Here is a 114,403-nt window from a genome sequence, read left to right as displayed (position 1 = left end):
CCCCGGCGACCCGCCGCTTCATCGAGACGTAATCGGCCTGGACGCCGGGGTTGGCGCGCATCCAGTCGACGAACAGCAGCGCGAACTGCTGGCCCGGCCATCCGTCGACACGGATGTGAACATTGGTCGGCCGCCCGGGATCGGCCGAGCAGTGAATACGCTTGTGCCACAACGCCTCATCGTTCGAGTGATCGAACTCGGCGATCGTGCTGCGGGCGTCGGGCTTACCGACATCGGCGGTGATCGGTCCGCGCACGTACCCCGCAGCGGTCAGCGCGTCATCCAGTTCGTCGGCAACCGCAAGCGACGCGACCGTCACCTGGACGTCGATCACGTCCTTGGCGTCCATCCCCGGCACCGCCGTGGAGCCGATGTGGTCGACGCGGACGGCGCGGTGCCCGCAGGCGGTGTTCAGTCGCGCCACGACGCGCCGCGCCTGATCGGGCCAGGTCGGGTCGTAGGGCACCGGGACCGGGTTCGAGGACGCGGGCCGCTTGTCGTGCAGGTTGTGCGCGAAGGGCAGGATGCGCTCGTGCCACAGCGCCCGGGCCTTCTCGACCAGTTCACCGGCCGCGCCGGAATTGTCGAGCCAGACGTCGGCGACGGCGCGGCGCTGTTCCTCGGTGGCTTGGGCGGCGATCCGCGCCCGAGCGTCTTCTTCGGTGAAGCCCCGGTACTCGATCAGCCGCTTGACTCGCAACTCCTCATCGGCGTGAACGATGAGCACCAACGGAAACATCGGCGCCATACCGGATTCCACGAGCAGCGGGATGTCCTCGATGATCACGGCGTCGTCGGCCGCAGCCGCGATGAGTTCGGACCGGCGGTGTGCCACCAGGGGATGCACGATCCCGTTGAGCGTTTGACGCTTCTCCTCGTCGCTGAACGCGATTGCGGCGAGCGCAGGGCGGTTCAATGCGCCGGCCTGGGGTCCGCTGCCGAGCAGGATCTCCCTGCCGAACGCGTCGACGAGTTTGGCCAACCCCTCTGTGCCCGGTTCGACGACCTCCCGTGCTATCACGTCGCCGTCGACGACGATCCCTCCCAGTTCACTGAACGTCGAAGACACCGTGGATTTTCCGGCGCCGATACCGCCGGACAGCCCAATGCGCAGCATGGCACCAGTGTCTCAGGGCCGCTCGACGACGAAGGCCCCGGCTCGGTGAGCCGGGGCCTTCGGTCGTCACGAATCAGGCGTTGCCCGCAAGCTTCTCACGCAGCGCCGCCAGCTGGGCGTCGCTGGCCAGCGAGCCTCCCGCCGACTGCTCCTCGCCGCGCGTAGCGCCGTTGGACCTGGAACCGGACGCCTCGACAGCGTCTGCGTCAGCCGCGGCGAACTTCTCCATCTGCGCGGTGTGCATCTTGTGCCGTCGCTCGGCCTCGGCGTACCGGGACTCCCACTCCTCACGCTGCTTCTCGAAACCCTCGAGCCACTCGTTGGTCTCGGAGTCGAAGCCCTCGGGGAAGATGTAGTTGCCCTGCTCGTCGTAGCTGTCGGCCATGCCGTACTTCGACGGGTCGAACTCCTCGGTGTAATCCTCGTTGGCCTGCTTGAGGCTCAGCGAGATGCGGCGACGCTCGAGATCGATGTCGATGACCTTGACCATCGCGTCGTCACCGACCTGCACCACCTGATCCGGGACCTCGACGTGGCGCTCGGACAGCTCGGAGATGTGCACCAGGCCCTCGATGCCCTCCTCGACGCGGACGAACGCACCGAACGGCACCAGCTTGGTGACCTTGCCCGGCACGATCTGACCGATCGCATGCGTGCGGGCGAAGTGGCGCCACGGGTCTTCCTGGGTTGCCTTGAGCGACAACGAAACCCGCTCGCGGTCCATATCGACGTCGAGCACCTCGACGGTGACCTCGTCGCCCACCTGAACCACCTCGGACGGGTGGTCGATGTGCTTCCAGGACAGCTCCGAGACGTGCACCAGGCCGTCGACGCCGCCGAGATCGACGAACGCACCGAAGTTGACGATGCTGCTGACGACGCCCTTGCGGATCGCGCCCTTCTGCAGTTGGTTGAGGAACTCGCTGCGGACCTCGGACTGGGTCTGCTCGAGCCACGCCCGGCGACTCAGCACGACGTTGTTGCGGTTCTTGTCGAGCTCGATGATCTTGGCTTCGATCTCCTTGCCGATGTACGGCTGCAGATCGCGGACGCGACGCATCTCGACCAGCGACGCGGGCAGGAAGCCGCGCAGGCCGATGTCGAGGATCAGGCCGCCCTTGACGACCTCGATGACGGTGCCCTTGACGGCCTCGTCCTTCTCCTTGAGCTCTTCGATGGTGCCCCAGGCCCGCTCGTACTGAGCGCGCTTCTTGGACAGGATCAGGCGGCCTTCCTTGTCCTCCTTGGTGAGGACCAGAGCTTCGACCTCATCGCCGACGGAGACGACCTCGTTGGGGTCGACGTCGTGCTTGATGGAGAGCTCACGGGAAGGGATGACGCCTTCGGTCTTGTAACCGATGTCGAGCAGGACCTCGTCGCGGTCAACCTTGACGATCGTCCCTTCGACGATGTCGCCATCGTTGAAGTACTTGATGGTCTTGTCGATGGCGGCGAGAAAGTCCTCGCTCGAGCCGATGTCGTTGACGGCTACTTGTGGCGAGGTGACGGAGGGACTTGGCATGTGGTGGGTTGCTCCGGACAGGTTTGATCGTAGGGACTTAGGACATTCGAGTTAAAGGTGTTACCCGCCGCAGAAGATGACGAAAACCACAGACAGGTACCCCGTAGAGGCTACTCGACTGGCCGCATGCTGGACAAACTCGGTCCCCCCGGGCCGCTAGTCTGCTCTGGTGTTACATCCCGGTGCCCCGCACCACCCCTGGCTGCCTGCACCGCCGTTCCAACGCAAGGTCCGCAAAGTCGGGGCGCCGCTGGCGGTGCTCATCCTGCTCGCCACCGTGGTCGGGCTCATCGTCATCGGGCTGACCGCGCTCAATCCGCTCGGGGCCGGGATCGGGCTGGTCCTCTCGAGCCTGGTCATGGTCGTCGTGGTGTTGGCCTATGTCTGGCTGGACCGATTCGAGCCTGAACCGCCGCGGTTGTTGGCCTTCGCGTTCCTGTGGGGTGCCTCGGTCGCGGTCGTGTTGTCGGTGATATTGGGGCTCTACCTCGAATCGTTGATCGTGACGGGTGACTCCGACGGGGTCAGCGCGGTGTCGGTAGTGGTCATCGCGCCGGTCATCGAGGAAGCGGCCAAGGGTACGTTCCTGCTGGTCATGATGACCGGCCGGCGTCGCAGGGAGCTGAACTCGCTGACCGACTGCCTGGTCTACGCCGGGTTGGTGGGCGCCGGATTCGCCTGGCTGGAGGACATCCTGTACATCGCCAGCGGCGAGTCGCTAGGCGACTCTCTACTGACGGCTGCGTTACGACTGGTCATGGCCCCGTTCGCGCATTCGCTGTTCACCACGTTCTTCGGCATCGGCGTCTACTTCGCGCTGCACCGCCGCGACGCATCCGCCAAGGCCGGCTCTCTTGTGCTGGGTTACCTTGCGGCGGTCTTCACCCACGGCCTGTGGAACGGTTCGTCGCTGCTGGGCGTCGGCTGGTATTTCGGGGTCTACCTGTACTGGATGATGCCGCTGTTCGCGTTGGCGATCGTGCTCGGCGTGCAGAGTCGCCGTCGCGAGCAGGCGATCGTGGCCAGCAAGCTGCCCGGCATGGTGCGCGCCGGCCTGGTCACGCCCGCGGAGGCCTCGTGGCTGGGCTCGCTGCGGCTCCGCAAGCTGGCGCTCGCCCAGGCTGCCCGGCACGGTGGGCGCCCCGCCCGCAAGGCGGTGAAGCGGTTCGCGGCCCAGGTCGTCGAGCTGGCGTTCGTGCGCGACCGCATCGACCGCGGGTTCAGCGACCCGCGGGTGCAGGCGATGCTCGTCGAGGAGACCTACGCGCTCTACGCTGCCCGCGCGGCCGCCCCGGTCCTGCACGCGTTGGCCGGGTACCACCCGACCGGCTAGTGAGCCGCGGCGTCCCAGCTGCGGCCGTAGCCGACCGACACCTCGAGCGGCACGTCGAGGGGGTAGGCGTTACCCATCTGTTCGCGGACCAGGGCCTCGACGGTCTCCCGCTCCCCTTCGGCGACCTCGAAGAGCAGTTCGTCGTGCACCTGTAACAGCATCCGGGACTGGAGGCCGGCGTCCTTGAGTGCCTTGTCGACGTTGATCATCGCGACCTTGATGATGTCGGCCGCGCTGCCCTGGATCGGCGCGTTGAGCGCTGCACGCTCGGCGGCCTCGCGGACGTTGCGGTTGCTGCTGTCCAGCTCCGGCAGATAGCGCCGCCTGCCGAACACGGTCGAGGTGTAGCCGTCCTTGCGTGCCTGGTCGACCACGTTGCGCAGGTAGTCGCGCACCCCGCCGAACCGGTCGAAGTACTGCTCCATCTGCACCTTGGCTTCTTCGGTGGAGATCTTGAGCTGGGCGGCCAGCCCGTAGGCGCTCAGGCCGTAGGCCAGCCCGTACGACATCGCCTTGACGCGGCGTCGCAGTTCGGCATTGACCTCGTCGATCGGCACCGAGAACGCCCGTGACGCCACGAAGGAGTGGAGGTCCTCGCCGGTATTGAATGCCTCGATCAGACCTTCGTCCTTGGACAGGTGCGCCATGATGCGCATCTCGATCTGGCTGTAGTCCGCGGTCATCAGCTCGGCGTAACCCTTGCCCACCACGAAGGCGTCGCGGATCCGGCGGCCGGCGTCGGTGCGGATCGGGATGTTCTGCAGGTTGGGCTCCGTCGACGACAACCGGCCGGTGGCCGCGATCGTCTGGTTGAAGGTGGTGTGGATGCGACCGTCGGACGCCACCGAATTGAGCAGCCCGTCGACGGTGACCTTCAGCCGGGTGGCGTCGCGGTGGGCCAGCAGATGCTGCAGGAACGGGTGGCCGGTCTTGTCGAACAGCGACTGCAGGGCGTCCGCATCCGTCGTGTAGCCGGTTTTGGTGCGTTTGGTCTTGGGCATCTCAAGCTCGTCGAACAGCACCACCTGCAGCTGCTTCGGCGAGCCGAGGTTGATCTGCTTGCCGATCACCGCGTACGCCGCCTCGGCCGCGTCGCGGATCTGGTCGGCGAACTCGCTCTGCAGCCGGCCGAGCTGCTCGAGGTCCACCGCGATGCCCGCGGTCTCCATCTCGGCCAGCACGCGCTGCACCGGCAACTCCATGTTGTTGAGCAGGGCCAGCGAATCGATGCGGGCCAATTCCTCGTCGAGCGCGTCGGCGAGGTCCATCACGGCGCTGGCCCGCAGTATCACGGTCTGCACGGCCTGGTCATCCACGCCGTCACTGTCGTCGAGCAGCGAGAGCTGTTGTTGCTCAGGGTTTTCCGCGCGCAGTTCGCGCTTCAGGTAGCGCAGCGAAAGATCGTCGAGCGTGAAGCTGCGCTGCCCGGGGCGGACCAGGTACGCGGCGAGCGCGGTGTCGGAGGTGACACCCGCGAGTCTCCATCCGCGGCCCTCGAGGTCGTGCATCGCCAGCTTGGCCTCGTGAAGCGCCTTCGGCGGACCGGGGTCGGCGAGCCAGGAGGCCAGGGCGGCCTCGTCGTCGGCGGTCAACGTGGCGGTGTCGATGTAGCGCCCGTCGCCGTCTGCGGCGACGATGCCCAACGCCGTCGCGTCGGCGTCGAAGGCCAGGTGCGTGCCGACGACGGCCAGCCCGAACCGCTTGCCCGAGCTGTGCTCGGCCAGCCATGCGGCGAGCTCCCCCGGTTCGAGTGCCCGCCCACGGACGTCGAAGCCCTGGTCGACCTCGGGGTCGGCCGAGGCCAGCGTCTCGAACAGCCGATCGCGCAGGACGCGGAACTCGAGGTCGTCGAACAGCCGGTGGATCTGGTCGCGGTCCCACGCCTGCATGCGCAGGGTGTCGGGGGTTTGCGGCAGCGGGACGTCCCTGACGAGGTCGGTCAGTTCCCGGTTGAGGACGACGCTGGACAGGTTGGCCCGCAACGCGTCGCCGACCTTGCCCTTCACAGTGTCGACGTTGTCGACCAACGCCTGTAGCGAACCGAACTCCGCGATCCACTTGGTCGCGGTCTTCTCACCGACGCCGGGGATGCCGGGCAGGTTGTCGCTGGGGTCGCCGCGAAGCGCCGCGAAGTCGGGGTATTGCTGTGGGGTCAGGCCGTACTTCTCCAGCACCGCCTCCGGCGTGAACCGGGTCAGCTCGCTGACCCCCTTCCGCGGGTACAGCACGGTGACGTCATCGCTGACCAACTGCAGCGAGTCACGGTCACCGCTGACCACCAGCACGCGATAGCCGTTCTGTTCGGCCTGCGTCGCCAGCGTCGCGATGATGTCGTCAGCCTCGAAGCCTGGTTCGGCGAGCACCGTGATGCCCAGCGCGCCAAGCACCTCCTTGGTGATGTCGATCTGGCCGCGGAACTCATCGGGGGTCGACGAGCGGCCCGCTTTGTACTCGGGGTACTTGTCCACGCGAAACGTCTGGCGCGACACGTCGAACGCAGCGGCGATGTGGCTCGGTTGCTCGTCGCGCAGCAGGTTGATCAGCATGGCGGTGAACCCGTACACCGCGTTGGTGGTGAGCCCGCCCTGCGTCTTGAAGTTTTCAGCGGGCAGTGCGTAAAACGCCCGATACGCCAGCGAATTGCCGTCGAGCAACATCAATGTCGGCTTCTGGTCAATCGGCTGGGTTGCCGTCTTCTTGCCGGTTGTGGTGGCAGGGCTCACGGCCCTAACTCTAGGCACCGGCGCCGACATCGACCCCACCGCGCACCTCCGTACGTGGCCCCGCGAATGTGCGGTTCCATCCGCGACGCGCCGGAGCGGTCGAATGATTTCGCACACTCACGACGCGAAGACCGTTCCTCCCGCTGAACTGGAACACGTTTCAGTTCTGCCGTGTGACTCGGTAGGCTGAGCGGGTGTCAGCGTCCACTCAGCCCGCGATCGACGGTTGGTTCGCCACCGACGGGTCCGGAGAGCAGTATCTGATCGGCGGCAAGTGCCACCAGTGCGGCACGTATGTGTTCCCGCCGCGCGCCAACAACTGTCCCAATCCCGCTTGCGACGGTGACGAGCTGGCGCAGGTGCCGCTGTCGCGGCGCGGGACGCTGTGGAGCTACACCGAGAACCGTTACGCTCCCCCACCGCCCTACCCGGCGCCGGATCCCTTCGAGCCCTTCGCCGTTGCCGCGGTCCAGCTCGCCGACGAGGGGCTGATCGTGCTCGGCAAGGTCGTCGAGGGCACCTTGGCCGCCGACCTGAAGGTCGGCATGGAGATGGAACTGACCACGATGCCGTTGTTCGTCGACGACGAGGGTGTCGAACGGATCGTCTACGCGTGGAAGGTGGCGGAATGAGCACTGGAACACCGGCACCGCTCTACATCCTCGGTGCCGGCATGCACCCTTGGGGGAAATGGGGCCGCGACTTCACCGAATACGGCGTCGTGGCCGCGCGGGCCGCGCTGGCCGAGGCGGGTCTGGATTGGCGTCAGATCCAGCTCGTCGCGGGAGCCGACACGATCCGCAACGGTTACCCCGGATTCGTGGCCGGCTCGACGTTCGCGCAGAAGCTCGGCTGGAACGGTGTGCCCGTGTCGTCGAGCTACGCCGCGTGCGCCAGCGGCTCCCAGGCGCTGCAGAGTGCCCGCGCGCACATCCTCGCGGGGTTTTGCGATGTGGCGCTCGTAATCGGCGCCGACACCACGCCGAAGGGCTTCTTCGCCCCGGTCGGCGGCGAGCGCAAGAACGACCCCGACTGGCAGCGCTTCCACCTGATCGGCGCGACCAACACCGTCTATTTCGCCCTGCTGGCGCGCCGTCGCATGGACCTCTACGGGGCCACGCTGGAGGATTTCGCCGCGGTGAAGGTGAAAAACGCCAAGCACGGGTTGGACAACCCCAATGCGCGCTACCGCAAGGAAGCCACGATCGAGGACGTGCTCGCCAGCCCGGTGGTCTCCGATCCGCTTCGGCTGCTTGACATCTGCGCGACGTCGGACGGCGCGGCCGCGCTGGTGGTGGCCAGCAAGTCGTTCACCGAGAAGCATCTCGGCTCCGTCGAGGGGGTTCCGTCGGTGCGGGCGATCAGCACGGTGACACCGCAGTACCCGCAGCATCTGCCCGAATTGCCGGACATCGCAACGGATTCCACGGCGGTGGTGGATGCGCCCGAGCGGGTGTTCAAGGATCAGATTCTCGACGCCGCCTACGCCGAAGCGGGCATCGGACCGGAAGACCTCAGCCTCGCCGAGGTGTATGACCTGTCCACGGCGCTCGAACTCGACTGGTACGAGCATCTCGGTTTGTGCCCGAAGGGTGAGGCCGAACAACTGTTGCGTAGCGGTGCGACGGCGATCGGCGGGACGATCCCGGTCAACCCGTCCGGAGGCCTGGCGTGCTTCGGCGAAGCCATTCCGGCACAAGCCATCGCGCAGGTGTGCGAGCTGACCTGGCAGCTGAAGGGGCAGGCAACCGGCCGCCAGGTCGAGGGCGCGACGGTGGGAGTCACCGCCAACCAGGGCCTGTTCGGGCACGGCTCGTCCGTGATTGTTGCTCGCTAGGCAGTTCGAACCGTACGGCCCCTCCTACTGGGGCGCCATCGCGGTGTTCACGGTCGGCGCTGTCGTCCTGGTGTGGACGGGTCGCAGACAGACGGACGCGCGGGCCGAACGGCTGAGCCGCGGCCTCGGCGGGCTGACCGCGGTGATCTACGGCGCGATCCTGGTCTACAACCTGGTGCCCCCGACGCTGGCCGGGTCGGTGCCACTTCAGCTCACCGACCTCGCGACCGTCGTCGCGGCCTACGCGCTGTGGACTCGACGGCAGTGGGCTTACGCGCTCACCTATTACTGGGGTTTGGTGCTGAGTGTCCAGGCGTTGATCTCACCGGTATTGCGGGGCCCCGACTTTCCGCATTACCGGTTCCTCGCGTTCTATGCCATCCACCTGCTCGTGGTGTGGGTGGCGATCTATCTGACGTGGGGCCGCGGCATGCGGCCCGACTGGCGCGACTATCGGCTGGCGGTGGCGGTCACCAGCGTGTGGGCCGTCATCACCGTGGTGTTCAACAGGATCGCCGACACCAATTACGGCTTCACGAACTACAAGCCGGACACCGCGTCGGCGTTGGACATCCTGGGGCCGTGGCCGGTGTACATCGTCAGCACCGCGGCCCTGGTCTTCGCCGTGTGGGCGTTGATGACATGGCCGTGGACGCGGCGATGATCGTCGTCGTGCGGGTCAAGCCCGGCAGCGCGAAAGGTCCGCTGGTGGAGGTCGACGACGCCGGCGAGCTGACGGTGTACGTGCGTGAGCGGGCCGTCGAGGGCAAGGCCACCAAGGCCGTCGTCAGGCTCCTCGCGACGCATTTCGGAGTGCCGCCCTCGCGGATCGGATTGGTATCCGGCACGACGTCGCGCGTCAAGCGCTTCGAGATCACCTAGGTCAGGCGACGCCGAGGTACGCGGCGCGAATGCTGTCGTCGGACAACAACTCTCGGGCATCACCGGTGCGGGTCACCTCACCGGTCTCGAGGATGTACGCCCGATCCGACCGGCTCAGCGCCTGCTGCGCATTCTGCTCGACCAGCAGCACGGTGGTGCCCTGGGCGTTGATCTCCGCGATGATCTTGAAGATCTGGGAGATCACCATCGGCGCCAGGCCCATGGACGGCTCGTCGAGCAGCAGCACCCGCGGCCTGGCCATCAGGGCACGGCCGATCGCCAGCATCTGTTGCTCCCCACCCGACAGCGTGCCGCCGACCTGGCTGCGGCGTTCGGCCAGTCGCGGGAACGTCTCCAGGATCCAGTCCAAACGTTCCCGGTGCTCGGAGCGAGAGGCGAACTTCCGTCCGTAACAACCCATTTCAAGGTTTTCCACGACCGTCATGCCCGGAAAGACCCCACGTCCCTCGGGCGCCTGCACCAGGCCTTTGACGACGCGCTGATGGGCCTTGACCTTGCTGATGTCCTGGCCTTCGAACCATATCGAGCCCCCAGTCAGAGGCAGCAGTCCCGAGATGGCGCGCATGGTGGTCGTCTTACCGGCGCCGTTGGAGCCGAGCAGCGTGACGAGCTCGCCCTCGTGAACCTTCAGCGAGATACCATGCAGCGCACGGATTCTCCCGTAATGCACGACGACGTCGCGCAACTCGAGAATGACGGGCCGTTCGGATAGCGGGTTACTCGACTGCGTCATCGGGCACCCCCAGGTAGGCGGCGATGACCTTGGGGTCCTCGCGGATCTCGGCGGGCGGGCCGTCGGCGATCTTGCGCCCGAACTCCAGCACCACGATGCGGTCGGTCACGCCCATCACCAGCCTCATATCGTGTTCGATCAGCAGCACCGTGTAGCCGTCGTCGCGGATCTTCTGGATCAGTTCGATCAGCGCGGCTTTCTCCCGAGGGTTGAACCCGGCCGCCGGCTCGTCCAGGCACAGCAGCTTCGGTTCGGTGGCCAGCGCGCGGGCGATCTCCAACCGGCGCTGATCCCCGTACGGAAGGTTCTTCGCCTTCTCCTCGCCGCGGTGCCCGATCCCCACGAAATGAAGTAGGGCAGCCGATCGTTCGATCGCCGACCGCTCCTCGCGGCGGTGGCGTGGGGAGCGGACCAGCGCGCCCGGCACCGAGGTGAAGTGCCGGGCGTCGGTGCCCACCATCACGTTCTCCAGAGCCGTCATCTCGCCCCACAACCGGATGTTCTGGAAGGTGCGGGCGATCCCGCGGCGGGTGATCTGGTGGCGCTTGATGCGGCCCAGCGGTGCGCCGTCGAACGTGACCGTTCCCGACGTCGGGCGGTAGACCCCGGTGATTGCGTTGAAGCACGTGGTCTTGCCCGCCCCGTTCGGCCCGATCATGCCGAGGATCTCACCGCGACGGATGTCGAACGACACCGAGTCCAGCGCCGTCAGCCCGCCGAACTTCATCGTGAGATCTGTTGTCCGCAACAGGATCTCACCCTCTGCGGCCTGGATCTCGCGGTGGACGCCCGCCAGCTCTTCGATGGTCATTGCGCCGACTCCTTCTCCGGCTTGCGCAGCAGCTCGCGTGCGGCCTTACCGTAGGCGAGCAACTGCGCTCGTGCCGGGAACAGACCCTGCGGCCGGAAGATCATCAACATCACCAGGGCCAGCCCGAAGAACAGGTACTTCAGATCGCCGAGGTTGATGCCCAGGAACTCCACACCCAGCAGCCGGTTCGGCAGGTAGACGATGACGAAGGCACCGACCACCACGCCGAGTTTGTTGCCCTGTCCGCCGAGCACCACCGCGCACAGGAACAGCATCGAGTTGATGATGTTGAACGTCGGCGGCGCCACGAACTGCACCTGGCCGGCGTACAACGCGCCCGACAACCCGCCGATCGCAGCGCCGATGACGAAGGCCCACAGCTTGAACCGGAACGTGTTGACGCCCATCACTTCCGCGGCGTCCTCGTCCTCTCGGACCGCGATCCAGGCGCGCCCGACTCGGCTGCGCTCGAGGTTGCCCACGAGAATCAGGATCCCGACCATCAGCACGATGCCCAGCCAGAACCACCACGTCCCGTAGTTGGCGTCGCCCGCGGAGTTACCGCTCGAGAAGACTCCGTCGGGCACGCGTTCGCTCTCCCCCACCCGCGGATAGGCGACCTCGTTCAAACCGCGCGGCCCGTTGGTCACCTCTGAGAGGTTGTCGGCCATGAGCCGGATGATCTCGCCGAAACCCAGCGTGACGATCGCCAGGTAATCGCCGCGCAGCCTCAGCGTCGGCGTTCCCAGGATGAGACCCGTCAGCGCGGTGATGGCCATCGCCAGCGGCACACAGGCCAGCCACGCCCAGTCCTCGTTGAACCATCCCGTGGCGCCCATCTTGTTCCACGGACTGTTCGGGCTGGTCAGCAGCGCAACGGTATACGCGCCCACGGCGTAGAAACCGACGTAGCCGAGGTCGAGCAGGCCGGCCTGGCCGACGACGACGTTGAGACCGATCGCGATGATCGCGACCATCGCGAACTGTGCCATGGTGCCGCCGAAGCTGATGTTCGGCGTGTTCAGGAAGGGCGGCGGAAACAGCGGCAGCAGCGCGAGCAGGCCGAAGGCGACCACCCCGAAGCCCCACTTCTGTACGCGGGAAAGTTCGTCCCACCAGCGACGCAGTGCGTCGCCGGGTGCCAAGACCTTCTCGCTGGCCCTCATGCTCGCGCCTTCCCGAGGCTTTCGCCGAGTATTCCGGTCGGCCGGAAGAACAGCACGAGAACCAGCAGCACGAAGGCCACGACGTCACGCCACTGGGTCCCGAAGACGGCCTGCCCGTAGTTCTCCATGATGCCGAGCAGCAGGCCGCCCAGCAGGGCGCCGCGCAGGTTGCCGATGCCGCCGAGGACCGCGGCCGAGAACGCCTTGATGCCGAGCAGGAAGCCGCCGGAGTAGATGATGCCCTGCGGCACCTTCAACGTGTACAGCAGCGCGGCCGCCCCGGCCAGCAGGCCCCCGATCAGGAAGGTCATCATGATGATGCGTTCGCGGGAGACTCCCATCAGGGTCGCGGTGTCCGGATCCTGGGCCACCGCCCGAATTCCGCGCCCGAACTTGGTTCGGTTGATGGTCAGGTCCGTCATCAACGCGAGAACCAGCGCCGCACCGACGATGATCAGCGTGATGTTGGAGACGGTGGAACCGAACACCGTGAACTGGGTTTCCGGCGCGACGAGCCGAATCGGTTGTTGCGCATTGGATCCGCCGTACCCGTCGATGATCTTCGGCAGGATGAAGTGTACGAATTCCTGTAACACGAAGGACATGCCGATCGCCGTGATGAGAAACGACAGTCGATCGGCCTTGCGTCGTCGCAGCGGCCGGTAGGCGACCGCCTCCAGCCCGACCGCGGTCGCGCCGGACACCGCCATCGCGAACAGCATGGCGATACCCAGGTACAGCACCGTCAGCGCAATGCCTCTGTTGTAGGTGTTACCGCTCGGCGTGAAACCCAGGATCATGTCGAGACAGAAGTACGCGCCGAACATGCCGAACATGAACACTTCCGAATGCGCGAAGTTGATCAGCTTCAGCACGCCGTACACCAGCGTGTAGCCGACGGCCACCAACGCATAGATCGCGCCCCACGACAGGCCGTCGATCGTCAACTGCCAGAAGCCGTCTCGCAACCCGTCCAGGTTGAAGCCGATGTTGGCGGCCAAGCAGGTGTACTGGTCGACGCACTCGGGTGGGATCCCGGTCATCCGGTGGCGGCTCCTCGCGGGAACGGGCCTTTAGCGAAAACGCGTCCGAGCCTTTCGGTCTCGGACGCGTTCCGCCTCAGCGGCTATTGAACTTTGTAGATCCAGATCAAGCTGGTGGTCAGTTCGCCGTTGGGGGTCCACTGGTACTGCCGGGCCACCCCGCGACCGTTGTAGTTGCGGACGAACTCGAGCAGCGCGGGCCGGGTGACGGCACCGGAGTCGATACCCTTGAGCATGATGGTGCCCAGGTCATAACCCTCGCTGCTGTAGGTGCCCGGTTCCTGGTTGAACTTCTTGGTGTACTCCTCGGCGAAGCTGCCGGTCGCCGGCCCGCACGGGCAGGACAGCACAGCGTCTTTGGACGCGTCGCCCGCCTGCTTCACGAACTCGGGGTCCTTGGACCCGTCGGCGCTGGCGAACGTTCCTTGGTACCCGCCGTCCCGCAGCTGCTGAACGAATGCCGCGGCTTCGGCGTAGTAACCGCTGAAGAACACCGTATCCGGGTTGGCACCCTTGATCTGGGTCACCGCCGCAGAGAAGTCCTTGTCGCCCTTCTTCACCGAGATGTTGCAGGACGGGTCGGCAACCGGGCCGAGCGTCTCGCGGACCGTCTGCGCCAGGCCCAGGCCGTAGTCCGTGCTGTCGTCGACCACGCAGACCTTCTTGTGGCCGAGGGTGTTCTTCAGGTAGTTGGCGACCGACGGGCCCTGCACGCCGTCGTTGCCCAGACCGCGCAGGAAGGTCCGCCAGCCTTTGTCGGACAGCGTGACGTTGGTCGCCGACGCCGTGGCCGCGACCAGACCGGCCTGATTGAAGACATCGCCGGTGGCCATGGTCTCACCGGAGAAGGCGGGACCGATCAGGCCGACGGTGGAGGCGTCGTTGATGATCTGCGGCGCGATCTGGGTGGCCTTCTGCGGATCGCCCTCGGTGTCGAAGGTCTTCAACTGGACCTGGCAGCCGGGGTTCGCGGCGTTGTGCTTGTCGACGGCCAACTGGATGCCGTTCTTGATGTTGATGCCCAGTGCGGCATCGGGGCCGTTGAGTGCCCCGGCCATGGCGATCGACACCGGCTGGCACTGCGCGTTGCCGTCTCCAGCCGGATCGGCCGGCGCGGCGCCCTCGTCCGACTTGACCTCGGCGCCGTTTTCGTCGATCTGTATCTGTTCGACGATCTTCAGATCGGTCTGCGCCTCGCCGCCGCCTTCGCTCGGTTCAGACTGTTGGCAGCCAGCTATGCCGAGCACAACCAGACCAGCGCTGCTGATAGCTAATGCTTTCCGTGCCACGCGACCGCGCACGCTTCACCTCCGGCTCATTGGGTTAGTCGGCTCCGGCGCCTCAGCCCGACGGTCCGGGGGCGGCGACGTTCCGGGAAGACCATAGCCAACGCTCGGCGCTGGTGCGTGGTCTTGACCGATGCGTCCCGGCCGTCGCGGTCAAAGCTCGTCATCGGAAACGCAGTTTTTACGGGCCGCCGGCCGGCGGTTAGCTCGCCTCCGGCGCATCGCTCGGCGTGTCGAGGGTTTCGACGACCACTTCGGCGACGCGTTTCATGGTGGTGCGCCGGTCCATCGCGGCGCGTTGGATCCACTTGAACGCCTCGGGCTCGGTCATCCCCTGTTTGGTCTGCAGCAAACCCTTGGCCCGTTCGACCAGCTTGCGCGTCTCCAGCCGATCCGACAGCGTGGCCACCTCCTGCTCCAGCGCGGCGATCTCCCCGAACCGGCTCACCGCGACCTCGATAGCCGGGATGAGGTCGGTGACGGTGAAGGGTTTGACCAGGTATGCCATGGCACCGGCATCCCTGGCGCGTTCGACCAGTTCCCGTTGGCTGAACGCGGTCAGGATGACGATCGGCGCGATGCGCTTGCCGGCGATCTCGGCCGCCGCGTCGATGCCGTCGCGACGGGGCATCTTGACATCCATGATCACGAGGTCGGGCCTCAAGCTCTCGGCGAGATCGACGGCTTCCTGTCCGTCGCCCGCCTCCCCGACGATCTCGTAGCCCTCGTCGCGAAGCATCTCGGCCAGGTCCATCCGGATCAGCGCTTCGTCTTCGGCGACGAGAACGCGGCGGGCCTTCACGGCGTCGGGTGGTGACCCAGCAGCGGTTGCCATGGAAGCCATTGTGGCGGTAGCGGTGCCGTTCAGCGAGTTCGGGGCATCATCTAAGGTGGTAAGCCGCGCAACAGAGCCGCACAACTACCAGAGCCCTCGTAGCCCAATTGGCAGAGGCACACGACTCAAAATCGTGACAGTGTGAGTTCGAGTCTCACCGAGGGCACCGAGAACCAGCAGGTCGACCTCGGTCCGGCGTTACGCTCTAGTCGTGGAGATGAGGCTGCGGCCGGTCTGCGTGCCAGAGATGGCGCTCGAGAACCGGACGCCCGCCCGGGTTCGGCACTACGCGGAAAGGTCCGTGCGACGCCGCCGCGTGCTCGACGTCACCGCAATGATCAGCGCCGCGATCAGCGCCTTCTTCGGCTTTCAGGGCCTACTGATCGGCGTCGAGGTGTGGTGGATCCCGATCGTCAGCCTCATCAGCGCCGTCGCGTTTGCGACGACCCCGCTGCTGAGCCGATTCGGCGAACTCGTCGCACCGCTGGTGTTCTTCGCCGTCGCCTACGTGACCATCACGATCCAGTGCATACAGCTGGGCACCGGTTCGGGGCTGCAGTTCTACTTCGTCGTCGCGGCCGCGATCGTCGTCATCATCCTCGGCATCGACCACATCGTGCTGGCCTCGGTGATGTCTGCGCTGGGCGCGGTGGCGGTGGTACTCCTGGAGTTTCTCGTCCCGGACAACACCGGCGTCCAACCGGACTGGGCCCGTACGACCTCGTTCATCCTCACCGTGGCCACCGCGTGGATCCTCGTCGTGGCCTCGTTGTGGTTCGCGCTTCGGGAGATCCGCCGCGCGCGGTTGGCGATGGAGGCCGAGTACGAACGTTCCGAACGTCTGCTGGCGAACATCCTGCCCGCGACCATCGCCGAGCGGCTCAAGGACCCGACCCGCACCGTCATCGCCGACAGGTACGACGACGCGTCGATTCTGTTCGCCGACATCGCCGGCTACACGCAGCGGGCCAGTGACACCAATCCCTGTGATCTGGTGCGGTTTCTCGACCGGCTGTACACGGATCTGGACGCACTCGTCGACCTTCACGGTTTGGAGAAGGTCAAGAGCAGCGGCGACTCGTACATGGTGGTCAGCGGGGTGCCTAATCCCCGGCCGGATCACCTCGAAGCGCTGGCGTGCCTGGCTCTCGACATGGCCGACGCCGTCGCCGACCTGCGCGACCCGCGCGGACGCAAGGTGCCACTGCGGATCGGACTTGCCGCAGGACCGGTCGTCGCCGGGGTCGTCGGCGCACGCAAGTTCTTCTACGACGTGTGGGGCGACGCGGTCAACGTCGCATCCCGGATGGAGTCCACCGACGTCGAGGGACGCATTCAGGTGCCCCAGGACGTGTACGAACGCCTGCGCAGCACGTTCGTGCTCGAGCCTCGCGGCGAGGTCGAGGTCAAAGGCAAGGGCGTCATGACGACGTGGTACCTCGTCGGACGCCGCGACGACGCGGCCGTGCGAGACGCGGTGGAACTCGAACCGATCAGTCGTCGACCTCAGTCGGTTTGAGCCGCTCCGCCAGCGCGGCCAGCCGCCACAGGGTCTCGCGGTTACGGGGGTAAACGGCGAGGTCGGACAGCTTGTTGGGCATGATCGCGGCGGGCCCGCTCACCGGCATTTCCGTCATCTCCACGCGGCAACCGTCGGGAATCTCGTGCAGCCGCAGGATGATTCGCGCGCCACCGAACGGCCGACCCTTGGCGTGCAGCACCAACTCCTCGGGCGGCACACTCTCCTCGACCACGGTGACGTCGTTGAGCAACAACGGCCAGACGCCTATCGAATGGCGGATTTCGGAGCCCGGCGCCGGCCAGTTCGGGTCGACGGCGCGCATCCGGCTGTTGCCGACCACCCATTGTGAGTACGTCCACCCGTCGGCCAGGACGTCCCAGACCTGTTGCCGGGAAGCATGAATATCACGTGTCACAGTCACGGCGGGAGATATACCCCGATCGCGGAGAACGACTCACCCGTGCGCGATTCGCTAGATCTTGCGGTTCTCGGACTTGATCAGCCAGGCCAGCTTCTCGAGGCCGTCGATCAGCTGATGGAGGATGTCGGCGGAGGTCGGGTCTTCGGCGTCCACCGCGTCGTGCACCGCACGCATGGTGTCGACCGCGGCGTACACCCGAGCGGTGATCAGGTCGACCGCGTCCTGCGTGCTCACCGCGTAGGCGGGAAACTGCGGCAGCGTGGTGCCGGCGGTGACCGTGTCCGAGCGGCCGTCGGGCCATGCCTCGAGCGCACGCATCCGCTCGGCGATGGTGTCACTGCCTTCGCGGGCGAAGTCGACGAGTTCGTCGAGCTGAAGATGAAGGTCGCGGAAGTTGGTGCCGACGATGTTCCAGTGGGCCTGCTTACCCTGCAGGTGCAGCTCGACCAGGTCCACGAGAACCCGCTGCAAGCTGCCGCTGAGTTCCGGCGAGGCCTCGAATGCCTGTACTTCTGCTTCTGAACGACGTGTTGTTGTGGTCATGACCGCTATAGCCTCCTTTTTTGGAATGATTCCAGTTTAGCAGACTGTCCCTGGTCACAGCGCGTTTTGTTGGTCCTGCTTCTCCAGAAGACGGGCATATCCGGCGCCCATGCCCAGCAGCAATAGACCCACGACGATGAACACGACGACGCGGAAGATGCCGTCGAGCGTGCCGAGATCGAACAGGAACAGCTTCGCCGTAGCCGCGGCCACCACAGCCAGTCCTCCGCCGATCGGAACGGACCGGTCGGCTCGAGGTAACCGCGCCGCGTAACCGAACAACGCGGCGGCCAGGCCGATCCAGCAGATCGTTGCCGTCATGTGACCGGCGTAGAACCCGCTGTCGGTGCCGCCGACCAACACGCCCGCGGTGACGGCGAAGGTGGTGACCGCGTACCCCGCGACGAGGGCGGCGACCGCCCACCAGGCGGAGTTCCGGCGGTCGAACGCCCACACGATCGCCACGGCCCACGCGATCAGCAGGACGCTGGCGATCAGCGTCGACGCGGCCACCCCGGCGCTGGTCGACTTCCCCCACAGGAGCGTGTCCGGCGGGGCCCAACTCAGGTAGTAGACGGCGCCGACGACGGCGAAGCCGATCGAGATGCTCTTGGCCATGACGTGCTGCCGCCCTGCCGTCGCGACCACCAGCGCCATCGCCAACAGGATCGGCCCTGCGATCGGGCCGTCGAACGCCACCACCACCGCGGTCAGCGCCGATATCGCGGAGAGCACTGTCCAGATCCGCCGCACCGCGCCGTCCACTCCCGGCAACCGGTCGCTGATCAGCACAATCGCGAGCAGACCGACCGCCAGTGCCGCCGCCATCAGCGCCGCGACGACGCGGTCGACGGCCAGCGCGACCGACAACACGGGCAGCACACCCGCGCCCGTCAGCACGGCCATCGCCGACTTCTTGCGCGTCCCCGGCAGCAGGATAAGTGCACCGGCGATCGCGAGCAGCGCCCCGATGCCACACGCACCGACCAGCCACGGATCGCGTCCGTCGTCGAAGTACACCCCGAGCAGCGCGACCAACAGCGGCAGCGTGGCCGCCGCGATGCGGGCGGCGTGCAGCCAGACCCAGTCCTTGCCGATCTGCACGGGCAGCGAGACCGCCGACAGCGCGAGCATGAACGCCACGAGCAGCAACGTGACACCACCGACCACGATCGGTGCCAGCACCAACAACGGCACCAGGACGAGCAGCCCCAGCTGCTCGGAGTCCCAGCGCCGGGCCAACATGAGCCCGCCTCCGCCGATCAGCGCCGCGAGGACCAGTCCGGCGGGCGGCGATACCCACTCGTAGATCGTGGTCAACGCGATGACGTTTATATAGGCCGCGGCGATACCGGTCGCTGTCAAAGCGACGGCCCCCGTGCGGCCACCGGGCCTGCGGTTCAGCCACCAGCCTGCGCCAACAAGTCCACCGGCCAGTGCGACCCCGGCCGCGACGCGGATCTGCGGCCTCAACAGCCCCGCCTGCGCGGCCAGCACGAGGAGGAACACCACCCCGATCAGCGTCACCGCGACACCGGCGACCGCCAGCAGCTTGCCGATCCAGCCCTCGTTCCGGGCCGGCTTCGGCGCGAACGCCGCCGGCGAAGGTGGGGACTGGGGCGGCGGAGGCGCGGTGTAGGCATGCGCCTGGTATTGCGGCGACGATGCCAGCAGCCGGTCGAGTTCGGTCAAGTCCGACGACACCCGCGCCAGGTACGCGTAGATCGCGGCGACGTCGGCGGACAGGCGGTTGATGACGGCGCGCTGCGGTTCGGTCATGCAGCCATCGTCACAGCGCGACGACACCGCGGGATGAGTAGGACTACTCGTCTAACCCGTGTTCGATCGCGTATCGCGCCAACTCGACGCGGTTGGCGACCTGCAGTTTGCGGAATGTGGCCTGCACGTGGTTCTCGACGGTGCGGTGACTCAGCGACAGCCGCGCCGCGATCTGCTTGGCGGTCAGTCCTTTGGCGACGTGGCGAAGGATCTCGGTCTCCCGCTCGGTCAGGCTCGGGGTCTGGGGCCCACCACGACTCTGGGCGATTCGCCGATATTCGCCGAGCACCAGGCCCGCCAGGCCGGGTGTGAAGACCGCCCTGCCCTCGGCGGTGGCGCGCACCGCATCGCCGAGTTCCTGCTTCGAAGCGCTCTTCACCAGATATCCGGTCGCCCCGGCCTTCACCGCCTCGAGCACGTCTTCCCGTTCATCGGATGCCGACAGCACCAGGATCTTCGACGACGGCGATACGGCGAGCACTTCCGCGGTCGCCTGCGCGCCGTCACCGTCAGCAAGCCGCATGTCCATCACCACGACATCGGGCTGGACCGCTGCGGCGCGGCGCCGTGCGGCGCCCACTCCCTCGGCTGTGGCGACCACGGTGAATCCGTCCTCTGCGAGGTCGCGGGCCACCGCGTCGCGCCAGATGGGATGGTCGTCGACGACCATCACCGTCGGGGTAGCGTCAGTTCCCATTCCGTCCCGCTCTCCGGCCCGGTGGTCAGCTTGGCGCTACCACCGAGCCAGTTCATCCGTCCGACAATCGATTTGGTGATACCGATGCGCCCCTCCCGGACCGCCTCCTCGAGCCGTCCCTCGGGGATCCCGGTGCCGTCGTCACGGATGCTCACCGTGATCGTGTCGCCGAGGTCTTCGAGCAGCACGTAGGCACGGGCGTCCGGTCCGGCGTGCGCGGCCACATTGTCGAGCGCGTTGACCACCGCGGCGGACAACTCCGTGGCGACGACGGTGTCGAGCAGTACCGGTTCGGCGGGCAGGCTGACCGAGACGCGGTCGGACGCTCGTTGGCGCAACAACGCGCCGACGTCGGTCATCGCCCCGACGCGTGGTTCGGCCTCCCATTTGGCGGAGCCGGAGCTGACCAACCGTCTCAGCGCACGCTCCTGCTCGCCGGCGAGCTCGGCGAGTTCAGCTGTCTCTCCGCCTATTTCGCGGCCACGACGTGAGACCAGCGCCAGCACCTGGATGGCGCCGTCGTGCACCTGGCGGGAGAACCTCTCGCGTTCCTGGTGAGCCGCCGCCAGCCGAGCCGCCTGCTCCAGCTCCGAATGGGCCCGACGGGCGGTTTGCGCGGCCATGCCCACCGCCAGTCCGACGGCTAGTTCGATGACGATCGTCGCGTTGCGGCCGAGGTCGTAGTTGATGAATCCTTTGACGACGGTGCTGGCGACCATCACGAGCACCCCGGTGAACATGCCCGCGATCGGCCCCGCGACGATCGCCGCCGAAATCGTCGCATTGGTCGCCCACAGCGTCGTCGGCCACGACTGATTGTCGAACGCCCACTGGGCCGAGGCGACCACCTCGGTCGACAGGATCAACGCCATCACCACCGCGATCTCGGCCAGCACGAACGCCGGACGTCGGCCGAACCCCTGCAGATAGGCCAACGCGCACAGGGCACTGAACCCCAGGAGCACTGCGAACAGTGCCCACGCGAGGGTTGGGCGGTCCAGGTCGGAATTCACCGACACCTGGAATCCGAGCGCGTACAGGCAACTCAGCAGTCGGAACACCTGCGCCGCTCGCCACAGCGGCGTGGCCGGATCTGGGTCGCTGGTCGGCATCTGTTAGAGCACCTTGGACAGAAACGCTTTCGTGCGTTCGTGTTTCGGGTTGGACAGCACATCGCGCGGCGGTCCGCTCTCCACGACCACGCCGCCGTCCATGAACACCAGCTGGTTGGCCACCTCGCGGGCGAACCCCATCTCGTGGGTGACCACCACCATCGTCATACCTTCGGCCGCAAGCTTTTTCATCACTTCGAGTACCTCGCCGACAAGCTCCGGGTCCAGCGCCGAGGTGGGTTCGTCGAACAGCATCAGCTTGGGGCTCATCGCCAGCGCGCGGGCGATCGCTACGCGTTGCTGCTGGCCGCCGGACAACTGGGCGGGGTAGGCGTCGGCCTTGGCCGACAACCCCACCTGGTCGAGCAGGTCCCGGGCGCGTGCCACCGCCTCGTCTTTCTTGACGCGTTTGACGTGGATGGGCGCCTCGATGATGTTGCCCAGCGCGGTGCGGTGGGGAAACAGGTTGAAGTGCTGGAAAACCATGCCGATGTCGCGGCGCTGCCGGGCCGCCTCGCGCGGGGGCATCTCGTGAAGCCTGTTGCCGCGCTGGCGGTATCCGATCAGTTCCCCGTCCACGTACAGGCGCCCGGCGTCGACCTGTTCGAGGTGGTTGATGCACCGTAGAAACGTCGACTTACCCGAGCCCGACGGCCCGACCATGCACAGCACTTCGCCGCGGCCGATCTCGAGCGTGACGCCCTTCAGCACCTGCAGTGCGCCGAAGTTCTTGCAGACGGCCTCGGCTTTGACCATCGGCGTCACGGGTGCGCCTCCCCCAGTGTCTGCGCCTTGGCCAACGCCTCGAGTTGTTTGGTGGTCAGCTTGCGCGACGCACCACGCGAGTAGTAGCGCTCCAGGTAGTACTGGCCGACCATGAGAACGCTGGTGATCGCCAGATACCAGGTTGCGGCGACCAGCAGTAGCGGAACGGGTTCGAAGATGCGGGCCGCGATCTCACGAGATGTGATGCCGTACAGGTCCAGCGTGAAGGGCACCGCGGTCACCAGCGACGTGGTCTTCAGCATGCTGATCACCTCGTTGCCGGTCGGCGGGATGATCACCCGCATCGCCTGCGGAAGCACGGTACGCCGCATGGTCATCCCCCAGGACATGCCCAGCGCCGTCGAGGCCTCGGCCTGCCCCTCGGGCACGGAACTGATTCCGGCGCGGATGATCTCGGCCATGTACGCGGCCTCGTTGAGTGCCAGCCCGAGGATCGCCAGCAGGAAGGGGATCGACAGCGACTGCAGGTCCAGCTGTAGCAGCGAGGGGCCGAACGGCACTCCGAGCTGAATGTTCTGGTAGATCGTGGGCAGCAGACCCCAGAACACCAGCTGCACATACACCGGGGTGCCTCGGAATATCCACAGATACACCCACGCAACGGATTTCAACACCGGGTTCGGTGACAGCCGCATCACCGCGAGCAGCACACCCAGTACGATCGCGAGCACCATCGAGTAGATGGTCAGTTGCAGTGTGTTGAGCACCCCGACCGTCAACACCCGTTCGTTGAACAGGTACTCCCAGTACGTCGACCAGCGGTAGGAGTCGTTGGTCGCCGCTCCGTAGAGGAAGAGGGCGACGAGTATGACGATGACGATCGCCGCCACCCAGCGCCACGGATGGCGCAGCGGCACCGCGTCGATGGCGGCAGGGGCTACGGGTGACGTGTCGACATCACTCATGGAAACGTCCTCTATGAGACCGCGCCGTTGATGACGGGTTTGTCGATCATTCCGTTCTCGACGCCCCAGTTGGAGGCGATCTCGCGGTAGGTGCCGGTTTCGATCAGATGCTCGAGCGCCTTCTGCAGGGACTGCGCGAGGGCCGAGCCCTTCTGCACGGGCCAGCCGTAGGGCGCCGAGTCGAAGATGTCACCGGCCGGTTCGAGTTTGCCGTTGCTCTGCTTGATCGCGTACGAGGTCACCGGGGAGTCCGCAGACATCGCGTCGACCTGACCGAGCACCACCGCGTTGGTGGCGGCGTCCTGACCGTCGAACGGAATGATCTCGATCGGCGGCTTGCCGGCATCGGTGCATGCCCTGCTCTTCGCCGGAAGTTCTTCCGCCTCTTGGGTGGTGGTCGCCTGCACCGCGACCTTCTTGCCGCAGGCGTTGTTCGGGTCGATCGGTGAGCCTGGCCGCTGCGCCCACAGAGTGCCTGCGTTGAAGTAAGTGACGAAATCGACCGATTTCTCACGTTCTTTGGTGTCGGTGAACGACGACATCCCGACGTCGTATGTGCCGCCCTGGATCGACGGGATGATCTTCGCGAAGTCCGACTCCCGGTATTCAGGCGTCAGCCCGAGCGTGGCCGCGATCGCATTCATCAGGTCGACGTCGAAGCCGACGATCTCGCCGTCTGGATCCTTGAATTCGTTGGGAGCGTACGGAATGTTGACCCCGACGATCAGCTTTCCGGACGACTTGATGGCCTCCGGAACGGTATTGGCGATCTCGTCGACCTTCGCCGCCGACACCGAAGGGGGTGCGCTGGTGGAATCGCCACCGCCGCCACCTCCCTCGCCGCTGGCGCAGCCGGAGATCGCCAGCGCACCGGCCGCGACGAATACGACTGCGAAGCGCCAGAATCTACCTCGACGGTTGTGACACTCAGACACGGATGCCCCTGCTTTCTGCGTCGTGGAATCGGTGCGCAGCACCGGTAACGGAACAGTAGTGGAGACGCCACGCTGCGGCAGGGGAACCAATCGCGCGCATACACGCCCTCACGACTGAAGGTCGAATCGATATCGAAATGCGACGATCACTTCTGTCTTGCTATGCCACACTGCGCCCATGACTAACACCGCGCCGCCCAACCTGCTGCGGCATCTGTGGAAAACAACCTTGGTCTCCGGACTTCTCGCGTTGATCCTCGGCGTTCTCATCTGGCTGTGGCCGGGCCCGACAATCGTCATCGCGGCGATATTCTTCGGGGCCTACCTCTTGATCGCCGGTATCGCCCAGGTGATCTTCGCGTTCAGCTTGCACGTCTCCGCCGGCGGTCGGGTCTTGCTGTTCATCTCCGGCGCCGCGGCGCTGATCCTTGCCGTGCTGTGCTTCCGCAGCTTGCAGGAGTCGATCCTGCTGCTGGCGATCTGGATCGGCATCGGCTTCATCTTCCGCGGCGTGGCGACGGCGGTCTCGGCGATCAGCGACCCGACGCTTCCCGGCCGTGTGTGGGCGATCTTCGTCGGCGTGATCAGCCTCATCGCGGGCGTGGTCATGCTCGCGCTGCCGTTCGAGTCCCTCGCGATTCTGACCGTCGTGGCCGGAATCTCGCTGGTCGTGATCGGCATCTTCGAGATCGTGTCCGCATTCGGTATTCGCAAGGCCTCCAAGGACCGCGGCACCGCCGGATCGGCCGCCTCACCTACGGCTGAGGAACCGGTGAGCTAACGCACGGTCGCCGTGGCAATGCATCATCTGCCCGAGCATCTCGAGTGTCCTACCGGCATTCTCGCTGGTCGCGGAGTAACCTCCTCGGCATGAGCGAGCCGGAAAAGCCCGAGACGCCACCGCAAACGCCATCTCAGACACCGCCACCGGCGCAGTCGCCGCCACCGCCGCCACCGTCGCAGCCGCAGTATGGGGCCTATCCGGGTGGCTATCCGCCGCCTCCGTCGCAGGGTTACGCCTATCCACCGCCGGCGAGCGCCCCGAAGAACGGCATCGGCATCGCGGCCCTGGTCGTCGCGATCATCGCGCTGCTGTCCGTCTTCGGCGGCGTCGTGCTCGGCGTCGTCGCCGTGATTCTCGGCTTCATCGGCTGGGGCAGGGCCAAGCGCGGCGAGGCCACCAACGGCGGTGTCGCCGTGGCAGGCATCGTGCTCGGATTCCTGAGCATCATCGAAGCCATCGTCGTCATCTGGCTGGCCGTCTGGGGTTTCAACGAGGTCGGCGGCAGCGACTACATCGACTGCGTATCGCGCGCGGGCAACGACCAGGAAGCGGTGCAGCAGTGCGCCGACGAGTTCCAGAACCGTGTCGAGGACCAGTTCGACGTGACGCTCACCCCCACGCCCTGATCAGCGGGGCGGGAAGTACTTGACGATCCCCTCCTGCACTACAGTGGCGACCGGCTGACCGGAGCGATCGAAGAAGTGGCCGGTTCCCAGGCCGCGAGAGTCGGCCGCCACGGGAGAGGCGGTCGAGTAGAGCAGCCATTGGTCGAAATGAACGGGCCGGTGGAACCACACGGAATGATTGGTGGTGACCGCGAAGATCCGGTCGTAACCCCATGACAGCCCGTGCGTTGTGATGATCGAGTCGAGCACGGTGGTGTCCGACGAGTAGACGAGCGCGGCGGCGTGCAGTACCGGGTCTTCGGGCATCTGACCGAGCGCTTTCATCCACACCCGGTTGTGCGCCAGCTTCTCGCCCTTGTCGCGCATCACCCAACTCGGATCGTTGGTGTAGCGCCAGTCGATGGGCCGCAACGCGTTGACGAAATGCGGGACGACTTCCTCGTAGCCGCGCAGCAGTTCGTCCACCGGCGGCACCGACTCCGGGTCGGGCAGGTCCGGTGGCGCAATGCTGTGCTCCAGGCTGCGACCGCCGGCCAGAAAGGACACCATGGCCGTGGTCAGCAGCTGATCGTCCTGCATGACGTCGATGCGCCGGTTGGCGAACCGGCGTTCGTCACGAAGCCGGACCACGTGGAACTCGAGATCCTTCTGTGGATCACCGCCCGCGACGAAGTGGGCCGACAACGCACTCGGCGGCGTCGGGTGCTTCAAGCTGCGACCGGCCGCCACGAACGACTGGGCCATCATCTGGCCACCGAAGGTCCGCACGGGGTTCTTGCTGGGGTGCGAGCCGACGTAGAGGTCATCGGCGATCTGGCGGAGGTGGAGTATCTCGAGCAGCTCGTCGAAGTCCGCTGTCACACGTCGTCCTCGCCGATCCGATGCACGTGGATCAGATTGGTGGAGCCGACTGTGCCCGGCGGAATACCGGCGATGACGACCACCAGGTCGCCTCGCTTGTAACGACCGAGTTCGAGCAGCGATTTGTCGACCTGGCGGATCATTCCGTCGGTGGTCTGGATATGCGGCACGATGAACGTCTCGGTGCCCCAACTCAACGCGAGCTGGCTGCGCACCTCCGGCAGCGATGTGAACGCCAGCAGCGGCAGCGGCGTATGCAGCCGCGCGAGCCTGCGCACCGTGTCACCCGACTGCGTGTAAGCCACGAGCGCCTTCGCATCGAGGCGCTCGCCGATGTCACGGGCGGCATAGGAGATCACTCCGCGCTTCGTCCGGGGCACATGCGTGAGCGGCGGTGCGGCCACGGAGTTCTCCTCGACCGCATGGATGATGCGCGCCATCGTCTTGACCGTCTCGAGGGGGTACTTACCGACCGACGTCTCACCGGAGAGCATCACTGCGTCGGTGCCGTCGAGGATCGCGTTGGCGACGTCGGACGCCTCGGCTCGGGTGGGCCGCGAGTTCTCGATCATCGACTCCAGCATCTGGGTCGCGACGATGACGGGTTTCGCGTTCTCCCTTGCCATTTGGATCGCGCGCTTCTGCACCAGCGGAACTTCTTCCAGCGGCAGTTCCACGCCGAGGTCACCGCGGGCGACCATGATCGCGTCGAACGCCAGTACGATGGCCTCGAGATTGTCGATGGCTTCGGGTTTCTCGAGTTTGGCGATGACGGGCACTCGGCGACCGGTCCGGTCCATCACGTCGTGCACGAGCTCGATGTCGGCCGGTGAGCGGACGAACGACAGCGCCACGAAGTCGACGCCGAGGCGCAGGGCGAACTCGAGGTCGTCGATGTCCTTCTCGGACAGCGCCGGCGCGGACACGTTCATCCCCGGTAGCGACATGCCCTTGTTGTTGCTGACCGGACCGCCCTCGGTGACGGTGCAGACGACGTCGTTGCCCTCGATGCTCTCGACGATGAGACCGACGTTGCCGTCGTCGACGAGGACCCGGTCACCGGGATTGGCGTCCTCAGCCAGTCGCTTGTAGGTGGTCGACACGCGATCCGACGTTCCCTCGACGTCGTCCACGGTGATGCGAACCGTCTCGCCGTTAGCCCAGAAGGTCGGCCCGTCTTTGAACCGGCCGAGCCGGATCTTGGGTCCCTGCAGGTCGGCGAGGATGCCCACCGCGCGGCCGGTGGCGTCCGACGCGGACCGGACACGCTTGTAGGTGGCCTCGTGATCGGGATAATCGCCGTGGCTGAAGTTGAGACGTGCGACGTCCATTCCCGCGGCGACCAGCGCGCGGACGGAGTCATCGGTCGCGGTCGCCGGACCGAGGGTGCAGACGATCTTTCCGCGTCTATTCACGACACTCGAGCATAGTCGTTATCGATTCAGACGACGGCCATCGGAAGAGCGCCTCGGCGGCCAGGTCGGCCAGGTGTGCGCGATCGGTCGCGGGTCTCGGGCGGTTCGGGGTTGTTATCGAGCTGGGTCACCGACAGCGCGCCCTGCCGACGTGTGGCGCCCAGGCAGTCGGCGCCGGTGTCACCGCCAGTTGATCACGACGTGCTTGCCCTTCGCGTTGATCGCGCTGGGTTTGCCGACCTCGTCAGCAGGGCGCCGACCCGAACTTCCGTCGGTGACGAATCGCGTTCCCTCCGTGCGCATCTGGGAAGCCGTCGATCTTGCGTCGACTTCTCCAGTTCGTATTCCGGTATCCAGTCCACCGATGCGGCCTTTACGCTCGTAGACGGTGGTCTCATAGCCGCGTATGTAATCTGTTGTGCCGCAGCTGTTCCGATCGACCGGGAGTCGGCGATCGCGGTGTGCTTACCGGAGTCGATCGGCGGGGGTTGCGGTTGCACTGCGCCGGAGAGCCACGCCGCCTCGCACGGTGCCGGGCACAACCGGCCGGTGAATTCGGGAAAGTCGTCGGTCGCGTATAGACGGTCGCTGGCCTTCGTAGTCCAGGAATTTCATGTCGGGGACGGCACCGGCCCGCAGCCGAATGTATCAGCGCGACTCTGGGCTTATCCGTCGGCAACCGTGGGGACCAGGGGGAATCCGGGGAGATTGCGCACCACTGTCCAGCTCAGGGCTGAGACCACGATCAGCACGATGATCGGGGTGTTCATCAACGGTTTGTGCTGACGCCATCGGACCAGGAGCCAGGTCAGCAGGAGGGGTAGCCCCGCAAGCAGATAGACGTTGTCCACCACCGCGGCGGCGAGATCGCCGTGCAGCAGGTCGTGCGTCATCCGCAGACCACCGCAAGCGGGACAGTTCAGGCCCGTGAGCGCTTTGAACGGGCAGGCAGGGAAGACGAAACTCTGGCGGTGTGGGTCGGCAATGCCGATGTAGGCCAGCGCGCCAGCGAGTACGGCGCCGGTACCGAGGGCGCCGTACAGCCGTCTGCGGCTGGTGTCGACGCTAGGTGCCATCGCGCAGCGGGCGCCCCTGAGGATCGCGGACCTTGTCGGTGAGCAGCAGGATCGCGTCGATGATGCCCCAGATGATGGCGCCGATACCGCACGTGATCAGGCCGACGACCAGCTGTGCGATCCCGAGCCCGGTGTAACCGAGGTAGATGCGTCCGATGCCGACCAGGCCGAAAAGGCCGAGCAGCTGTAGCAGGCCCGCGACGAGTTTGGACTTGTCGGAATAAGGCTCGCCCGTGATGGGGTGACGGCCGTAGGGAGCCATGGGATCGCCGTATGCCGCCGGATAGCCGCCCGGTGGCGGACCGTACTCGCCAGGCGGGGGCGGATATTGCGGCTGGTAATTCGGCTCTTGCGGGGGCGTGCTGCCGTGCTCACTGCCACCGAACTGCGGCTCCGTCATGCCCACCAGCATGCCAGACAGGTGCGATGTGTTCACCAAGAAATGCGTGGCGCGTTTGCCCCAGGCGTGACCCCGGTTTACTCGGGCGCTTCCGGAAGCAGCGATATTCCCGCTGTAGTAGCCGACATCGCTTACGAATTGTCGCTCATGAGGATTCGCTGAACTGGCGAAACAGTTTCGCGGCTTCTGAGAGCCGGCGTGTCAGAAGGGCGGAGGCTGGTAATTGGCGGCCAGCCAGGCTTGCCGTTGCCGCTCTTCTTCGGCGATCAATTCTGCGCGCTCACGCCGTTCGGCCTTGATCCGGTCGCGGAGGTCGTCCTCGCGCGTCTGTTTGCGACGGGGCATCACCATGGTTCGCTCGGGGGTGTCGTCGGAGATATCCGCGGGAACATCGAGCTCGCCCGTCGACTGTCCGAGCGCTGGAAACATGCTTGCGCCATGAGGTTCGGTGCGCCACACGTGTCCGGTGGGCGCGATCAACTCGATTGTGCCGTCGGGAAGTTGTCGATCAGTCCAGCCGCCGGGCCCGCGGAAGAACGTCTTGAGCAGATGGTGAGTCCGGCAGTAGTGCTTGGTATTCGACGGATGCGTCGGCCCATGAGGCCAAGGGGTGGTGTGGTCGACATCGCAGTGTTGCACCGGTTTGTCGCAGCCCGGCCATCGGCACGTCAGATCCCGCCACTGGAGGAACTCGCGCACCGCGACGCTGGGCCGGTAGCTGTTGTCCCCCTTGGCATCCGGGGTCGGCACGGGCAACGGCTTCGTTTGCGCGGTCTTGGCCACGTTACGAACCGACTCGGCGGGCAGCACCCCGAACCCCTTCAGGTATCCGGGCTTGTTGCTGGTTCCGTCGAGAGTGGCCTGTTCGGCCAGCACATGGATGACCGCCGTCGTGACGGCCGCGCGCTCGGCGGCCGCTGGGCAGTCGTCAAGCCCACATTCGCACCGCAATGTTGCTTCCAGGCGAGACAGCGGTCCACAAGCGTCAGCGCGGCGCTGAGCGTTGGTTCGAGGGTCATTTTCGCACACGGTGGCGGCCAAAGCGTCGAGCCTGGCGTCCAGCGCAGCACCGTCTTCGGCGCGCAAATTGCCTGTAAGCCACGCCATTCCGGGGTCGCCCGGCGCGAACTCGATGTGGCGATTGCCCTCGGATCGGCGTGGTACCCGCACCGCCTCAGGGTCGAAGCGCGTCACGAACATGTCCACGCGGTCAATCAGTTTGGGACCGGAGAGCTTCATCCACTTCTCGGCCTTCGCGGTCAGAGCTTCGTCGAGCGCGGGCATGATGTCCGGTTCGACGTTCCGCGTACGGGACATGATGGCGGCCACGACCCGGTAATCGATCCACCCGCGCCGAAAGACTTCTGCTACCCGGGGAAGCCGCTCGCGCAGATCCTTTGCAACATGGACTTGACCGAGTGCCCGGGCATGGCTGATGTTTTGCACCGGTGATATCTCGGCCGCCACGACGACAGCGACGTCGGTGAAGAACATCCTCGCTTCCTCATGCTCCCTCTCCCGCCGCGCATAGAGTTCGGCCACGAGTGCCAGCCTGCGCCCCATCGCCGCCGCCTCTTCGCGTGCCTCTTCACCCATGAGGGTGAGTAGATCGCCGCTGGAAGCATCCTCGAACATGAGTTCGACGATACTCGAACACTCTGACACGACAACACCATTCGAACGTCGGCTGTGGAGAACCCCGAGAAGTGTCTAGCGCTTCCGACGGCGGCGCAGCCATTTGCGCACTCGACCGCCGTCCGAATCCTCCGCTATGTCTGCGACCTCATCGGCTGCAGCCTCGGTCGACTCCTTGGCTTCGCCCTCCGTGTCGTCGGCTAGCTCCTCGGCTGTTGACTCGCCTTCGGCGACTGTGGCGGGTTCGCCTGCCTCGGACGCCTCTTCGCCCTCCGTGTAATCGCCTTCAGCTTCGGCACCCTCCGAAGTCGCGTCGGTTGACTCCTCGGCCAGGGCCTCGGCCGCTTCCGCCAGCTCCTCGGCGACCGCCTCACTCTCGGCGGCATCGGCGGGCTCACCGGCACCAGGCGCCTCATTGGCTTCGGCATCCTCCGCCGGCTCCTCGGTTTCGGTTTCGTCGGCTTCGCCTGCTTCAGCCTCGGCCTCGACCGCACCTACGCCGCCGACTGTGGCGGCTTCACCGGCATCAGACGCCTCATCGGCTCCGGCATCCTGCTCCGGCTCCTCGGTTTCGGCTTCGTCGGCTTCGCCTGCTTCAGCTTCGGCCTCGACGGCCAGCTCCTCGGCCGCAGCTTCGCCCTCGACCGCGGCCTCGTGTGCCTCGGCGCCCGCAACGAGGGCGTCGCCGGCCTCCTCGCCCTCGACCGCACCTACGCCACCGACTGTGGCGGCTTCACCGGCGTCAGTCGCCTCATCGGCTCCGGCATCCTGCTCCGGCTCCTCGGTTTCGGCTTGGTCGGCTTCAGCTTCGGACTCGTCGGCCAGCTCTTCCGCTGAGGTCTCACCCTCGACCGCACCTTCACCGCCGACTGTGGCGGCTTCACCGGCATCAGTCGCCTCATCGGCTCCGGCATCCTCCTCCAGCTCCTCGGTTTCGGCTTCGCCTGCTTCAGCTTCGGACTCGTCGGCCAATTCTTCCGCTGAGGTCTCACCCTCGACCGCACCGCCGACTGTGGCGGCTTCACCGGCATCAGTCGCCTCATCGGCTCCGGCATCCTCCGCCGGCGCCTCGGCGACATCCTCAGCCAACGCCTCGGCCTCAGCGACCGCCTCCGCATCTTCGGTCGTAGCCTCGCCTACCGCCGCGCTGCTTACGCCCGCAGCTCGAGCGGCCACCGGCTCGTCGACGACGTCCTTCCGCCCGCGCTTCCGCCAGAACCGCAGCCGACGCCGTCCCTTCATGGGTGGGGTGACAGCTGCTGCCTCGTCGGCCAACTCCTTGGCTGCCGCCTCACCTTCGACCGCGGATTCATGCGCGGCAGCGGCATCGACCAGTGCGTCGCTGGCCTCCTCACCTTCGACAGCACCTACACCGCCCGCATCGGCGGCCTCACCGGCTTCGGCGAACTCCTCTGCCTTGGCGATCTCCTCGGCAGGCGCCTTGTCCACCTCTTCGGCGAGGGCTTCGGATTCAGCGACCGCTTCGATCTCGGGTTCCGCCTCCTTCGCCGACTCCTCATCGCCCTCAGCTGCGAACGCCTCGGCATCTTCCAGGTCGTCGGCCGGCACACCGGCCACGTCTGCGCCGAGCTCCTCGGCCGAGATATCCTCGCCCTCCGGTACGTCTGCCGTGAGCGACTCGGCCTTCACCGCTTGCGAGGTTGCGTCCGACGGCTCGTCTTCGTCGGCGCCCGCAGCCTTGGCCGCTGCGACCACCCCTGTCGTCGAGGCCACCGCAGCCAGTTCCTCGGTCAGCTCCTCGACGGTCATCCGTTCCGGCTCGGACGCGCCCTTCAGAGTCGCCGGGTCCTCCCGGCCCTTCGGCGCGGCCATGATGTACACGACTGCGCCGATGAACACGAACGTCGCCGTGAAGGAGTTGATCCGCACACCTTCAATGAGAGTCGCATCGTCGGCCCTCAGCAGCTCGATCCAGAACCGGCCCACGCAGTAGCTCGCGACATACAACGCGAACAAGCGGCCGTGGCCGAATTGGAAGCGCCTGTCGACGTAGATCAGAACCGCGAAAACCAGCAGGTTCCACAGCAGTTCGTAGAGAAATGTGGGATGGACGAGGTGAACGACTTCACCGGTCGACACGCCGTTGAGATTGTCGATCATGCCGGCCGAGTCTCGGCGCTCGTAGATCTTCAGCGCCCAGGGCAGCGTCGTATCGGCGCCCCACAGCTCCTGGTTGAAGTAATTGCCAATGCGGCCGATCCCTTGCGCCAGAATGATTCCCGGCGCTATCGCATCGCCGAACGCAGGCAGCGGAATGCCTCTGCGTCGGCAGGCGATCCACGCGCCGACAGCGCCGAAGGCGACAGCTCCCCAGATACCGAGGCCACCGTCCCAGATCCGGAACACGCCGGCCAGCCCGGCACCGTTGTCCCCGAAGTACCGCCACCAGTCGGTCGCTACATGGTAGAGCCGGCCGCCGATCAAACCGAACGGCACGGCCCACAAGGCGATGTCGTAGATGACCCCGCGTTCTCCCCCGCGTGCTTCCCAGCGCCGGTCACCGATGATCAGCGCCACCACGATGCCGACGATGATGCACACCGCGTATGCCCGGATCGGCACGGGACCGAGGTGCCAGACCCCCTGAGCCGGGCTGGGGATGGCGGCCAAGACAGTCGTCGTCACGCAGTAACCCTTCGCCTGACACCGTCAGCGAGCTCGGCTGTCAACGTTCCCACCGCGTCGACGCCACTCTGCAACGCCGACACCAACGCCGATCCTACGATGACTCCGTCGGCGTAGGCGCCGATCTCGGCTGCCTGCTCTCCCGACCGGACCCCGAGGCCGACGCCGACGGGGATATCCGAGACGGCTTTCACCCGGCGCACCAGTTCAGGGGCGGCCGTCGACACTTCGTCGCGCGCACCGGTCACGCCCATCGTCGATGCGGCGTAGACGAATCCGCGTGATGCCTGCACCGTCATCGTCAGTCGTTTCGGTGTCGACGATGGCGCCACCAGGAAGATGCGGTCCAGATCGTAGGTCTCCGAGGCCGCGATCCACTCGTCGGCCTCGTCAGGAATCAGATCGGGAGTGATCATCCCGAGCCCACCGGCCGACGCCAAATCCCGAGCGAATGCGTCAATTCCCCACCGCAACACGAGGTTCCAGTACGTCATCACCACGGCCCTGCCGCCGGCATTGGTGATCGCCTCGACGGCGGCCAATGAGTCCCGCACTCGTACCCCCCCACGCAGCGCTGCTTCGGTCGCGGCCGCGATCGTCGGGCCATCCATACCGGGATCGGAGTACGCCACGCCGACTTCCACGAGGTCGCACCCATTTTCGACCAGTGCCCTCATCGCCGCGATGGAAGTGGGCACGTCGGGAAATCCGGTCGGCAGGTAGCCGATCAGCGCGCTGCGTGCCTCGCTCCGGCAGGTGTCGAACAACGGTGCCAGCCGACTCATGGCGCACCGTCCAGCAAGCCGAACCATTTCGCCGCCGTCTCGACGTCCTTGTCGCCACGTCCGGACAGGTTCACCAGCACGATCGCCCCCGGCCCGAGTTCCCGGCCCAGCTGCAAAGCACCCGCCAGACCGTGCGCGGACTCGATCGCCGGAATGATCCCCTCCGTGCGACAGAGCAACGAGAACGCGTCCATCGCCTCGGTGTCGGTGATCGGCCGATACTCTGCGCGGCCGGTGTCCTTGAGGAACGCGTGCTCAGGCCCGACGCCCGGATAATCCAAACCCGCTGAAATAGAGTGTGATTCGATGGTCTGACCGTCCTCGTCCTGCAACAGGTACGAGAACGAGCCCTGGAACGCGCCGGGCGATCCACCGGTGAAAGTCGCTGCATGACGACCGGTTTCGACGCCGTCACCGGCGGCCTCGTAACCCACCAGCCGCACATTGGGGTCGTCGATGAACGCGTGGAAGATCCCTATCGCGTTCGACCCGCCGCCGACACAGGCCGTCACCGCATCGGGCAGCCGGCCGGCCTGGTCCTGAATCTGTGCGCGTGCCTCGAGCCCGATCACCCGCTGGAAGTCGCGCACCATTGTGGGAAACGGGTGCGGACCGGCGGCCGTGCCGAAGCAGTAATACGTGTTGTCGGCGTTGGTGACCCAGTCGCGAAAGGCTTCGTTTATCGCGTCCTTCAATGTCTTCGAGCCCGCCTCGACCGACACCACCGTCGCTCCCAGGAGGCGCATGCGCGCCACGTTGAGGGCCTGGCGCGCCGTGTCGACGGCACCCATGTAGATGACGCACTCCAGGCCGAGCAGCGCGCACGCCGTCGCGGTCGCCACACCGTGCTGCCCCGCGCCGGTCTCGGCGATCACGCGGGTTTTGCCCATCTGCCTGGCCAACAAGGCCTGGCCGAGGACGTTGTTGATCTTGTGGGATCCGGTGTGGTTGAGGTCTTCTCGCTTCAGAAAGACCCGCGCACCGCCCGCATGCTCGGACAACCGTTCGGCTTCGTACAACGGTGAAGGCCGTCCACTGTAGTGCCGCTGTAGCCGATCCAACTCGTCGAGAAAGGTCTGATCCCCGCGCGCCTTCTCGTAGGCGGCGGTGACCTCCTCGATGACAGCCATCAGCGCCTCGGCGACGAATCTCCCGCCGTAGACGCCGAAGTGGCCACGTCCGTCCGGGTCGTGGGCGGTGGGTTCGGCTACAGCTGCGCTGGAACGGGGCAGCTCAGGCCCGGCGAGATCGGCCACTTCTCAACGCGCGGGTTTCGGGCACGACGGATGGGTGCCTGCGGTGACCAGATCGGCGACTGCGCTGCGCGGATCACCGCTGGTGACCAGACCCTCGCCGACGAGCACCGCGTCGGCGCCCGCACCGGCGTATGCCAGCAGATCGGCGGTGCCGCGAACTCCCGACTCCGCGACGCGGATGACGTCGGTCGGCAATCCCGGAGCGATCCGCGCGAAGCAATCCCGGTCGACCCTCAACGTCTTGAGATCGCGTGCGTTCACACCGATTACCGTGGCGCCGGCCGAGAGCGCACGGTCGGCCTCCTCCTCGGTGTGCACCTCGACCAGAGCGGTCATGCCCAGCGACTCGGTGCGCTCCAGCAGTGACTCCAGCACCGGTTGCTCCAACGCCGCGACGATGAGCAACAGCATGTCCGCGCCGTGGGCGCGGGCCTCGTGAATTTGGTACGGCCGGATGATGAAGTCTTTGCGCAACACCGGAATTGACACCGCCGCGCGCACCGCGTCCAAATCGTCGAGCGACCCGTTGAAGCGACGCTGCTCGGTGAGCACGCTGATGATGCGCGCACCACCGCTCTCGTAGGCGCTCGCCAGTTCGGCGGGGTCTCCGATGGGAGCCAGTTCACCGCGGGACGGACTCGCACGCTTCACCTCGGCGATCACCGCGATTCCCGGCGCGCGCAGCGCGGCCATCACGTTCAGCGGGGGTGGAGCGTCCTTGGCCCTGGCTTTGATGTCGGCGAGCGGGATGACGGCTTCGCGGGCGGCGACGTCGGCTCGTACTCCCTCGATTATCGAGTCGAGTACCGTCGCCGAACTCATGAGTGCCGCTTCCCTTCCCCCGAGAACACCGAACGATCTTCAACCACGAAGGGTAGCCGCCACCACAGCATCGCCGATCACCGGCCCTTGTTGTCCGGATCGACCGCATCCTGCGTTGGATCGGCGCCCGCGTCGAGGGCGTCCCAGATCGCCCGCTCGGACATCTCGCCTGCGGGTTCGTCGGACTGCACGACGGCGCGTCGCGAGTATCGGGCCGCACCGGGGCGCTCACGTGCCGCCGACCGCATCAACAGCACCGCACAGGCCAGCGCCATGACCGAAGCGATCACGGTGATCACCGCTCCCACGTAGTGCCGCTGTGTACCGACCACATCAGCCACGGGCGTCCCCGCGATGTGTGAGGCGCGTACCGCCACGTCCTGGATGACCCACAGGCTGATGGCCAGATAAGCGGTCCCGGCGCTGGCGGCGGCGACCAGCACGGCCAGCAGCCGAAGCGGCCACCCACGCACCGCCAGGGCGGCGACGGCTGCGGCCAGCAGGAGCACCGCCAGTGGAATCAGAGCCGTCGACCAGGAGGCGCCGGACAGCGCGACCGTCTTCGGCTCGCCGAGACCGTCGAACGAGGTCACCTCGACCCAGGTCATCCGCGACGCCACCCACAGCGCTGCCGCGGCGAGCACGAGACCGAGCTGGGCGACCCTGATCACGGCTCGGTCAGCGTCTCGGCGGCGGCGATCGCGTTGAGCACCGCGCGAGCCTTGTTGGCCGCCTCGGTGTACTCGTAGCGCCCGTTCGAATCTGCGACGACGCCGCCGCCCGCCTGCACGTACGCGGTGCCGTTGCGCATCAGGGCGGTGCGGATGGCGATCGCGAAGTCGGCGTTGCCCGCGAAGTCGAGATAACCCAGCACCCCGCCGTATAGGCCGCGCCGCGTCTTCTCGACCTCCTCGATCAGCTCCATCGCGCGGACCTTCGGAGCGCCCGACAGCGTGCCGGCCGGAAAACATGCGGTCACGGCGTCCAGTGCGGTCTTGCCCTCGGCCAGCACGCCCGTCACCGTCGACACCAGGTGCATGACGTGGCTGTAGCGCTCGATGTGGCTGTAGTCCTCGACACGCACGGTGCCGGGTCGGCAGACGCGGCCCAGATCGTTGCGGCCGAGATCGACGAGCATCAGATGCTCGGCGCGTTCCTTCTCGTCGGCCTGCAATTCCTTCTCGAGCAGCAGGTCTTCTTCCTCGGTCGCGCCACGCCACCGCGTGCCCGCGATCGGATGCGTCGTGGCCCGACCGTCCTTGACCGTCACCAGCGCCTCCGGACTGGAGCCGACGACCGAGAAGTCCGGTCCGCCCGCGGCGTTCGGCACGTTGAGCAGATACATGTACGGGCTGGGATTGGTCACTCGCAGCATGCGGTACACGTCGAGCGGATCGGCCTCGGTTTCCATCTCGAAGCGCTGCGAGGGCACCACCTGGAACGCCTCGCCGGCCTCGATGTCGCGCACCAGTTTCTCGACGATGGCCTCGTACTCCTCGAGCGTGCGCTGAGCGCGGTGCAACGGCTCGGGTCGGCTGAACGTCGCCACCGCCGACGGCAGGTGCGCACCGAGCGCAGCGGTCATCACGTCGAGCCGGGCCACCGCGTCGTCGTAGGCCCAATCCACCCGCTCGTCGGTGCCGTTCCAGTTGACGGCGTTGGCGATCAGCGTGATCGTGCCCTCGTGGTGGTCGACCGCCGCGATGTCGGTGGCCAACAGCAGCAGCATGTCCGGCAGGCCGAGATCGTCGACGGCTAACGTCGGAAGCTTCTCCAGGCGCCGGACCATGTCGTAGGCGAAGAACCCGACGAGCCCGCTCGACAGCGGCGGAAGGCCCGGCAGCGGCTCGGTCTTGAGAAGTTCCAGCGTTGCGCGCAGCGCCTCCAGCGGATCGCCGCCCTGCGGTGCGTCCTGCGGCGTCGTGCCCAGCCACACCGCCTGACCGTCGCGGACGGTGAGTGCCGACGGTGCACCGGCGCCGATGAACGACCAGCGCGACCACGAACGGCCGTTCTCCGCCGATTCCAGCAGGAACGTCCCCGGCCGGTTGGCGGCCAGTTTGCGGTACGCCGACAACGGCGTTTCGCTGTCGGCGAGCACCTTGCGGGTCACCGGCACAACGCGGTGCTCGGCGGCTAGCGCGCGGAAATCCTCACGCGAGGTGGTGATCGCCAAGCTGGCCGTGGTCTGCACGGGTCAAGTGTCCCAGACGTACCCGGGCAGTGAGGACGACGGAGACCGCAGCGGGTCTCGTTTCGGTCTTCGAAACCGACGCAATGGTCGATCCGGCGGCGGGAAACCAGCCATAACGTCGGTCTGGGTGATCGCGCGGCGCGGTCGCTCGATCGCAGGGTTCGCGGCGTAGCGTGACCTCCATGAAAACGGGTGACCGAGTTGCCGATTTCGAATTGCCGGACCAGACGGGCACGATGCGGAGCCTGGGCGAGTTGCTCGCCGACGGCCCGATCGTGCTGTTCTTCTACCCCGCCGCGATGACGCCGGGCTGCACCAAGGAGGCCTGCCACTTCCGCGATCTGGCAGCGGAGTTCGCCGACGTCGGCGCCAGCCGCGTCGGTATCAGCACCGATGCGGTCGACAAGCAGGCGAAGTTCGCCGACAAGGAGCGGTTCGACTATCCGCTGCTGTCCGATGCCGACGGCGCCGTCGCCACGCAATTCGGCGTGAAGCGCGGCTTGCTCGGCAAGTTCATGCCGGTCAAGAGGACCACCTTCGTGATCGACACGGACAGCACGATCCTCGCCGTCATCGCTTCGGAGATCAGTATGGACAGCCACGCCGACAAGGCACTCGAGGTGCTGCGCCAGCGCCAGTCGGCTTGACACCGGTTCTCATCCCGAGGTGTAGACGGGCCGAAACCGATTCCATAGGCGTCGTCGGCCCTATCGTGCTGAAACATGGTAGAGCTGTCCTGCGGATTGCCGCCCGGGCCGAATTTCAGCGACATGGCGGTTCTCGCGGAATCCCTCGGCTACTCGCGAATTTGGATATTTGACTCCGCACCCTTGTGGGAAGACCCCTTCGTCCATCTCGCGCTCGCGGCGAACCGCACATCGCGCATCGGTCTCGGCAGCGCCGTGCTCATCCCAGACGAACGCTCCGAGATGTCGATGGCGTCGGCGATCGCGACAATCGTGCGGCTATCGCACGGCCGTTTTCGTGCCTGCTTCGGAACGGGTGCGACGGCCCGCCGCACAATGGGGCAGCGTCCACTGAAGCTGCGCAAGCTGACCGACTACGTGACGGCCGTGCGAGGCCTCTTAGCCGGAGATACCGTCACAATCGACGGACAGTCAGCCCGGATGCTGCATGCGAAGGGGTTGGCCCTGTCGCGCCCCATCGAGGTCGAGATCTGGTTGAGTGTCTTCGGTCCGCGCGGCCTGCGAATCGCAGCGGAGCTCGCCGACGGAATCATCGCGGGGTCACCGACGGAGCTCCCCCTCCCATTGCCGTGCTGATGCCAGGCACCGTGCTCGACCCCGGAGAAGATCGTGACGGTGAGCGGGTGCGTGAAGCGGTCGGACCGTGGAAAGTGGTGACCTATCACGAGTCCTATGCAATCGCTGGTAAGGAGTCCGTCCAGGGGATGCCGGGGGGACGCGCTTGGTGCGAAGCGCTGGAATCAGTTGCCGATGAACGAGACCGCCATCTCCTGACATACGAAGGGCATGTCACTCACCTCACCGATCGCGACCGCGCATTGCTGGACCATGCGCCCGACGGATTGACGGTGATCGGTAGCGCAGACGAGATTCGTGCCCATCTCAGCGCCTTGTCCCACCGCGGCGTGCACGAGGTGATCTACACGCCCAGCGGTCCGGATCTCGCCCGGGAGTTAGAGGCTTTCGCAGCCGCCCGCAATTAGGATCTATCCTCGCGGCTCAGCAGAACATCCGCGTCGAAACAACTGTGGTCGCCGGTGTGACAGGCGCCGTCGACCTGATCGACCTCGAGCAGCACCGTGTCGCCGTCGCAGTCGAGTCGCACCGAGTGGACGTACTGCGTGTGGCCCGACGTCTCCCCCTTGACCCAGTGCTGTTGCCGCGAGCGCGAATAGTACGTCGCGCGGCGGGTTTCCAGCGTGCGGGCGAGCGCGAGATCGTCCATCCACGCCACCATCAGCACCTGGCCCGTGCCGCGCTCCTGCACGACGGCCGTGATCAGCCCGTTGGCGTCGCGTTTGAGCCGCGATGCGATGTCTGAATCCAGCGTCATCTCACCGTGATCCCTTCTGCGGCCATCGCCGCCTTCACCTGGGCGATGGTGAGCTCTCGGAAGTGGAACACGCTGGCGGCCAGCACGGCATCGGCCCCCGCGGCGATAGCGGGCGCGAAATGTTCGGGCGCACCGGCACCGCCGCTGGCGATCACCGGCACGCTGACGGCTCCGCGCACCGCCTCGATCATCGGCAGATCGAAACCGGCCTTGGTGCCGTCGAAGTCCATCGAGTTCAGCAGGATCTCACCGACACCGAGTTCGGCGCCCCGCGTGGCCCATTCGACGGCGTCGAACCCTGTGCCGCGGCGCCCGCCGTGCGTGGTGACCTCCCACCCCGACGGCGTGGGCTCCTGGTCTTGCGGCACCGTGCGGGCGTCGACCGACAACACGATGCACTGCGATCCGAACTGCCGGGACAACTCGGCGAGAAGTTCGGGGCGGGCGATCGCGGCGGTGTTCACCGCGACCTTGTCCGCACCCGCGCGCAACAGCACGTCCACATCGGCGATCGAGCGCACCCCGCCGCCGACCGTCAAGGGGATGAACACCTGCTCGGCGGTTCGTCTCACCACCTCCAGCATGGTGGCACGTCCCGCGGAAGAGGCCGTCACGTCGAGGAATGTCAGTTCGTCGGCGCCCTCGGCGTCGTAGGCAGCCGCCAACTCCACGGGATCGCCTGCGTCACGCAAGTTTTCGAAGTTGACGCCTTTGACCACCCGACCGTCGTCGACGTCCAGGCACGGGATGACCCGTACGGCCAGGTCCTTCGTGTTCATCAGAAGTCCTTGGCATCGCCGACCGCGCGGAGCAGATCGAGCAGTTCGGCGTGCACGCCGGGATCTCCGGCGAGTGCAGACGGGCAGTCGACCGTCCACTCGTTGCCCGCGAGGTCGGTCACAACACCACCCGCCGCCCGGATCAATGCGACTCCCGCCGCGTGGTCCCACACGTGGCCACCGAAACTGATTGCGCCGCCGAGGATCGAGGCCGCCGTATAGGCGAGGTCGATGCCGGTGGCCCCGTGCATGCGCATGCGTGAGCACTTGCGGCTGAGACTCTCGATGACGGCGAGTCGATAGCGTCCCGGCACCCGGCCGCGCGACTCGACATTGAACGTGCTGACCCCGACCATCGAGTCGGAGAGTGCTGCGCGATTCAACGCAGGCAACTCGACACCGTTGCTGCGCAGAGGCCCTCCGACCACGGCAGTGAATCGCTCCCGGGTGAAAGGCACCCAGGTGAGACCGGCGACGGGCTCTCCGTCACGCACCAGGCCCAACAGGATCGCCGCCATCGGCGAACCGGCGGCGTAGTTGAAGGTGCCGTCGATCGGATCGAGCACCCACACCAACGGCGACTGCAGATCCGCGCCGCCGAACTCCTCGCCGTGCACCTCGATCCCGGTTCTGGCGGTCAATGCCTCGACGACCTGTCGTTCGATGGCCAGGTCCACCTCGGTGGCGAAGTCGTCCCCCTTCTTCTGCACTGCGGAGTCCGCTCGGTGACCGTCGACGAAAGGGACGGCTGCGTCGTCGAGGATCTGCGCGGCCTCGGCGACCAGAGCGTCGAGGTCGGCCGCGTCCAGCGCCATTATCGTTTCACCGCGGCCAGCGCCTCGGGCAGCGTGAATCGACCGGCGTACAAAGCTTTCCCGACGATCGCTCCTTCGACTCCACGGTCGGTCAGCGTGGCGATCGCGCGCAGATCCTCCAAACTCGACACCCCACCTGACGCGATCACCGGGGCGTCGGTGCGGCCGGTCACCTGTGACAACAGTTCGAGGTTGGGCCCCTTGAGCGTGCCGTCCTTGGTGACGTCGGTGACCACGAAGCGCGAACAGCCTTCTCGGTCAAGCCGATCCAGGACCTCCCACAAGTCGCCGCCGTCGGTCTCCCATCCGCGGCCGCGCAAGCGATGGTCTCCATCCACGATCTTCACGTCGAGGCCGACGGCCACCTTCTCGCCGTGTTCGGCGACGACCTTCGCGCACCACTGCGGATTCTCCAGCGCCGCGGTGCCGAGGTTCACCCTGGCGCAGCCGGTCGCAAGCGCCGCCGACAGCGACTCGTCGTCACGGATGCCACCGGACAACTCGACCGCCACGTCGAGCTTTCCCACCACCTCGGCCAGCAACTCGCGGTTGCTGCCCCGGCCGAACGCGGCGTCGAGATCCACGAGATGGATCCACTCGGCGCCGTCGCGCTGCCACGTCAGCGCGGCCTCCAGCGCGGAGCCGTATTCGGTTTCGCTGCCTGCCTGTCCCTGCACCAGGCGCACAGCACGGCCCTCGACCACGTCGACGGCGGGCAGAAGAATCAGTCGTTGCGGCACGTCGGTGGTCTCCTCTTCGCGCGAGCGCTCATCGGTGGTCAACCTAATGCCTTGACCCAGTTGGCGAGCAATGCGGCACCGGCGTCGCCGCTCTTCTCCGGGTGGAATTGCGTGGCCGATAGCGGCCCGTCCTCGACCGCGGCGAGGAACGGCACGTGATGCGTGGACCAGGTGAGCCTGGCGGCCGGGTCGCCCTCCCACTGCTGAGCGGCGTACGAGTGCACGAAATAGAAGCGGGTGCCCGCCTCCATTCCGGCGAAAAGCGTGCTGCCCACGGGGGCGCCGACCACGTTCCAGCCCATGTGGGGGATCACCGGCGCGTCGAGTCGCACCACCGCACCAGGCCATTGGCCACAGCCGGTGGTCTCGACCCCGAATTCCACACCACGCGAGAACAGGATCTGCATGCCGACGCAGACGCCGAGCACGGGCCGGCCGGCCGCAACCCGGTCGGCGATCAGCTTCGGGCCGTCGATCTTGCGCAGCCCCGCCATGCAGGCCTCGAAGGCCCCGACGCCGGGCACCACGAGGCCGTCGGCGTTCATCGCGGCATCGGCGTCGGATGTGACCGTGACGTCGGCACCGACGCGCTCCAGGGCCCGTTGAGCAGACCGCAGGTTGCCCGAACCGTAGTCCAGGATGGTGACTGTGGCTGTCACAGAGTGCCTTTCGTCGACGGCACACCGCTCACCCGCGGGTCGTATTCGACGGCCTGGCGCAATGCGCGCGCCACTGCCTTGTATTGCGCCTCGGTGATGTGGTGGGGGTCGCGTCCGTAGATCGTGCGCACATGTAGCGCGATACGGGCGTTCATCGCCATCGACTCGAACACGTGCCGGTTGACCACCGTGTGATACGGCGCCGAGGAACCGGCGATCGTGAAGTGCAGCATGTGGTCCGGTTCGCCGATGTGCACGCAGTACGCCCGACCCGAAACGTCGACGGCGGCATGCGCGAGCGTCTCGTCCATCGGAATCCACGCGTCGCCGAACCGGCGGATACCCTTCTTGTCTCCCAGCGCCTGCCCGAGGGCCTGCCCCAGCACGATCGCCGTGTCCTCGATGGTGTGGTGGCCTTCGATCTCGACGTCACCCTTGGCGCGCACGGTCAAGTCGAAACTCGCATGAGTGCCGAGCGCGGTCAGCATGTGGTCGAAGAACGGCACACCGGTGTCGACGTACACCTGTCCGGTGCCGTCCAGGTCGAGTTCGACGACGAGGTCGGACTCTTTGGTCTTGCGCTCGATCGTCGCGCGACGGGGTTCGTTCACGGTGCTCCTACGGGGGATAGTTCGGTCGCGGCCAGGCGGGCGCTGGCGGCCAGCAGCGCGTCGTTCTCCTCGGCCAGACCGGTGGTGGCGCGCAGATAACCGGGGATCCCGACGTCGCGGACGAGGATGCCCGCGTCCAGGTAGCGCCGCCAGGTCGCGGGGGCGTCGGCGAACTCGCCGAACAGCACGAAGTTGGCGTCGCTGTCGATCACTCGGAAACCCATGTCGGACAGGGCTTCTGTGACGCGGTTGCGTTCGGCGATGAGGGTGGCGACGCTGGCGAGGGTGTCGTCGGCGTGGCGCAGCGCAGCGCGGGCGGCGGCCTGCGTCACCGACGACAGGTGGTAGGGCAAGCGGACGAGCAGCATCGCGTCGATCACGGCGGGTGCTGCGATGAGGTACCCCAGGCGACCGCCCGCGAATGCGAACGCCTTGCTCATCGTGCGGGTGACCATCAGCCGCGTCGGGTACTCGTCGATCAGGCGCACGGCACTGGGTTGCGACGAGAACTCGCCGTAGGCCTCGTCGACGATCATCATGCCGGTGCCCATCGCGTCGAGCAGACGGCGGAGGCCGCCGAGCGAAACACTCTGTCCCGACGGATTGTTCGGGCTCGCCACGAACACGATGTCGGGGTTGTGCTCGGTGATCGCCTGCACCGCCACGTCGACGTCGAGGCTGAAGTCGTCGGCCCGGTTGGCCACCAGCCACGAGGTCTGGGTGCCGTCGGAGATGATCGGGTGCATCGAATATGAGGGCACGAATCCGAGGGCGCTGCGCCCAGGCCCGCCGAAGGCCTGCAGCAGCTGCTGCAGGATCTCGTTGGAACCGTTTGCCGCCCAGAGATTTTCGACAGTGAGGCGAGTGCCGGTCTGCGCTGTGAGATAGGTGGCCAGGTCGGTGCGCAACGCCACGGCGTCGCGGTCCGGGTAGCGGTGCAGCTCACCTGCGACCGCTGCGACAGACGCCGTCAGGTCATCGACCAACGCCTTCGTCGGTGGATGCGGATTCTCGTTGGTGTTCAGCCGCACCGGGACGTCCAATTGCGGTGCGCCGTAGGGCGATTTGCCGCGCAGATCGGCCCGAAGGGGCAGATCGTCGAGCGTCACCTTCTGCCCGATTGTCACCGTTCGAACCTCCGCCGCACCGCTTCGCCGTGCGCGGGCAGGTTCTCGGCTTCGGCGAGTGTGATCACGTAGCCGGAGACGTCCTTCAGCGCGGCCTCGTCGTAGTCGACGACATGGATGCCGCGCAGAAACGTCTGCACCGAGAGCCCGCTGGAGTGCCGGGCACAGCCCGCGGTGGGCAGCACGTGGTTGGATCCCGCGCAGTAGTCGCCCAGGCTGACGGGTGCATAGGGACCGACGAAAATGGCGCCGGCGGAACGGATCCGACCGGCCACCTCGCGGGCATCGAGGGTCTGGATCTCGAGGTGCTCGGCGGCGTAGGCGTTCACGGTTCGGATGCCGGCTTCGAGGTCGTCGACGAGCACGGTGGCGGACTGCCTTCCGCCCAGTGCGGCGGTCACCCGCTCGCGGTGCACCGTGGTCCTCAGCTGGTTGGCCAGCTCGCGGTCGGTCGCGTCGGCCAATTCGACGCTCGGTGTGACCAGCACGCTCGCGGCCATCTCGTCGTGTTCGGCCTGGCTGATCAGATCGGCGGCGACGTGGGCGGGGTCGGCGGTGTGGTCGGCCAGGATCGCGATCTCGGTGGGGCCGGCTTCGGCGTCGATACCGACCTGCGAGCGGCATATGCGCTTGGCCGCAGTGACGTAGATGTTGCCCGGGCCGGTGATCATGTCGACGGGCGCCAATTCCGCGCCGTCGGTGTCGGTGCCGCCGTAGGCCAGCAGCGCGATGGACTGCGCCCCGCCGACGGCCCATACCTCGTCGACGCCGAGCAGCGCGGCGGCGGCCAGGATTGTCGGGTGCGGCAGGCCGCCGAACTGCACCTGCGGCGGGCTGGCGATCACCAGCGATTCGACTCCGGCGGTCTGCGCGGGCACGACATTCATCACGACGCTGGAGGGGTAGACCGCGTTGCCGCCGGGCACGTACAGTCCGACGCGCTCGACCGGAACCCACCGCTCGGTGACCGTGGCCCCCGGCGCGAGCGTCGTCGTCGTATCCGTACGGCCCTGGTCGGCGTGCACGGCACGGGCGCGTTCGACGGCCACCTCGAGCGCGGCGCGGACGTCTGGGGGCAGTTCGACGAGCGCCTTCTGCAGCTGGGCCGCAGGGACCCGGACCTGCGCGGGTCGCACACCGTCAAACGCTTCGCCGTACTCCAGCGCCGCCTGCGCACCACGCTCCGCGACCGCGTCGACGATCGGGCGCACTTTCGGCACCACCGTGTCCACGTCCACTCCGCCGCGCGGCAGGGCGGACCGCAGACGCGCGGCGGACAGCCGTGCGCCCCGCAAGTCGATGCGCGCGATCGGTCCCGGCGATAGATTCACGCTGTTCATTCTCCCAGAGCAGACCAAATCGGTTATGGAGGCGCCATGCGAGCCAGTGAGCACCCGAACAACGCCCCCGGCGTGCCTATGGTATTCCCACCATGGTTGGAAAACCTGCAGGTCAAATACCTGAACAAGATGGTCCGGCCGTTTTCGCGGCTCATGCCCGGGCTGGCGACGATCAGACACCGCGGCCGCAAGTCCGGGAAACCGTACGAGACGATCGTCACTGTCTACCGCAAGGGCAATACCGCAGCGATTGCACTCGGGCACGGGAAAACCGACTGGGTGAAGAACGTGCTGGCCGCCGGCGAGGCCGATCTGCATGTTGCCCGTCGCGACTTGCATCTGGTCAACCCACGGATCGTGCCGGCCGGCGGCGACGCAGAAGGCCTTCCGTTCATGGCGCGGATTCAAGCCAGGAAGATGGGTGTCTTCGTCGCCGATATCGCCTGAGCTACACCCGGGCGAACACCATCTTGCCCGTCATCGTCGGCCACACCTCCGGCGCCTCCTCCCACGGCACCACACGCTCGACGACCGCCGAAAGATCCTGTCCGGCAAGCAATTCCACCACTTCCGGTAATGCCGCTCGGGCGTTGACCCGCCCCGTGACGAAGCGCACGCCGCGGGTGTACATCGGCAGCAGCGGCATCTCCACCGCGCCCTGGTAGTAGATCCCGGTGTCCGTGCAGACGCCGTCCGGCCAGGTCGCCCGTAACGTCGCCGCCAACAGCGCCGGCTCCGCCGACGTGTGCACCGTCACCGGATACGGTTCGGCGGTCTTGTCGGGCTTGTCGCGGTCGTGAACGACCGCGCCCAGCTTCTCGGCGACCGCGAGCCGATGCGGGTCGGTGTCGACATAGTCGACGTGCACACCGGCCGCGGCCGCCGACGCCACCGCGTACAGGCCGATCGACAGCCGACCGACGACCAGCACCCTCCGGTCGGCCGGCGGAAGCGCCGCAAGCTCCGCCCGATACGGCCCCACACCGCGCCAACCGTCGGGGATGTTGTCCGACATCGAGGCGACGGCCACCGGGTCGGTGCCCTCCGGCATCGGCACGAGCATCGCGTCGGCATAGGGCACCAGCACCAGGTCTGCCATGAAACCGCCGCCGTCGAGCCCCGCCAGAGGCGCCATTCCGTACATCGCCATCAGCGGCAGCGACGCACACGACCCGGTCACGCCCCGAAGACACGCGCTGCACGTACCGCAACTGATCTGGAACGGCACGACGACGCGGTCACCCACCGCGACGCTGCGAACGTCGTCCCCGATCTCGACGACCTCGGCGACGCCCTCGTGCCCTACCGCATGTCCGGGCGGCATCGGCAGCCGACCCTGCGCGACCGCCACGTCGAGGTCACAGCTGGCTACGGCGATGGGCCTGACGAGTGCCTGCCCGGGACGGGTGACCTGCGGATCGGGCGCCTCACGCCAGATGTACTCACCGGCGTCTTCGAACATCAGCTGCTGCATGGCGGGCTCCTTCTTTAGTGACTACTCAAATATTCTTGAGCGATCTTTCTAGTAAAGTCAAGGCATGCCGCGCCCGGACCGCAGTCGCACAGCCCTGATCGACACCGCCGCACTGCTGTTCCGTAGGCAGGGTTACGCGGCGACCGGGGTCAACCAGATCCTCGAGCTCGCCGGCGTCAAAGCGGGATCGCTGTACCACCACTTCCCCGACGGCAAGCAGCAGTTGGCAGCTGCGGTGGTCGAGCGCGTCGGCGCCGATATCGAGAACCGACTGCGGGATGTGCTCGCCACCGGCTCGCCGGTAACCCACCTCATCGACGGCTGGATCGACCTGATGGCCCAAGGGCTGACCTCCGATCCCCGAGACGGCTGCCCCATCGAACCGATCGCGACCGAATCGGTCGACGCCAGCGCACTAATTCGGCAAGCGTCGGCGACGGCATTCGCGGGCTGGCGCCAGGCCATCGCGGACCGGCTCCATGCCGACGGGTGGGAACGCGACGACGCGGAGCAGACTGCGCTGGCGTTGATAGCGCTCATCGAAGGTGCGCTGATACTGGCCCGGATCGCAGGTGACACCGCTGCCCTCGACTCCGCGAAGGTCGCCGCGCGGACACTGCTGAGCCGGTGAGCTACTTGCAGAGCTCGGTGATGCTCTTGTTCTCCGCGTCGGCGTCGGTCAGCCGTTTAGCTTGGGCCGGATCATCATTGGGCACCCCTGCCGTGGCGTTGGCGCCGATGTCCATCAGATTGTTCGCGAACTGACGGACCTTCTCCGCGAGCACCACCGGGGTCGCCGGATCGAGCCGGTCCAGCAGGTACTGACCCCCGTCGTACAACGAGATCCGCGCGTTGGCGGCCACCGCCTGCGCCCCGGTGACGTCTCTGGGGCCGCCCGCCGGCTGCATATTGGTGTTGAGCGTGATGCCTTTTCGGACGACGTCGGCCGCGCCGCAGATCTTGGCCTTCGCGTCTGCGACCTGGGTCGAATCGTATTCGGGGTCCTGGCTTGTCTTGTACAGCGTCCACCCCGCGAGCGCCAGAGCGACGACGGCTACGACCAGGCTGACGACGACCAGCAACGTGAGGCGGCGCCACGATCCCTCATCCACGCGATCGATGCTATCGGCCGGATCAGATATCGAGCCCGATATCGAGCACCCTCACCGAGTGAGTGAGCGCCCCCACCGCGAGGTAGTCGACACCTGTGCCCGCGAATTCGGCTGCGGTTTCCAGCGACAGGCCGCCGGAGGATTCCAGCTTGGTCGCAGGTGAGCGGGAGTCGCGGCGCTGCACCGCGATCTGCGTCTGCCACACGGGAAAGTTGTCGAGCAGTACGAGTTCCACGTTCTCGGACAGGACTTCGTCGAACTGCTCGAGTGAGTCGACCTCCACCTCGCACTCGATCTCGGGCGCAGAAGCGCGCACCGCCCGCAAGGCCGCCACGACCGACCCTGCAGCTGCCACGTGGTTGTCCTTGATCAGGGCCGCGTCGCCGAGCCCCATCCGATGGTTGACCCCACCGCCGACGCGCACCGCGTATTTCTGCAGTGCGCGCATGCCCGGCAACGTCTTTCGGGTGTCGCGGATCTTCGCCGCACTGCCGGACACCGCCTCGACCCATGCCGCCGTCGCGGTCGCGATGCCCGACAGGTGACAGATCAGGTTCAGCGTGGTGCGCTCGGCCGTCAGCAGTCCCTGGGTCGGCGCCTCCACGGTGAGCACGACACCGCCCGGTTCGAGCCGGGCACCATCCTCGACACGATGCTTGACCACATAGTCACCCGGGCCGATCACCTCGTCGAACGCGTGCAGTGCGACGTCCACGCCGGCGATCACCCCGGCCTCGCGGGCCACCATCGACGCTGTGGTCCTCGCGTCCGCGGGCACCGTCGCGAGGGTGGTGACATCGGGCCCGTAACGCAGATCTTCTTCGACGGCACGGGCGATGACCCTGCGAGCCTCGGTGAGCTCGTCGGCGGTCAGCTCCATCAACAGCACACTCCCGCCGGGACCGGCACGCGGGCCTGTATCGGGTCGGCGTCATAGTCACGGCGATGATGGCAGCCTCGAGACTCGGTACGAGTCAACGCCGCCGCGGCGACCGCCTCCGCAGCGGTGGTCAGCGCGGCATCCTCGAAGGCGGCGCGTGAGTCGATCGCCCGCGGTGGGGCGGTGTCGAGTTCCTTGGCCAGGATGCGCAGGCCGTCGGCGTCGCGAACCACGCCGGCGTTCCTGGTCATCGCCCGCTGCAGGTCGGCTCGCGGCAGCGCCCGTCGCACCACCGGCTCAGGTGGCCGTGCCGTCACGGGCCCGGCGGCCAAAGCGTGTGCCGCAGCGACTTTTCCGGCCCTGCCGCCGACCACGAGACCCTCGAGCAAGCTGTTCGACGCCAGCCTGTTGGCGCCATGCATGCCCGTGCGGGCGACCTCACCCGCGGCGAACAGACCCGCGAGTTCTGTGCGCCCGTGCACATCGGTGACCACGCCGCCGCAGCTGTAATGCGCGCCCGGCAGCACCGGAATCGCCTCGAGTGTGGGATCGATACCGGCCACGCGGCATGCCGCGGTCACCGTCGGAAATCGATTCACGAAGTTGTCGATTCGCCGGGCGTCGAGAAACACGCAGGGCGCACCCGTCTGCTCGATGCGGTCGTGGATCGCCGCGGCAACCACGTCCCGCGGCGCCAGGTCGCCCATCGGGTGGACCCCGTCGGTGACCGAACGGCCTTGCGAGTCAACGAGTATCGCACCCTCACCGCGGACGGCTTCGGTGATCAGCGGGCGCCTGCCGCCGTCATGGCCGTCGAAGAGCATGGTGGGGTGGAACTGGATGAACTCGATGTCGCTGACCGGAACTCCGGCCCAGATGGCCAGCGCGACACCGTCTGCCGTCGACCCATCGGGATTCGTGGTCGCCGAGTAGAGATGGCCGAGTCCCCCGGTCGCCAGGACCACCGACGGCGCGTGCACCACACCCAACCCGTCGTCGTTGAGCACCAGCACACCGGTGACCGCCCCGGCTTCGTGCAGGATCTCGAGCGCAACGTGATTGTGTCGGATGTCCAGTGTGGCCGCGGCACCGTTGAGGGTTCGCTGCACCTCGGCGCCGGTCGCGTCACCTCCGGCGTGGATGATCCGGCGCCGCGAATGTCCGCCTTCACGGGTCAGTGACCACGTTCCCGGTGTCGACTCGTCGAAGTGTGCGCCGTGCTCGACCAGTTCGGCGACCGCACGGTACCCGTCGGTCACGATCGAGCGCACTGCGGCGGGGTCACACAGCCCCGCGCCCGCGGCGAGCGTGTCGGCGATGTGTGCCTCGATCGAGTCGCCGTCCGCGCGAAGAGCGTCGGGCAGCACGACGGCGATCCCGCCTTGGGCGTAGAACGTGGCGGTGGTCCCCACCAGTGTGGGGGCCTTGCTGAGCACCATGACTTTTCGGCCACGACGGTGGGCGGCGAGGGCGGCCACCAGTCCGGCCACGCCGGTCCCGATCACGACGACGTCGGCGCGCTGCTGCCAATGACCGGCCCACCTGCCGGCACCGCAGGCCGCCGGGCGCGTCATTCTCCGCCGCCGGGCTGGCCGATCGCGATCATGCGTTGCACGCTGGCCCGCGCCAGCCGTGCGGTCTCGGGATCGACGTGCACCTCGTCCCTGCCCTCCACCAGGCAGCGCAGCAGCGCGGCTGGGGTGATCATCTTCATGAATCGGCAGGACGCGCGGTCGTTGACCGCCATGAAGTCCACATCCGGTGCGGCGCGGCGCAACTGGTGCAACATCCCGACCTCGGTGGCGACCAGCACCTGCCGTGCGCCGGTCTCGCGTGCGGCGTCCAGCATCCCGCCCGTCGACAGGATCTTGACGCGATCCTCCGGGAAGGCACCCTCACCGGCAAGGTACAAAGCCGATGTCGCGCAACCGCATTCGGGGTGAACGAACAACTCGGCGTCCGGGTGCGAGCGGGCCTGGTCGGCGAGCTCGTCACCGTTGATTCCCGCATGCACGTGGCACTCGCCCGCCCACACGTGCAGGTTCTCACTTCCCGTGACGCGCCGGACGTGCGCGCCGAGGAACTGGTCGGGGCAGAACAGCACCTCACGGTCCGCCGGGATCGACGCCACCACCTCGACGGCGTTCGACGACGTACAGCAGATGTCGGTCTCGGCCTTCACCGCCGCGGTGGTGTTGACGTAGGACACCACGACCGCCCCGGGATGCTCGGCCTTCCACGCGCGCAACTCGTCGGCGGTGATGGAGTCGGCGAGCGAACAGCCGGCTCGCTGGTCCGGGATGAGCACCGTCTTGTCCGGGGACAGGATCTTGGCCGTCTCGGCCATGAAGTGCACCCCGCAGAACACGATCGTGTCCTCGGGCGCGTCGGCGGCGATCCTCGACAGCGCCAGCGAGTCACCGACGTGATCGGCGACGTCCTGGATCGCGGGCAACTGGTAGTTGTGGGCCAACAGCGTCGCGCCCCGCAGATCGGCCAGGCGACGAACTTCGGCGGCCCACTCCTCGTCGCCGTCGACCCCGGAAAAACCGGCGGGACCGTCGACGATGCGGCTCGAGAGGTTGTCTGCGGGCATCCGGTCCAGAACCGTCATGGCCGCCTCCTTCGTCCAAATCGAGTTTTCGACTTACAATCGAAAACATGGCACATACTAGCACCGCCCACGAGGTGCTCGCCGCCGTGTTCCAGGTTCGAGAAGTCCCTCACGAGGTCCCCGAATCGAAACCGGCACTTCACGTGCTGTTGTGGCAGCGCGCACTCGATCCGCAGCGCGGCAAATGGTCGCTTCCCGGCGGGCGTCTGGGTGGCGACGAGGACCTGACCAGTTCGGTGCGCCGGCAACTCGCCGAGAAAGTAGACCTCCGTGAGCTTGCCCACCTCGAGCAGCTCGCCGTGTTCTCCGATCCACATCGGGTCCCCGGCGATCGGACGATCGCGTCGACCTTCCTCGGGCTGGTGCCCTCCCCCGCGACTCCGGAGTTGCCGCCGGACACGCGCTGGCATCCCGTGAGCGACCTGCCGCCGATGGCGTTCGACCACGGCACCATGGTCGAACACGCGCGCACCAGGCTGGTCGCCAAACTCTCCTACACCAACATCGGATTCGCTTTGGCCCCAACAGAATTCGCTCTATCCTCATTGAGGGACATCTACAGCGCCGCGCTCGGCCACCACGTCGACGCCACCAACCTGCAACGCGTGCTCGAACGTCGCAACGTCATCACCCGCACCGGGACCACGGCTCGGTCCGGTCGCAGCGGCGGCCGCCCTGCGGCGTTGTACCGGTTCACCGAGGCGCGCTACCGCGTGACCGACGAATTCGCCGCACTGCGCCCGCCCGGGTGAGTCGACTGGATTCTTAACGCTTCCTTAAGTAAGAATGGCCGAATGTCTCTGGGCAACGCCGCGCCGGCATCAGGTGCCGAGTGGATCGGGCACGTCCCCCACGAAGACCTGTCACGCGGCTCCCGTCCGCTGCTTCCCGCCGACGACCCGTTCTACGAACCGCCGAGCGGCTTTCAGCACGCCGAACCGGGCACCGTGCTGCGCAGTCGCGATGTCGAGCTGGCTTTTCTGGGCCTGATCCCGCAGAAGTTCACCGCGACGCAGCTGCTGTACCGCACCACCGACATGAACGGTGCGGCGGAAGCCACCGTGACCACGGTGATCGTGCCCGCCGAGCGGGCCAACCGCGACGTCATACCGGTGATCTCCTACCAGTGCGCGATCGACGCGGTGTGCTCGCGCTGCTTTCCGTCCTACGCGCTGCGCCGCAAGGCGCTGGCCCCCGGCGCGCTCGCCCAACTGGAGTTCCTGCTGATCGCCGCCGCGCTCGCCGAGGGGTGGGCCGTGTCGGTGCCCGACCACGAGGGCGCCCACGGGCTGTGGGGCACGCCGTACGAGCCGGGCTATCGCATTCTCGACGGCCTGCGTGCGGCGGTGAGTTGCGACCGGCTGGGGCTGCGCGAATCGGCGCCGATCGGGCTGTGGGGCTACTCGGGCGGCGGGCTGGCGTCGGCCTGGGCGGCCGAAATGCACGGCCAGTACGCTCCCGAGCTCAACATCGTCGGCGCGGTGCTGGGCTCCCCGGTCGCGGATCTCGGCCACGCCTACCGCCGGCTGAACGGGAGCCTGTACTCGGGCCTGCCCGCGATGGTGGTCGCGGCGCTGAGCCACGTCTACCCGGATCTGGACCGGGTCATCCAGGAGCACGCCACCGATGCGGGCAAGGCCATGTTGATGCGCATCCAGGACATGACCACCGCCCAGGCCGTGCTGCGGTTCGCGGGCATGGACATGGGCAAGCTGGTCGACCGGCCCCTCGACGAGATCCTCGATCTGCCCGAGGTCAAGCACGTCTTCGACAGCATCAAGCTGGGCACCGCGGTGCCCACCCCGCCCGTGCTCATCGTGCAGGCCGTGCACGACAAAATCGTCGCGGTCGACGACATCGACGAGCTCAGCGAGATCTACCGCAGCGGCGGCGCGTCGGTCACCTATCACCGCGACATGTTCAGCGAACACATGCTGCTGCACCCGATGTCTGCGCCGATGGCGCTGCGCTGGCTGATCGACCGGTTCGACGGTAAGCCGCTGTCGGAGCATCTGGTCCGCACGACCTGGCCGACGCTGCTGAACCCGATGACCTACGTCGGAATGACGCGGCTGGTCCGGATCGCGCTCAAGGTGATGACGGGCCGGAAGGTGGAGCGCTCTCCGCTGTGAAGTCCGCGGTGACCGATGGGACGAAGGCCGGCACCTCGACCGCCGGCCATGCGCCAAGATCGTCGCGCTCGGTGGACACGGCGGCCAACGCGTAGACGAGCGCGGCGACCGCGGCCGGGAACAGGATCGTCAAGACCGCCTGCAGCGGAGAGTGCCCGAAGAACACCGGCGGCGCCTCTACGACGTAGTGCACCCGATGTTCGGGTGTCACGGGTGCGGCGGCCACGTCGATGGTCCCGTATCGCAGCCGCACCAGAAGCGCGCCGACCCCGGCCGCCGCGCCCGCGGCCAGCATGCATCCGGACGCCAGCGCCGCCGTCATCACCGGCCCCCGGTGTGCCCGCCACTGCCACACCGCCACCGCGGCGACGACCCCCACGACGCAGAGCATGCCGACGAGCAGGAAGGGCGCCACGAAGAAATGGTCGCTCTCGTTGCCCAGGTGTGCGCGGACGCGCTCACCGTCGCGCGCCAGCGCCACGACACCGTGGACGGGCGGCGCCAGCCACGCCCACAGTGCACCCACCAGCGCACCGGTCACCGCCAGTGCCGCGCCGACGGTCAGCGCCGCACGGCGACGTGAAAACCGTGGCGCGGCAATGCCAGATTTCGGCTCGGCCTCAGCGTCGTTCATCGCTGCTCCACATCCTTCGAATCGGTCAGCCCGTGCCGTGAGCACTTGGCCGACCAGCCGTCGGGGCGCACCTGGACGATCATCCGCCGGCCGCATTCAGCACAGAACCGGGGCGGCTCCAGACCCAGCTGGGCCGCGGTCGGCACGGTCGTGCCGTCGGGCTCGCCCGTGTAGACGTTGAACGCCATACCTGTACGTTCTACCGGCTGGCCTCAGAGACTGGCATTGAGCGCCTTGATCGGCATCTGCAGATCGTCGAGCAGCTCAAGGTCGGCCTCGGCGGGCCGGCCCAGCGTGGTCAGGTAGTTACCGACGATGACGGCGTTGATCCCGCCGAGGATGCCCTTCTTGGCGCCGAGATCGCCGAGGGTGATCTCCCGGCCACCCGCGAAGCGCAGCATGGTGCGGGGCAGTGCCAGACGGAAGGCCGCGACGGCCCGCAGCGCATCGGCGGCCGGCAGCACCTCGAGGTCGCCGAACGGGGTGCCCGGCCGCGGGTTGAGGAAGTTCAGGGGCACCTCGTGCGGATCGAGTTCAGCCAGGTTCGCGGCGAATTCGGCGCGCTGTTCCAGGGATTCACCCATGCCCAGGATGCCGCCGCAGCACACCTCCATGCCGGCCTCGCGGACCATCTGCAGGGTGTCCCAGCGCTCCTCCCACGTGTGGGTGGTGACGACGTTGGTGAAGAACGACCGCGCCGTCTCCAGATTGTGGTTGTACCGGTGCACGCCCATCTCGGACAGCTGATCGACCTGGTCCTTGGTCAACATGCCCAGCGAGCAGGCGATCTGAATGTCGACCTCGTTGCGGATCGCCTCGATGCCCGCGGCGACCTGTGCCAGCAGCCGCTCGTCGGGTCCGCGCACGGCGGCCACGATGCAGAACTCGGTCGCGCCGGTCTTCGCGGTCTGCTTGGCCGCCTCCACCAGGCTCGGCACGTCCAGCCATGCGCTCCGCACGGGTGAGGCGAAAAGTCCTGACTGTGAACAGAAGTGGCAGTCCTCGGGGCAGCCACCGGTCTTCAGGCTGATGATGCCCTCGACCTCGACGTCGGGACCGCACCAGGCCATGCGCACCTCGTGCGCCAATGCGAGCAGGTCGTCGAGGCGATCATCCGGCAACTGCAGCACCTGCAGCGTCTGGTCCTGATTCAGGCCCTCGCCGCGCTCGAGCACCTGCTCGCGGGCCACTGCCAGAATGTCGCTCACCCGATCACCTTCCTGTGAATTGAACACGTCGGCGAGCCGACAATTGAACGGTGTTCAGGTTAGGGTACGGGCGTGCAGCTTCACAAACGCGACGTGGTGGTGGCCGCGACGACGCTGCTGGACAGCTACGGCCTGGCCGACCTGACCATGCGGCGGCTGGCCCGCGAGCTCGAGGTCTCCCCCGGCGCGCTGTACTGGCACTTCACCAGCAAGCAGCAGCTGCTGGGCGCGGTCGCCGACCGTATCCTCGAGCCCGTCGGCGACGCCACCGGGTCCTGGCGACAGCGGATGTCGAGCGTTTGTGTGGCGCTGCGCGATGCGCTGTTGTCCCATACCGACGGCGCCGAGTTGGTGTCGGCCAGCTTTGCGGCCGGTCAGTCGAGCGCGATGGCGCGGATCGTCGAACGGCTCACCGAGGCGGCCCTCGACGCCGGTGTGCCCATCGGCCACGCCGAACTGGCCGCCCGCACCGTCGTCTACTACGTGCTCGGTTTCACCGGCGACGAGCAGTCGCGCCTGCAATGGGACGCCGCCGGCGCCGACCTGCCCGGCGACCAGTCGGTGCTCACCGAGCACGCCTCCGCACGCTTCCGTTTCGGCGTCGGCCTGCTGTTGAACGGAATGAGCGTCGCCGAAACTGAGCTTGTGTTCGAAGATTCGACGATTTCTCGCACATAAGCTCAGGCTCGACGAGGATCGGCGGGGTGATCACCGTCGACGACGTCGGACGCATCACCGCGACGTTGCCGCGCTCATACGAGGCGATCGTCCGGGACGGGGTCAAATTCCGCGGCGGGCAACTCGTCTATGTCGCGTTCTCGCGCGACGAGACGGCGATGGGCGTCGCGTGATCGACGGCTGGCGAATGTGCGCGTACCGAAAAGCGTTGGCGCAACGTTCAAGTGATCGGATACTCGACCCGGTTGTCGCCGTCCCAGTGACGTATCCCCGTCATCACGCCCCGCACATCGCGTGCCACCGACTCGAGCGTCAACGCCGCGGGCAGCTTCTCGGGTGCGACACGACGCGCCAACGTCACGTGCGGCGTCCACTGCCCCGGATCGGCGTGCCCCAACACCCCTTTGGGCATGTGCGGCAGGCACCGCTCATGCACATCGCGATGCAGCCCGAGCAATTCGTCTGAAGGCACCACCACCCGCACCAGCGTGAAAACACGGCCGCCAAACAGCATCGGCGCCCCTATCGTGCAGGGCAGCGGCAACCGCTTCAGCACCGGACGCAGCGCGGTGTTGACCGCCTCGTCGATGTTCTCGGCGACAGTGACCGTGACGTGCGGCTTATTGCTCGGCGCCTTATTGCTCGCCTGACTGCGGATACCGGCGCGCATCAGGTCGTCCCAGATCCGGCGGACCTGCGCGTCCGTGTCCGGGTCGAAGACCAGCTCGATGGAATGCACCATCGCTACACCAGGCTTCTCACCCACGCGGAGTCGAACGCCGAAACGCTGATCGCCTCGAACTCCGCCGCGCTCAGCGCGCCGGTGCCCGCAGGCAGCACCGCTCGCATCGGCGCCATTTCGGCCAGCGCCTCACGGTTGCCCAGTTCGGCGGCGCCCGGCGCAGAAGGCCACGCGCCGATCACCAAACCGGCACACGAAAGCTCTTTGTGTGCAAGGGCTTCCAGCGTCAGCGCGGTGTGGTTGAGTGTGCCGAGCCCGGCGGCGACGACCACCAGCACCGGCGCGGCCAGCTCCGCCGCGAGGTCGCGCAGCGTCATCCCCGCTCCGATCTCGACGAGCAGACCACCCGCGCCCTCCACCAGCACCAGCGACGCGGCCACGGAGCGCACCGTTTCGACCAGTTCGGCGCGCGTCGGCAGCGCCATGCCCGCTCGGCGCGCGGCCGCGACCGGCGCCAGGGCCTCGGGGTACCGCCAGCCGCCATGCAACCGCGTCACGCCCGAGAGCCGGCCGACGTCGGCGAGGTCGTCGTCCTGCGGGCTGCCGGTCTGCACGGGTTTGCACACCGCCACATCGATGCCCGCCAGCCGGGCGTGGCATGCCAGGGCAGCGGTGGCGACCGTTTTGCCGACGCCGGTGTCGGTGCCCGTGACGAGGAGCGTGCTCACCGGCGCACGGTCGCCAGCACGTCGGCGAGCACCTCGCCCGCCAACCGCATCTCGTCGTCGGTCAGCGACGCCCGAGCGGTCAGCCGCAGCCGCGATGTGCCCGCGGGCACCGTCGGTGGCCGGAAGCACCCCACGCGCACACCGCGGTCCAGGCACGCCACCGCGGCGCCGAAGGCGACGTCGGGGTCACCGAGAATCACCGACACCACGGCCGATTCCGGTCGCTCGGGCACCGAGCAGATTGATGCCAGCGCCGCCGCGCGCTCGATCACGGCCCGCGCGCGCCACGGCTGGGCGATCAGGACGTCAAGCGCCGCCCAAGCCGCACCGACGGCGGCGGGCGCGAGTCCGGTGTCGAAGATGAACGGCCGCGCAGCGTCGATCAGATGGTCACGCACCGCCGCCGGGCCCAGCACCACACCGCCTTGGCTACCCAGCGCCTTGGACATCGTGGTCGTCATCACGATGTCCGGCGCACCGGCCAGGCCGACTTCGTGCAGCAGTCCGCGTCCGCCCGATCCGCGCACTCCGAGGCCGTGGGCCTCGTCGACGATCAGCAGGGCGCCGTGCCGTCGACATACGTCGTGCAGAGCACGCAACGGGGCGAGGTCGCCGTCGGCGGAGAAGACCGAGTCCGTCAGCACCGCCGCGCGCTCCTCGCCGCGCGCCGCCAGCGCCGCCTCCACCGCGGCCACGTCGCGGTGTGGTGTGACGACCACCCGCGCGCGCGACAACCGGCAGGCGTCGACCAGCGAGGCGTGGGTCAGGGCATCGGACACCAGCAGCGATCCGGCGCCGGACAGCGCGACGACCGCGCCGAGGTTGGCGGTGTATCCGGACGAGAACACCAACGCCGCCTCGGCGCCGACGAATTCGGCCAGCGCCCGCTCGAAACCTTCGTGCAGTTCGGTGTTCCCGGTGACCAGACGTGATCCGGTCGAACCCGCACCCCAGGTTCGCAGCGCGGCCACCCCGCCGTCGATGACCGCGGGATGTTGCGACAGGCCCAAGTAGTCATTGGACGCGAGGTCGAGCTCGGTGCCGACCGGCGGGCGCGCTCGTAGGGAACGCCGGAGACCCGCGGCGCGCCGGTGCCTTTCGACATCGTCGAGCCACGCCAGCGGCGAAAGACCTGCGCGCGTCACCGTGCTCCTCGCATCGGACTTGAACAGCGTTCAGGTTAAGTGACCTGCGCCCGACGGCACAAATGCGGTACTCAGCCCATCGCACGCGCGACCGCGACCATCCCCGAGGTGATCTGCGCGATCTCGTCGGGACTGCAGATGTACGGCGGCATCGCATAGATGAGGTTGCGGAACGGACGCAGCCACAACCGGTGCTCCAGCGCCGCGGGGGTCGCCACCCTCAGGTCCACCGGACGCTCCATCTCGATCACCCCGATCGCGCCGAGCACCCGCACATCGACCACCCCGGACAGCGATGAGGCGGCCCCCAGCCCAGAGCGCAGCCCCGCCTCGATCTCTCGCACCTTCGTCCGCCAGTCCTGGCTCAACAGCACCTCGACCGCGGCGACCGCCACCGCGCAGGCCAGCGCGTTCGCCATGAACGTGGGCCCGTGCATCAGCGCGCCCGGCTCATTGGCGCTGATCGTGTGGGCGACCTCCCGCGTGCACAGCGTCGCGGCGAGCGTGATGTAGCCGCCGGTGAGGGCCTTGCCGACGCACATGATGTCGGGGCTCACGCCCGCATGGTCGGCGGCGAACAGTTCACCGGTGCGCCCGAAGCCGGTCGCGATCTCGTCGAAGATCAGCAGAACCTCGTGCCGCGAGCAGATGTCGCGGAGGTCGGCGAGGTACCGGGGGTCGTGAAACCGCATGCCGCCCGCGCCCTGCACGACGGGTTCGACGATCACCGCGGCCAATTCACCGGCGTGTTCGGCCAATTGCGTCTCGAACGCCTCGACGTAGCCCGTGTCGTATTCGCGTGGCACCGGCGGTGCGAACTCCTGGGCGACCAGCACGTCCGTCCACAGTTCGTGCATCCCGCCGTCCGGGTCGCACACGCTCATCGGGGTGAAGGTGTCGCCGTGGTATCCCCCGCGCCACGTCATCAGGCGATGCTTGGCGCCCCGGCCGAGGCTGCGCCAGTACTGCAGCGCCATTTTCACGGCCACCTCGACCGACACCGAGCCCGAGTCACTGAAGAACACGGTGTCCAGGCCGGCTGGAGTGATCTCGACGAGCAACTGCGCGAGCCGCGCGGCCGGTTCGTGCGTGAGACCACCGAACATGACGTGGTTCATCGTCGCCAGCTGCGAGGTGATCGCCGCGTCGAGCACCGGGTGACCATGGCCGTGGATCGCCGTCCACCACGACGCCATCGCGTCGAGGACCTGCAGGTCGCGCCCATCGTGATGGACAGTGAGCCAGGCCCCGCGGGCCCCCACCGCGACGACCGGAGGCAGGGCTTCCGCGCCGATGGTGCTGTAGGGATGCCAGACGTGGGCGGCGTCGACCGCACTGATCTCCGAAGGCGTCATTCCCGGCACCTTCGGTAGATTATCGGTCGACCATGATGACCCTCGCCCCTTCCCGATCGGCGCCCGTCACCGATCCGGCACGTCGGTCGCGCGCCGCGAAAGCCTCTGGCGGTACCCGTCCCCCGGCGGCCTACCGGGACGATCTCGACGGCTTGCGCGGTATCGCGATCGCGCTCGTCGCGGTCTTCCATGTGTGGTTCGGCCGGGTGTCCGGCGGTGTGGACGTGTTTCTCGCGCTGTCCGGTTTCTTCTTCGGTGGACGGCTGCTGCGCGCGGCGATGACGCCGGGCGTGTCGTTGCGGCCGCGTTCGGAGGTGACGCGGCTGATCCGGCGGTTGCTGCCGGCGTTGGTCGTCGTGCTCGCGGCGTCGGCAGTGCTGACCGTGCTGATTCAGCCGCAGACGCGGTGGGAGACCTTCGCCGACCAGAGTCTGGCCAGCATCGGCTACTTCCAGAACTGGGAGCTGGCCAACTCCGCGTCGAACTACCTGCGCGCGGGCGAGGCGGTCAGCCCGTTGCAGCACATCTGGTCGATGTCGGTACAGGGCCAGTTCTACATCGCGTTCCTCGCGATCATCTTCTTGTCCGCCTTGCTGTTTCGGCGGGTCTTCGGTCAGCACATGCGCGCGGCGTTCGTCGTGCTGCTCAGCGTGCTGACCATCGCGTCGTTCGTCTACGCCGTCTACGCCCACAACGCCGACCAGGCCACCGCGTACTACAACAGCTTCGCCAGAGCGTGGGAACTGCTGCTCGGCGCCCTGGCCGGTGCCCTCGTGACGCATCTGCGTATGCCGATGTGGCTGCGGACGACGGCAGCGGTCGTGGCGCTGGCGGCGATCCTGGCGTGCGGCGCCCTGATCGACGGGGTGAACGAGTTCCCGGGGCCGTGGGCGTTGGTCCCGGTCGGCGCCACCGTGCTGTTCATCCTGTCGGCGGCAAACCGGGTGGCCGACCCGCACACCGCAGGCCGGATGCCGCTGCCCAATCGCCTGCTGGCCACGGCGCCCTTCGTATCGCTCGGCGCGATGGCCTACTCGCTCTATCTCTGGCACTGGCCGCTGCTGATCTTCTGGCTGTCCTACAGCGGACACAGCCGCGCCACCTTCGTCGAAGGCGCGGTGATTCTGTTGGTGTCCGGGGTGCTGGCGTGGCTGACCACCAAGTACGTCGAGAACCCGCTGCGCCACCGCAGCTCCTCGGTCCAACGCACGGTGGCGTCGAAGAGGGCGCGGCGGCGCAGGCCGCCGGTGGTGCTGGGCTCGGTGGTCGCCCTGTTGGCCGTCGCGTTGACCGTCACCTCGTTCACTTGGCGTGAGCATGTGCTCGTCCAGCGCACCAACGGCGCCGAGCTCTTTTCGCTCTCGACGCGGGATTACCCCGGCGCCGCTGCGCTACTGAACAACGCCAGGGTGCCCAAGCTCCCGATGCGCCCGGGCGTGCTGGAGGCCAAGAACGATCTGCCGGAGACCACTGAGGACGGGTGTATCAGCGACTTCGACAACGTCGACGTGATCAACTGCACCTACGGTGACAAGAACGCCAAGCGCACGATCGCGCTGGCAGGCGGATCGCACGCCGAACATTGGATCACCGCACTCGACCTGCTGGGTAAGCGCCACCACTTCAAGGTGGTCACCTATCTGAAGATGGGGTGTCCGTTGACCACCGAGGAAGTGCCGCTGGTGATGGGCGACAACCGCCCGTACCCGAAGTGCCGCGAGTGGAACGAGCGGGTGATGGCCCAGATCGTGGCCGACCGGCCCGACTACGTCTTCACCACTTCAACACGTCCGTGGAACATCAGGGCCGGCGATGTGATGCCCGCGACGTATATCGGCATCTGGCAGGAGTTGTCCGACAACAACATCCCGATCCTGGCCATGCGGGACACGCCGTGGATGGTCCGGAACGGCGACCCCTTCTTCCCCGTCGACTGCCTCGCCGACGGCGGTGACGCCATCTCCTGTGGAACCCGGCGATCCGACGTACTCTCGGAGCACAATCCGACACTCGATTTCGTCGACCGGTTCCCGCTGCTCACGCCGCTGGACATGAGTGATGCGGTGTGCCGCAAGGATATCTGCCGAGCTGTGGAGGGGAACGTGTTGCTCTACCACGACGCTCATCACATCTCGAAGACGTACATGCGCACGATGGCCCCTGAACTCGGCCGTCAGATCGCCGCCGCCACCGGTTGGTGGGTTGGCTGATGCCCTCCGGCGAACCGGCTTCCCGCACGCGAGGAGGACCGGAGGGTTCTGTGCCCACCGTCTGGCCGGGAGCGGCGTATCCCCTGGGGGCCACCTACGACGGCGCGGGGACCAACTTCTCGGTCTTCTCCGAGGTGGCCGATCGGGTCGAACTCTGCCTGATCGACAACGACGGCAGCGAGGAGCGGATCAACCTCGACGAGGTCGACGGCTACGTCTGGCACTGCTATCTGCCGACGGTCACCCCGGGACAGCGCTACGGCTTTCGCGTGTACGGCCCGTGGGACCCCTCGGCGGGCCACCGGTGTGATTCGAGCAAGTTGTTGCTCGACCCGTACGGCAAGTCGTTCCACGGTGACTTCGAGTTCTCCCAGGCGTTGTTCTCCTACGACCTGAACGCCGAGGATCTCGCCTCCGGCGGTACGCCGCCCCGCATCGATTCCCTCGGCCACACCATGACCAGCGTCGTGATCAACCCGTACTTCGACTGGGCCTCCGACCGTGCACCGCGCACGCCGTACCACGAGACCGTGATCTACGAGGCCCATGTCAAGGGCATGACGCAGCGACATCCCGACATCCCCGAGGGACTCCGCGGCACCTACGCCGGGCTGCATCACCCGGCGATCATCGACCACCTCAAGTCGCTGAGCGTGACCGCCATCGAGTTGATGCCGGTGCACCAATTCCTCCACGACCACCGCCTCGTGGACCTCGGACTGCGAAACTACTGGGGCTACAACACTTTCGGATTCTTCGCACCGCACCACGAATACGCGGCCAACAAGCATGCCGGCGGTGCGGTCGCCGAGTTCAAGACCATGGTCCGCGCCTTCCACGAGGCCGGGATCGAAGTCATCCTCGACGTGGTCTACAACCACACCGCCGAGGGCAACCACCTCGGTCCGACGCTCAATTTCCGGGGCATCGACAACGCCGGCTACTATCGGCTGCTCGACGGCGATTTACGCCTGTACAAGGACTTCACCGGCACCGGCAACAGCCTCAATGCCCGCCACCCGCACACCCTGCAGCTGATCATGGACTCGTTGCGCTATTGGGTGATGGAGATGCACGTCGACGGGTTCCGCTTCGACCTGGCCGCCACCCTGGCCCGCGAGTTCTACGACGTCGACCGCTTGAGCGCGTTCTTCGACCTGGTGCAACAGGATCCGGTGGTCAGCCAGGTCAAGCTGATCGCCGAACCCTGGGACGTCGGCGAAGGCGGGTACCAGGTCGGCAACTTCCCAGGTTTGTGGACCGAGTGGAACGGGAAGTATCGCGACACTGTGCGTGATTACTGGCGGGGCGAGCCCGCAACTCTCGGCGAGTTCGCATCGCGGCTGACCGGTTCCTCCGACCTCTACGAGGCAACCGGCCGGCGTCCGAGCGCGAGCATCAACTTCGTCACCTGTCACGACGGCTTCACGCTGAACGACCTGGTGTCCTACAACCAAAAACACAACGAGGCCAACGGCGAGGACAACCGCGACGGCGAAAGCCACAACCGGTCGTGGAACTGCGGCGTCGAGGGTCCGACCGATGATCCGGACATCCTGGCGCTACGCGGTAAGCAGATGCGCAACATCATGGGCACGCTGATGGTTTCGCAGGGCACGCCGATGATCTCGCACGGTGACGAGATCGGTCGCACCCAGGGCGGCAACAACAACGTCTACTGCCAGGACTCCGAGATCTCCTGGATGGACTGGTCGCTGTGCGAGACGAACGCCGACCTGCTCGAGTTCACCCGCAAGGTCACCAGACTACGTAAGGACCACCCGGTCTTCCGCAGGCGGAGGTTCTTCGAGGGCAAGCCGATCCGCAGCGGCGACCAGGTCCGCGACATCGCGTGGCTGACGCCCGCCGGGGAGGAGATGACGCTCGAAGACTGGGGCACCGGGATCGGCCGATGTGTCGCGGTATTCCTCAACGGCGACGCGATCTCGGCACCGAACGAACGCGGGGAGCGAGTTGTCGACGACTCATTCCTGTTGTGTTTCAACGCCTATGACCGTACGCAGCACTTCATCACTCCGACGGAGAGCTACGCTAGGGAGTGGACCGCGGCGCTGGACACCGCCGACGCCACCGGTTCCACCGACCTGGTGGTCAAGGCCGGCGAGAAGATCTCGCTGCCTGCGCGCTCCCTGCTGGTGATGCGTAAGACGGCTTGATGGCACGACATATGCCGGTGCTGTCGACGTACCGCCTCCAGATGCGTGGCGACGCTTTCACTTTCGCCGACGCCGAGAATCTGCTCGACTACTACTCGAAGCTTGGCGTGTCGCACTTGTACCTGTCGCCGATCCTCACCGCGGCCGAAGGCTCCACGCACGGCTACGACGTCACCGACCCGACGACGATCTCGGCAGAGCTCGGCGGGCCCGAGGGTTTCGCGAGCTTGTCGCGGGCGGCGCGGGACACGGGCATCGGCCTCATCGTTGATATCGTGCCCAACCACGTGGGTGTGGAGAAACCGCAGCAGAACGTGTGGTGGTGGGACGTGCTCAAGCACGGGCGCGCGTCGTCGTTCTCCTCCTATTTCGATATCGACTGGGACCTCGACGATGGGCGCGTCGTGCTGCCGGTGCTCGGATCCGACGGCGACGCAGACCATCTCGAGGTCGACGACAGCGGCGACGAGCCCGTGCTACGCCTCGGCGACCTCGTCTACCCGATCGCCCCCGGCACCGGAGACGGAACCGGTCCGCAGGTGCATGATCGCCAGCACTACCACCTCGTCGCCTGGAAAAAGGGGGCGAGCGGAGCGACGGGGGAATTGTCCGGCTTCTGCGGTTATCGCCGGTTCTTTTCGATCACCTCGCTGGCCGGATTGCGCCAAGAGGACCGCGCCGTCTTCGACGCCACCCACGCCGAGGTGAAACGGTGGTTCGACGAGGGCCTGGTCGACGGCATCCGCATCGACCACCCGGACGGGTTGTCGGATCCGGCGGGCTATCTGACCTGGCTGCGGGAACTCACCGGACCCGACGCATGGATCGTGATCGAGAAGATCCTGGCCGCCGACGAGCCGCTGGAACCGACGCTCCCCGTCGCCGGTACCACCGGCTACGACGCGATGCGGGAGATCGGCGGGGTGTTCATCGACCCCTCGGGCAAAGAGGCCCTGACCAACCTGTTCGACTCCACCGGAATGGCCTACAGCTCCATGCCGGATCAAGCGCGCGCTCTCAAGGCGAATGCCGTGACGGAAACCCTGGGCAGTGAGCTCGCTCGGTTGCGCCGCACCATCGTCGGCGCTACCGGTATCGACCACGACGAACTCCCAGCGGCCGTCGCCGCTCTGCTCAGCCGCATCGACGTCTACCGCTCCGACTACCGCTCCCTGTCCGGTGTTTTGCCCGGCGCGCTCGCCGAAACAGCTTCCGCCGAGCCGAAATTCGCGGAGCCGTTGGCGTTGATCGCGACGGCGCTGGCGATCAGCAAGGAGACCGAGGTCCGGTTGCAGCAGTTGTGCGGCGCGGCGACGGCCAAGTCGATGGAGGACTGCCTGTTCTACCGCGACGCGCGGCTCGTCTCCCTCAACGAGGTGGGCTCGGAACCGCATCATTTCGGGGTCAGCGTCGCCGAGTTCCACCAGCGGGCCGCGGTGCGTGCGCGGCTGTGGCCGAACGCGATGGTCGCGATGACGACCCACGACACCAAGCGCGGGGAGGATGTACGGGCGCGCATCGGATTGCTGTCGCAGGTGCCGTCCCTGTGGGCGGAACTGATCGGCAAGTGGACGCTGACCGCTCCTCCCCCGGATGCACGCACCGGACTCTTCCTGTGGCAGAACGTGTTCGGCGTATGGCCGGTCGACGGCAAGATCACCGACGCCCTACGGCAGCGGATTCACGCTTACGCCGAGAAAGCGATCCGCGAAGCCGCCTCGCACACGACCTGGAACGATCCCGACGACGAATTCGAGACGGCGGTGCACAGCTGGCTGGACGCGGTGCTCGACGGGCCCGTGGCGACCGAGATGACCTCGTTGGTCGAGCGGCTCGACCTGCATGCCCGCAGCGACGCGCTCGGCCAGAAACTGCTGGCGCTCACTGTGCCGGGCGTCCCCGACGTGTACCAGGGAACCGAACTGTGGGAGGACAGCCTGGTCGATCCGGATAACCGCCGACCCGTCGACTACACGGCCCGTCGCGACGCGCTGGAGGCCATGCGTCATCCGAAGCTACGGGTGGTGACTTCCGCGCTGGCGGTGCGGAGGGAGCGTTCGGCGACGTTCTCCAGGGGCGGCTACACCCCGATGCTGGCGGACGGACCCGCCGCGCAACACGTCGTGGCGTTCCTGCGCGGTGACGACGTGCTGCCCGCTGTCACCCGGCATTCGGTGCGGCTCTCCGAAAGTGGCTGGGGAGAAACGGCTCTCGGGCTGCCGCCGGGAACTTGGGTGGACCGAATCGGCGGGCGTCGGCACCACGGGCGGGTGCTGGCCGCCGAGCTCTTCACCGAACTGCCGGTCGTGTTGTTGGAGCGGGCCGATGGCTGAATTCAGCGTGTGGGCGCCACGACCGCAGCGGGTCCGGCTCGACGTCGACGGTGAACTGTACGACATGACCCGTTCCGACGACGGGTGGTGGCGCGCCGATGTCGAGGCCCGCCGTGACGCTCGTTACGGCTTCGTCCTCGACGACGACCCGAAGGTGCTTCCCGATCCCCGCTCGCCCCGTCAGCCCGACGGCGTGCACGAGAGATCGCAGCTGTGGCAACCGGATCCGTCCGCGTGGACGGACGGCGACTGGGCCGGCCGCTCGATCGAGGGTGCGGTGATCTACGAGCTGCACGTCGGAACCTTCACTCCCGAAGGCACTTTCGACGCGGTGGTCGAGAAGCTGGACTACCTCGTCGACCTCGGCGTCGACTTCGTCGAGCTGATGCCGGTCAACGCGTTCGGTGGTACCCACGGGTGGGGTTACGACGGTGTGCTGTGGTACGCGGTCCACGAACCCTACGGCGGGCCCGACGCACTGGTGCGCCTGATCAACGCCTGCCACGAACGCGGACTCGGCGTGCTGATCGACGCCGTGTTCAACCACTTGGGTCCGTCGGGGAACTACCTGCCCGAATTCGGGCCGTACCTGTCCACGGGCAGCAACCCGTGGGGCGAGTCGATCAACATCTCCGACGCCGACGCCGACGAGGTGCGGCGCTACATCATCGACTGCGCGCTGCGCTGGATGCGCGATTTCCACGCCGACGGTCTGCGCCTGGACGCGGTGCATGCGCTCGTCGACACGACGGCGATCCACATCCTCGAAGAGCTCTCCGCCGAAACCGATGCGCTGGCCGCGGAGTTGGGCCGGCCGCTTTCCTTGATCGCCGAGAGCGACCTCAACGATCCACGGCTCATCACGCCCCGCGACCGCGGTGGCCTCGGGATGACCGCGCAATGGGACGACGACATCCACCATGCGATCCACTCCGCCGTGTCCGGCGAACAGCAGGGCTATTACCACGATTTCGGAACACTCGAGGCGCTGGCCATCACGCTGAAGAACGGCTACTACCACGCGGGCACGTACTCGTCGTTCCGGCATCGCAGGCACGGGCGGCCGCTGGACACCGCCACCATCCCCGGCACCCGGCTGCTGGCTTACACGCTGACCCACGACCAGGTGGGCAACCGGGCCGTCGGCGATCGTCCGTCGCAGAACCTGACCTTCGGCCAACTCGCCGTCAAAGCCGCCCTGGCCCTTGGGAGCCCGTACACCGCAATGCTTTTCATGGGCGAGGAATGGGGATCGTCGTCGCCGTTCCAGTTCTTCAGCTCGCATCCGGAGCCGGAGCTGGCGCGGGCCACGGCCGAGGGCCGCAAGCGAGAGTTCGCCGAGCACGGGTGGGACGCCGACGAGATCCCCGATCCGCAGGATCCCGAGACGTTTCAGCGCTCGAAGCTGAAGTGGGACGAGATCGACGACGGTGACCACGGCCGGTTGCGGCGGGTGTACCGCGAGCTGATCGCGTTGCGGCACAACGAGCCCGATTTGGCCGACCCGTGGCTGGACAACCTTCGGATCGACTACGACGAAGCCCGGCGTTGGATCGTGATGCACCGCGGGTCGTTGTCGATCGCATGCAATCTCGGCGCCGAGGCGGTCGAGGTGCCGGTCATCGGCGAGGTGGTGCTGGCGTGGGATCCGCCCGAGGTGGGCACGGCATCAACGCGGGTGCCGGGTCATTCCTTCGCTGTCATTCGCCGAAACTGAAGTTTTTCGTTACTTCGGCGCGAAAAGTGGAGCACAACTTCAGTTTCGACGCGGGGGCGCGCGGCGCCGACGCGCAACTACAGCAGGTAGCGGTACGCCGGTGAGCCCGGCTCCAGCGCCTCGACGTGGATATCCGATGCGCGCATCCGCTCGAGCAGGCCCTCGAAGTCGGTGGCCGAACCCAGCTCGATCCCTACCAGCGCCTCGCCGGTGTCGCGGTTGTTGCGCTTGACGTACTCGAACAACGTGATGTCGTCGTTCGGGCCGAGGACCTGGTCGAGGAATCGGCGCAGCGCACCCGGTTCCTGCGGGAAGTCCACCAGGAAATAGTGCTTGAGGCCCAGGTGCACGAGCGAACGCTCCAGCACCTCGCCGTATCGCGATACGTCGTTGTTCCCGCCCGAGACCACGCACACCACAGTCGATCCGGGTTCGATGTCTGCGTCCATCAACGCGGCCACCGACAGCGCTCCCGCCGGCTCGGCGATGATGCCCTCGTTCTGGTACAGGTCGAGCATCGCCGTGCAAACGGCGCCCTCGTCGACGGTCGTCATCGACACCATGTCGCCGGCGGCGGCCAGCACCGCGTACGGCAGCGTTCCGGCGCGATTCACCGCCGCACCGTCGACGAACTGGTCGACGTCGTCGATGGTCACGGGTCCGCCCGCCGCCAGCGCCGCGATCACCGCGGGCGCCCCCGCCGGCTCGACTCCCAGCACGGAGGTGCCGCTCGTGCGTTCGACCAGATAGGTGGTGATCCCGGCTATGCATCCGCCGCCGCCGACCGGAACGACGACGAGGTCGGGTTCCCCGTCGAGCTGGTCGAGGATCTCGGTGGCGATCGTTCCTTGGCCGGCCATCGTGCGCAGGTCGTCGTACGGCGGCACCAAGGTCGCGCCCGTGCGCGCGATGTCTTCACATGCGGCGGCCGCGGCATCGTCGTAGGTCCTGCCGCCGACGATCAACTCGATGAACTCGCGGCCGTGGTAGCGGATGCGGTCGCGCTTCTGCTTCGGTGTCTTGCGGGGCACATAGACCCGGCCGCGGACCCCCATCGAACGGCACGCCATCGCGAAGCCCTGCGCGTGGTTGCCCGCCGACGAGCACACCACTCCGGCGGCCAGCTCGTCGGGCGACAACTGCATCAGCAGGTTGTGCGCGCCCCGCAGCTTGTAGGACCGCACGGGCTGCAGATCCTCACGCTTCAGATACACCGTCGCGCCGGTGGCGTCCGAGAGCCTCTCGCTGAGCTCGAGCGGGCTGCGCAACACGACGTCCGCAATTCGCTGAGCGGCCTCGTCGATATCCGCCGCGCGAAGCGGCGAAGTCCTCGGGCTCTGACTCAGTTCAGCGGACACCGGTCAATGGTGCCACCAACCAGCGGTTTTCAAGAAATCGGGGTCAGTACGAACACAGGGATCTCGCGGTCGGTCTTCTTCTGGTACTCGGCGTAGTCGGGCCATGCCTCGACGGCGCGCTCCCACCAGACGGCCTTCTCGTCGCCGGTGACCTCCCGCGCGTCATACTCCCTGGTCACCGCCCCGTCCTGCAGTTCCACTCGCGGATTGGCCTTGACGTTGTAGTACCAGACCGGGTTCTTCGGGGCGCCGCCCAACGACGCCACGACGGCGTACTGGCCGTCGTGTTCGACCCGCATCAGCGGAGTCTTTCGGATCTTGCCTGTCTTCGCGCCGACGGTGGTCAGCAGGATGAGCGGCTTGCCTTTCATGTCGACACCGTCGGTGGTGCCGGACTCCGTGATCTGATCGGCGTGTTCTCTCACCCAATCCCACGGGCTGGGTTCATACTCTCCGGAAAGTGGCATCTCACCAGCTTAGAGCCCGAGGGATCCGTTACCCTGATCCGGCGTTTCGGCTGGCCGAAACCTCAGTTACGAGTTATCGTGTTTCCATGACCACCGCAGGCAATTTCCGCACGGCGGCCGCACGCGTGACGTGCGACGTACCGGTCGCGGGTGTGCCGTGGCCGGCGTACAAGTTGCTCGCCCTCGTGCTTGGGGCGCTTGTGACGCTGGTGGTCGGGATCGCCACCGCGACGGCGGCTACGGCGGTGCTTGCCGGCGCCGCGGTCGGAACCGTCACTTGGCTGGCGTTCAGCGCGCTGTGCTCGACGAGACTCTAGTCCTCGATCAGTTTCTTCAGCGTCGCCAGGTCGGCGGCCACCGCTTTGGTGTCGGCATCGAACTCCTCGTCGGTCATTCCGGACCGTCGGCGCACGCTGAACAGCACCTCGCTGTGCGCCTCGTCGGCGTCGGTCGGCACACTCCAGGGCTGCACCCGCATCGGGTTGTAGACCGCTTCCCCGGTCGGCAGACGCACCACGTGATCCAGCACGCCGAGGTCGTTGCGCGGGGAGAACTCGACGGTCACCTCGCCCATCGGTGAGTCGGCCACCCAACCGCTCGGAGTCTGGCGGAGCCCGCCCTCGGCGAGACCCGCCGCCCACCGCGGCCACGTCAGCGGATCCGCGGCGAACTCGTAGACGGACTCGGGGCTCGCGGCGATCCAGATGCTGACGTGTCGTGACTCCATACGACCATCGTGGCGCATGAGAATGACGTGATGGCATCACCGCCGGAACAACACCGCGCGCCGGCCTGGCTGCGGCGCGGCGATCCGGAGAGCACCATGCCCGTGCTGATCGCCGTGGTGGCCGTCATGGCGCTGCAGCTCGCGATCCCGAAGAACTACACGCTGGTTCCCCGCTGGCCACTGGTGCTGTTGGAAGGACTTCTGCTGCTGGCGCTGCTGGTAATCAACCCGCGCGTCATGACCCGGCGCACGCGTTTCGGCCGGTACGCCACGTGGGTGCTGTTGGCGGCGATCACTCTCGACAACACGCTGTCCGCGGTCGTGCTGGCCGTCGGCATCCTCAGCGGTGACGAAAGCAACGACGCGGCGGTGCTGCTCGGCAGCGGCGCCTCGATCATCGTGACGAACGTGATCGTGTTCGGCATCTGGTACTGGCAGCTGGACCGGGGTGGGCCGTTCGCGCGGCACGCGGGAGAGCGGCCGTATCCCGATTTCCTGTTCCCGCAGATGACGACTCCCCATGTGGCCGAACCGGATTGGCGGCCCACATTCGTCGACTACCTCTACGTCAGCGTGACGAACGTGATGGCCTTCTCGCCGACCGACACCATGCCGCTCGCCCGGTGGGCCAAGATGATGATGACGGTGCAGGCGACGGTCGCACTGGGCACCGCCGGACTCGTCATCGCGCGAGCGGTGAACGTTCTGAATTGACCGTCAGCCGCCCAGACAGCCGGGCCCCAGCAGGGCCTTGAGGTCGCCCATCAAGGCCGACGAGGGCGTCACACGCAACGAGGTGTCCAGCTCCAACGTGGTGATCCGTTCCCCGCTGATCAACCGCAGGTGCACCTGGGAGGTGCCCGGATGGCGGGCCAGCACCTGCTTGAGCGCGGTCACCTTGTCGACCGTGCATTGCCGGGTCGGTAGGCTGACCGCCAGCGGGCGATCCAGTTGTGCGTTCGAGAAGTCCGGCACCAGAAGGTCATTGGCGATCAGCGAGATCCGATCGTCGCGGATCGCCACCTTTGCGCCGATCAGCACGACGGCGTCGTCGGCGATCTCGCCGCCGAACGTCGAGTAGGTCTGCGGGAAGAACAGCACCTCGATGCCGCCCGTCAGATCCTCCAATTGTGCCGAAGCCCAAGGCAATCCGTTCTTGTTGACCCGCCGGTTCACCGACGCCAGGATGCCGCCGACGCGGACCTGGGTCTCGTTGGGGATGTCGCCGTCGAGGATGGCCGGTATCGCGGTATCGACCTGTGCGGCCAGCAGGTGTGCGATGCCGTTGAGCGGATGACCGGACACGTAGAGGCCGAGCATCTCGCGTTCCAGCGCGAGTTTGTGCTTGTCCTCCCACTCCTCGTCGGGCACCTTGATGGTGAACACCGCATCCGTGGCCGTGTCGGCGCCGCCGAACAGATCGAACTGGCCCATCGCCTCGGCCTTCTTGGTGCCGAGCACGGAGTCGACGGCGTCGGTGTGGATCAGGAACAGCCCCTTGCGCGGATGCCCAAGCGAGTCGAACGCGCCGGCCTTGATCAGCGACTCGGTGACCTTCTTGTTGCAGGCGCCGATCTCGATCTTGTTCAGGTAGTCGGAGAAGTCGATGTACTTCCCCTTCTCGGTGCGCGTGTCGATAAGCGAGGCAACGACGTTGGCGCCGACGTTGCGTACCGCTCCCAGCCCGTAGCGGATATCTTCCCCCACCGAGGCGAAGTTCAGCCCCGACTCGTTGACGTCCGGCGGCAGCACGGTGATGCCCAGTTTCCGGCAGTCGGCCAGGTACACCGCCGCCTTGTCCTTGTCGTCACCCACCGACGTGAGCAGCCCGGCCATGTACTCGGCCGGATAGTTGGCCTTCAGATAGGCGGTCCAATACGAGACGAGCCCGTACCCGGCCGCGTGCGACTTGTTGAACGCGTAGTCGGCGAACGGCAGCACCGTGTCCCACAACGCCTTGATCGCGCCGGCGGAGAAGCCGTTGGACTTCATGCCCTCGGAGAAGCCCTCGAACTCCTTTTCCAGGACTTCGCGCTTCTTCTTGCCCATGGCCTTTCGGAGAATGTCCGCTCGGGCCAGCGAGTATCCGGCCACCTTCTGCGCGATCCGCATGATCTGCTCTTGGTAGACGATCAGGCCGTAGGTCTCGGCGAGGATCTCGCGCAGCGGCTCCTCGAGTTCCGGGTGGATCGGCTTGATCGCCTGGCGGCCGTTCTTGCGATCGGCATAGTCGTTGTGGGCGTTCATGCCCATCGGGCCGGGACGGTACAGCGCGATCACCGCGACGACGTCCTCGAACCCGGTCGGCTGCATGCGGCGCAGCAGGTCGCGCATCGGCCCACCGTCGAGCTGGAACACGCCGAGCGTGTCGCCGCGGCCCAGCAGTTCGTAGGTCGCCTTGTCGTCGAGTGAGACCGATTCGAGGTCGAGCTCGATCCCGCGGTTGGCCCTGATGTTGTCCAGGGCGTCACCGATGATCGTCAGGTTGCGCAGCCCGAGGAAGTCCATCTTCAGCAGTCCGATGGCCTCGCACGACGGGTAATCCCAGCCGGTGATCACCGCGCCGTCCTGGGGACGTTTCCAGAGCGGGATCGCATCGATCAGCGGTTCGGAGCTCATGATCACCGCGCAGGCGTGTACGCCGGCGTTGCGCACCAGACCCTCGAGTCCTCGCGCGGTCTCGTAGATGGTGCGCACGTCGGGATCGGTGTCGATGAGGCCGCGGACCTCGGCGGCCTCCTTGTAACGCTCGTGGTTGGGATCGGTGATCCCCGACAGCGGGATGTCTTTTGCCATGATCGGCGGAGGCAGCGCCTTGGTGATCCGGTCGGCGATCGCGAAACCCGGCTGGCCGTAGTGCACGCGCGCCGAATCCTTCAGCGCCGCTTTGGTCTTGATGGTGCCGAAGGTGATCACCTGGGCCACCCGGTCGCTGCCCCACTTGTTGGCCGCGTACCGGAGCATCTCACCGCGGCGGCGGTCGTCGAAGTCGATGTCGATGTCGGGCATGGACACGCGCTCGGGGTTGAGAAACCGCTCGAACAGCAGCCCGTACGGAATCGGGTCGATGTTGGTGATGCCCAGCGCGTAGGCGACCAGCGATCCGGCGGCCGACCCGCGACCGGGCCCGACCCGGATGTCGACCGAACGCGCGTAGTTGATGAGGTCGGCCACGATCAGGAAGTACGACGGGTAGCCCTTGTCGCAGATGACCTTGATCTCGTAATCGGCGCGATCGGTGTACTCCTGCGGTACCTCACCGGAGGCGAACCGGCGCTCGAGCCCAGCGCGAACCTCGTGGCGCAGCCAGGACTCCTGGGTGTGACCCTCGGGCACGGGGAAGACCGGCATCCGGTCGCGCACCGTCCACACATCTTCGTACGACGACACCCGCTCGGCGATCAGCAGCGTGGAGTCACACGCCCCGGGCACCTGGTCATCCCACAGCGCGCGCATCTCCGCGGCCGTCTTGAGGAAGTAGCCGTCACCGTCGAACTTGAACCGGTTTGGATCCGACAGCGTCTTGCCGGTCTGGACGCACAGCAGTGCCTCATGGTTCTGGGCGGCGTCGCGGGTGACGTAATGGCAGTCGTTGGTGGCAAGCGGCGGAATGCCGAGCTTGCGCCCGATGTCGAGCAACCCTTCGCGCACTCGGCGTTCGATGTCGAGACCGTGGTCCATCAACTCCAGGAAGAAGTTGTCCGGGCCGAAGATCTCGCGCCACTTGGCGGCCGCAGCCACGGCCTCGTCGTAGTGACCGAGCCGCAGCCGGGTCTGCACCTCTCCCGACGGGCAGCCGGTGGTGGCGATGATGCCCTCGGCGTGCTCGGCGATCAGGTCGCCGTCCATCCGCGACCACTTGCCGAGTTGACCCTCGAACGAGGCCAACGACGACAGCTTGAACAGGTTGCGCAACCCGGTGGCGTTCTCGGCCACCATGGTCATGTGGGTGTAGGACCCGCTGCCGGAAACGTCGTCGCCCTTCTGGCTGGGATCGCCCCACAGGATGCGCTTGGTGTCGAAGCGTGAACCCGGCGCGATGTACGCCTCGACACCGATGATCGGCTTGATCCCCGCCTCGGTGGCGGAGTTGTAGAACTCGCTGGCGCCGAACATGTTTCCGTGATCGGTCATCCCGATCGCGGGCATCTCGAGGCGCTGAGCCTCCGCGAGCATCGGCTTGACCTTCGCGGCACCGTCCAGCATCGAGTACTCGGTGTGGTTATGCAGGTGCACGAACGACCGCGAATCCGAAGGGCTCATAGGAGGGCCAGTCTATGACCGGCGCCCGACAGTTCCGGCGTGTCGGAAATGCGTGTCTTCGCGCCGCGCCCAGATCCCGGCGTCTCACCTGGTCGACCATCCACGTGTAGAAGCCCGCCACCGCCACCGGATGGGCAACCGATGTGACACTGCCGCGCAGTCCAGGATGGCGGTGCCGCTTGAGCCGCGACGCGATCACGAGCCGCGTCACGTAGAACAGGCAGGCCCGTCGTCACCAGCGGCAAGCGCTCACAGTTCGTGGTTGCGCAGCGCGTCGAGCGCGTGTTGCAGATCGGCCGGGTAGGGGCTGGTGATCTCGATGCTGCGCCCGTCGGCGGGGTGCGTGAAGGCCAGCGATCGCGCGTGCAGCCACTGCCGCTCCAGCTTGAGCCGCCTGGCCAACGTGGGATCGGCGCCGTAGGTGAGGTCACCGACGCAGGGATGGTGCAGCGCGGCGAAATGCACCCGGATCTGATGTGTACGACCGGTTTCGAGTTCGATGTCGAGCAGGCTCGCGGCGCGGTGCGCCTCGAGGGTGTCGTAATGGGTGACGCTGTGCCTGCCGTTCTCGGTGACCGCGAACTTCCAGTCATGTCCGCGGTGACGGCCGATGGGTGCGTCGATCGTGCCGCTCGACGGGTCGGGATGTCCTTGCACCAGCGCGTGATAGCGCTTCTCGACGGTGCGCTGTTTGAACGCCCGCTTGAGCACCGTATACGCGCGTTCCGAGAGCGCGACGACCATCACACCCGAGGTGCCGACGTCGAGGCGGTGCACGATGCCCTGACGCTCGTGGATCCCCGACGTGCTGATCCGGAAGCCCGCGGCGGCCAGGCCGCCCAGCACCGTCGGACCCGACCAGCCGACGGTAGCGTGCGCGGCTACCCCGGGGGGTTTGTCCACTGCGACGATGTCCTCGTCGGAGTACAGGATCGCCATCCCATCGATGTCGACGGGCGTGTTCTCCACTGGCGCGGGCGGTTCGGGCAACCGCACGTCCAGCCACGCGCCCGCGGTCAGTTTGTCGGACTTGCCGGCACGGGCACCGTCGATCTCGACACCGCCCCCTTCGGCGAGCGCCGCAGCGGCCGTCCGCGACAAGCCGAGCAGCCGCGCCAGGCCCGCGTCGACCCGCATTCCCGCCAGACCCTCCGGGACCGGAAGCGACCGATCGGCCATCTAGCCGTCCTCGGCGGCCTTCCGCCGCCCGACGGGGTCTGATTCGTCGCCCGGCTGGCGCCGCCCGACGGTATCGAAATCGAACCCGAACAGCGACAGCCCCACCAAAAGAATGGCCCCGCCGACCACGCACGGATCGGCCACGTTGAACACCGGCCACCATCCGATGGACAGGAAGTCCACGACGTGCCCCTGGAGTGGGCCGGGCGAGCGGAAGAACCGGTCGATGAGGTTGCCGAGTGCGCCGCCGAGGATCATGCCCAGCCCGATTGCCCACCACGGTGACACCAGCCGCCGACCCATCCACACGATCCCAATCACGACGCCGGTGGCGATCAGTGTGAGCACCCATGTGTAGCCGGTGGCCATCGAAAACGCCGCACCCGAATTGCGCACCAGGGTCCAGGTCACCGTGTCACCGATGATCGAGACAGGTTGGCCCGGGGTGAGCAGTTTGACCGCGAGGACCTTGGTGACGATGTCGGCGACCAGCACCACTCCCGCAATGCAGAGCAGCAGACGCAGCTGTCGCCGCGGCGGCGCCGCCTCTTCGGTCGGCTCGTTGGCCACTTCTGGGTCGTCAGTCACTTCACCATCATCCCAAAACGTCGTTGCGGAAGAATCTCCCACCATGGGTCGCTGGAGGCCGCTTCGACCGACGTCCGCCTGGAGGAGACGGCGCTGTCGCTGGAAATGACCTATCGCGGCACCGCGCCGGTGGTGCTCACCGGTTCGTCCGGCATACCTCGTAGTCGCGACCGTGCGCGCCTGGCAGCGGTTCACGGGCTGCTCTGGTAGCGCGCCAATTCCGCGATGTATTCCGGCCAGTCGAGGGAATCGACGGGGTTCGCTCGCTCGATACCGGGCGTGTCGACAGGAAAGGTGCGCGCTTGTCCGGGACCGGTGGTCCTGGTCTCGAACCGGACCGTCATCACCCCGTGCCCGGCGCCCTGGATCCAGCCGTGTCCGAAGTCCGGATGGGTGACGTCGTCGCCGACGCGCCAGGCGGGTGCGGTCGCGGCGAGATCGGTGACGGTGGGCGGCAGCCCTGTATGCGTGACGTCGTCGTCGGTCGCCATCAGCTCCAAGTCCGGGAACAACGACTCCTGGCGAACGTCGGAGAGCCCCGAGAATCCAACGCCCAGAAGGCGGATCGGGCCCACTTCGACGGGGTCGAGCAGCAGCCGGCGCGCGGTGGCGATCAGGGTGGCCGCGTCGGTGGTGGCGTACGGCAGGGTCGCCGAGCGGGTGAGAGTGCTCATGTCGGATTTCTTCAGCTTCACGGTGACGGTGCGCGCGCCGCGGCCGTCCTTCTCCAGGCGCCGGTGGGCGTGCTCACCGATCGGGCCCATCGCTTCGCGAAGCTGGTCGAGGGTGATGAGGTCTTCGGGGAAGGTCGATTCCGCGCTGATCTGTTTGGCGGGCGCGTTCTCGGCGACCGGCCGGTCGTCGATGCCGCGGGCGAGCCGGTGCAGCGCCGGTCCCACGGTGCCGCCGAGGATGTCGGCGGCCTCGGCCTCGCTCAGCGCCGCGAAGGCGCCGATGGTCTCGATGCCGAGCCGGTGCAGCTTCTCACCGGCCACGGGTCCGATTCCCCACAACCGCCGCACCGGCAGGCCGTCGAGCAGCGCACGTTCCTCCTCGCGGCGAACCACCCGCATCCCGTCGGGTTTGGCCAACCCGGACGCGATCTTGGCGAGTTGTTTCCCTGACCCCGCCCCGATCGACGCGACGAGTCCGGTCTCCTCGAGCACCCGCGCGCGCAGCGTCCGGCAGAAGTCCTCGACTTCACCCGCGGACGCGCCCGCGAGTTCGGTGGGCTCGCCGAAAGCCTCGTCATATGAGAGCTGCTCGAGAACCGGCACCATCGCGCGCACGGTCTCGAAGACCCGGCGGCTGGCCACGCCATAGACGATGCCCCGCGGCGGGAGGACGACCGCCGCGGCGCCGACGAGCCTGCGGGCCAGGTGCATCGGCATCGCCGACCTGGCGCCGTACACCCGGGACTCGTAGCTCGCCCCGGCAACCACACCGCGCCCGCCGAGCCCACCCACCAGCACCGGGCGCCCCCGCAGCGTCGGACGGGTCAGCTGCTCGACGGACGCGAAGAATGCGTCCATGTCGAGGTGCAGCACCCAGCGAGCGTCCACAGCTGCAGATGCTATTGGGCCGTGACATCCTGGCGGGGTGGCTAGGGATGAGGTGGCGATCACCGACGGCACCATCCGGCTCGGCCAGTTCCTGAAGCTCGCCGGGCTGATCGACTCCGGCGCCGACGCCAAGGCCGTCATCGCGAACGGTCTGGTGAGCGTCAATGACGAGGTCGAGCGCAGACGCGGCAGGAAGCTCCGCGTCGGTGACGAGGTTTCGATCGCCGGGCGCACCGCGGTGATCACCAACGGTTAGCGTCCGATCACGCCCTGGCGATCGCGACCTTCACACCGTCGCCGATCTCGCTGCCGTCCGCCGGATCCCCGAACTCGAATGTCGTGGCGAGGATCTCGCGCGCGATCAGGTCGCGATGCGTGCGGGCCCAGGCTTTGCGTTCCGGCGGAACCGAGATCACGACCGTGATCCGGTCGGACACGTCCAGTCCCGTCGACTTGCGCAGGTCCTGCAGTTCGCGAATGCGGTCTTTCGCCCAGCCCTCGGCCTCCAGCTCCTCGGTGACCGTGCCGTCGAGCACCACAAGCCCGGCCCCGTCGGACAGCGCCGCGGTGTATGTGTTCTCGGGTCGAGCTTCGCTGCGCTGCGTCTCCCGCGGCTCGGCGGCGACCAGCCGCGAGCTGTACTCACCGGGCTGCAACACGGCCGGTCCTGCGGTCAGCGTGCCGTCGGCGTTGACGACGGCCTCCCCCGCCTTGACGGCTTTGATGGCCGCTTGCACGTCCTTGCCCAGCCGCGGGCCCGCGACGCGTGCGTTGACCGTCAGCTCGAACCGACCGTAGGTGTCGATGTCGTCGGTGAGCTCGACATCCTTGACGTTGAGCTCGTCGGCGATCAAATCGGTGAACGGCTCGAGCCGCTGCGGATTATCAACGGCGACAGTCAGTTTGGGTAGCGGCAGGCGCACGCGCAGTTTCTTGGCCTTGCGCAGCGACGACCCGGCCGACGCCACCTCGCGCACAAGATCCATCGTCGCGACCAACTCGGGGTCGGTGGGCAGCAGATCAGCCTCGGGCCAGTCGGTCAAGTGCACCGAACGCTCACCGGTCACCCCGCGCCAGATGACCTCGGTGATCAACGGAATCAGCGGAGCGGCCAGCCGGGCGGTCACCTCCAGCACGGTGTGCAGGGTGTCGATCGCGTCGGGATCCTCCTCCCAGAACCGCGAACGCGACCGTCGCACATACCAATTGGTCAACGCTTCGGTGAACTGCCGCAGCTCGTCGCAGGCCCCGGAGATGTCACAGACATCCAGCGACGCGGTGAGGTCGTCGCGCAGCACGGCGAGCTTGGCCAGGATGTAGCGGTCCAGCACATGCGTGGAGTCGGTGCGCCAGGTGCCCTTCTTCGGCGCGTACAACGCCAGAAAGGTGTAGGCGTTCCACAGCGGCAGCAGCACCTGCCGGACACCTTCGCGGATACCCTGTTCGGTGACGATCAGGTTGCCGCCGCGCAGGATCGGTGAGGCCATCAGGAACCACCGCATGGCATCGGAGCCGTCGCGGTCGAAAACCTCCGTCACATCCGGGTAGTTGCGCAGCGACTTGCTCATCTTCTGGCCGTCATTGCCGAGCACGATCCCGTGTGCCACACAGGTTTTGAATGCGGGCTTGTCGAACAGCGCGGTGGCCAGGATGTGCAGTGTGTAGAACCACCCGCGGGTCTGCCCGATGTATTCGACGATGAAGTCACCGGGAAAGTGGGGGTCGGATCCGCCGTCACCGTCGAACCATTCGGCGTTCTCGAACGGGTAATGCACCTGCGCGTACGGCATGGAACCCGAGTCGAACCAGACGTCGAAGACGTCCTCGATGCGGCGCATCGTCGAGCGGCCGGTCGGATCGTCGGGGTTTGGCCGGGTGAGCTCGTCGATGTAGGGCCGGTGCAGATCGGTGGGCCGCACCCCGAATTCACGTTCGAGCTCGTCGAGGCTGCCATAGACGTCGATGCGCGGATATGTCGGGTCGTCGGATTTCCACACCGGAATCGGGGTGCCCCAGTACCGGTTTCGGGAGATCGACCAGTCTCGGGCCCCGGCCAGCCACTTGCCGAACTGTCCGTCCTTGACGTGTTCGGGGTACCAGGTGATCTGCTGGTTCAGCTCGACCATGCGATCGCGGAATTCGGTGACCTTGATGAACCAGGACGACACGGCCCGATAGATCAGCGGATTGCGGCACCGCCAGCAGTGTGGATAGGAGTGCTCGTAGGTCTCATGGCGCAACAACACCGCGCCGTGCGGGGCCGCGGGTCCGGTCTTGTTCTTCAGGTCGCGGATGATCTGCGGGTTGGCGTCGAAGACGTGCTGTCCGGCGTAGTCGGGGACGGTGGCGTCGAACCTCCCCTTGGAGTCAACCGGGGTGACGGCCTCGATGCCCGCGGCCTGCGCGGTGAGCATGTCGTCTTCGCCGTAGGCCGGCGACATGTGCACGATGCCGGTGCCGTCCTCGGTGCTGACGAAGTCCGCGGGCAGCACGCGGAACGACCGGGGCGCATCGGAGAAGTACGGGAACGGCGGCAGATAGCGGGTCTCGAGCAGCTCGCGACCGGAGTAGGCGCCCAGAACCGCCGGCTCATCGCCGAGTTCACGGGCATAGGCCGCGACCCGGGCCTCGGCCAACACGTATCGACGTCCATCGCCGCCCTGCACCTGCACGTAGACCACGTCGGGGTGCACCGCGACGGCCTGGTTGGACGGCAGAGTCCACGGCGTCGTCGTCCAGATCAACAGGTAGGCACCCTCGAGATCGGCGTGCGGGCACCCGCTGATCCGAAAGCCCACCGTGATCGCGGGGTCCTGACGGCTCTGGTAGACGTCGTCGTCCATACGCAGTTCGTGGCTGGACAACGGTGTCTCGTCGTTCCAGCAATACGGCAACACCCGGTTGCCCTCGTAGGCAAGGCCCTTGTCCCACAACTGTTTGAAGGCCCAGATCACCGACTCCATGAAGTCGGGCTCGAGGGTCTTGTAGTCGTTGTCGAAATCCACCCAACGGGCCTGCCGGGTCACGTAGGCACGCCATTCGTTGGTGTACTTGAGCACCGAGGCTCGGCAGGCGTCGTTGAACTTCTCGATGCCCATTTCCTCGATCTGCGCCTTGTCGGTGATGCCGAGCTGGCGCTGCACCTCGAGTTCGGCGGGCAGGCCGTGGGTGTCCCAGCCGAACCTGCGCTCCACCTTGTAGCCGCGCATGGTGCGATACCGCGGCACGATGTCCTTGACGTAACCGGTGAGCAGGTGCCCGTAGTGCGGCAGCCCGTTGGCGAACGGCGGGCCGTCGTAGAAGACGTACTCGGGGGCGCCGTCGCGGCGCGCGATGCTGGCGCGGAAGGTGTCGTCGCGGTCCCAGTACACCAGGACCTCGACTTCCAGCGCGGGGAATCTGGGCGCCCCAGCGGCCGGCTTCGGGTAAGCGGTCATAGCTCCTGTGCCTCATGCGGCTTCCGGCTCGGGAAGCCTCAGGTGTTCGTCAAGGCACGGGGACGACGTCGCGCCGGTGCGCGAGCGCCGCGGTACCACCCCGCTTGCGCACTTCTACCCGCAGATGTGCGCCGCTCACTTAGGGCGTTGACGGGCCCACCCGTTCGGTTCTACTGGGCTCGGACCGCCTGCAGGAAGTGGTGCCGAACTGTTCTTCCGAAGGCTCCCCGGTGATGGCCGGATCCAAGCCGTTGACGTCGATCGTACCGAGTCAGTTGGGGGGCAGCGCGTCCGATGTCATCTCGACGAGCGCGAGCGGGAACTGTTCGGACAACTCCTCGATCGTGTAGTGCTCGAACCGACTGGTGTCGTACCACCAGTCGATCCGTACGTCACCACCGGCGCGGTAGACGCGCACCTCCAAGGCGTGGCCGAGGCCCGGCGGCGTCTCCTGAACCGGCATCGTGTCCGACGGGAGTTCGCCGATGTAGTTGAAGTACACCTCCGGCGACGCGGCCACCTCGCGCTCCGACGCCGCGGCCAGCGTCTGGTGCACGGAGGCCAGCACGTCGGTGGCGCTCGCGTGCTGCGCCGCCACGCACACCAGGGGTACGGCATCGAGCAGAGAGCCGCGGTGGCTGGCGATGTCGACAGGGACCAGGCCCTCACCGAGCGTGCGGGCGATGGTCCTGCTCAACGCGGCCACCAGGATCTCGTCAGCCGGCAGCCCGAGACATCCTGTGGCACCGTCGAGTTCGGCCGTCAGCTCATCGCTTGCAGGGGTCGACACTTTGACCATGCTGGCGGTGACACCCGTGTCCGCAGCGTCGTAGTCCGCGATGCGGACCGTTGCCGTAGCAAACTCGCCGAGCGGGCGCGCGACCTCAGTCGGCGGAGCCAGGTAAGGAGCAACCATGCGACCAAAGATAGCCCAGGTGTCCCAAAAACGGGAGAGACCTCCCAAAACTGTGACGCCAGTGTCAATATAGGCAAACACCTCCAGTTTGCGGACCGCACTGCCCAAACCCGGGACGTTGGTTTACAGTGGACAAGTGCCTCGGACAGACGAGAACGGCAGACAACTCAAGGCGCTGCTCGACTACCTGCTCGACGGGGACATCGAGGCCAAGGACATCTACGACGCGCTGGGCACGTCCAGCAGCACGTACTACCGCCGGATCAAAGAGCCGGACTACCCAGACGCCGAGGAGCTGCGGCGGGTCGCGGACCGCTTCGGCCTGAACTACCCTGACCTGCAGATCAGGTTCGGCCTGATGACCAGGCAAGAGGTGCTCAGTTACGTCGAATATCTCGAGCGCACCGGCGGTCCCGGCCAGACAGCCGTGCGGGAATCGACCAAGGCGCGCACCCGAATTCCTCGACTCTCCGAACTTCGACCGCGGAGTGACGCCCCGCCCCTTTAGCCGTACACTTTGCTGAGTACCACGGCGGCTCCGAAGGCACCCTCATGGCTTTGGCGACAATGATCGCAATCACGCTTTGCTGTATCGCGTGGAGCCTGTGGATTCGCCGCGTCACCTGGTCCTCTCGTTGGGAAGTCGCAGCCACCCTCAACATCGCACTGCAGGGCATGGCGGTGCTGCTGATGTCCCCCTGGGCCTCGGAAACGCTCGGGGTGGCGCTGCACGCGCTGACCGGGAAATGGAACCTCGAAGATTTCATCGGCCACGATTGCTACATCGTCGCCGCGTCAGCCGTCGTCTACAACGCCCTCGGCCGCCTGCAGGATGACCACCTGCTCCAGAGGTCGTTCAAGCAGTACGTCGAGGTTCCGGCCACACTGTGCATCCCGCTGCTGCTGGTCACGTTCTCACTCGGAAACGGTGCGCACATCTACAAGCCGGACTTCTTCCAGGTGCCCACCGACTTCTGGCTCAACACCTACTGGCTGATCCTGTGCGGCATCCTGATCTATCTGCTCGGGTACGGCAGCCGGGCCCTGTTGGTGCTGCGCAGGGATCCGCGGTCGCGCAAGATCGCCAACGTCTATCTGATCTCGTCCGCGGCCGGCATCGCCGCGTGCGTCGTGCGGCTGCTGACCGCCTACATCCCCGCGCTGCAGCAACACGACGGCGGCACGACCCTGGTCTGGGTGTTCGCCTGCATGTGCGGTGCCGGTTTCGCGCTGACCTCGGCCGAGTCCTGGCGGCAGAAGACGAAGTGGTTCAGCAACGCTTCCGGATGACCCAGCCGGTGATCGAGCGCTAACCCGCGACCGGCCGCGACACGCTGGAGAACGGCGCGCCCAGGTCGGGCACCGTCTGATAGCCACGCCTGCGCGCCCGCGCTGCGTCGCGCCGGATCAACACACCCAACCCGGCGAACGTGGCCTGGTCGAGCACCATCCGCGTCAGCAGTCGGTTGTGCACGAAGCCGAAGGCCAACCCGCTGCCGGGATCGGCCCACCCGACCGACCCGGCGAGGCCGGCATGGCCGAACCCAGGCATCACACCCGGCGGCACCGGCAGTGAGTGGTAGCCGAGATTGAAACTCAACGGCAGGAAGATGTTGCGGTCCGGCCAGTAGCTCGCCCGGCCGGTCAGCGCCGCGACCCGCTCCTCGGACAGGAACTGCTTGCCCTCGATGCGGCCACCGTTGGCGATCGCGCCGTACATCTTGGCCAGGCTCCTGGCGGTGGCGACACCGTTGGCGGCCGGGATCTCGGCGTCCAGGAACGGCGTGTCGCCCTGGACCACCGACTTCATGCCGGGAAAGTACATCGAGCCGAACATCCCCGACACCCCGAGCGCCGCCACCCGCGGGGCGACGAAGTTGAAGACCGGGTTGGCCATCGCGCCCTGCGGCGCGAGGATCTGTGCGGCGCGGGTCGGCGCGTCGACCGGCGGCCGGCCCAGGTGCAGTCCGTCGGTGTCGAGCGGCTCGGCCAGCTCCTCGCGGATCAGGTCGCGCATGCCCTTACCGGTGATCGCGCGGCCCAGCCCGGACATCAGCCACCCATAGGTCAGTGCGTGGTAGGCCTGATGGCCGTGCAACAACTTGTTGACCGGCGCGGCGGCGACCCGCTCCTCCATCACGCGATGATCGAGCAGCTGGGCCTTGGTGCAGCCGTTGAGGTGCGAAAGCCCGGCCCGGTGCTGCATCACGTCACGCACGGTGATCCTGGCCTTGCCCTTGGCCCCGAACTCCGGCCAGTACTCGGCGACCGGCGCGTCATAGTCGATCAGGCCGCGGTCGGCGAGGCGGTGGATGACCGTCGATGCCATCCCCTTGGTGACCGAGAAGACCATCGCACCGGTATCGGCGTTCCAGTACTCGGTGCCACGGCGATCCGAGTAGCCGGTCCACACGTCGACGACGGGTTCACCGTGCAGGTAGATCGACAAGGCGCCACCACCGTACCGACGGCCGGGAAACAGTCGCGAGAAACCACGCAGGGTGCAGGCGAAGTTCGAATCCGCGGCGCCCTGGACACCGTGCGGAAGCGCGGCACTGCGCTCCCGTTTGTTGACACCCGTCACAATTTATTTAATTTACTCGTAAGCCCGGCAAATAAACCTGCCGTTACCTATTCGTTAGCTTTGTTAGGTTCTCGCATGTCAGAAACGTCGAGCAGCCGCTGCGCAGCAAGCGCGGGGGTCAGATCGCCGTCACGCACCTGGCGTTCGATCTCGGCGCGAATCCGCCTCACGTTCGGGTTCGACAGCACCCGGTCGAGGACCGAATCCCGCACCATCGCCCACGTCCACTCAACTTGCTGGGCTCGCCTGCGGCTCTCGAACTCCCCCGCCTCGGTGAGCACGTCGCGGTGTTTGAGCACCGTCGCCCACAGCTCCTCGAGACCCGTCCCCTCCAGCGCGCTCATCGTGAGAACCGGTGGACGCCAGAGGGTTTCGCGGGGATAGATGAGACGGATGGCGCCGGCGAGCTCGCGGGCCGCCCGCTTGGCCTCGATCGCGTGCTCACCGTCGGCCTTGTTGACCACGACGACGTCGGCGAGTTCGAGAACCCCCTTCTTGATGCCCTGCAGCTGGTCGCCGGTGCGCGCGAGCGTGAGGAACACGAAGGTGTCGACCATGTTGGCGACCGTCACCTCGGACTGCCCCACGCCGACGGTCTCGACGAGGACCACGTCGAAACCGGCCGCCTCCAGCAACACGATCGTCTCGCGGGTCGCCTTGGCGACGCCGCCCAACGTGCCCGAGGTGGGCGATGGGCGGATGTAGGCGTCAGGTTGCACGGCCAGCTGCGCCATGCGGGTCTTGTCGCCGAGGATCGAGCCCCGGGTCCTTGTCGAGGACGGGTCGACGGCCAGCACCGCGACTCGGTGCCCCTGGTTGATCAGGTACATGCCGAGCGCCTCGATCGCCGTCGACTTGCCGACGCCGGGCACCCCGGTGATCCCGACGCGCAGGGAGCTGCCCGCGTGCGAGGTCAGCTTCAGCAGCAGTTCCTGCGCCTGCTCGCGGTGGTCGCCGCGGGTCGACTCCACCAGCGTGATGGCTCTCGCCAAGGCGGCGCGGTCACCGTCCGCCACTGCGGACGCGAGGTCGGCGATCGTGTCTGCCATCTAGTCGAGGCGGTAGCCCAGCCGCTCGGCCAGCTTGTGCAGCAGGCCGACCGCCGCGTCGGCGATCACCGTGCCGGGGGGGAAGATCGCGGTGGCCCCGGCGGCATAGAGCTCGTCGAAGTCGCCGGGCGGGATGACGCCACCGACCACGATCATGATGTCGGGCCGGCCGACCTCGGCGAGCGCTTCGCGCAGCGCCGGCACCAGGGTCAGGTGCCCTGCCGCGAGCGAGGAGACCCCGACCACATGCACGTCGTTGTCGGCAGCCTGCCGGGCGACCTCCTCCGGGGTGGAGAACAGCGATCCGACATCGACGTCGAAGCCGATGTCGGCGAATGCGGTCGCGATCACCTTCTGTCCGCGGTCGTGGCCGTCCTGGCCCATCTTCGCGATGAGGATGCGCGGCTGGCGACCGTCGGCCTCGGCGAACTTCTGCACGAGGTCGGTGGCTTGCGTGATGTTGCTGACCCCCTTACCCCCCATCTCGTCGCGGTAGACGCCGGCGATGGTACGGATCTCGGCAACGTGGCGCCCGTAGACCCGCTCGAGCGCATCGGAGATCTCGCCGACGGTTGCCTTGGCCCGGGCGGCGTTGATCGCCAGCGCGAGAAGGTTGTTGCCGAGCCCGTCCGCGCCCGCCTGCTCGCGGGTGCCCGCCGCCCGGCTGAGCTCGGCCAGCGCGGCGTCGACCTCGGCCTGATCTCGGTCGGCCCGCAGCTGCTCGAGTTTGGCGAGTTGCTCGGCGCGCACCCGGCTGTTCTCGACCTTGAGCACCTCGACTTCGTGGTCCTCGTCGACCTGGTACTTGTTGACGCCGATGACCGTCTGCTGGCCGGAGTCGATCCGCGCCTGCGTGCGCGCGGCTGCCTCCTCGATGCGCAGTTTCGGGATGCCGTCGGAGATCGCCTGGGCCATCCCGCCGTGCTCGACGACCTCGCCGATGTGCATCCGCGCTGCGGTGGCCAGTTGGTGGGTCAGCCACTCGACGTAATAGGAACCGCCCCACGGGTCGATCGGCCGCGTGGTGCCCGACTCCTGCTGCAGCACCAACTGCGTGTTGCGGGCGATGCGTGCCGAGAAGTCGGTCGGCAGCGCCAGCGCCTCGTCGAGCGCGTTCGTATGCAACGACTGGGTGTGCCCCTGCGTCGCGGCCATCGCCTCGATACACGTGCGCGCGACGTTGTTGAACGGATCCTGCGCGGTCAACGACCACCCCGAGGTCTGCGAATGAGTCCGCAGGGAAAGCGATTTGGGGTTCTTCGGGTTGAACTCGGCGACCAGCTCGCTCCAGAGGAGCCGGCCCGCCCGCAGCTTGGCGACCTCCATGAAGAAGTTCATGCCGATGCCCCAGAAGAACGACAGCCGCGGCGCGAACTTGTCGACGTCGAGCCCGGCCTCGAGGCCCGCCTTTATGTACTCGACACCGTCGGCCAGCGTGTAGGCGAGCTCGAGATCGGCTGTCGCACCGGCTTCCTGGATGTGGTAGCCCGAGATCGAGATGGAGTTGAACTTCGGCATCTTGGCGCTGGTGTAGCCGAAGATATCGGAGATGATCCGCATCGACGCCTGCGGCGGGTAGATGTAGGTGTTGCGGACCATGAACTCTTTGAGGATGTCGTTCTGGATGGTCCCGGCCAGCTTCTCCGGCGGTACGCCCTGCTCTTCTGCGGCGACGACGTACAGCGCGAGGATGGGCAGCACGGCGCCGTTCATCGTCATCGACACCGACACCGAGGACAGGTCGATGCCGTCGAACAGCTGACGCATGTCGAGGATGGAATCGATTGCCACGCCTGCCATCCCGACGTCACCCTGGACGCGCGGGTGGTCCGAGTCGTAACCGCGGTGAGTGGCCAGATCGAACGCCACGGAGAGGCCCTTCTGACCCGCGGCCAGGTTGCGCCGGTAGAACGCGTTGGACTCCGCGGCGGTGGAGAAGCCCGCGTACTGCCGGATGGTCCACGGCTGGTTGACGTACATCGTGGGGTACGGGCCCCGCACGAAGGGCGGTTGACCCGGGAAGGTGTCGAGCGGATAGCCCGCGGCGACGGCGGCGTCGCGGTCGGCGCCGATGTAGACGGGTTTGACGTCGATGCCCTCCGGCGTCACCCAGTCCACCTGGTCGGCGCCGTACCCGTGCGTCGCGGCGGCCGCCTCGACGTGGGCGGCGACCGCCGCCTCGGTCGGTGCCTCCGCACGCTTGTCGCCGTGCAGCGGGACCTCGGCGAAGCTCCCGATGGTCTTTCCGACCCCAGCCGTGGCAGTCACCTCAGGCCCCCAATCTGGTGAGCAGGTCCGACAACGTGGCGACCGCGTCGATCTTCGCGGTCAGGTAGCCGTCCGGTTTCGAATCGGATTCCGCGACGGCCTTTTCCGGTCCGGCGAGCAGCACATGCGATACGCCCGCCGCACGTGCCGATTCGATTGCGGCCGAGGCTTCCTCGCCGTAGCGGGCGTCGGTGCCGCAGATCACGGCGATCGGCGGTGTCTCGTCCGCATCGGCCACGGCTTCGATGCCGCCCGACGCGAGCAGGTTCGTCGCGAAGGTAATGCGCACATTGTGTTCCGCGAGCGGTCCGAGCGGCAGCAGCAGCACTTTCGGCCTGGCTCCGGTCTTTTCGAGGAATGCGTCGGAGCGGTCCCGCAACGCCTCGAAGCCCGCCGCATAGCGAGTGACCGTCGGCAGCGAATCACCCTGCGGCAGTATGGGTTCGGCGATATTGGGAAACTCGTTCACCCCCGTCAACGCTGTCCGCCGGTGCGCGATGTCCTCGGCGCGCCGCTGGGCCACCTCGGCGATCTGGGCCGCGACGTGGTCACGGGCTTGTTCGAACCCCCCGCGGGATTCAACGCCCTGGAAGTGTTTCCAGGCCTGCTCGGCGAGTTGCTCGGTCAGGTCCTCGACATGCCAGGAGCCCGCCGCCGGGTCGAGCACGCGGCCCAGGTGCGATTCCTCGAGCAACAGCAGTTGCGTGTTGCGCGCCATCCGGCGCGCAAAGCTCGGGGCCGTTCCCGGGAAGCCGCCGGGAATCGCGACGTCGAACGGGTGGACCTCGATGGTGTCCGCCCCGCCGACACCGGCGGAGAAGGCGGCCACCGTGGTGCGCAGCATGTTCACCCACGGATCGCGCTTGGACATCATCGCCAGCGACGTCACGGCGTGCAGGGTGGCGGCTCCGTGCTCCGGCGCCCCGACGACCTCGGCGACCCTGGCCCACAGCAGGCGCGCGGCCCGCAGCTTCGCGATCGTCATGAACTGGTCGTCGTCGGCGGCGATGCGGAAGATGATCTGCCGCAACGCATCCGGGGCACCGATACCGCCCTCGCCGAGCTGCCGAAGATAGCTCACGCCTGCGGACAGCAGGCCCGCCAGCTCCCAGGACGCGTTGGCGCCGAGATTGTGGAACGCGGCGCCGTCGACGGTGATGGCGCGAACGCGGCCGCCGTAGTCACCGAGTTTGGCCGCGGTGGCCACGACGTCGGCGGTCTCAGGAGCGACGCGCCCGCTCAGCGGTGCGGTCAAGGGGTCGGCGCCGAGGTCCACCGACAGCCGGGAGCGCTGCTCGGCGTCGAGATCGCTCAGCAATCCGAGCACCGCGTCGGCGGCCGAAACGTAATCCGGCCCGGCGATCTCGAAGAGCACCGGAACGAGGTCGAGGAAGACGCCGTCGAACAGCCGGTTCAGCTCGGTGGCGGCGACGCCCGCGGGTGCGCCGACGCGGATGACGAGCGCGCCGACCCCCTCGGTGAGGCTGAGCAACACCGCGCCGTTGTGTTCGGCCACGCTGCCGGGCCCGTTCGCCGGAAACGCCTCGGCGACTTTCCAGCCGGCCTTGACGTCACGCAGTGCGTCACCCCCGCGCACGAACGGCCAGTGCCCGGGTAGCGGCGGTTCGGGCAGCTCATCGGCGCTGGTGTACAGCGGACGGATCGCGAAGCCGTCGTAGGTGGGCGAATCCAGCAGTCGCTCGGGTTCGGCGGGCAGATCGGCGGGATCCCGCCGGGTGCTCTTTGCCAGCACCGCGGCAACCGCTGAGCGCCAGCTCTCGCGATCGGCCTCGACCACAGTGGGTTTCTGCACGATCATCAGGCTAAATGATCGCAGTCACACCGGTGTCTGCCGGTCGGTCGACTCGCGGCGTCTCGAACAGGTGACTCGGGCCGCAGTTCCGTAGTCTTGGTAGACGTGAACTCCGTCGTCAGCACCCTGCGCGCGGTTCGCGGCGCGGTGGTCGCGACACTTTCGAGCGTCTCCCGAGCCCGTCTCGTCGCGTCCGTGGCGGCGATTGTGATTCTCGTCGCAGTCGCGTTGCTGGTTCCCGTGCCGACCGCCGTGCAGTTGCGCGACTGGGCCACCTCGGTCGGGCCGTGGTTTCCGTTGGCGTTTCTGGCCGCCCACATCGTGGTGACGGTGTTTCCGTTTCCCCGCACGGCATTCACACTCGCGGCGGGTCTGCTCTTCGGCCCGGTGCTGGGCATCCCACTGGCGGTGACGGCGGCGACGATCAGCGCGGTCGTCGCGGTGCTGCTCGTCCGGGCCGTCGGACTGCAACTGGACCGGGTGGTGCGCCATCCGCGGATCGGATCCCTCAACGCGCGGCTGCGCGAACGTGGTTGGCCGACGGTGGTGTCGATGCGGCTGATTCCCGCCGTCCCGTTCGCCGTGCTCAACTACGCGGCAGGCGTGTCGTCGGTGCGCCTGCTGCCGTACACGCTGGCCACCCTGGTGGGGTTGGTGCCCGGTACGTCGGCGGTGGTGATCCTCGGCGACGCGCTCACCGGCAACGTCAGTCCGCTGCTCGTACTCATCTCGTTCTGCACGGCCAGTCTGGGCGTGGCCGGCCTGGTCTACGAGGTCCGCGTACACCGGCGTCATCAGCGCGAGCGGATCATCGCGACCGAGGCCGCCGTCGATCAGCCCGTACGCGTGCCGAGATAGCTCGCGGTCAGCGGGAGTGCGCCCCGCCGCCGGGCTCGCGCTCCTGCGGCGCAGGATTCGTCTGCTGACCGATCCCGGGGAACGACGGCGGCGCGTTGATGGGCGCGGGGCTGTCCACCGAGGTACGCGCCTCGGCTTCGGCCTTCGCCACGGCGCGGGCGATCTCGGGATCGGTCTCGGTGTTGAACCAGTCGGCGACCTCGTCGTCGTCATCGGTGGCGACCGGCGTGTCGTCGACCGGCGACGGGGTGTAGCGGAACACGCCGTCCTCCCCCGGCGCGCCGAGCAGCTTGGTGAAACCCTGTAGCGCCGAACCGAAGTCGCTGGGCACCAGCCACACCTTGTTCGCCTCGCCCTTGGCCATCTGGGGCAGGGTCTGCAGGTACTGGTAGGCCAGCATCTCCGGCGTGGGCCGGCCCGCCTTGATGGCCGCGAACGTCTTCTCGATGGCCTTGGCCTGACCCTGTGCCTGTAGGTAGGCCGCGGCGCGTTCGCCCTGGGCGCGCAGCATGCGCGACTGGCGGTCTGCCTCCGCGGCCAGGATCGCGGCCTGCTTGGCACCCTCGGCGGCCAGGATCTGTGCCTGCTTCTGGCCCTCGGCCTGTTTGATGGCCGATTCCCGGTTGCCTTCCGCGGTCAGGATCATCGCGCGCTTCTCGCGGTCGGCGCGCATCTGCTTTTCCATCGAATCCTGGATCGACGGTGGCGGGTCGATGCTGCGCAGCTCGACGCGCGCGACCCGCAGCCCCCACCGGTTGGTGGCCTCGTCGAGCACGCCGCGCAACGCCGTGTTGATCTGGTCGCGCGAGGTCAGCGTCTGCTCCAGCGTCATCCCGCCGACGAGGTTGCGCAGGGTGGTCGTGGTCAGCTGTTCGACGCCGACGATGTAGTTGCTGATCTGGTAGACGGCGGCCTGCGGGTTGGTCACCTGGAAGTAGACCACCGTGTCGATCTGCACGGTCAGGTTGTCTTCGGTGATCACCGGCTGCGGCGGGAAGGACACCACCCGCTCGCGCAGGTCGACGCGGGCGCGGATCCGGTCGATGAACGGCAGCAGCAGTGTCAGCTGGCCGGACACGGTCTTGCTGTAGCGCCCGAGCCGTTCGATCACCGCGGCCTCGGCCTGCGGTATCAGCGCGATCGACTTCGCGACGATGATGGCGGCGAACACCACCAGCACAGCCACGAGCACCAAGCCCGCGACGGCACCATCCATGACGTTTCCTTCCCTCGTACCTGGCGTGTTCTAGGTGAGCTTCTGGACGACGGCGGTGGCACCGTCGATGTGCACGACGGTCACCTTGTCCCCCGGTTCGTAGACATCGGTCTCGTTGAGTGGCCGCGCGGTCCAGACTTCGCCGTCGAGCTTCACCTGTCCCTCGTGCTGCGCCACCCGGTCGAGCACCAGCGCGCTCTTGCCTTCGAGCGCCTTGGCCGGGTCGGGCAGACCGGTACCGGCCGTAAAGTGCCTGCGCAGCGCCGGTCGCACGAGCACCAGCAACAGGATCGACACGACGGCGAACACCGCGCCGTGGACCCACAGGTCGTCGAAGATCAGGCTCGACCCGGCGGCGGCCAGCGCCCCGCCGCCGAGCATGAGCAGGAACAGGTCGCCGGTCAGTGCTTCGGCACCGGCGAGCGCCAGCGCGGCAATTAACCAGATCAGCGCAGCGGGCATGACACCACCCTATCGTCGTGTCCGACCGGCTGCGGGTGTAACAACTACACTGCGAACATCATGTGGTGTCCCAGTGTTTCGCTGTCGGTGTGGGCCAATGCCTGGTTGGCGGGCGCGGCCGCGCCCGACGATGTACTTGACGCGCTATCACATTGGGCGCCAAAGCATTCCGTAACCGCTTACGATTCGGTGGCGGCCGGCGCGACCGGCTTGCCCTGGCCCGATCTGGTGGATACGGGCGCGGTGTCGCTACTGCAGACGCTGCGCACGGCCGCCGGTCCCGGTGTGACGGAACCGCCGATCGGCCTGGCGCTGCCGGTCCCCGGCGACGTTCGGGGCCTACCCGCCGGCACGCAGTTCCAGCGCGACGCGGTGACCGCGGGCGAGGCCATCGTCGTCTCCGGTCTGGGGTCGATCGGCCTGGTGCCGGACTTCGAGTACGACGAGTTCGAGGACGACGACGAGTTCGACCGCGACCCCTGCGGGTTGTCGTGGACCGTGTACTCGATACCCCAAGTGTCCACGCCCGCTGGACACGTCGACCTCGCAGAGGCCGAGTACGCGCTCCGGTCGGCGGTCCGCTCGGCGGCTGACGCGCTCGGGGCACTGCGCGCCGGCGCGGCGGAGATCGATGTGGAGGATCCCCGCGGTCTCGTCGAGCAGGTGCTGGAATCGAATCGCATGCACCGTCTTCCCGGTCACGCGCCCAACCGGGCGGTGCGCGTGCTGGAGAACGCCGCGCACGTCGACGCGATCATCTCGGTCAGCGCCGGGCTCATACCGATCGGGCTGCACAGCTCCACTGAGGTGCAGATGGCCAACGACGCGCTGCGACCGCTGTCGACCGTGGTGCGCTCGGCGCGACTGGCCGCGGTCGACGCGGTCCTGCACTCGGCCTGGCGGGCCTAACCGCAGGCCGGCGTGCACGGCGCGCCGTCGACCGAATAGCCCTGCAGCGGAGGCGGATTCGGTCCGGGCATCCGATCAGGAGCCCGTCCGTCGCGTAACTCGCCGAGCAGTTCGGCGGCGACACGAGCGAGATCGGCAGTCGGCGTCGCTGCCCTCGCGAAGGCTATACCGGCTTCTTCAGCCTGTTCGCGTAGTTCGTGGTCGAGGTCCCAGACCACCTCGATGTGGTCGGCGACGAAACCGATCGGACAGACGATGACAGCTGTGGTGCCAGTCTCGGCGAGTGACGAAAGATGTTCGCCGACATCGGGTTCCAGCCACGGTACCTGTGGCGGACCGGAGCGCGACTGCCACACCTGGTCGTAGTCGCCGTATCCGGCTGCGGCCGCCACCAGCTCGGAGGCATACGCCACTTGGCGTTCATAAAGCTCTGCGCCACAGCGCGATCGGGCCGCCAGTGGAATCGAGTGCGCGGTGAACACCAGCCGCGCGTCGTCCGGCACCGTCCTTGCTGCGGCCGTGATCGCGTCGGCGAACATCTGCACGAACAGCGGATGGTCGAAGTATTGACGCAGTTTGACGAGTTGCGGGGCCGAGGCACCCGCGGCCTGCCGTGCCCTGGCGATGTCCTCCACGTACTGCGTGCAACTCGAGTAACCGCCCCACGCGGACGTGGTGAACACCGCCGCACAACGCACCCCCTCGTCGCGCATGGCGGTCACGGTGTCCTCGACGTACGGTTCCCAGTTTCGGTTGCCGAAGTACACCGGCACGTCGACGTAGGTGCGCAGTCGCTCGATCACCGCCCGGTTGATGCCGTTGATCGGTGAGACGCCGCCGAAATGCAGGTAGTGCTCGGCGACCGCCACCAACCGCTCCCGCGGGATGCCGCGCCCGCGGGTGACGTTCTCCAGGAACGGGATCACGTCTTCGGGGCGCTCCGGCCCGCCGAACGAGAGCAGCAGGACGGCGTCGAATTCGGTCACAGCAACTGCGTGCTGGCGCCGCCGTCGGCGTAGATCACGGTGCCGGTGGTGGCGGGCAGCCAGTCCGACAGCAGGGCGCACACGGTCTTGGCGACCGGCGTCGGGTCCTTCATGTCCCAGCCGACCGGTGCGCGCTGATCCCAGCCCTCCTCGAGCAACCGCATTTGATCCTTGACTTCGTCACCGAGCACGCCGCCGACGATCGCGCTCATCGCGAGCGTGCGGATCGGTCCGGCGGCGACGAGATTGGAGCGCACGCCGTACGGTCCGGCCTCGCGCGCGACGAAGCGGTTCACCGACTCGAGCGCGCTCTTGGCCACGGTCATCCAGTTGTAGGCGGGCATCGCGCGGGTCGGGTCGAAGTCCATGCCGACGATGCTGCCTCCACGGTTCATGATGGGCAGCGTCGCCTTCGCGAGCGAGGCGTACGAATAGGCCGAGATGTGAATGCCTTTGGAGACGTCCTCGTAGGGCGCGTCGAAGAACGGGTTGATGCCCATGCCCGACTGCGGCATGAATCCGATCGAGTGCACCACGCCGTCGATCTTGTTGCCCTCGCCGATCACCTCGGTGATGCGGTCGGCCAGCGTGTCGAGGTGTTCGTCGTTCTGCACGTCGAGCTCCAACAGCGGCGCAGGGTTGGGCAACCGGTCGGCGATCCGCTGGATCAGCTTGAGCCGGTCGAATCCGGTCAACACCAACTCCGCGCCGGCCTCCTGAGCGACCTTGGCGATGTGGAACGCGATCGACGAGTCGGTGATGATCCCCGTCACGAGGATGCGCTTGCCTTCGAGCAAACCGGTCATGTGAAAGTCCCTCTCTTTCGCGAAAGATCTAGTGCCCCATACCCATGCCGCCGTCGACGGGGATGACGGCTCCGGCGATATAGCTGGCGTCCTCCGATGCCAGAAAACTGACCGCCCCGGCCACCTCTTCGGCGGTGCCGACGCGTTTGGCCGGAATGAAATCCAATGCGCCGGCCTGGATCCGCTCGTCGAGGGCCCGGGTCATCTCGGTGTCGATGTAGCCGGGCGCGACGACGTTGGCGGTGACGTTGGCCTTGGACAGCTCGCGGGAGATCGAGCGCGCCATGCCGATCAGCCCTGCCTTGGCGGCCGCGTAGTTGGCCTGGTTGCCGATGCCCCACATGCCCGACACCGAGCCAATGAAGATGATGCGACCGAAGCGCTTGCGCTGCATGCTGCGTGACGCTCGCTGGACCACCCGGAACGCACCGGTCAGGTTGGCGTCGATGACCTCGGTGAACCGCTCCTCGGTCATTCGCATGAGGAACGCGTCCTTGGAGATGCCGGCGTTGGACACCAGCACCTCCACCGGCCCCTGATGCTCCTCGACCTCTGTGAAGGCGCGGTCGACGGCGGCGTTGTCGGTGACGTCGCACACGACCCCGAACAGCCCGTCGGGAGCACCGGAACCGCGGTGGGTGACGGCGACCTTGTGACCGTCGGCGGCGAGGCGCTGCGCGATGGCAAGGCCGATGCCACGGTTGCCGCCGGTCACCAGCACCGAGCGGGAGACGAAAGGCGGACGACCACCTGCCGATTCGGGTTCGGCGGTCGCCGCTGTGTCGTTGCTCGTCGCGTGCGCAGTCATGCCCGCCAACCTATCGCCTGCCCGCCTTTCTTAAGAAATCGCCTTAGTGAAGGGTTGGGCTCACAGCGGCAACCGGCGGTTGATCAGCAGCGCGGCGACGGCCGCCACGGCCGCGAACAGAGCGCCCAGCCGGAGCCAGCCGGTGGTCGCCTCACCTCGCACGGTCTCGTATCCGATCTGGTCCTGGAGCGTGTCGTAGACCTTGTTCAGTTGGTCGAGGTTGGAGGCGGTGTAGGCCTCGCCTCCGGAGAGCTGGGCGATCTTCTCCATGCCCTCGTCGTCGACGGGCACCGGGACCCGCTCGTTGTTGACCTCGACCGACCCGTTCGGCGTCCCGAACGAGATCGTGGAGATCGGGACGCCCTGATCCTTGGCGGCCCGCGCGGCGGTGAACGCGCCCTTCGGGTTGTCCGGATTGTTCGGCACCGTCTCCTTGCCGTCGGAGAACAGCACGATGTGCGCGGGCGGTGGCGTATCGCCACCGCCGATGACGGCGCCGACGGTGGAGATCGACGACAACGCGGTGAAGATGGCCTCGCCGGTCGCGGTCCGGTCGGCCACCTGCAGATTCTCGATGGCGCGCCGGCTCGCGTCGCGGTTGGTTGTCGGCGACACCAGAACGTTGGCGGTTCCGGCGTAGGCGATCACACCGAGGTTGATGCCCGGCGTGAGCTCGTCGACGAACTTCTTCGACGCCTCCTGTGCGGCGGCCAAGCGGCTCGGTTCGACGTCGGTGGCGCGCATCGACTGGGAGACGTCGATGGCCAGCACCACCACCGCGCGGTTGCGCGGAAGGCGCTGGTCGTGGGTGGGCCCGGCCAGCGCAATGGTGCACAGCAGCAGCGAGATCGCCAGCAGCGCCGCGGGGAGGTGGCGCAACGGGCTGGGCCGCTTGGGCGCGACACTGTCGAGCAGCTCGGTGTTGGCGAAGCGCTGCAACCGCTTTCGCCGCGCGATCTGGGCGGCGACGTACAACCCGGCCAGCACCAGCAGCACCACCAGAGACAGGAAGAACCACCAGATGTGCTGAAAGCCCGTGAGCGACAGCGGTCCCAGCAGTGGAAGCGTCATGTCAGATCGTCATCCCTTGCGAATCAGTTCGGTAGACGACGGTTGATGAACAGGGCCGCCAGCGTCGCCATTGCGAGCGCCAGCGTTCCCAGCCGCAGCCACCCCACGCTCGCATCACCGCGGATGGTCTCGTAGCCGATCTGCTGCTGCAGGTTGGCATAGACCTCTCGCAGCTGCTGAAGGCTCGACGCGGTGAACGCCTCACCGCCGGACAGATCGGCGATCTTCTTGAGCATCTCGTCGTCGACCGGCACGGGCTGGCGCTGATCGTTGATCTCGACGTAGCCGTACGGCGTGCCGAACGAGATCGTCGAGATCGGCACCCCCTGTTCTTTCGCGGTGCGGGCCGCGGTGTAGGCGCCCTTGGGGTTGTCGGGGTTCGACGGCACGGTCTCCTTACCGTCGGAGAACAACACGATGCGCGCCGGCGGGGGTTCGTCGCCACCGCCGATCACCGCCCCCACGGTGGCGATCGCCTGCAGAGCCGTGAAGATGCCCTCGCCCGTCGCCGTGCGGTCGGCGAACTGCAGATTGTCGATCGCGGCCTTGGTGGCCTCCCGGCCGGTGGTCGGCGACACCAGGACCGTCGCCGTGCCGGCATAGGAGATCAACCCCAGGTTGATGCCCGCGGTGAGTTCGTCGGCGAACTGCTTGGAAGCCTCCTGGGCGGCGGCCATCCGGTTGGGGGCGACGTCGGTGGCGCGCATCGACTGCGAGACGTCCATCACGAGCATCACCACCGCGCGGTTACGCGGAATGCGGACGTCGTGCGTGGGTCCGGCCATCGCCACCGTGAGGAACACCAGTCCGAGCACGAGCAGGATCGCGGGCAGATGCCGCCAGCGCGAAGGCCGTTTCGGCGCAACGCTTTCCAACAGCTCCATGTTGGCGAACCGCAGCATCCGCCGGTGTCGGGCGAGCTGAACGACCACGTAGAGCCCGACGATTCCGAGCACCGCGAGCAGGAACAGGAAGAACCAGACGTTTTCGAAACCCGACAGCGTCATGGGTCCGAGCAACGGCAATGTCATGTGCGCCTAATCATTTCGATATCAGGCGTGGCCCGCCAACGCGCCACGCCTGCGGTTGGCGACGAACCGGACGACGTCGGCGATCCAATCGCGGTCGGTCCGCAGCGACAGCAGCGGTGCATCGCATCGCCGTAACGTCCTGGCCACCTCCGCGCGGTGGGCCGCGGCCGCCCGCTCGAAGTCGTCGCGCAACTGCTCGTCGATGGTGAACTCGCGGACCGCCCCCGTCTCGGCGTCCTGCAGCACCACTTCGCCGACCGCGGGCAGTTCGACGTCGCGCGGGTCGAGCACTTCGATTCCGAGCACCTCGTGGCGCCCCGAGATCGCCCGCAGCGGACGCATCCAGTTGATCGGGCCGAGGAAGTCGCTGATGATCACCGCCATACCGCGGCGTCGCTCGGGCCTGCGCAGCGCGTCGATCGCGGCGGCCAGATCACCGCGGACGCCTGCCGGCGCCTTGGGCATCGTCGCGATGGCGCGCAGCATCTCCTGCTCGTGCATCCGGCCCGACAGCGCCGGCACCCGCCGCACGGTGTCCCCGTTGGCGATGATCGCGCCGATCCGGTTACCTCCCCCGCTGTTGAGGAACGTGATCGCCGCCGCGGCGGCCACCGCGAGATCGCGCTTCTCGCAACCGGTTGTGCCGAAATCGAGGCTGGCCGACATGTCGATCACGAGCCACGTCTCGAGTTCGCGGTCGGCGATCATCTGCCGCACGTGCGGATGAGTGGTGCGCGCCGTGACCGACCAGTCCATCCGGCGCACATCGTCACCGGGTTGATAGAGCCGTGACTCCCCCGGTTCCGAACCCGGGCCGGGTAGCAGACCGAGGTGGTCGCCGTGCAACACGCCGTCGAGCTTGCGCCGCACGGTCAACTCGAGCTTGCGCAGCGCCGCGCTCAGTGCGGGATCACGGATCTCGCCGCGCTTCAGCGACGGCAGATCGACGGAGCGTCGGGAACCGGTCACCGATTGCTGGCCGCACCAGCGGCGGCGGGCACGACGGGCGGCACCGAATGACCTTGCTGCGGAATGGCGTTCACCTGCGGCAGGGCCACGGTCTGCAGGATGCGGTTGATCACCGTCTCGGCGGAGATCTCGTCGGCCAGCGCGTCATAGGTCAACACCAGCCGGTGCCGCAGCACGTCCGGGATGACCTCGACGACGTCCTGCGGGATCACGTAGTCGCGTCCACGCACGAGAGCCAGCGCGCGGGACGCCGCGATGATTCCCAGCGACGCGCGCGGCGATGCACCGTAGGCGATCCACGCCTTGGCGTCGGGCATCCCGAACTTCTCGGGCTGACGGGTCGCGGTCACCACCCGGACGACGTAGTCGACCAGGGCGTGGTGCACGAAGTTGTTGGACGCCACGTCCTGCAGACGCAGCAGGTCACCGGGGGCGAGGATCTGCTTGGGTTCCGGCGGCTTGACGCCCATCCGGTAGATGATCTCCCGCTCTTCCTCGGGCGAGGGGTAGTCGATGTTGAGCTTGAACAGGAAGCGGTCCCGCTGAGCCTCGGGCAGCGCGTACACACCCTCCTGCTCGATCGGGTTCTGAGTGGCCATCACCAGGAACGGCTGGGGCAGCGGGAACGTCTTACCGCCGATGGAAATCTTGCGCTCGGCCATGACCTCCAGCAGGGCCGACTGCACCTTGGCCGGGGCACGGTTGATCTCGTCGGCGAGCAGGAAGTTGACCACGACGGGCCCGAGCTCGATGTCGAACTCCTCCTTGCCCACCCGGTAGATGCGGGTGCCGACGATATCGGTGGGAACCAGGTCCGGTGTGAACTGGATGCGCGCGAAGGTGCCGCCCACCACCTTGGCGAAGGTCTCGACGGCCAGCGTCTTGGCGACGCCGGGCACACCCTCGAGCAGCACGTGCCCCTTGGCGAGCAGCCCGACCAGCATGCGCTCGACCAATTGGTCCTGTCCGACGATGATCCGCTTCACCTCGAAGACGGCCCGCTCGAGCGTGTGGACCTCCTGCTGCAGACCGCCGTTCTGGGAAGGTGGGCTCGACGGCGCGGCGTGTGAGCCCTGGTATCCCTGTGCCGGTGCCTGGCCGGGGTAGCCTCCAGGCCCCTGCGACGGCCCACTCGGTGAGGTCATCAACGTTCCTTCCACATAACTCGCTGGTCAAAGCGGCGCAGGCCGGTCCGGGCCGCACGCACGTCGTCAACTATTCCAGGCACGGCAGAATCCGTCGACGTTGCCCGGCGATGAGCGCTTGCGCGAAGAGCTTTCAACAAAAGCCTTCAGGTTCGGCTCAGTCTCCGCTCAGGATTCGATGATGCGCGCCACATACGGCTGCAGGCCGGAGTGACGCACCGGGCTGACCGTGACCTTGCCCGCGCTGCCCGAGGATTCGAGCATCTGACCGCCGCCGAGGTAGATGGCGACGTGCTGGCTGCCGCCGGGGCCCCAGAACAAGAGGTCGCCGCGCTTGGCCTGCGACGTCGGCACCTTGCGGCCGGTGTCGTACTGGTCGCCGGAGTACTTGGGGATCAGCACCCCGACCCCCGCGAAGGAGAACTGGGTGAAGCCCGAGCAGTCGAATCCGACGGTGTTGGCCCCCGAGTCGATGCCCCGGCTCGGCCCGCTCGGCTTTCCGCCGCCCCACGAGTAAGGCACGCCCATCTGCGAGGCGCCGCGACGGATCACGTACTCGATCGCCTGGGGTCCGCGCACCCGGCCGGGCGCGACGCTCGCCGTCGCCGCCTCCGAGGGCGCGAGGCCCAGAGTGGACAGGAACTTGCGACCCAGGTTCATCGTGACTTCGGTGGCCTGGGCGGTCGCCGCGAGCGACGCGTTGGCGATCGCGAGAGGATCGCCGGGGGCGCCTGCGCTGATCAATTTGGGCAGCGTCGGATCCCACTGGCCGTCGTCGGGTGCGGATGCCGCCGGCGTCGCCAGCCCGAGGGTGAGCGCGACGGTCGCCGCCAGCAGCGCACAACCGCTCAATAAGCGAATCAGCTTGCCACGCAAAGCTTTCCTAACGTTTTGTTCCTGCACCTCTCACCATTCGATGAGACGAGTCGCGTACGGTGTCATGCCGCTGGTACGCACCGGCGAGATCTTCACCACCGAACCCGTGTAGGGCGCTTCGATCATTTGTCCGTCGCCGAGATACAGCGCCACGTGCTGGCTGGCGTTCGGTCCCCAGAACAACATGTCGCCACGCCGCATCTGTGACGTCGGGACCTTGCGGCCGGCGTTGTACTGCGAACCCGAGTAGTGGTCGAGTTTGATGCCGACCCCGGCGAACGCGTAGAGCATCAGACCGGAGCAGTCGAAACCGACTGTGTTCGCACCGGAGTCGATACCGCGGCTCGGTCCGGCGGCGTTGCCGCCACCCCACGAGTACGGAACGCCCATCTGCGACATGGCGCGCTTGATCACGAACTCCGTTGCCTGCCTGCCGTAGACGCGCGGGATCGCACCGTTGTTGAAGGCCGGCGCGGCGGCTGCCGGCTGGGGAAGGATTCCCAGCGACTGCAGGAACTTGCGACCGAGATCCTGGGTCACCTGCGCCGAGGTCGACGCGATGCCGAGAACCCCGTTGATGATCGCGATCGGATCACCACTGACGAAGGCGCTGGGGATCGCGGGCAACGTCGGATCCCACGGCGTGGCCCAGTTGCCGGTGCCGGGGTCGACGCCTTGCGGGGCGCGGTCCCAGTCCGGATTTCCCGGCGTCGCGGCGGCCGCCGGTTGCGCCGGAGCCCCGGTCGGTTGCGCCGGCGCGGCCTGGGTGCGCGCCTCGGCGAGCTTGGCCTGCGCGGCCTTGCGCTCGGCGGTCAGCTTGTCGAGCTGGGCCTGCTGGTTCCGGAAGGTCTCCTGCGCGTTGGTGAGAGCCGAGACCGCGGACTGCTGGCTGGCTTCGGCGTCGGCGACGGCCTTGTCCGCGTTCTGCTTCGCCAGCCGCGCCCCGGACTCGCGGTTGATCTGCTCGGTGCGGGCCCGCTGCAGATCGGCGATCACCTGCTGCGAGCTGATCGCCAGCGTCTGCCCCGCCGCGGCTGTCTTGATGACCTCGGCGGGATCGCCCGCTGTCAGATACGAGTCCGAGGGTCCGTTGACGTAGGTCGCCGCGGCGAACGAGTTGAACCGCTTCTGCGCCTGCTCGATCGCGGCGTTGGCGTCCTCGACGCGCTGCCGGCTCGTGTCGACCTCACGTTGTGCGGCGTCGGCGTGATCGCGGGCGGTCTGCACGTCCAGGATGGCCTTGTTGACGCTTTCCTGCTGCTGCTGAATCTGGGCGCCCAGGTCCTGCAACTTCTGGTCGGCATCGGCGACGGCGGCGACCAGTGCGGCGAGGCTGTCGGGGTTGTCGGGTTGCGCGACGGCCAGGCCGGGGGTCGCGGACAGCATGGCCGTCACGAGCATGGCCGCGCAGAACCGTCCACACGGCCGCGTAGCGGATGCGCCAGGTGTGCGTCTCATCCGACTCAGTTCTCCTATGGCTTCAGGCGAACGTGCGGACACATTCGTCGGGGTGACTGTGCTCTTTAGTCACAACTTGCACATCGACAACACAGTTACCGATTGCACCGTACGTCACATCTGACGCCAAAGAAACTTAAGTCGCAAATTACAACTTTGTAATTGAATGAAGTGTTATCGCGCCGTGACTTCGCCGATGCGGGCGCAGCGTGGGGTCACGCCAAAACCGTTGTCCCAGTGCGACTTCAGGCCGGCTCGCGCGGCTCGGCCCGCTTCGCGCGAACCTGCAAAAGTCGCGTACCGATAACGGCGGCAACCACTCCCAAGACCACCACAATCGTCAATGCAGTCCACGGAAAGTGCGATGCCGTCAACTCGCTGAGGAAATTCTTCGAACCCTGCACCGGACCACGCCCTTCGGCGACGTCCTGACCCGCCTCCAACGTCACGCGGTCGAACGTCGTACTGAAGGTGCCCGAGTCCGCGGGGCTGAGCACCAGCACCGTCGACCCCGGGAACGCCTCTCCCACCTCGGTCGCGATGTCGCGCAGCGGCGTGTCGATCGGCGGGTTCTCGTCCACGACGACGATCTTGAGGTCGATGCCCTTCTGCTGAGCCTCGGCGACCACCTCGGGCAGGCCCTCGTTCTCGGGCTTGGGCGAGGCGCTCACGCCGTCGTCGCGGACGTCTTCGATGACGAGGTTCAAGCACGTGTCGACCGGTGTGGTCGCTGGGTCCATGCCGACGGGTCCGCAGACGTCAGACGGAATATATGCCGGCGGAAACGGAATCACATGCGGTCCGAACACAGGAGAACCGTACGCGATGGGTACCCCGCAGGGTGACAGCACGCGCGGTCGGCGACCAGACTGAGACTGGACCCTGACCGTTTTGCAGGACAAGCGTACTGTTAGAGTTGTAACGCCGCCGACACAGCCCGTCGGCTGCGAGAACTAACCGGGAGTTGATGTGAGCAAAGGTAATACGGAAAATTCTTCCCCCAATTCTTTTGACGCCCGCGACACCCTGAAGGTCGGAGACAAGAGCTACGAGATCTATCGCCTCGACGCGGTGCCGGGTACCGACAAGTTGCCCTACAGTCTGAAGGTCCTCGCCGAGAACCTGTTGCGCAACGAGGACGGCGCCAACATCACCAAGGACCACATCGAGGCCATCGCCAACTGGGATCCCGACGCCGATCCCAGCGTGGAGATCCAATTCACCCCCGCGCGAGTGGTGATGCAGGACTTCACCGGCGTGCCGTGCATCGTCGACCTGGCCACCATGCGCGAGGCGATCGCCGACCTCGGTGGCGACCCCGAAAAGGTCAATCCGCTCGCCCCAGCCGACCTGGTGATCGACCACTCGGTGATCGCCGATCTGTTCGGCCGCGCCGACGCGTTCGAGCGCAACGTCGAAATCGAATACGAACGCAACGGTGAGCGCTACCAGTTCCTGCGCTGGGGTCAGGGCGCGTTCGACGACTTCAAGGTCGTGCCGCCCGGCACCGGCATCGTGCACCAGGTCAACATCGAATACCTGGCCAGCGTGGTGATGGACCGCGACGGGCAGGCCTACCCGGACACCTGTGTGGGCACCGACAGCCACACCACCATGGTCAACGGCCTGGGCGTGCTCGGCTGGGGCGTCGGCGGCATCGAGGCCGAGGCCGCGATGCTCGGCCAGCCCGTGTCGATGCTCATCCCCCGGGTCGTCGGGTTCAAGCTGACCGGTGAGCGGCAACCCGGAGTGACGGCCACCGATGTGGTCCTCACGGTCACCGAGATGCTGCGCCAGCACGGTGTGGTCGGGAAATTCGTCGAGTTCTACGGCGATGGGGTGGCCGAGGTGCCGCTGGCCAACCGGGCCACGCTGGGCAACATGAGCCCCGAGTTCGGCTCCACCGCGGCGATCTTCCCCATCGACGAGGAGACCATCAGCTATCTGCGCTTCACCGGGCGCAGTGAGGAACAGCTGGCGCTGGTCGAGGCCTACGCCAAGGAACAGGGCATCTGGCACGACCCCAAACGGGAGCCCAAGTTCTCCGAGTACATCGAACTGGACCTGTCCGACGTCGTGCCGTCGATCGCCGGGCCCAAGCGCCCGCAGGACCGCATCGCGCTCAACGAGGCCAAGGCGGCCTTCCGTCAGGACATCACCGATTATGTCGAGGACGGTGAATTCAACGGGGTGTACTCCGAACTCGACGAGGCCATCGACGAGACCTTCCCGGCGAGCGATCCGGTGCGCAACACGTCGTTCCTGAGCAACCGCAAACCGCCGGCCCATGTCGAAAGCGCCGCGCTCGAACCCAATGGCCGGCCGAGCAAGCCGGTGACCGTGAAATCGGAAGAGGCCGGCGAATTCGTGCTCGACCACGGCGCGGTGGTGATCGCAGCGATCACGTCGTGCACCAACACCTCCAACCCCGAGGTGATGCTCGGCGCGGCGCTGCTGGCCAAGAACGCGGTCGAAAAGGGCCTGGCCACCAAACCGTGGGTGAAGACGACGATGGCACCGGGTTCGCAGGTGGTGACCGACTACTACGAGAAGGCCGGGCTGTGGCCGTATCTCGAGAAGTTGGGCTTCTTCCTGGTCGGCTACGGCTGCACGACCTGCATCGGCAACAGCGGGCCGCTGCCCGAGGAGATCAGCAAGGCCATCAACGACAACGACCTCGCGGTGGCCGCGGTGCTGTCGGGCAACCGCAACTTCGAGGGCCGGATCAACCCGGACACCAAGATGAACTACCTGGCCTCGCCGCCGCTGGTGATCGCCTACGCGCTCGCCGGCACGATGGACTTCGACTTCGACGCCAACCCCCTCGGTCAGGACGAAGACGGTAACGACGTCTACCTGCGCGACATCTGGCCGTCGCAGTCCGACATCAACGACACGATCGCCAACGCGATCAGCCAGGAGATGTTCACCAAAAACTACGCCGACGTGTTCAAGGGTGACGAGCGCTGGCGCAATCTGCCGACGCCGAGCGGAAACACCTTCGAATGGGCCGAGGACTCGACGTACGTGCGCAAGCCACCGTACTTCGACGGGATGGCGGCCGAGCCGGAGCCGGTGACCGACATCAAGGGCGCGAGAGTGCTGGCGCTGCTGGGCGATTCGGTGACCACCGACCACATCTCGCCCGCCGGTGCCATCAAGCCGGGCACTCCCGCGGCGCAGTATCTCGAAGAGCACGGCGTCGAGCGCGCGGACTACAACTCCTACGGTTCGCGGCGCGGTAACCACGAGGTGATGATCCGCGGCACGTTCGCCAACATCCGGTTGCGCAACCAGTTGCTCGACGACGTCTCGGGTGGATACACCCGCGACTTCACCAAGGACGGCGAGCAGGCGTTCATCTACGACGCCGCGCAAAACTATGCGGCGCAGGACATTCCGCTCGTCGTGCTCGGCGGCAAGGAGTACGGCTCTGGTTCGTCGCGCGACTGGGCGGCCAAGGGCACGCGGCTGCTGGGTGTGCGCGCGGTGATCACCGAGTCGTTCGAGCGTATCCATCGGTCGAACCTGATCGGCATGGGCGTGATCCCGCTGCAATTCCCCGAGGGCGAGTCGGCCGAGTCGCTGGGCCTCGACGGCACCGAGACGTTCGACATCACCGGCATCGAGGAGCTCAACGACCGGGGCGAGCGCAGCGACGGGAAAGCCGGAGGCAAGACGCCGAAGACGGTGCACGTCACCGCGTCAAAGGACGACGGCTCCAAGGTCGAGTTCGACGCGGTGGTGCGCATCGACACACCAGGTGAGGCGGACTACTACCGCAACGGCGGCATCCTGCAGTACGTGCTGCGCAACATGCTCGAGTCGCAGTAACCGAAGAAGGGACAACCGCGTTGCCCCGGGTCACCGACGACCACCTGGCGGCGCGTCGTCGGCAGATCCTCGACGGCGCCCGCCGGTGTTTCGCGGAGTACGGCTACGACAAGGCGACCGTGCGGCGGCTCGAGCAGACGATCGGGCTGTCGCGCGGCGCCATCTTCCACCACTTCCGGGACAAGGACACGCTGTTCTTCGAACTGGCCCGTGAGGACGCCGAGCGCATGGCCGATGTCGCTGCGCGCGAGGGGCTGGTGCAGGTCATGCGCGACATGCTGGCCGCGCCAGACCAGTTCGACTGGCTGGCCACTCGTCTCGAGATCGCGCGAAAGCTGCGTAACGATCCGGACTTTCACCGGGGTTGGGCGGAGCGATCCGCCGAACTGTCGGCCGCCACGACTCAGCGGCTCCGCATGCAGAAGCAGGCGGGCCGACTGCGCGACGACGTTCCCAGCGCCGTGCTCCAGACCTATCTCGACCTCGTCCTCGATGGCTTGGTCGCACGTTTGGCGTCGGGCGACGATCCCGAAAAGCTCAGTGCCGTACTGGACCTGGTCGAGGCGTCCCTGCGGCAGCGACGCGACAAAGAGACCGTGCGGCAGGGCGACTAGCGGCGCCTGCTGCGGTGGTTCGGTCCCCCACGGCTGCGCATCGTGGTACCCGACTCGCGCAGCATGCTGTGGATGGAACCGTACGAGCGTCCCGTGGACGCCACCAGAGTGCGGATGCTTGCGCCACCCTCGTAAGCAGTCCGCAACTCGTTGAGCAACTGGTCTCTCGACTTGTCCAGCTTCTTCATCAGCACCTCCCCGCTTGGATGCCCCGACGGGTACCCAGCGGAGAAAGCGGTTACACACCAGGCTTGAGATTGACCGAACACTCCGCGTACTGGATCAAGCCAACTCGATCAGGTCGCGATACTCCTCGGACCAGTAGTCCTCGGTGCCATCGGGAAGCAGGACGACGCGCTGCGGTGCGAGTGCCTCGGCGGCGCCGGGATCGTGGGTCACCAACACCACGGCGCCGACGTAGGTGCGCAGCGCATCGAGCACCTGTTCGCGCGACGCCGGATCGAGGTTGTTCGTCGGCTCGTCGAGCAGCAACACGTTCGCCGTCGACGCGACCAGGCCGGCCAGCGCCAGCCGGGTCTTCTCACCGCCCGACAACGTGCCGGCCGGCTGATCCAACTGCGGTCCGCTGAACATGAAGGCGCCCAACAGCCCGCGCAGGTCCTGCTCGCCGGTGTCGGGTGCGGCGTGCCGGATGTTCTCCCACACCGTCGCGTTGTTGTCGAGCGTGTCGTGTTCCTGGGCGAAATACCCGAGCTTGAGCCCGTGACCGGGTTCGAGCCGACCGGCGTCGGGCGTCTCGGCACCTGCCAGCAGGCGCAGCAGGGTGGTCTTGCCGGCACCGTTGAGCCCGAGCACCACCACCCGTGACCCTCGGTCGATCGCCAGGTCGACGCCGGTGAAGACCTCGAGCGAGCCGTAGTTCTTGGTCAACCCCTTGGCGACCAGCGGAGTGCGTCCGCACGGTGCGGGGGTCGGGAACTTGATGCGCGCCACCTTGTCGGCGACGCGTTCCTCGTCGAGCGCGGCCATCATTCGGTCTGCGCGACGCAGCATGTTCTGCGCTGCAACGGCTTTGGTGGCCTTGGCCCCCATCTTGGCGGCCTGGGAACGCAGCGCGGACGCCTTGCGTTCGGCGTTGGCGCGTTCGCGGCGGCGCCGGGCTTCGTCGGTCGCGCGGGCGTCGAGGTACTTCTGCCAGCCCATGTTGTAGACGTCGACCTCGCTGCGCACCGCGTCGAGGAACCACACCCGGTTCACCACGTCGGCGAGCAGGTCGACGTTGTGGCTGATGACCACCAGACCACCGGGATGGTTCTGCAAGAAGTCCCGCAGCCAGCCGATGGAGTCGGCATCGAGGTGGTTGGTCGGCTCGTCGAGCAGCAGCGTCGTGCTCGAGCCGGCGCCGCTGTCGGAGGCGGCGAACAGAATACGGGCCAGCTCCACGCGCCGTCGCTGCCCACCGGAGAGCGTGCGCAACGGTTGAGTGAGAACCCGTTCGGGCAGGCCGAGGCTCGCGCAGATACGCCCCGCCTCGCTTTCGGCGGCATAACCGCCCAGCGCGGCGAACCGCTCCTCGAGCTGGCCGTACTTGCGGACGGCCTTGTCGCGGGCGGCGTCGTCGGCGACTTCGGCCATGAGCAGCTGCTGCTTCTCGAGGTCGGCGAGCAGGGTGTCCAGGCCGCGCGCCGAGAGGACCCGGTCGCGGGCGAACACGTCAAGGTCGCCTTCCCTGGGATCTTGTGGCAGGTAACCGATTTCGCCGTTGCGAACGATGCTGCCCGCATACGGCTCACCCTCGCCGGCGAGGATGCGCATCGTGGTGGTCTTACCCGCGCCGTTACGGCCGACCAGGCCGATCCGGTCACCGGGCTGCACTCGAAGCGCTGTTCCGTCGGTGGACAGCAACGTGCGCGCCCCGGCGCGGACCTCGAGGTCCGTTGCGGTGATCACGCTGTGCAGTCCTTACTTGTCGTCGGTGAAGATCGGGGCTCGCTTTTCGGCGCGCGCTGCCACCGCTTCTTCGAAGTTGGCGGTGAGCAAACGGACGAACAGTTGTCCGAGGCCCTCGGCTTGCATATGCCCTTCCAGGCTACCGGCGTCCAGTCCACTCCAAAGTGTGCGCTTGGTCAACTCGATTCCGGGCCGGGAGAACGCCGCGATGCGCTCCCCCATCTGGTAGCAAACCGCGAGCAGGTCGTCGCCGGGTACCGCGCGCGAGACGAGGCCGATGCGTTCGGCCTCGGCGGCGTCGACGTCACGGCCGGTCAGCATCAGCTCGAAGGCCCGTGACGTGCCGATGGCGCGCGGAAGCAGATACGACAGCCCCAGTTCGCTTGCGGTCAGGCCGTTGTTGATGCCGGCCGCGCGGAAGTAGGCGTCGTCGGCGGCCACGCGGATGTCACAGGCCAGCGCCAGGCACAGGCCCCCGCCGATCGCGGCGCCGTTGACCGCCGCGATGACCGGCTGATGCATCTTGCGCAGGGCGAGGATGACGTCGTCGAGGACCTCCATCGAGCGCAGCGCGAACGTCGGCCGGGTCAAGCCGTCGATGTGCGGGACGGAGCCTGCCGACTTGTGATCGGCGCCCGAGGAGAATCCGCGCCCCGCGCCGGTGAGCACGACCGCCCGGATGGAGTTGTCGTAGGTCAGCTCGTCGAGGACCTTCTTGAGTGGAACCATGACGTCGAACGCCATGGAGTTCATCCGTTCGGGGCGGTTGAGCGTCACCAAAGCGACGCCGGGCCGTGGCCGGTCGACGAGGACGAAGTTGCTCTGCTCGGTCTGTGCGTGCTCGCTCACCCATGCACGCTATCGCGTGCGGGGCGTCACTCTGGCTGGCCGTTGTTCTGCGCGGCGATCGCGGCGTCGATGTCGAAGTCCTTGACCCGCTGCACCAGCTCTTCGAGGGCCGCCGGCGGCAACGCGCCGGCCTGGTTGAACACCAGCTTGCCCTTCTTGAACGCCATCAGCGTGGGGATGGACCGGATGTCGGCGGCCGCTGCCAGTGCCTGCTCGGCCTCGGTGTCGACCTTGGCGAACACCACGTCGGGATGTTTCTCGGAGGACGCCGCGAAGGTCGGGGCGAATGCCTTACACGGGCCACACCACGACGCCCAGAAATCCACCAGCACGATCTCGTTGTCGTTGATGGTGTCGTTGAATTGCTCGGCGGTGATGTCTTGGGTAGCCACGTCGGGTCCTAACGCAGATGGTCGGCTTCGTATTCCCAGTATGAGGCCGCCGAACCGCAGCTGCTATCCACAGCCGTGGTCGCTACCCGCGCGTGAACCTGATCGGCCGACTTAGAGTAATTGCGTGGCGACGTTGGATGACCTCGAAGCGCGGGTTGCGGCACTGGAAGCATCGCGCGCCGATTATCGGGCGGTGTTGGCGGCCGTCAACGCGTTGGGCGCCAACCAGCGCGAGCATTCCCTTCGCCTGGTGACCGTAGAAACGAAGCTCGACACCGTCGAATCCGGGCTTGGCCGCGTCGAATCCAGGCTTGGTCGCGTCGAATCCAGGCTGGACGGTGTCGAATCACAGTTGGCCGACTTCCGCCAGGAAACCAACGCACGTTTCCGCTCGGTCGACGAGAGCCTTGCCGAGATCAAGGATTTGATCGTCGGACGCCGCGGAACCTGACATGGTTCATCCGCGGCCGTCGAGGGTGCGGACCTCGGCGACCAGCCGCCTGATCTCGAACGCCGACGGCTGCAGTTCGTAGGCGTGGTGGTGGCATGCGCGGCTAAGCGAATACCACAGCCGCTTGGCGCGCTCACCGACGTCGTCGTGGCGGGTCCTCAACACGACGAGCTTCGAGATCGTCGTCGGCCGGTGGTCGCCAAGTGGTGACCACGTCGCACTCTGCTCGTCGAGCCAGTTCTCCAGCGCGCACCGCGCCAGCAGCGCCGCCGTGCGGGGCCCGCGTGCCCCGAGCGGCACCGCACCGTCGAGCACGTCGTCGGCATAGTCCAGCAGCGCTGCGCGGTCGGTCACGCCGACGCCCCGATCAGATCTCCGGCCGCAAGCCGTGCCTGGTTCACTACGAACTTGTAGTCCTGCACCTCGCTCCCGTGGGTGCCTTTGCGGATCACTGCCATCGTGAGGCGGCGCGCGGAGCCACCGGCCAACCACTTGTCGACGACGGTGTCCTCACCGGCAGCCAGGGCAAGGCCGAGACGCTTCCTCAGGGTTGCCGCCTCTTCCCAGGCATCTTCGATCTCCGTGCGAGACTGCCCCTGGCTCAACGCTTTCGAGCTGTAGACATCCCATGCCGCCGCCTCCAGCGCCTCACGGCACAGCACCGGGACCGCTGCATTCTTGACGGCATCGGGAACGGCTTCGTCGGCTGCTATCGCATAGGCGTCATCGAGCAGTCGTTTGGCCGGCCTGCTTGCTTCGGTGACGGTGACGGCCGAATTGGCGCCGCGGGTGACTTCGACGACGCGGGCGGGTGCCTTCGACCGCCGAATCGCGGCCGGCAGCCGGTCGTCGTGGGTGAACACGATGACCTGCCGGTCGTTGGCCAGACCCGTGAGCACGTCGAGGAATCCGTCGATCTTGGACGGGTCCATAGCCTGGATCGGATCGTCGAGAACCACGAAACGGAACGGGCTGGCCGCATCGACGATGCGGGCATACACCGCCTCTTGCCACTTCGACAACGAGAACAGCGCCATCTGCGTCGCGACACCGCCATCGGCCGATTCCGTTTCGCCCGCCGCCGGTCCCGGATCTTCGATGGTGGGCCCGATATGGGCACCGAGTAGCTTCTCCGTGCCCTCACCGGTCTTCTTACCGGCGGCGCTGTTAAACGCGATGCTGTTGACCATTGCGTCGAAGCGCTCGTCGTGGGAACGCAGCGCGTTGAGCACCTGCCACACGACTTTGAACCGCTTGTTGTCGGCCAACGCCGCTGACGGCTCGACTCCCGCCGGCACCGCCACCGGCAAAATGACGTAGCCGTAGTCCTTTTCGGTCGACTTGCGCATGACCCGACCCACGGACTGCACGACGTCGACGATCGAGTTGCGCGGATGCAAGAACAGCACCGCGTCAAGCGCGGGCATGTCGACGCCCTCCGAGAGGCAGCGCGCATTGCTTAATATCCGGCATTCACCCTCGGCGACAACGGATTTCAGCCATGACAACTCCGCGTTGCGCTCCAACGCGTTGAAGGTCCCGTCGACGTGGCGTGCCACGCAGCTCAAGTCACGGTTCGTGTCGTCGACCGGCTGGCCGTCGTTCTCCTGCTCCTCGAGCAGGTCGCGATACGCCTCGACAACCTTCGGAAACATCTCCGCGATCTGCTTCGACGTGGCGATGTCCTTGGCGAAGGCCACCGCGCGCCGCATCGGCGGCTCGTCGGGCGCGAATCCGGTGCCGTCGGGACTGGTGCCGGCCCGCTTGGCCAGTGCATTCCAGCAACCGACGATCTTGGATGCGTCGTCCAGCATCAGTTCGTGAGCGTGGCCGGCGAGCTCCTGCTG

108 protein-coding genes, 1 tRNA gene and 3 pseudogenes (2 of these 112 cut by a window edge) are annotated in these 114,403 nt (G+C 67.0%); 32 read left to right on the top strand and 80 right to left on the bottom strand.

Going from position 1 to position 114,403, the window contains the following annotated elements:
* Positions 1-1,117, bottom strand: the 5' portion of a protein-coding gene (gene coaE / locus AU193_RS19510) for a dephospho-CoA kinase (protein WP_064424008.1). It extends 107 nt beyond the left edge of the window; 1,117 of the gene's 1,224 nt are visible here — the first part of the coding sequence; the start codon lies at positions 1,115-1,117; the stop codon falls past the left edge of the window.
* A gap of 73 nt (positions 1,118-1,190) precedes the next feature.
* Positions 1,191-2,639, bottom strand: a complete 1,449-nt coding sequence (gene rpsA / locus AU193_RS19505) for a 30S ribosomal protein S1 (RefSeq protein WP_064424007.1) — start codon at positions 2,637-2,639, stop codon at positions 1,191-1,193.
* Positions 2,640-2,808: 169 nt separating this feature from the next.
* On the opposite strand from rpsA, the gene AU193_RS19500 reads away from it, so the two are divergent.
* Positions 2,809-3,972, top strand: a complete 1,164-nt coding sequence (locus AU193_RS19500) for a PrsW family intramembrane metalloprotease (protein WP_064424006.1) — start codon at positions 2,809-2,811, stop codon at positions 3,970-3,972.
* Here AU193_RS19500 and polA read toward each other — a convergent pair.
* A complete protein-coding gene (polA, locus tag AU193_RS19495) occupies positions 3,969-6,629 on the bottom strand; it encodes a DNA polymerase I (RefSeq protein WP_172798367.1) in 2,661 nt (886 codons plus the stop codon). The two genes, AU193_RS19500 and polA, sit on opposite strands and share 4 nt — an antisense overlap.
* Before the next feature lie 260 nt (positions 6,630-6,889).
* Between polA and AU193_RS19490 the strand changes: the two genes are divergently transcribed.
* The 4 genes from AU193_RS19490 to AU193_RS19475 are packed head-to-tail and all read left to right on the top strand — an operon-like array spanning position 6,890 to position 9,414.
* Positions 6,890-7,327 carry a Zn-ribbon domain-containing OB-fold protein gene (locus tag AU193_RS19490; RefSeq protein ID WP_064424004.1) on the top strand — a complete coding sequence of 146 codons (438 nt, stop codon included), beginning with the start codon at positions 6,890-6,892 and terminating at the stop codon, positions 7,325-7,327.
* Positions 7,324-8,532 (top strand): lipid-transfer protein, encoded by a 1,209-nt coding sequence (locus tag AU193_RS19485; RefSeq protein ID WP_064424003.1) that lies wholly within the window; start codon positions 7,324-7,326, stop codon positions 8,530-8,532. Before AU193_RS19490 ends, AU193_RS19485 begins: the two co-directional genes overlap by 4 nt.
* Positions 8,522-9,196 carry a TIGR02206 family membrane protein gene (locus AU193_RS19480; RefSeq protein ID WP_064424002.1) on the top strand — a complete coding sequence of 225 codons (675 nt, stop codon included), beginning with the start codon at positions 8,522-8,524 and terminating at the stop codon, positions 9,194-9,196. The genes AU193_RS19485 and AU193_RS19480 overlap by 11 nt, the downstream gene beginning before the upstream one ends.
* Positions 9,193-9,414, top strand: a complete 222-nt coding sequence (locus AU193_RS19475; protein ID WP_064424071.1) for a DUF167 domain-containing protein — start codon at positions 9,193-9,195, stop codon at positions 9,412-9,414. The genes AU193_RS19480 and AU193_RS19475 overlap by 4 nt, the downstream gene beginning before the upstream one ends.
* Position 9,415: 1 nt before the next feature.
* Here AU193_RS19475 and AU193_RS19470 read toward each other — a convergent pair whose 3' ends face one another.
* The 6 genes from AU193_RS19470 to AU193_RS19445 all read right to left on the bottom strand — a co-directional run bounded on the left by AU193_RS19470 (position 9,416) and on the right by AU193_RS19445 (position 15,309).
* A complete protein-coding gene (locus tag AU193_RS19470) occupies positions 9,416-10,168 on the bottom strand; it encodes an ABC transporter ATP-binding protein (protein WP_064424001.1) in 753 nt (250 codons plus the stop codon).
* On the bottom strand, positions 10,152-10,979 hold the full coding sequence (locus AU193_RS19465) for an ABC transporter ATP-binding protein (protein WP_064424000.1): 828 nt from the start codon (positions 10,977-10,979) through the stop codon (positions 10,152-10,154). Before AU193_RS19465 ends, AU193_RS19470 begins: the two co-directional genes overlap by 17 nt.
* A complete protein-coding gene (locus AU193_RS19460; RefSeq protein ID WP_064423999.1) occupies positions 10,976-12,145 on the bottom strand; it encodes a branched-chain amino acid ABC transporter permease in 1,170 nt (389 codons plus the stop codon). The genes AU193_RS19465 and AU193_RS19460 overlap by 4 nt, the downstream gene beginning before the upstream one ends.
* Positions 12,142-13,188 carry a branched-chain amino acid ABC transporter permease gene (locus tag AU193_RS19455; protein WP_064423998.1) on the bottom strand — a complete coding sequence of 349 codons (1,047 nt, stop codon included), beginning with the start codon at positions 13,186-13,188 and terminating at the stop codon, positions 12,142-12,144. The genes AU193_RS19460 and AU193_RS19455 overlap by 4 nt, the downstream gene beginning before the upstream one ends.
* 83 nt (positions 13,189-13,271) lie before the next feature.
* Entirely contained in the window at positions 13,272-14,489 is a 1,218-nt protein-coding gene (locus tag AU193_RS19450; protein WP_064423997.1) for a branched-chain amino acid ABC transporter substrate-binding protein, read from the bottom strand.
* Between the two features lie 187 nt (positions 14,490-14,676).
* Entirely contained in the window at positions 14,677-15,309 is a 633-nt protein-coding gene (locus AU193_RS19445; protein WP_064423996.1) for an ANTAR domain-containing response regulator, read from the bottom strand.
* 92 nt (positions 15,310-15,401) lie between these two features.
* Between AU193_RS19445 and AU193_RS19440 the strand changes: the two genes are divergently transcribed.
* Positions 15,402-15,475, top strand: a tRNA-Leu gene (locus tag AU193_RS19440).
* 51 nt (positions 15,476-15,526) lie between these two features.
* Positions 15,527-16,828, top strand: coding sequence for an adenylate/guanylate cyclase domain-containing protein (locus AU193_RS19435; protein ID WP_172798366.1), 1,302 nt, complete (start codon positions 15,527-15,529; stop codon positions 16,826-16,828).
* Here the strand turns inward: AU193_RS19435 and AU193_RS19430 are convergent.
* The 8 genes from AU193_RS19430 to AU193_RS19395 are packed head-to-tail and all read right to left on the bottom strand — an operon-like array spanning position 16,803 to position 24,009.
* Positions 16,803-17,252 (bottom strand): SRPBCC family protein, encoded by a 450-nt coding sequence (locus AU193_RS19430; protein ID WP_064423995.1) that lies wholly within the window; start codon positions 17,250-17,252, stop codon positions 16,803-16,805. The two genes, AU193_RS19435 and AU193_RS19430, sit on opposite strands and share 26 nt — an antisense overlap.
* Positions 17,253-17,303: 51 nt before the next feature.
* On the bottom strand, positions 17,304-17,795 hold the full coding sequence (locus AU193_RS19425) for a Dps family protein (RefSeq protein WP_064423994.1): 492 nt from the start codon (positions 17,793-17,795) through the stop codon (positions 17,304-17,306).
* Positions 17,796-17,849: 54 nt separating this feature from the next.
* On the bottom strand, positions 17,850-19,574 hold the full coding sequence (locus AU193_RS19420) for a DUF2339 domain-containing protein (protein ID WP_064424069.1): 1,725 nt from the start codon (positions 19,572-19,574) through the stop codon (positions 17,850-17,852).
* Positions 19,575-19,617: 43 nt separating this feature from the next.
* On the bottom strand, positions 19,618-20,271 hold the full coding sequence (locus AU193_RS19415; RefSeq protein ID WP_064423993.1) for a response regulator transcription factor: 654 nt from the start codon (positions 20,269-20,271) through the stop codon (positions 19,618-19,620).
* Positions 20,244-21,383, bottom strand: a complete 1,140-nt coding sequence (macS, locus tag AU193_RS19410) for a MacS family sensor histidine kinase (protein ID WP_172798357.1) — start codon at positions 21,381-21,383, stop codon at positions 20,244-20,246. Before macS ends, AU193_RS19415 begins: the two co-directional genes overlap by 28 nt.
* A gap of 3 nt (positions 21,384-21,386) precedes the next feature.
* Positions 21,387-22,139 carry an amino acid ABC transporter ATP-binding protein gene (locus AU193_RS19405; protein ID WP_064424067.1) on the bottom strand — a complete coding sequence of 251 codons (753 nt, stop codon included), beginning with the start codon at positions 22,137-22,139 and terminating at the stop codon, positions 21,387-21,389.
* A 5-nt stretch (positions 22,140-22,144) separates the two neighbouring features.
* Positions 22,145-23,074, bottom strand: a complete 930-nt coding sequence (locus AU193_RS19400; RefSeq protein WP_064423992.1) for an amino acid ABC transporter permease — start codon at positions 23,072-23,074, stop codon at positions 22,145-22,147.
* Positions 23,075-23,085: 11 nt separating this feature from the next.
* Positions 23,086-24,009: an ABC transporter substrate-binding protein gene (locus AU193_RS19395; RefSeq protein ID WP_064424066.1), complete on the bottom strand. Its 924-nt coding sequence runs from the start codon at positions 24,007-24,009 to the stop codon at positions 23,086-23,088.
* Between the two features lie 178 nt (positions 24,010-24,187).
* On the opposite strand from AU193_RS19395, the gene AU193_RS19390 reads away from it, so the two are divergent.
* Both AU193_RS19390 and AU193_RS19385 read left to right on the top strand, forming a co-directional pair.
* A complete protein-coding gene (locus AU193_RS19390; protein WP_064423991.1) occupies positions 24,188-24,790 on the top strand; it encodes an HdeD family acid-resistance protein in 603 nt (200 codons plus the stop codon).
* Positions 24,791-24,879: 89 nt separating this feature from the next.
* Positions 24,880-25,419, top strand: coding sequence for a DUF4190 domain-containing protein (locus AU193_RS19385; RefSeq protein WP_064423990.1), 540 nt, complete (start codon positions 24,880-24,882; stop codon positions 25,417-25,419).
* Here AU193_RS19385 and AU193_RS19380 read toward each other — a convergent pair whose 3' ends face one another.
* The 12 genes and pseudogenes from AU193_RS19380 to AU193_RS19330 all read right to left on the bottom strand — a co-directional run bounded on the left by AU193_RS19380 (position 25,420) and on the right by AU193_RS19330 (position 38,509).
* Complete coding sequence (locus AU193_RS19380; protein WP_064423989.1) at positions 25,420-26,280, bottom strand: acyl-CoA thioesterase II; 861 nt, start codon at positions 26,278-26,280, stop codon at positions 25,420-25,422.
* The gene (pyk, locus tag AU193_RS19375) at positions 26,277-27,695 is read right to left on the bottom strand and encodes a pyruvate kinase (RefSeq protein ID WP_064423988.1); all 1,419 of its coding nucleotides are present in this window, start codon (positions 27,693-27,695) and stop codon (positions 26,277-26,279) included. Before pyk ends, AU193_RS19380 begins: the two co-directional genes overlap by 4 nt.
* Before the next feature lie 57 nt (positions 27,696-27,752).
* Positions 27,753-28,288, bottom strand: a pseudogene (gene gltD, locus AU193_RS23680) (glutamate synthase); the annotation flags it as partial.
* 72 nt (positions 28,289-28,360) lie between these two features.
* The gene (locus tag AU193_RS19370) at positions 28,361-28,771 is read right to left on the bottom strand and encodes a DUF2752 domain-containing protein (RefSeq protein WP_064423987.1); all 411 of its coding nucleotides are present in this window, start codon (positions 28,769-28,771) and stop codon (positions 28,361-28,363) included.
* The gene (locus tag AU193_RS19365) at positions 28,761-29,171 is read right to left on the bottom strand and encodes an NINE protein (protein WP_064424065.1); all 411 of its coding nucleotides are present in this window, start codon (positions 29,169-29,171) and stop codon (positions 28,761-28,763) included. The genes AU193_RS19370 and AU193_RS19365 overlap by 11 nt, the downstream gene beginning before the upstream one ends.
* 201 nt (positions 29,172-29,372) lie before the next feature.
* Positions 29,373-30,806, bottom strand: a complete 1,434-nt coding sequence (locus AU193_RS19360; protein ID WP_064424064.1) for an HNH endonuclease signature motif containing protein — start codon at positions 30,804-30,806, stop codon at positions 29,373-29,375.
* A 75-nt stretch (positions 30,807-30,881) separates the two neighbouring features.
* Positions 30,882-33,452 carry a prolipoprotein diacylglyceryl transferase gene (gene lgt / locus AU193_RS22960; protein ID WP_082683058.1) on the bottom strand — a complete coding sequence of 857 codons (2,571 nt, stop codon included), beginning with the start codon at positions 33,450-33,452 and terminating at the stop codon, positions 30,882-30,884.
* Positions 33,449-34,237: a tryptophan synthase subunit alpha gene (trpA, locus tag AU193_RS19350; protein ID WP_064423986.1), complete on the bottom strand. Its 789-nt coding sequence runs from the start codon at positions 34,235-34,237 to the stop codon at positions 33,449-33,451. Before trpA ends, lgt begins: the two co-directional genes overlap by 4 nt.
* The gene (gene trpB, locus AU193_RS19345) at positions 34,234-35,493 is read right to left on the bottom strand and encodes a tryptophan synthase subunit beta (protein WP_064423985.1); all 1,260 of its coding nucleotides are present in this window, start codon (positions 35,491-35,493) and stop codon (positions 34,234-34,236) included. Before trpB ends, trpA begins: the two co-directional genes overlap by 4 nt.
* Before the next feature lie 3 nt (positions 35,494-35,496).
* Positions 35,497-36,315, bottom strand: a complete 819-nt coding sequence (gene trpC, locus AU193_RS19340; RefSeq protein WP_064423984.1) for an indole-3-glycerol phosphate synthase TrpC — start codon at positions 36,313-36,315, stop codon at positions 35,497-35,499.
* 77 nt (positions 36,316-36,392) lie between these two features.
* On the bottom strand, positions 36,393-36,986 hold the full coding sequence (locus AU193_RS19335; RefSeq protein ID WP_064423983.1) for a TIGR02234 family membrane protein: 594 nt from the start codon (positions 36,984-36,986) through the stop codon (positions 36,393-36,395).
* Positions 36,983-38,509: an anthranilate synthase component I gene (locus AU193_RS19330; RefSeq protein WP_064423982.1), complete on the bottom strand. Its 1,527-nt coding sequence runs from the start codon at positions 38,507-38,509 to the stop codon at positions 36,983-36,985. Before AU193_RS19330 ends, AU193_RS19335 begins: the two co-directional genes overlap by 4 nt.
* 182 nt (positions 38,510-38,691) lie before the next feature.
* Here AU193_RS19330 and AU193_RS19325 point away from each other — a divergent pair, with 182 nt between their 5' ends.
* The 3 genes from AU193_RS19325 to AU193_RS23450 all read left to right on the top strand — a co-directional run bounded on the left by AU193_RS19325 (position 38,692) and on the right by AU193_RS23450 (position 40,199).
* Positions 38,692-39,156: a peroxiredoxin gene (locus tag AU193_RS19325; protein WP_064423981.1), complete on the top strand. Its 465-nt coding sequence runs from the start codon at positions 38,692-38,694 to the stop codon at positions 39,154-39,156.
* A gap of 75 nt (positions 39,157-39,231) precedes the next feature.
* Positions 39,232-39,792 carry an LLM class flavin-dependent oxidoreductase gene (locus tag AU193_RS23455; RefSeq protein WP_216637293.1) on the top strand — a complete coding sequence of 187 codons (561 nt, stop codon included), beginning with the start codon at positions 39,232-39,234 and terminating at the stop codon, positions 39,790-39,792.
* Between the two features lie 47 nt (positions 39,793-39,839).
* The gene (locus AU193_RS23450; protein WP_216637292.1) at positions 39,840-40,199 is read left to right on the top strand and encodes a hypothetical protein; all 360 of its coding nucleotides are present in this window, start codon (positions 39,840-39,842) and stop codon (positions 40,197-40,199) included.
* Here the strand turns inward: AU193_RS23450 and hisI are convergent.
* The 8 genes from hisI to hisD are packed head-to-tail and all read right to left on the bottom strand — an operon-like array spanning position 40,196 to position 46,620.
* Positions 40,196-40,549 carry a phosphoribosyl-AMP cyclohydrolase gene (hisI, locus tag AU193_RS19315; protein WP_064423980.1) on the bottom strand — a complete coding sequence of 118 codons (354 nt, stop codon included), beginning with the start codon at positions 40,547-40,549 and terminating at the stop codon, positions 40,196-40,198. The two genes, AU193_RS23450 and hisI, sit on opposite strands and share 4 nt — an antisense overlap.
* Entirely contained in the window at positions 40,546-41,328 is a 783-nt protein-coding gene (hisF, locus tag AU193_RS19310; RefSeq protein WP_064423979.1) for an imidazole glycerol phosphate synthase subunit HisF, read from the bottom strand. Before hisF ends, hisI begins: the two co-directional genes overlap by 4 nt.
* Positions 41,328-42,143, bottom strand: coding sequence for an inositol monophosphatase (locus tag AU193_RS19305; RefSeq protein WP_064423978.1), 816 nt, complete (start codon positions 42,141-42,143; stop codon positions 41,328-41,330). Before AU193_RS19305 ends, hisF begins: the two co-directional genes overlap by 1 nt.
* Positions 42,143-42,871 (bottom strand): bifunctional 1-(5-phosphoribosyl)-5-((5-phosphoribosylamino)methylideneamino)imidazole-4-carboxamide isomerase/phosphoribosylanthranilate isomerase PriA, encoded by a 729-nt coding sequence (priA, locus tag AU193_RS19300; protein ID WP_172798363.1) that lies wholly within the window; start codon positions 42,869-42,871, stop codon positions 42,143-42,145. The genes AU193_RS19305 and priA overlap by 1 nt, the downstream gene beginning before the upstream one ends.
* Before the next feature lie 50 nt (positions 42,872-42,921).
* The gene (gene hisH / locus AU193_RS19295) at positions 42,922-43,542 is read right to left on the bottom strand and encodes an imidazole glycerol phosphate synthase subunit HisH (RefSeq protein ID WP_064423977.1); all 621 of its coding nucleotides are present in this window, start codon (positions 43,540-43,542) and stop codon (positions 42,922-42,924) included.
* Complete coding sequence (gene hisB / locus AU193_RS19290) at positions 43,539-44,171, bottom strand: imidazoleglycerol-phosphate dehydratase HisB (protein WP_253867956.1); 633 nt, start codon at positions 44,169-44,171, stop codon at positions 43,539-43,541. The genes hisH and hisB overlap by 4 nt, the downstream gene beginning before the upstream one ends.
* Positions 44,150-45,280, bottom strand: a complete 1,131-nt coding sequence (locus AU193_RS19285) for a histidinol-phosphate transaminase (protein ID WP_064423975.1) — start codon at positions 45,278-45,280, stop codon at positions 44,150-44,152. Before AU193_RS19285 ends, hisB begins: the two co-directional genes overlap by 22 nt.
* Entirely contained in the window at positions 45,277-46,620 is a 1,344-nt protein-coding gene (gene hisD / locus AU193_RS19280; RefSeq protein WP_064423974.1) for a histidinol dehydrogenase, read from the bottom strand. The genes AU193_RS19285 and hisD overlap by 4 nt, the downstream gene beginning before the upstream one ends.
* Before the next feature lie 36 nt (positions 46,621-46,656).
* On the opposite strand from hisD, the gene AU193_RS19275 reads away from it, so the two are divergent.
* Positions 46,657-47,067: a nitroreductase family deazaflavin-dependent oxidoreductase gene (locus AU193_RS19275; protein ID WP_064423973.1), complete on the top strand. Its 411-nt coding sequence runs from the start codon at positions 46,657-46,659 to the stop codon at positions 47,065-47,067.
* A 1-nt stretch (position 47,068) separates the two neighbouring features.
* Here the strand turns inward: AU193_RS19275 and AU193_RS19270 are convergent, their stop codons facing one another.
* The gene (locus AU193_RS19270; protein WP_064423972.1) at positions 47,069-48,094 is read right to left on the bottom strand and encodes a zinc-binding dehydrogenase; all 1,026 of its coding nucleotides are present in this window, start codon (positions 48,092-48,094) and stop codon (positions 47,069-47,071) included.
* A 64-nt stretch (positions 48,095-48,158) separates the two neighbouring features.
* Here AU193_RS19270 and AU193_RS19265 point away from each other — a divergent pair, with 64 nt between their 5' ends.
* A complete protein-coding gene (locus AU193_RS19265; RefSeq protein WP_064423971.1) occupies positions 48,159-48,725 on the top strand; it encodes a TetR/AcrR family transcriptional regulator in 567 nt (188 codons plus the stop codon).
* Position 48,726: 1 nt separating this feature from the next.
* On the opposite strand, the gene AU193_RS19260 is transcribed toward AU193_RS19265, so the two are convergent.
* From AU193_RS19260 to nadA, 4 genes are read right to left on the bottom strand one after another with little or no spacing between them, the layout of a single operon-like run.
* Entirely contained in the window at positions 48,727-49,206 is a 480-nt protein-coding gene (locus AU193_RS19260) for a hypothetical protein (protein ID WP_064423970.1), read from the bottom strand.
* 22 nt (positions 49,207-49,228) lie between these two features.
* Positions 49,229-50,086 carry a carboxylating nicotinate-nucleotide diphosphorylase gene (gene nadC / locus AU193_RS19255; protein WP_064424062.1) on the bottom strand — a complete coding sequence of 286 codons (858 nt, stop codon included), beginning with the start codon at positions 50,084-50,086 and terminating at the stop codon, positions 49,229-49,231.
* Positions 50,086-51,660: an L-aspartate oxidase gene (locus AU193_RS19250; RefSeq protein WP_064423969.1), complete on the bottom strand. Its 1,575-nt coding sequence runs from the start codon at positions 51,658-51,660 to the stop codon at positions 50,086-50,088. Before AU193_RS19250 ends, nadC begins: the two co-directional genes overlap by 1 nt.
* Entirely contained in the window at positions 51,657-52,700 is a 1,044-nt protein-coding gene (gene nadA, locus AU193_RS19245; RefSeq protein ID WP_064423968.1) for a quinolinate synthase NadA, read from the bottom strand. The genes AU193_RS19250 and nadA overlap by 4 nt, the downstream gene beginning before the upstream one ends.
* Before the next feature lie 47 nt (positions 52,701-52,747).
* On the opposite strand from nadA, the gene AU193_RS19240 reads away from it, so the two are divergent.
* Positions 52,748-53,452 carry an NUDIX domain-containing protein gene (locus AU193_RS19240; protein WP_064423967.1) on the top strand — a complete coding sequence of 235 codons (705 nt, stop codon included), beginning with the start codon at positions 52,748-52,750 and terminating at the stop codon, positions 53,450-53,452.
* 42 nt (positions 53,453-53,494) lie between these two features.
* Complete coding sequence (locus AU193_RS19235; RefSeq protein ID WP_064423966.1) at positions 53,495-54,832, top strand: lipase family protein; 1,338 nt, start codon at positions 53,495-53,497, stop codon at positions 54,830-54,832.
* Here AU193_RS19235 and AU193_RS19230 read toward each other — a convergent pair.
* Genes AU193_RS19230 through bioB form a run of 3 tightly spaced genes read right to left on the bottom strand, consistent with a single transcriptional unit; the run spans position 54,789 to position 56,674 of the window.
* Complete coding sequence (locus AU193_RS19230) at positions 54,789-55,466, bottom strand: DUF2567 domain-containing protein (RefSeq protein WP_064423965.1); 678 nt, start codon at positions 55,464-55,466, stop codon at positions 54,789-54,791. The genes AU193_RS19235 and AU193_RS19230 overlap by 44 nt on opposite strands.
* Positions 55,463-55,654: a hypothetical protein gene (locus AU193_RS23445; protein ID WP_064423964.1), complete on the bottom strand. Its 192-nt coding sequence runs from the start codon at positions 55,652-55,654 to the stop codon at positions 55,463-55,465. Before AU193_RS23445 ends, AU193_RS19230 begins: the two co-directional genes overlap by 4 nt.
* 24 nt (positions 55,655-55,678) lie before the next feature.
* A complete protein-coding gene (bioB, locus tag AU193_RS19220; RefSeq protein WP_064424061.1) occupies positions 55,679-56,674 on the bottom strand; it encodes a biotin synthase BioB in 996 nt (331 codons plus the stop codon).
* A gap of 72 nt (positions 56,675-56,746) precedes the next feature.
* Here bioB and AU193_RS19215 point away from each other — a divergent pair, with 72 nt between their 5' ends.
* Entirely contained in the window at positions 56,747-57,352 is a 606-nt protein-coding gene (locus AU193_RS19215) for a TetR/AcrR family transcriptional regulator (protein WP_064423963.1), read from the top strand.
* Between the two features lie 26 nt (positions 57,353-57,378).
* The gene (locus AU193_RS22955) at positions 57,379-57,525 is read left to right on the top strand and encodes a hypothetical protein (protein ID WP_253867947.1); all 147 of its coding nucleotides are present in this window, start codon (positions 57,379-57,381) and stop codon (positions 57,523-57,525) included.
* Positions 57,526-57,572: 47 nt separating this feature from the next.
* Here the strand turns inward: AU193_RS22955 and AU193_RS19210 are convergent, their stop codons facing one another.
* The 4 genes from AU193_RS19210 to AU193_RS19195 all read right to left on the bottom strand — a co-directional run bounded on the left by AU193_RS19210 (position 57,573) and on the right by AU193_RS19195 (position 61,262).
* The gene (locus AU193_RS19210) at positions 57,573-58,094 is read right to left on the bottom strand and encodes a 2'-5' RNA ligase family protein (protein ID WP_064423962.1); all 522 of its coding nucleotides are present in this window, start codon (positions 58,092-58,094) and stop codon (positions 57,573-57,575) included.
* Positions 58,095-58,096: 2 nt separating this feature from the next.
* Positions 58,097-58,762, bottom strand: coding sequence for a dethiobiotin synthase (bioD, locus tag AU193_RS19205; RefSeq protein ID WP_064423961.1), 666 nt, complete (start codon positions 58,760-58,762; stop codon positions 58,097-58,099).
* On the bottom strand, positions 58,759-59,907 hold the full coding sequence (locus AU193_RS19200; protein WP_064423960.1) for an 8-amino-7-oxononanoate synthase: 1,149 nt from the start codon (positions 59,905-59,907) through the stop codon (positions 58,759-58,761). The genes bioD and AU193_RS19200 overlap by 4 nt, the downstream gene beginning before the upstream one ends.
* 71 nt (positions 59,908-59,978) lie before the next feature.
* Positions 59,979-61,262 (bottom strand): adenosylmethionine--8-amino-7-oxononanoate transaminase, encoded by a 1,284-nt coding sequence (locus AU193_RS19195; RefSeq protein WP_064423959.1) that lies wholly within the window; start codon positions 61,260-61,262, stop codon positions 59,979-59,981.
* Positions 61,263-61,294: 32 nt separating this feature from the next.
* Here AU193_RS19195 and AU193_RS19190 point away from each other — a divergent pair, with 32 nt between their 5' ends.
* The 4 genes from AU193_RS19190 to treZ are packed head-to-tail and all read left to right on the top strand — an operon-like array spanning position 61,295 to position 69,699.
* Positions 61,295-63,472, top strand: coding sequence for an acyltransferase family protein (locus AU193_RS19190; protein ID WP_064423958.1), 2,178 nt, complete (start codon positions 61,295-61,297; stop codon positions 63,470-63,472).
* The gene (gene glgX, locus AU193_RS19185) at positions 63,472-65,649 is read left to right on the top strand and encodes a glycogen debranching protein GlgX (protein WP_064424060.1); all 2,178 of its coding nucleotides are present in this window, start codon (positions 63,472-63,474) and stop codon (positions 65,647-65,649) included. The genes AU193_RS19190 and glgX overlap by 1 nt, the downstream gene beginning before the upstream one ends.
* An 11-nt stretch (positions 65,650-65,660) precedes the next feature.
* The gene (gene treY / locus AU193_RS19180) at positions 65,661-67,982 is read left to right on the top strand and encodes a malto-oligosyltrehalose synthase (protein WP_064423957.1); all 2,322 of its coding nucleotides are present in this window, start codon (positions 65,661-65,663) and stop codon (positions 67,980-67,982) included.
* Entirely contained in the window at positions 67,975-69,699 is a 1,725-nt protein-coding gene (gene treZ, locus AU193_RS19175; protein ID WP_064423956.1) for a malto-oligosyltrehalose trehalohydrolase, read from the top strand. Before treY ends, treZ begins: the two co-directional genes overlap by 8 nt.
* 77 nt (positions 69,700-69,776) lie before the next feature.
* On the opposite strand, the gene ilvA is transcribed toward treZ, so the two are convergent.
* The gene (gene ilvA / locus AU193_RS19170) at positions 69,777-71,057 is read right to left on the bottom strand and encodes a threonine ammonia-lyase IlvA (protein ID WP_064423955.1); all 1,281 of its coding nucleotides are present in this window, start codon (positions 71,055-71,057) and stop codon (positions 69,777-69,779) included.
* Between the two features lie 29 nt (positions 71,058-71,086).
* The gene (locus tag AU193_RS19165) at positions 71,087-71,524 is read right to left on the bottom strand and encodes a nitroreductase family deazaflavin-dependent oxidoreductase (RefSeq protein ID WP_064423954.1); all 438 of its coding nucleotides are present in this window, start codon (positions 71,522-71,524) and stop codon (positions 71,087-71,089) included.
* Between the two features lie 86 nt (positions 71,525-71,610).
* Here AU193_RS19165 and AU193_RS19160 point away from each other — a divergent pair, with 86 nt between their 5' ends.
* Complete coding sequence (locus AU193_RS19160) at positions 71,611-71,841, top strand: hypothetical protein (RefSeq protein ID WP_064423953.1); 231 nt, start codon at positions 71,611-71,613, stop codon at positions 71,839-71,841.
* Here AU193_RS19160 and AU193_RS19155 read toward each other — a convergent pair.
* Positions 71,838-72,251: an SRPBCC family protein gene (locus tag AU193_RS19155; RefSeq protein ID WP_156425295.1), complete on the bottom strand. Its 414-nt coding sequence runs from the start codon at positions 72,249-72,251 to the stop codon at positions 71,838-71,840. The genes AU193_RS19160 and AU193_RS19155 overlap by 4 nt on opposite strands.
* 30 nt (positions 72,252-72,281) lie before the next feature.
* Here AU193_RS19155 and AU193_RS19150 point away from each other — a divergent pair, with 30 nt between their 5' ends.
* Complete coding sequence (locus tag AU193_RS19150; RefSeq protein WP_156425294.1) at positions 72,282-72,965, top strand: hypothetical protein; 684 nt, start codon at positions 72,282-72,284, stop codon at positions 72,963-72,965.
* A 3-nt stretch (positions 72,966-72,968) separates the two neighbouring features.
* On the opposite strand, the gene dnaE is transcribed toward AU193_RS19150, so the two are convergent.
* The 4 genes from dnaE to AU193_RS19130 all read right to left on the bottom strand — a co-directional run bounded on the left by dnaE (position 72,969) and on the right by AU193_RS19130 (position 79,828).
* Positions 72,969-76,514 carry a DNA polymerase III subunit alpha gene (gene dnaE / locus AU193_RS19145; RefSeq protein ID WP_064423950.1) on the bottom strand — a complete coding sequence of 1,182 codons (3,546 nt, stop codon included), beginning with the start codon at positions 76,512-76,514 and terminating at the stop codon, positions 72,969-72,971.
* Between the two features lie 249 nt (positions 76,515-76,763).
* Entirely contained in the window at positions 76,764-77,693 is a 930-nt protein-coding gene (locus AU193_RS19140) for an RluA family pseudouridine synthase (RefSeq protein WP_064423949.1), read from the bottom strand.
* Positions 77,694-78,281, bottom strand: coding sequence for a signal peptidase II (gene lspA, locus AU193_RS19135; RefSeq protein WP_172798356.1), 588 nt, complete (start codon positions 78,279-78,281; stop codon positions 77,694-77,696).
* A 191-nt stretch (positions 78,282-78,472) separates the two neighbouring features.
* Positions 78,473-79,828 carry a DNA polymerase IV gene (locus AU193_RS19130; RefSeq protein ID WP_371259247.1) on the bottom strand — a complete coding sequence of 452 codons (1,356 nt, stop codon included), beginning with the start codon at positions 79,826-79,828 and terminating at the stop codon, positions 78,473-78,475.
* Positions 79,829-79,880: 52 nt separating this feature from the next.
* On the opposite strand from AU193_RS19130, the gene AU193_RS19125 reads away from it, so the two are divergent.
* Positions 79,881-80,099 carry an RNA-binding S4 domain-containing protein gene (locus AU193_RS19125; protein ID WP_064423947.1) on the top strand — a complete coding sequence of 73 codons (219 nt, stop codon included), beginning with the start codon at positions 79,881-79,883 and terminating at the stop codon, positions 80,097-80,099.
* Positions 80,100-80,106: 7 nt separating this feature from the next.
* Here the strand turns inward: AU193_RS19125 and ileS are convergent, their stop codons facing one another.
* A complete protein-coding gene (gene ileS, locus AU193_RS19120) occupies positions 80,107-83,280 on the bottom strand; it encodes an isoleucine--tRNA ligase (protein WP_064423946.1) in 3,174 nt (1,057 codons plus the stop codon).
* 271 nt (positions 83,281-83,551) lie between these two features.
* Positions 83,552-84,196, bottom strand: a complete 645-nt coding sequence (locus AU193_RS19115) for a hypothetical protein (RefSeq protein WP_064423945.1) — start codon at positions 84,194-84,196, stop codon at positions 83,552-83,554.
* Positions 84,197-84,332: 136 nt separating this feature from the next.
* Here AU193_RS19115 and AU193_RS19110 point away from each other — a divergent pair, with 136 nt between their 5' ends.
* Complete coding sequence (locus tag AU193_RS19110) at positions 84,333-84,704, top strand: hypothetical protein (RefSeq protein ID WP_064423944.1); 372 nt, start codon at positions 84,333-84,335, stop codon at positions 84,702-84,704.
* Between the two features lie 44 nt (positions 84,705-84,748).
* A complete protein-coding gene (locus AU193_RS19105) occupies positions 84,749-85,486 on the top strand; it encodes a hypothetical protein (protein ID WP_064423943.1) in 738 nt (245 codons plus the stop codon).
* A 19-nt stretch (positions 85,487-85,505) separates the two neighbouring features.
* Here the strand turns inward: AU193_RS19105 and AU193_RS19100 are convergent, their stop codons facing one another.
* Genes AU193_RS19100 through mutA form a run of 4 tightly spaced genes read right to left on the bottom strand, consistent with a single transcriptional unit; the run spans position 85,506 to position 91,916 of the window.
* Positions 85,506-86,780 carry a serine hydrolase domain-containing protein gene (locus AU193_RS19100; RefSeq protein ID WP_064423942.1) on the bottom strand — a complete coding sequence of 425 codons (1,275 nt, stop codon included), beginning with the start codon at positions 86,778-86,780 and terminating at the stop codon, positions 85,506-85,508.
* Positions 86,781-86,827: 47 nt separating this feature from the next.
* On the bottom strand, positions 86,828-87,829 hold the full coding sequence (gene meaB / locus AU193_RS19095; RefSeq protein ID WP_064423941.1) for a methylmalonyl Co-A mutase-associated GTPase MeaB: 1,002 nt from the start codon (positions 87,827-87,829) through the stop codon (positions 86,828-86,830).
* Positions 87,830-90,067: a methylmalonyl-CoA mutase gene (gene scpA, locus AU193_RS19090; protein ID WP_216637294.1), complete on the bottom strand. Its 2,238-nt coding sequence runs from the start codon at positions 90,065-90,067 to the stop codon at positions 87,830-87,832.
* A gap of 31 nt (positions 90,068-90,098) precedes the next feature.
* Positions 90,099-91,916, bottom strand: coding sequence for a methylmalonyl-CoA mutase small subunit (gene mutA / locus AU193_RS19085; protein WP_064423939.1), 1,818 nt, complete (start codon positions 91,914-91,916; stop codon positions 90,099-90,101).
* Between the two features lie 99 nt (positions 91,917-92,015).
* On the opposite strand from mutA, the gene AU193_RS19080 reads away from it, so the two are divergent.
* Positions 92,016-92,768, top strand: a complete 753-nt coding sequence (locus AU193_RS19080) for a TVP38/TMEM64 family protein (protein ID WP_064423938.1) — start codon at positions 92,016-92,018, stop codon at positions 92,766-92,768.
* Positions 92,769-92,775: 7 nt separating this feature from the next.
* Here AU193_RS19080 and AU193_RS19075 read toward each other — a convergent pair whose 3' ends face one another.
* Both AU193_RS19075 and AU193_RS19070 read right to left on the bottom strand, forming a co-directional pair.
* Positions 92,776-93,984: an SPFH domain-containing protein gene (locus AU193_RS19075; RefSeq protein ID WP_064423937.1), complete on the bottom strand. Its 1,209-nt coding sequence runs from the start codon at positions 93,982-93,984 to the stop codon at positions 92,776-92,778.
* Positions 93,985-94,014: 30 nt separating this feature from the next.
* Positions 94,015-94,446, bottom strand: a complete 432-nt coding sequence (locus AU193_RS19070) for an NfeD family protein (RefSeq protein WP_064423936.1) — start codon at positions 94,444-94,446, stop codon at positions 94,015-94,017.
* Positions 94,447-94,506: 60 nt separating this feature from the next.
* On the opposite strand from AU193_RS19070, the gene AU193_RS19065 reads away from it, so the two are divergent.
* Positions 94,507-95,355 (top strand): hypothetical protein, encoded by an 849-nt coding sequence (locus tag AU193_RS19065; protein WP_064423935.1) that lies wholly within the window; start codon positions 94,507-94,509, stop codon positions 95,353-95,355.
* On the opposite strand, the pseudogene AU193_RS19060 reads toward AU193_RS19065, so the two are convergent.
* The 10 genes and pseudogenes from AU193_RS19060 to AU193_RS19015 form a co-directional block, all read right to left on the bottom strand.
* Positions 95,330-96,341, bottom strand: a pseudogene (locus AU193_RS19060) (ferrochelatase); the annotation flags it as partial. The gene AU193_RS19065 and the pseudogene AU193_RS19060 overlap by 26 nt on opposite strands.
* Positions 96,338-97,147: an NADH-dependent enoyl-ACP reductase InhA gene (inhA, locus tag AU193_RS19055; protein WP_064423933.1), complete on the bottom strand. Its 810-nt coding sequence runs from the start codon at positions 97,145-97,147 to the stop codon at positions 96,338-96,340. The gene inhA and the pseudogene AU193_RS19060, both read right to left, overlap by 4 nt.
* A 28-nt stretch (positions 97,148-97,175) precedes the next feature.
* Positions 97,176-97,955, bottom strand: a complete 780-nt coding sequence (gene fabG1 / locus AU193_RS19050) for a 3-oxoacyl-ACP reductase FabG1 (protein ID WP_064423932.1) — start codon at positions 97,953-97,955, stop codon at positions 97,176-97,178.
* 60 nt (positions 97,956-98,015) lie between these two features.
* Positions 98,016-99,026 (bottom strand): VWA domain-containing protein, encoded by a 1,011-nt coding sequence (locus tag AU193_RS19045; protein ID WP_064423931.1) that lies wholly within the window; start codon positions 99,024-99,026, stop codon positions 98,016-98,018.
* 23 nt (positions 99,027-99,049) lie between these two features.
* Complete coding sequence (locus tag AU193_RS19040; protein ID WP_064423930.1) at positions 99,050-100,057, bottom strand: VWA domain-containing protein; 1,008 nt, start codon at positions 100,055-100,057, stop codon at positions 99,050-99,052.
* A gap of 21 nt (positions 100,058-100,078) precedes the next feature.
* On the bottom strand, positions 100,079-101,026 hold the full coding sequence (locus tag AU193_RS19035; RefSeq protein ID WP_064423929.1) for a DUF58 domain-containing protein: 948 nt from the start codon (positions 101,024-101,026) through the stop codon (positions 100,079-100,081).
* Positions 101,023-102,171 carry a MoxR family ATPase gene (locus tag AU193_RS19030; RefSeq protein WP_064424058.1) on the bottom strand — a complete coding sequence of 383 codons (1,149 nt, stop codon included), beginning with the start codon at positions 102,169-102,171 and terminating at the stop codon, positions 101,023-101,025. Before AU193_RS19030 ends, AU193_RS19035 begins: the two co-directional genes overlap by 4 nt.
* A 168-nt stretch (positions 102,172-102,339) precedes the next feature.
* On the bottom strand, positions 102,340-103,023 hold the full coding sequence (gene ripB / locus AU193_RS19025; protein WP_156425292.1) for an NlpC/P60 family peptidoglycan endopeptidase RipB: 684 nt from the start codon (positions 103,021-103,023) through the stop codon (positions 102,340-102,342).
* Positions 103,024-103,077: 54 nt separating this feature from the next.
* Positions 103,078-104,505 carry an NlpC/P60 family peptidoglycan endopeptidase RipA gene (gene ripA / locus AU193_RS19020; protein ID WP_064423928.1) on the bottom strand — a complete coding sequence of 476 codons (1,428 nt, stop codon included), beginning with the start codon at positions 104,503-104,505 and terminating at the stop codon, positions 103,078-103,080.
* A gap of 245 nt (positions 104,506-104,750) precedes the next feature.
* Positions 104,751-105,314, bottom strand: a complete 564-nt coding sequence (locus tag AU193_RS19015) for a DUF6676 family protein (RefSeq protein ID WP_064423927.1) — start codon at positions 105,312-105,314, stop codon at positions 104,751-104,753.
* A gap of 160 nt (positions 105,315-105,474) precedes the next feature.
* Here AU193_RS19015 and AU193_RS19010 point away from each other — a divergent pair, with 160 nt between their 5' ends.
* Entirely contained in the window at positions 105,475-108,339 is a 2,865-nt protein-coding gene (locus AU193_RS19010) for an aconitate hydratase (protein WP_064423926.1), read from the top strand.
* A gap of 20 nt (positions 108,340-108,359) precedes the next feature.
* A complete protein-coding gene (locus AU193_RS19005) occupies positions 108,360-108,953 on the top strand; it encodes a TetR/AcrR family transcriptional regulator (RefSeq protein WP_064423925.1) in 594 nt (197 codons plus the stop codon).
* Here the strand turns inward: AU193_RS19005 and AU193_RS19000 are convergent.
* The 4 genes from AU193_RS19000 to trxA form a co-directional block, all read right to left on the bottom strand.
* Positions 108,950-109,141, bottom strand: coding sequence for a helix-turn-helix domain-containing protein (locus AU193_RS19000; protein WP_064424056.1), 192 nt, complete (start codon positions 109,139-109,141; stop codon positions 108,950-108,952). The genes AU193_RS19005 and AU193_RS19000 overlap by 4 nt on opposite strands.
* A gap of 94 nt (positions 109,142-109,235) precedes the next feature.
* Positions 109,236-110,864: an ABC-F family ATP-binding cassette domain-containing protein gene (locus tag AU193_RS18995; RefSeq protein ID WP_064423924.1), complete on the bottom strand. Its 1,629-nt coding sequence runs from the start codon at positions 110,862-110,864 to the stop codon at positions 109,236-109,238.
* 12 nt (positions 110,865-110,876) lie between these two features.
* A complete protein-coding gene (locus tag AU193_RS18990) occupies positions 110,877-111,713 on the bottom strand; it encodes an enoyl-CoA hydratase (RefSeq protein WP_064423923.1) in 837 nt (278 codons plus the stop codon).
* Between the two features lie 26 nt (positions 111,714-111,739).
* Positions 111,740-112,105 (bottom strand): thioredoxin, encoded by a 366-nt coding sequence (gene trxA / locus AU193_RS18985; RefSeq protein ID WP_064423922.1) that lies wholly within the window; start codon positions 112,103-112,105, stop codon positions 111,740-111,742.
* Positions 112,106-112,229: 124 nt separating this feature from the next.
* On the opposite strand from trxA, the gene AU193_RS18980 reads away from it, so the two are divergent.
* A complete protein-coding gene (locus tag AU193_RS18980; RefSeq protein WP_064423921.1) occupies positions 112,230-112,556 on the top strand; it encodes a hypothetical protein in 327 nt (108 codons plus the stop codon).
* A 6-nt stretch (positions 112,557-112,562) separates the two neighbouring features.
* Here AU193_RS18980 and AU193_RS18975 read toward each other — a convergent pair whose 3' ends face one another.
* Both AU193_RS18975 and AU193_RS18970 read right to left on the bottom strand, forming a co-directional pair.
* Positions 112,563-112,910: a hypothetical protein gene (locus tag AU193_RS18975; RefSeq protein WP_064423920.1), complete on the bottom strand. Its 348-nt coding sequence runs from the start codon at positions 112,908-112,910 to the stop codon at positions 112,563-112,565.
* A 626-nt stretch (positions 112,911-113,536) separates the two neighbouring features.
* A pseudogene (locus tag AU193_RS18970) lies at positions 113,537-114,403 on the bottom strand (DEAD/DEAH box helicase family protein); its annotated part runs 1,279 nt beyond the window's last position; the annotation flags it as partial.

The organism is Mycobacterium sp. GA-1285, from assembly GCF_001499905.1.
Taxonomy (GTDB): Bacteria; Actinomycetota; Actinomycetes; order Mycobacteriales; family Mycobacteriaceae; genus Mycobacterium.
The sequence above is the reverse complement of the archived record's forward strand: the minus strand, read 5'-3'. Positions and strand labels throughout refer to the sequence as shown.

Coding starts and splice junctions, on each gene's coding strand:
- AU193_RS19360 (WP_064424064.1), bottom strand. CDS start 30,806: ATGTTCGAGGATGCTTCCAGCGGCGATCTACTCACCCTCATGGGTGAA.
- trpC (WP_064423984.1), bottom strand. CDS start 36,315: ATGAGTTCGGCGACGGTACTCGACTCGATAATCGAGGGAGTACGAGCC.
- treZ (WP_064423956.1), top strand. CDS start 67,975: ATGGCTGAATTCAGCGTGTGGGCGCCACGACCGCAGCGGGTCCGGCTC.
- AU193_RS19030 (WP_064424058.1), bottom strand. CDS start 102,171: ATGACCTCACCGAGTGGGCCGTCGCAGGGGCCTGGAGGCTACCCCGGC.
- AU193_RS19250 (WP_064423969.1), bottom strand. CDS start 51,660: ATGACGCGCCCGGCGGCCTGCGGTGCCGGCAGGTGGGCCGGTCATTGG.
- AU193_RS19065 (WP_064423935.1), top strand. CDS start 94,507: ATGTGGTGTCCCAGTGTTTCGCTGTCGGTGTGGGCCAATGCCTGGTTG.
- AU193_RS19230 (WP_064423965.1), bottom strand. CDS start 55,466: ATGAACGACGCTGAGGCCGAGCCGAAATCTGGCATTGCCGCGCCACGG.
- AU193_RS19455 (WP_064423998.1), bottom strand. CDS start 13,188: ATGACCGGGATCCCACCCGAGTGCGTCGACCAGTACACCTGCTTGGCC.
- ripA (WP_064423928.1), bottom strand. CDS start 104,505: ATGAGACGCACACCTGGCGCATCCGCTACGCGGCCGTGTGGACGGTTC.
- AU193_RS19325 (WP_064423981.1), top strand. CDS start 38,692: ATGAAAACGGGTGACCGAGTTGCCGATTTCGAATTGCCGGACCAGACG.
- AU193_RS19420 (WP_064424069.1), bottom strand. CDS start 19,574: ATGACCGAACCGCAGCGCGCCGTCATCAACCGCCTGTCCGCCGACGTC.
- AU193_RS19445 (WP_064423996.1), bottom strand. CDS start 15,309: ATGGCAACCGCTGCTGGGTCACCACCCGACGCCGTGAAGGCCCGCCGC.
- AU193_RS19040 (WP_064423930.1), bottom strand. CDS start 100,057: ATGACATTGCCGTTGCTCGGACCCATGACGCTGTCGGGTTTCGAAAAC.
- AU193_RS19140 (WP_064423949.1), bottom strand. CDS start 77,693: ATGGCCGATCGGTCGCTTCCGGTCCCGGAGGGTCTGGCGGGAATGCGG.
- AU193_RS19270 (WP_064423972.1), bottom strand. CDS start 48,094: ATGCAGCAGCTGATGTTCGAAGACGCCGGTGAGTACATCTGGCGTGAG.
- AU193_RS19190 (WP_064423958.1), top strand. CDS start 61,295: ATGATGACCCTCGCCCCTTCCCGATCGGCGCCCGTCACCGATCCGGCA.
- glgX (WP_064424060.1), top strand. CDS start 63,472: ATGCCCTCCGGCGAACCGGCTTCCCGCACGCGAGGAGGACCGGAGGGT.
- rpsA (WP_064424007.1), bottom strand. CDS start 2,639: ATGCCAAGTCCCTCCGTCACCTCGCCACAAGTAGCCGTCAACGACATC.
- AU193_RS19275 (WP_064423973.1), top strand. CDS start 46,657: ATGCGAGCCAGTGAGCACCCGAACAACGCCCCCGGCGTGCCTATGGTA.
- polA (WP_172798367.1), bottom strand. CDS start 6,629: ATGTTGCTCGACGGCAATTCGCTGGCGTATCGGGCGTTTTACGCACTG.
- AU193_RS19045 (WP_064423931.1), bottom strand. CDS start 99,026: ATGACGCTTCCACTGCTGGGACCGCTGTCGCTCACGGGCTTTCAGCAC.
- trpA (WP_064423986.1), bottom strand. CDS start 34,237: ATGAGTCGGCTGGCACCGTTGTTCGACACCTGCCGGAGCGAGGCACGC.
- AU193_RS23445 (WP_064423964.1), bottom strand. CDS start 55,654: ATGGCGTTCAACGTCTACACGGGCGAGCCCGACGGCACGACCGTGCCG.
- AU193_RS23455 (WP_216637293.1), top strand. CDS start 39,232: ATGGTAGAGCTGTCCTGCGGATTGCCGCCCGGGCCGAATTTCAGCGAC.
- AU193_RS19390 (WP_064423991.1), top strand. CDS start 24,188: ATGACTAACACCGCGCCGCCCAACCTGCTGCGGCATCTGTGGAAAACA.
- AU193_RS19400 (WP_064423992.1), bottom strand. CDS start 23,074: ATGAGTGATGTCGACACGTCACCCGTAGCCCCTGCCGCCATCGACGCG.
- AU193_RS19235 (WP_064423966.1), top strand. CDS start 53,495: ATGTCTCTGGGCAACGCCGCGCCGGCATCAGGTGCCGAGTGGATCGGG.
- ileS (WP_064423946.1), bottom strand. CDS start 83,280: ATGACCGCTTACCCGAAGCCGGCCGCTGGGGCGCCCAGATTCCCCGCG.
- AU193_RS19075 (WP_064423937.1), bottom strand. CDS start 93,984: ATGGATGGTGCCGTCGCGGGCTTGGTGCTCGTGGCTGTGCTGGTGGTG.
- inhA (WP_064423933.1), bottom strand. CDS start 97,147: ATGACCGGTTTGCTCGAAGGCAAGCGCATCCTCGTGACGGGGATCATC.
- AU193_RS19155 (WP_156425295.1), bottom strand. CDS start 72,251: ATGGAGTCACGACACGTCAGCATCTGGATCGCCGCGAGCCCCGAGTCC.
- AU193_RS19195 (WP_064423959.1), bottom strand. CDS start 61,262: ATGACGCCTTCGGAGATCAGTGCGGTCGACGCCGCCCACGTCTGGCAT.
- AU193_RS19470 (WP_064424001.1), bottom strand. CDS start 10,168: ATGACGCAGTCGAGTAACCCGCTATCCGAACGGCCCGTCATTCTCGAG.
- AU193_RS19485 (WP_064424003.1), top strand. CDS start 7,324: ATGAGCACTGGAACACCGGCACCGCTCTACATCCTCGGTGCCGGCATG.
- AU193_RS19210 (WP_064423962.1), bottom strand. CDS start 58,094: ATGGTGCATTCCATCGAGCTGGTCTTCGACCCGGACACGGACGCGCAG.
- nadA (WP_064423968.1), bottom strand. CDS start 52,700: ATGACGGTTCTGGACCGGATGCCCGCAGACAACCTCTCGAGCCGCATC.
- AU193_RS19240 (WP_064423967.1), top strand. CDS start 52,748: ATGGCACATACTAGCACCGCCCACGAGGTGCTCGCCGCCGTGTTCCAG.
- AU193_RS19365 (WP_064424065.1), bottom strand. CDS start 29,171: ATGACGGAGCCGCAGTTCGGTGGCAGTGAGCACGGCAGCACGCCCCCG.
- AU193_RS19405 (WP_064424067.1), bottom strand. CDS start 22,139: ATGGTCAAAGCCGAGGCCGTCTGCAAGAACTTCGGCGCACTGCAGGTG.
- meaB (WP_064423941.1), bottom strand. CDS start 87,829: ATGGCAGACACGATCGCCGACCTCGCGTCCGCAGTGGCGGACGGTGAC.
- AU193_RS19105 (WP_064423943.1), top strand. CDS start 84,749: ATGGCTTTGGCGACAATGATCGCAATCACGCTTTGCTGTATCGCGTGG.
- macS (WP_172798357.1), bottom strand. CDS start 21,383: ATGCCGACCAGCGACCCAGATCCGGCCACGCCGCTGTGGCGAGCGGCG.
- nadC (WP_064424062.1), bottom strand. CDS start 50,086: ATGGAGCTGACCGCCGACGAGCTCACCGAGGCTCGCAGGGTCATCGCC.
- AU193_RS19305 (WP_064423978.1), bottom strand. CDS start 42,143: ATGGCGCTGGACGCGGCCGACCTCGACGCTCTGGTCGCCGAGGCCGCG.
- fabG1 (WP_064423932.1), bottom strand. CDS start 97,955: ATGACTGCGCACGCGACGAGCAACGACACAGCGGCGACCGCCGAACCC.
- AU193_RS19465 (WP_064424000.1), bottom strand. CDS start 10,979: ATGACCATCGAAGAGCTGGCGGGCGTCCACCGCGAGATCCAGGCCGCA.
- treY (WP_064423957.1), top strand. CDS start 65,661: ATGCCGGTGCTGTCGACGTACCGCCTCCAGATGCGTGGCGACGCTTTC.
- AU193_RS19475 (WP_064424071.1), top strand. CDS start 9,193: ATGATCGTCGTCGTGCGGGTCAAGCCCGGCAGCGCGAAAGGTCCGCTG.
- hisI (WP_064423980.1), bottom strand. CDS start 40,549: ATGACGCTGGATTCAGACATCGCATCGCGGCTCAAACGCGACGCCAAC.
- AU193_RS19160 (WP_064423953.1), top strand. CDS start 71,611: ATGACCACCGCAGGCAATTTCCGCACGGCGGCCGCACGCGTGACGTGC.
- AU193_RS19165 (WP_064423954.1), bottom strand. CDS start 71,524: ATGCCACTTTCCGGAGAGTATGAACCCAGCCCGTGGGATTGGGTGAGA.
- AU193_RS19150 (WP_156425294.1), top strand. CDS start 72,282: ATGGCATCACCGCCGGAACAACACCGCGCGCCGGCCTGGCTGCGGCGC.
- AU193_RS19070 (WP_064423936.1), bottom strand. CDS start 94,446: ATGCCCGCTGCGCTGATCTGGTTAATTGCCGCGCTGGCGCTCGCCGGT.
- AU193_RS19415 (WP_064423993.1), bottom strand. CDS start 20,271: ATGGGAACTGACGCTACCCCGACGGTGATGGTCGTCGACGACCATCCC.
- AU193_RS19370 (WP_064423987.1), bottom strand. CDS start 28,771: ATGGCACCTAGCGTCGACACCAGCCGCAGACGGCTGTACGGCGCCCTC.
- hisD (WP_064423974.1), bottom strand. CDS start 46,620: ATGAACAGCGTGAATCTATCGCCGGGACCGATCGCGCGCATCGACTTG.
- AU193_RS19000 (WP_064424056.1), bottom strand. CDS start 109,141: ATGAAGAAGCTGGACAAGTCGAGAGACCAGTTGCTCAACGAGTTGCGG.
- AU193_RS19460 (WP_064423999.1), bottom strand. CDS start 12,145: ATGAGGGCCAGCGAGAAGGTCTTGGCACCCGGCGACGCACTGCGTCGC.
- mutA (WP_064423939.1), bottom strand. CDS start 91,916: ATGATCGTGCAGAAACCCACTGTGGTCGAGGCCGATCGCGAGAGCTGG.
- AU193_RS19115 (WP_064423945.1), bottom strand. CDS start 84,196: ATGGTTGCTCCTTACCTGGCTCCGCCGACTGAGGTCGCGCGCCCGCTC.
- hisF (WP_064423979.1), bottom strand. CDS start 41,328: ATGAACACGAAGGACCTGGCCGTACGGGTCATCCCGTGCCTGGACGTC.
- dnaE (WP_064423950.1), bottom strand. CDS start 76,514: ATGAGCCCTTCGGATTCGCGGTCGTTCGTGCACCTGCATAACCACACC.
- AU193_RS19425 (WP_064423994.1), bottom strand. CDS start 17,795: ATGACCACAACAACACGTCGTTCAGAAGCAGAAGTACAGGCATTCGAG.
- AU193_RS19435 (WP_172798366.1), top strand. CDS start 15,527: ATGAGGCTGCGGCCGGTCTGCGTGCCAGAGATGGCGCTCGAGAACCGG.
- AU193_RS19265 (WP_064423971.1), top strand. CDS start 48,159: ATGCCGCGCCCGGACCGCAGTCGCACAGCCCTGATCGACACCGCCGCA.
- AU193_RS19385 (WP_064423990.1), top strand. CDS start 24,880: ATGAGCGAGCCGGAAAAGCCCGAGACGCCACCGCAAACGCCATCTCAG.